General features: G+C 41.6%; 104 protein-coding genes, 25 tRNA genes, 3 rRNA genes, 2 riboswitches and 1 other annotated feature (2 of these 135 running past the window's edge). Of the genes, 17 read left to right on the forward strand and 115 right to left on the reverse strand.

Translation table 11 applies throughout. The features are described from left to right. Positions 1-665, forward strand: partial view of an AraC family transcriptional regulator gene (locus tag IGI50_RS13490; protein WP_010745378.1) — the 3' portion only. 301 nt of this gene lie to the left of the window's left edge; 665 of the gene's 966 nt are visible here — the last part of the coding sequence; its start codon lies off the left edge, out of view; the stop codon is at positions 663-665. A gap of 285 nt (positions 666-950) precedes the next feature. On the opposite strand, the gene IGI50_RS13495 is transcribed toward IGI50_RS13490, so the two are convergent. Next, positions 951-1,304 (reverse strand): fluoride efflux transporter FluC, encoded by a 354-nt coding sequence (locus tag IGI50_RS13495; RefSeq protein ID WP_438777308.1) that lies wholly within the window; start codon positions 1,302-1,304, stop codon positions 951-953. Continuing rightward, positions 1,301-1,681, reverse strand: coding sequence for a fluoride efflux transporter CrcB (crcB, locus tag IGI50_RS13500; protein ID WP_438777309.1), 381 nt, complete (start codon positions 1,679-1,681; stop codon positions 1,301-1,303). The genes IGI50_RS13495 and crcB overlap by 4 nt, the downstream gene beginning before the upstream one ends. A 136-nt stretch (positions 1,682-1,817) precedes the next feature. On the opposite strand from crcB, the gene IGI50_RS13505 reads away from it, so the two are divergent. Continuing rightward, a complete protein-coding gene (locus IGI50_RS13505; RefSeq protein WP_438777310.1) occupies positions 1,818-2,489 on the forward strand; it encodes an HAD family hydrolase in 672 nt (223 codons plus the stop codon). Between the two features lie 44 nt (positions 2,490-2,533). Here the strand turns inward: IGI50_RS13505 and IGI50_RS13510 are convergent, their stop codons facing one another. From IGI50_RS13510 to IGI50_RS13525, 4 genes are all read right to left on the reverse strand, one after another. Continuing rightward, complete coding sequence (locus tag IGI50_RS13510) at positions 2,534-3,079, reverse strand: cysteine hydrolase family protein (protein WP_438777311.1); 546 nt, start codon at positions 3,077-3,079, stop codon at positions 2,534-2,536. Between the two features lie 35 nt (positions 3,080-3,114). Then, positions 3,115-3,807, reverse strand: a complete 693-nt coding sequence (locus IGI50_RS13515; RefSeq protein WP_222225980.1) for a 5'-methylthioadenosine/adenosylhomocysteine nucleosidase — start codon at positions 3,805-3,807, stop codon at positions 3,115-3,117. 38 nt (positions 3,808-3,845) lie between these two features. Next, positions 3,846-4,130 carry a cell wall synthase accessory phosphoprotein MacP gene (macP, locus tag IGI50_RS13520; RefSeq protein ID WP_010745372.1) on the reverse strand — a complete coding sequence of 95 codons (285 nt, stop codon included), beginning with the start codon at positions 4,128-4,130 and terminating at the stop codon, positions 3,846-3,848. Between the two features lie 352 nt (positions 4,131-4,482). After that, the gene (locus IGI50_RS13525; protein ID WP_438777312.1) at positions 4,483-5,046 is read right to left on the reverse strand and encodes an NUDIX hydrolase; all 564 of its coding nucleotides are present in this window, start codon (positions 5,044-5,046) and stop codon (positions 4,483-4,485) included. 308 nt (positions 5,047-5,354) lie between these two features. On the opposite strand from IGI50_RS13525, the gene IGI50_RS13530 reads away from it, so the two are divergent. Both IGI50_RS13530 and IGI50_RS13535 read left to right on the forward strand, forming a co-directional pair. After that, positions 5,355-6,008: a 5-bromo-4-chloroindolyl phosphate hydrolysis family protein gene (locus IGI50_RS13530; RefSeq protein ID WP_010745369.1), complete on the forward strand. Its 654-nt coding sequence runs from the start codon at positions 5,355-5,357 to the stop codon at positions 6,006-6,008. A 66-nt stretch (positions 6,009-6,074) separates the two neighbouring features. Further along, entirely contained in the window at positions 6,075-7,265 is a 1,191-nt protein-coding gene (locus tag IGI50_RS13535; RefSeq protein WP_010745368.1) for a toxic anion resistance protein, read from the forward strand. Between the two features lie 38 nt (positions 7,266-7,303). Here the strand turns inward: IGI50_RS13535 and IGI50_RS13540 are convergent, their stop codons facing one another. The 10 genes from IGI50_RS13540 to IGI50_RS13585 all read right to left on the reverse strand — a co-directional run bounded on the left by IGI50_RS13540 (position 7,304) and on the right by IGI50_RS13585 (position 20,184). Then, a complete protein-coding gene (locus IGI50_RS13540; protein WP_438777313.1) occupies positions 7,304-8,167 on the reverse strand; it encodes a GRP family sugar transporter in 864 nt (287 codons plus the stop codon). Positions 8,168-8,243: 76 nt separating this feature from the next. After that, a complete protein-coding gene (gene sapS, locus IGI50_RS13545) occupies positions 8,244-9,266 on the reverse strand; it encodes a two-component system sensor histidine kinase SapS (protein WP_438777314.1) in 1,023 nt (340 codons plus the stop codon). Positions 9,267-9,275: 9 nt separating this feature from the next. Beyond that, positions 9,276-9,947 carry a two-component system response regulator SapR gene (gene sapR, locus IGI50_RS13550; RefSeq protein WP_438777315.1) on the reverse strand — a complete coding sequence of 224 codons (672 nt, stop codon included), beginning with the start codon at positions 9,945-9,947 and terminating at the stop codon, positions 9,276-9,278. 123 nt (positions 9,948-10,070) lie between these two features. Continuing rightward, positions 10,071-10,424: an iron-sulfur cluster biosynthesis family protein gene (locus IGI50_RS13555; RefSeq protein WP_438777316.1), complete on the reverse strand. Its 354-nt coding sequence runs from the start codon at positions 10,422-10,424 to the stop codon at positions 10,071-10,073. Positions 10,425-10,544: 120 nt separating this feature from the next. After that, positions 10,545-12,038 carry a phosphomannomutase/phosphoglucomutase gene (locus tag IGI50_RS13560; RefSeq protein ID WP_438777317.1) on the reverse strand — a complete coding sequence of 498 codons (1,494 nt, stop codon included), beginning with the start codon at positions 12,036-12,038 and terminating at the stop codon, positions 10,545-10,547. A gap of 195 nt (positions 12,039-12,233) precedes the next feature. Beyond that, positions 12,234-14,654 (reverse strand): HAD-IC family P-type ATPase, encoded by a 2,421-nt coding sequence (locus IGI50_RS13565; RefSeq protein WP_438777318.1) that lies wholly within the window; start codon positions 14,652-14,654, stop codon positions 12,234-12,236. Positions 14,655-14,828: 174 nt separating this feature from the next. Next, on the reverse strand, positions 14,829-15,335 hold the full coding sequence (locus tag IGI50_RS13570) for a GNAT family N-acetyltransferase (RefSeq protein WP_438777319.1): 507 nt from the start codon (positions 15,333-15,335) through the stop codon (positions 14,829-14,831). A 106-nt stretch (positions 15,336-15,441) separates the two neighbouring features. Further along, complete coding sequence (locus IGI50_RS13575; RefSeq protein ID WP_010745359.1) at positions 15,442-16,386, reverse strand: 3'-5' exoribonuclease YhaM family protein; 945 nt, start codon at positions 16,384-16,386, stop codon at positions 15,442-15,444. Continuing rightward, on the reverse strand, positions 16,383-19,013 hold the full coding sequence (locus IGI50_RS13580) for an AAA family ATPase (protein ID WP_438777320.1): 2,631 nt from the start codon (positions 19,011-19,013) through the stop codon (positions 16,383-16,385). Before IGI50_RS13580 ends, IGI50_RS13575 begins: the two co-directional genes overlap by 4 nt. Further along, the gene (locus tag IGI50_RS13585; protein ID WP_438777321.1) at positions 19,003-20,184 is read right to left on the reverse strand and encodes a metallophosphoesterase family protein; all 1,182 of its coding nucleotides are present in this window, start codon (positions 20,182-20,184) and stop codon (positions 19,003-19,005) included. Before IGI50_RS13585 ends, IGI50_RS13580 begins: the two co-directional genes overlap by 11 nt. Positions 20,185-20,363: 179 nt before the next feature. Here IGI50_RS13585 and IGI50_RS13590 point away from each other — a divergent pair, with 179 nt between their 5' ends. Further along, positions 20,364-20,546, forward strand: coding sequence for a hypothetical protein (locus IGI50_RS13590; protein WP_222225989.1), 183 nt, complete (start codon positions 20,364-20,366; stop codon positions 20,544-20,546). A 32-nt stretch (positions 20,547-20,578) separates the two neighbouring features. On the opposite strand, the gene IGI50_RS13595 is transcribed toward IGI50_RS13590, so the two are convergent. The 3 genes from IGI50_RS13595 to IGI50_RS13605 all read right to left on the reverse strand — a co-directional run bounded on the left by IGI50_RS13595 (position 20,579) and on the right by IGI50_RS13605 (position 24,823). After that, positions 20,579-21,718 carry a serine hydrolase domain-containing protein gene (locus IGI50_RS13595; RefSeq protein ID WP_438777322.1) on the reverse strand — a complete coding sequence of 380 codons (1,140 nt, stop codon included), beginning with the start codon at positions 21,716-21,718 and terminating at the stop codon, positions 20,579-20,581. Between the two features lie 492 nt (positions 21,719-22,210). Next, entirely contained in the window at positions 22,211-22,552 is a 342-nt protein-coding gene (locus IGI50_RS13600) for a YlbF family regulator (RefSeq protein WP_010745354.1), read from the reverse strand. Positions 22,553-22,621: 69 nt separating this feature from the next. Beyond that, complete coding sequence (locus tag IGI50_RS13605) at positions 22,622-24,823, reverse strand: PBP1A family penicillin-binding protein (RefSeq protein ID WP_438777323.1); 2,202 nt, start codon at positions 24,821-24,823, stop codon at positions 22,622-22,624. 271 nt (positions 24,824-25,094) lie between these two features. Here IGI50_RS13605 and IGI50_RS13610 point away from each other — a divergent pair, with 271 nt between their 5' ends. Then, entirely contained in the window at positions 25,095-25,946 is an 852-nt protein-coding gene (locus tag IGI50_RS13610; protein WP_438777324.1) for an RluA family pseudouridine synthase, read from the forward strand. A 100-nt stretch (positions 25,947-26,046) separates the two neighbouring features. On the opposite strand, the gene IGI50_RS13615 is transcribed toward IGI50_RS13610, so the two are convergent. Then, a complete protein-coding gene (locus IGI50_RS13615) occupies positions 26,047-26,706 on the reverse strand; it encodes a LysM peptidoglycan-binding domain-containing protein (RefSeq protein WP_438777325.1) in 660 nt (219 codons plus the stop codon). 416 nt (positions 26,707-27,122) lie between these two features. Next, the gene (locus IGI50_RS13620) at positions 27,123-28,760 is read right to left on the reverse strand and encodes a putative polysaccharide biosynthesis protein (RefSeq protein ID WP_438777326.1); all 1,638 of its coding nucleotides are present in this window, start codon (positions 28,758-28,760) and stop codon (positions 27,123-27,125) included. 125 nt (positions 28,761-28,885) lie between these two features. On the opposite strand from IGI50_RS13620, the gene IGI50_RS13625 reads away from it, so the two are divergent. After that, positions 28,886-30,382 carry a UDP-N-acetylmuramoyl-L-alanyl-D-glutamate--L-lysine ligase gene (locus IGI50_RS13625; protein WP_438777327.1) on the forward strand — a complete coding sequence of 499 codons (1,497 nt, stop codon included), beginning with the start codon at positions 28,886-28,888 and terminating at the stop codon, positions 30,380-30,382. Positions 30,383-30,394: 12 nt separating this feature from the next. On the opposite strand, the gene IGI50_RS13630 is transcribed toward IGI50_RS13625, so the two are convergent. Beyond that, positions 30,395-31,285, reverse strand: coding sequence for an NAD(P)H-dependent flavin oxidoreductase (locus IGI50_RS13630; protein ID WP_438777596.1), 891 nt, complete (start codon positions 31,283-31,285; stop codon positions 30,395-30,397). A gap of 113 nt (positions 31,286-31,398) precedes the next feature. Continuing rightward, complete coding sequence (gene leuS, locus IGI50_RS13635; protein ID WP_438777328.1) at positions 31,399-33,912, reverse strand: leucine--tRNA ligase; 2,514 nt, start codon at positions 33,910-33,912, stop codon at positions 31,399-31,401. Positions 33,913-34,329: 417 nt separating this feature from the next. Next, positions 34,330-34,522: a binding site (T-box leader), on the reverse strand. Between the two features lie 138 nt (positions 34,523-34,660). Here leuS and IGI50_RS13640 point away from each other — a divergent pair. Genes IGI50_RS13640 through IGI50_RS13650 form a run of 3 tightly spaced genes read left to right on the forward strand, consistent with a single transcriptional unit; the run spans position 34,661 to position 36,835 of the window. Then, complete coding sequence (locus IGI50_RS13640; RefSeq protein WP_222225996.1) at positions 34,661-35,320, forward strand: phosphatase PAP2 family protein; 660 nt, start codon at positions 34,661-34,663, stop codon at positions 35,318-35,320. Beyond that, positions 35,317-36,297, forward strand: a complete 981-nt coding sequence (locus tag IGI50_RS13645; protein ID WP_438777329.1) for a TIGR01212 family radical SAM protein — start codon at positions 35,317-35,319, stop codon at positions 36,295-36,297. The genes IGI50_RS13640 and IGI50_RS13645 overlap by 4 nt, the downstream gene beginning before the upstream one ends. Further along, complete coding sequence (locus IGI50_RS13650) at positions 36,272-36,835, forward strand: class I SAM-dependent methyltransferase (protein ID WP_438777330.1); 564 nt, start codon at positions 36,272-36,274, stop codon at positions 36,833-36,835. The genes IGI50_RS13645 and IGI50_RS13650 overlap by 26 nt, the downstream gene beginning before the upstream one ends. 7 nt (positions 36,836-36,842) lie before the next feature. On the opposite strand, the gene IGI50_RS13655 is transcribed toward IGI50_RS13650, so the two are convergent. The 45 genes from IGI50_RS13655 to pth all read right to left on the reverse strand — a co-directional run bounded on the left by IGI50_RS13655 (position 36,843) and on the right by pth (position 64,057). Continuing rightward, positions 36,843-37,631: an alpha/beta hydrolase gene (locus tag IGI50_RS13655; RefSeq protein ID WP_438777331.1), complete on the reverse strand. Its 789-nt coding sequence runs from the start codon at positions 37,629-37,631 to the stop codon at positions 36,843-36,845. A gap of 22 nt (positions 37,632-37,653) precedes the next feature. Continuing rightward, entirely contained in the window at positions 37,654-39,132 is a 1,479-nt protein-coding gene (locus IGI50_RS13660) for an MDR family MFS transporter (protein WP_438777332.1), read from the reverse strand. A 116-nt stretch (positions 39,133-39,248) separates the two neighbouring features. Further along, a complete protein-coding gene (gene metK / locus IGI50_RS13665) occupies positions 39,249-40,439 on the reverse strand; it encodes a methionine adenosyltransferase (RefSeq protein WP_438777333.1) in 1,191 nt (396 codons plus the stop codon). Further along, positions 40,437-40,520, reverse strand: a riboswitch (SMK box riboswitch). (Overlaps the previous gene by 3 nt.) Before the next feature lie 113 nt (positions 40,521-40,633). Then, positions 40,634-40,705: transfer RNA gene (locus tag IGI50_RS13670), tRNA-Glu, on the reverse strand. A 14-nt stretch (positions 40,706-40,719) separates the two neighbouring features. Beyond that, positions 40,720-40,807, reverse strand: a tRNA-Ser gene (locus IGI50_RS13675). A 23-nt stretch (positions 40,808-40,830) separates the two neighbouring features. Next, a tRNA-Ile gene (locus IGI50_RS13680) sits at positions 40,831-40,904 on the reverse strand. 14 nt (positions 40,905-40,918) lie between these two features. Continuing rightward, a tRNA-Gly gene (locus IGI50_RS13685) sits at positions 40,919-40,989 on the reverse strand. 8 nt (positions 40,990-40,997) lie between these two features. Then, a tRNA-Phe gene (locus tag IGI50_RS13690) sits at positions 40,998-41,070 on the reverse strand. 5 nt (positions 41,071-41,075) lie between these two features. Further along, positions 41,076-41,148, reverse strand: a tRNA-Asp gene (locus IGI50_RS13695). Between the two features lie 18 nt (positions 41,149-41,166). Further along, a tRNA-Met gene (locus IGI50_RS13700) sits at positions 41,167-41,240 on the reverse strand. Positions 41,241-41,258: 18 nt separating this feature from the next. Next, positions 41,259-41,348: transfer RNA gene (locus IGI50_RS13705), tRNA-Ser, on the reverse strand. Between the two features lie 12 nt (positions 41,349-41,360). Next, positions 41,361-41,432, reverse strand: a tRNA-Glu gene (locus tag IGI50_RS13710). Positions 41,433-41,442: 10 nt separating this feature from the next. Beyond that, a tRNA-Ile gene (locus tag IGI50_RS13715) sits at positions 41,443-41,516 on the reverse strand. Positions 41,517-41,533: 17 nt separating this feature from the next. Next, positions 41,534-41,604 (reverse strand) — tRNA-Gly (locus IGI50_RS13720). A 1-nt stretch (position 41,605) separates the two neighbouring features. Beyond that, positions 41,606-41,681: transfer RNA gene (locus IGI50_RS13725), tRNA-Asp, on the reverse strand. Positions 41,682-41,699: 18 nt separating this feature from the next. Next, a tRNA-Met gene (locus IGI50_RS13730) sits at positions 41,700-41,773 on the reverse strand. Positions 41,774-41,792: 19 nt separating this feature from the next. Continuing rightward, a tRNA-Ser gene (locus IGI50_RS13735) sits at positions 41,793-41,882 on the reverse strand. Positions 41,883-41,897: 15 nt separating this feature from the next. After that, positions 41,898-41,971 (reverse strand) — tRNA-Ile (locus tag IGI50_RS13740). A 14-nt stretch (positions 41,972-41,985) separates the two neighbouring features. Then, positions 41,986-42,059, reverse strand: a tRNA-Met gene (locus tag IGI50_RS13745). Between the two features lie 13 nt (positions 42,060-42,072). Beyond that, positions 42,073-42,145 (reverse strand) — tRNA-Ala (locus IGI50_RS13750). Between the two features lie 15 nt (positions 42,146-42,160). After that, positions 42,161-42,234: transfer RNA gene (locus IGI50_RS13755), tRNA-Pro, on the reverse strand. Positions 42,235-42,237: 3 nt separating this feature from the next. Next, positions 42,238-42,311 (reverse strand) — tRNA-Arg (locus IGI50_RS13760). Between the two features lie 13 nt (positions 42,312-42,324). Next, positions 42,325-42,410 (reverse strand) — tRNA-Leu (locus tag IGI50_RS13765). Between the two features lie 22 nt (positions 42,411-42,432). Further along, positions 42,433-42,504: transfer RNA gene (locus IGI50_RS13770), tRNA-Gly, on the reverse strand. A 4-nt stretch (positions 42,505-42,508) separates the two neighbouring features. Next, positions 42,509-42,581, reverse strand: a tRNA-Thr gene (locus tag IGI50_RS13775). 18 nt (positions 42,582-42,599) lie between these two features. Further along, a tRNA-Leu gene (locus tag IGI50_RS13780) sits at positions 42,600-42,681 on the reverse strand. A gap of 9 nt (positions 42,682-42,690) precedes the next feature. Beyond that, a tRNA-Lys gene (locus IGI50_RS13785) sits at positions 42,691-42,763 on the reverse strand. Positions 42,764-42,766: 3 nt separating this feature from the next. Continuing rightward, positions 42,767-42,839: transfer RNA gene (locus IGI50_RS13790), tRNA-Val, on the reverse strand. 6 nt (positions 42,840-42,845) lie between these two features. Beyond that, positions 42,846-42,961 (reverse strand): 5S ribosomal RNA (gene rrf, locus IGI50_RS13795). 78 nt (positions 42,962-43,039) lie between these two features. Beyond that, positions 43,040-45,952: ribosomal RNA gene (locus IGI50_RS13800) — 23S ribosomal RNA — on the reverse strand. Positions 45,953-46,175: 223 nt separating this feature from the next. Continuing rightward, positions 46,176-47,734, reverse strand: a 16S ribosomal RNA gene (locus IGI50_RS13805). The 16S, 23S and 5S rRNA genes sit together here with 25 tRNA genes alongside, the layout of an rRNA operon. A 594-nt stretch (positions 47,735-48,328) precedes the next feature. Then, positions 48,329-49,792, reverse strand: a complete 1,464-nt coding sequence (gene lysS / locus IGI50_RS13810) for a lysine--tRNA ligase (protein ID WP_438777597.1) — start codon at positions 49,790-49,792, stop codon at positions 48,329-48,331. Positions 49,793-49,912: 120 nt separating this feature from the next. Further along, positions 49,913-50,920 carry a tRNA dihydrouridine synthase DusB gene (dusB, locus tag IGI50_RS13815; protein WP_438777334.1) on the reverse strand — a complete coding sequence of 336 codons (1,008 nt, stop codon included), beginning with the start codon at positions 50,918-50,920 and terminating at the stop codon, positions 49,913-49,915. A gap of 2 nt (positions 50,921-50,922) precedes the next feature. Then, on the reverse strand, positions 50,923-51,807 hold the full coding sequence (gene hslO, locus IGI50_RS13820) for an Hsp33 family molecular chaperone HslO (protein WP_438777335.1): 885 nt from the start codon (positions 51,805-51,807) through the stop codon (positions 50,923-50,925). A 150-nt stretch (positions 51,808-51,957) separates the two neighbouring features. Next, positions 51,958-52,260, reverse strand: a complete 303-nt coding sequence (locus IGI50_RS13825; RefSeq protein WP_010745337.1) for a bacteriocin immunity protein — start codon at positions 52,258-52,260, stop codon at positions 51,958-51,960. 49 nt (positions 52,261-52,309) lie between these two features. After that, a complete protein-coding gene (locus IGI50_RS13830) occupies positions 52,310-52,828 on the reverse strand; it encodes a GNAT family N-acetyltransferase (protein ID WP_010745336.1) in 519 nt (172 codons plus the stop codon). 60 nt (positions 52,829-52,888) lie between these two features. Beyond that, positions 52,889-54,955 (reverse strand): ATP-dependent zinc metalloprotease FtsH, encoded by a 2,067-nt coding sequence (gene ftsH / locus IGI50_RS13835; protein ID WP_438777336.1) that lies wholly within the window; start codon positions 54,953-54,955, stop codon positions 52,889-52,891. Positions 54,956-55,051: 96 nt separating this feature from the next. Then, positions 55,052-55,597 (reverse strand): hypoxanthine phosphoribosyltransferase, encoded by a 546-nt coding sequence (hpt, locus tag IGI50_RS13840; protein WP_010745334.1) that lies wholly within the window; start codon positions 55,595-55,597, stop codon positions 55,052-55,054. A gap of 13 nt (positions 55,598-55,610) precedes the next feature. Then, positions 55,611-56,945, reverse strand: coding sequence for a tRNA lysidine(34) synthetase TilS (gene tilS, locus IGI50_RS13845; RefSeq protein WP_438777337.1), 1,335 nt, complete (start codon positions 56,943-56,945; stop codon positions 55,611-55,613). Positions 56,946-57,043: 98 nt separating this feature from the next. After that, the gene (locus IGI50_RS13850; protein ID WP_010745332.1) at positions 57,044-57,487 is read right to left on the reverse strand and encodes a S1 domain-containing RNA-binding protein; all 444 of its coding nucleotides are present in this window, start codon (positions 57,485-57,487) and stop codon (positions 57,044-57,046) included. A 55-nt stretch (positions 57,488-57,542) separates the two neighbouring features. Beyond that, positions 57,543-57,977: an FtsB family cell division protein gene (locus tag IGI50_RS13855; RefSeq protein ID WP_438777338.1), complete on the reverse strand. Its 435-nt coding sequence runs from the start codon at positions 57,975-57,977 to the stop codon at positions 57,543-57,545. Between the two features lie 74 nt (positions 57,978-58,051). Next, complete coding sequence (locus tag IGI50_RS13860; protein ID WP_088933631.1) at positions 58,052-58,321, reverse strand: RNA-binding S4 domain-containing protein; 270 nt, start codon at positions 58,319-58,321, stop codon at positions 58,052-58,054. Positions 58,322-58,324: 3 nt separating this feature from the next. Next, a complete protein-coding gene (locus IGI50_RS13865) occupies positions 58,325-59,887 on the reverse strand; it encodes a putative polysaccharide biosynthesis protein (protein WP_438777598.1) in 1,563 nt (520 codons plus the stop codon). 39 nt (positions 59,888-59,926) lie between these two features. Further along, a complete protein-coding gene (gene mfd, locus IGI50_RS13870; RefSeq protein ID WP_438777339.1) occupies positions 59,927-63,439 on the reverse strand; it encodes a transcription-repair coupling factor in 3,513 nt (1,170 codons plus the stop codon). Positions 63,440-63,499: 60 nt separating this feature from the next. Further along, positions 63,500-64,057, reverse strand: coding sequence for an aminoacyl-tRNA hydrolase (gene pth, locus IGI50_RS13875; protein WP_438777340.1), 558 nt, complete (start codon positions 64,055-64,057; stop codon positions 63,500-63,502). 355 nt (positions 64,058-64,412) lie between these two features. Here pth and IGI50_RS13880 point away from each other — a divergent pair, with 355 nt between their 5' ends. Together IGI50_RS13880 and IGI50_RS13885 are read left to right on the forward strand one after the other, a co-directional pair. After that, entirely contained in the window at positions 64,413-65,393 is a 981-nt protein-coding gene (locus IGI50_RS13880) for an L-lactate dehydrogenase (RefSeq protein ID WP_010745326.1), read from the forward strand. Positions 65,394-65,600: 207 nt separating this feature from the next. After that, the gene (locus IGI50_RS13885; protein WP_438777341.1) at positions 65,601-67,007 is read left to right on the forward strand and encodes a L,D-transpeptidase family protein; all 1,407 of its coding nucleotides are present in this window, start codon (positions 65,601-65,603) and stop codon (positions 67,005-67,007) included. Between the two features lie 51 nt (positions 67,008-67,058). On the opposite strand, the gene IGI50_RS13890 is transcribed toward IGI50_RS13885, so the two are convergent. From IGI50_RS13890 to IGI50_RS13985, 20 genes are all read right to left on the reverse strand, one after another. Beyond that, positions 67,059-67,781, reverse strand: a complete 723-nt coding sequence (locus IGI50_RS13890; RefSeq protein ID WP_438777342.1) for a YebC/PmpR family DNA-binding transcriptional regulator — start codon at positions 67,779-67,781, stop codon at positions 67,059-67,061. Between the two features lie 74 nt (positions 67,782-67,855). Further along, complete coding sequence (locus IGI50_RS13895; RefSeq protein ID WP_438777343.1) at positions 67,856-68,359, reverse strand: VanZ family protein; 504 nt, start codon at positions 68,357-68,359, stop codon at positions 67,856-67,858. 66 nt (positions 68,360-68,425) lie between these two features. Beyond that, the gene (locus IGI50_RS13900; protein ID WP_438777344.1) at positions 68,426-69,880 is read right to left on the reverse strand and encodes a C40 family peptidase; all 1,455 of its coding nucleotides are present in this window, start codon (positions 69,878-69,880) and stop codon (positions 68,426-68,428) included. A gap of 216 nt (positions 69,881-70,096) precedes the next feature. Then, positions 70,097-70,627 (reverse strand): rod shape-determining protein MreD, encoded by a 531-nt coding sequence (gene mreD / locus IGI50_RS13905; RefSeq protein ID WP_010745321.1) that lies wholly within the window; start codon positions 70,625-70,627, stop codon positions 70,097-70,099. Next, positions 70,624-71,481, reverse strand: coding sequence for a rod shape-determining protein MreC (gene mreC / locus IGI50_RS13910; protein WP_010745320.1), 858 nt, complete (start codon positions 71,479-71,481; stop codon positions 70,624-70,626). The genes mreD and mreC overlap by 4 nt, the downstream gene beginning before the upstream one ends. 163 nt (positions 71,482-71,644) lie before the next feature. Continuing rightward, positions 71,645-72,283, reverse strand: coding sequence for a thiamine diphosphokinase (locus tag IGI50_RS13915; RefSeq protein WP_438777345.1), 639 nt, complete (start codon positions 72,281-72,283; stop codon positions 71,645-71,647). Next, complete coding sequence (gene rpe, locus IGI50_RS13920) at positions 72,283-72,933, reverse strand: ribulose-phosphate 3-epimerase (RefSeq protein WP_438777346.1); 651 nt, start codon at positions 72,931-72,933, stop codon at positions 72,283-72,285. Before rpe ends, IGI50_RS13915 begins: the two co-directional genes overlap by 1 nt. A 73-nt stretch (positions 72,934-73,006) precedes the next feature. Beyond that, positions 73,007-73,888 (reverse strand): ribosome small subunit-dependent GTPase A, encoded by an 882-nt coding sequence (gene rsgA / locus IGI50_RS13925; protein WP_438777347.1) that lies wholly within the window; start codon positions 73,886-73,888, stop codon positions 73,007-73,009. A 163-nt stretch (positions 73,889-74,051) separates the two neighbouring features. Next, a complete protein-coding gene (gene pknB, locus IGI50_RS13930) occupies positions 74,052-76,208 on the reverse strand; it encodes a Stk1 family PASTA domain-containing Ser/Thr kinase (protein ID WP_438777348.1) in 2,157 nt (718 codons plus the stop codon). Then, positions 76,205-76,948, reverse strand: coding sequence for a Stp1/IreP family PP2C-type Ser/Thr phosphatase (locus tag IGI50_RS13935; RefSeq protein WP_438777349.1), 744 nt, complete (start codon positions 76,946-76,948; stop codon positions 76,205-76,207). Before IGI50_RS13935 ends, pknB begins: the two co-directional genes overlap by 4 nt. A 21-nt stretch (positions 76,949-76,969) precedes the next feature. Continuing rightward, a complete protein-coding gene (gene rsmB / locus IGI50_RS13940) occupies positions 76,970-78,322 on the reverse strand; it encodes a 16S rRNA (cytosine(967)-C(5))-methyltransferase RsmB (protein ID WP_438777350.1) in 1,353 nt (450 codons plus the stop codon). Beyond that, on the reverse strand, positions 78,323-79,264 hold the full coding sequence (fmt, locus tag IGI50_RS13945) for a methionyl-tRNA formyltransferase (RefSeq protein WP_438777351.1): 942 nt from the start codon (positions 79,262-79,264) through the stop codon (positions 78,323-78,325). Then, positions 79,257-79,748: a peptide deformylase gene (def, locus tag IGI50_RS13950; RefSeq protein WP_438777352.1), complete on the reverse strand. Its 492-nt coding sequence runs from the start codon at positions 79,746-79,748 to the stop codon at positions 79,257-79,259. Before def ends, fmt begins: the two co-directional genes overlap by 8 nt. Before the next feature lie 26 nt (positions 79,749-79,774). Further along, positions 79,775-82,177, reverse strand: coding sequence for a primosomal protein N' (priA, locus tag IGI50_RS13955; protein ID WP_438777353.1), 2,403 nt, complete (start codon positions 82,175-82,177; stop codon positions 79,775-79,777). A gap of 158 nt (positions 82,178-82,335) precedes the next feature. After that, positions 82,336-82,638: a DNA-directed RNA polymerase subunit omega gene (gene rpoZ, locus IGI50_RS13960; protein WP_010745310.1), complete on the reverse strand. Its 303-nt coding sequence runs from the start codon at positions 82,636-82,638 to the stop codon at positions 82,336-82,338. A 4-nt stretch (positions 82,639-82,642) separates the two neighbouring features. Further along, complete coding sequence (gene gmk, locus IGI50_RS13965; RefSeq protein ID WP_222226017.1) at positions 82,643-83,257, reverse strand: guanylate kinase; 615 nt, start codon at positions 83,255-83,257, stop codon at positions 82,643-82,645. 111 nt (positions 83,258-83,368) lie between these two features. After that, entirely contained in the window at positions 83,369-84,253 is an 885-nt protein-coding gene (locus IGI50_RS13970; protein ID WP_438777354.1) for a YicC/YloC family endoribonuclease, read from the reverse strand. Between the two features lie 35 nt (positions 84,254-84,288). Continuing rightward, positions 84,289-84,504 (reverse strand): YdbC family protein, encoded by a 216-nt coding sequence (locus IGI50_RS13975; RefSeq protein ID WP_071862992.1) that lies wholly within the window; start codon positions 84,502-84,504, stop codon positions 84,289-84,291. A 24-nt stretch (positions 84,505-84,528) separates the two neighbouring features. Continuing rightward, complete coding sequence (locus IGI50_RS13980; protein ID WP_438777355.1) at positions 84,529-86,142, reverse strand: patatin-like phospholipase family protein; 1,614 nt, start codon at positions 86,140-86,142, stop codon at positions 84,529-84,531. A gap of 121 nt (positions 86,143-86,263) precedes the next feature. Then, the gene (locus tag IGI50_RS13985; protein ID WP_010745305.1) at positions 86,264-86,968 is read right to left on the reverse strand and encodes a class A sortase; all 705 of its coding nucleotides are present in this window, start codon (positions 86,966-86,968) and stop codon (positions 86,264-86,266) included. A gap of 267 nt (positions 86,969-87,235) precedes the next feature. Here IGI50_RS13985 and IGI50_RS13990 point away from each other — a divergent pair, with 267 nt between their 5' ends. Next, positions 87,236-88,006, forward strand: a complete 771-nt coding sequence (locus IGI50_RS13990) for a hypothetical protein (protein ID WP_010745304.1) — start codon at positions 87,236-87,238, stop codon at positions 88,004-88,006. 204 nt (positions 88,007-88,210) lie between these two features. On the opposite strand, the gene IGI50_RS13995 is transcribed toward IGI50_RS13990, so the two are convergent. The 5 genes from IGI50_RS13995 to IGI50_RS14015 form a co-directional block, all read right to left on the reverse strand. Further along, a complete protein-coding gene (locus IGI50_RS13995) occupies positions 88,211-89,173 on the reverse strand; it encodes an IS3 family transposase (RefSeq protein ID WP_438777599.1) in 963 nt (320 codons plus the stop codon). Beyond that, on the reverse strand, positions 89,110-89,793 hold the full coding sequence (locus tag IGI50_RS14000) for a helix-turn-helix domain-containing protein (RefSeq protein WP_010745472.1): 684 nt from the start codon (positions 89,791-89,793) through the stop codon (positions 89,110-89,112). The genes IGI50_RS13995 and IGI50_RS14000 overlap by 64 nt, the downstream gene beginning before the upstream one ends. 88 nt (positions 89,794-89,881) lie before the next feature. Then, entirely contained in the window at positions 89,882-90,466 is a 585-nt protein-coding gene (gene thiT, locus IGI50_RS14005) for an energy-coupled thiamine transporter ThiT (RefSeq protein ID WP_438777356.1), read from the reverse strand. A gap of 49 nt (positions 90,467-90,515) precedes the next feature. After that, a riboswitch (TPP riboswitch) is annotated at positions 90,516-90,614 on the reverse strand. A gap of 67 nt (positions 90,615-90,681) precedes the next feature. After that, complete coding sequence (locus IGI50_RS14010) at positions 90,682-91,044, reverse strand: hypothetical protein (protein WP_010745302.1); 363 nt, start codon at positions 91,042-91,044, stop codon at positions 90,682-90,684. Between the two features lie 72 nt (positions 91,045-91,116). Further along, positions 91,117-91,575, reverse strand: a complete 459-nt coding sequence (locus IGI50_RS14015; RefSeq protein ID WP_438777357.1) for a low molecular weight protein-tyrosine-phosphatase — start codon at positions 91,573-91,575, stop codon at positions 91,117-91,119. A gap of 53 nt (positions 91,576-91,628) precedes the next feature. Between IGI50_RS14015 and IGI50_RS14020 the strand changes: the two genes are divergently transcribed. Then, complete coding sequence (locus IGI50_RS14020) at positions 91,629-92,597, forward strand: 2-hydroxyacid dehydrogenase family protein (RefSeq protein ID WP_438777358.1); 969 nt, start codon at positions 91,629-91,631, stop codon at positions 92,595-92,597. A gap of 2 nt (positions 92,598-92,599) precedes the next feature. On the opposite strand, the gene IGI50_RS14025 is transcribed toward IGI50_RS14020, so the two are convergent. The 16 genes from IGI50_RS14025 to IGI50_RS14100 form a co-directional block, all read right to left on the reverse strand. Continuing rightward, complete coding sequence (locus tag IGI50_RS14025) at positions 92,600-93,175, reverse strand: TetR/AcrR family transcriptional regulator (RefSeq protein WP_438777359.1); 576 nt, start codon at positions 93,173-93,175, stop codon at positions 92,600-92,602. A gap of 11 nt (positions 93,176-93,186) precedes the next feature. Further along, positions 93,187-94,188 carry a Holliday junction branch migration DNA helicase RuvB gene (gene ruvB, locus IGI50_RS14030; RefSeq protein ID WP_010745298.1) on the reverse strand — a complete coding sequence of 334 codons (1,002 nt, stop codon included), beginning with the start codon at positions 94,186-94,188 and terminating at the stop codon, positions 93,187-93,189. A 13-nt stretch (positions 94,189-94,201) separates the two neighbouring features. After that, complete coding sequence (gene ruvA, locus IGI50_RS14035) at positions 94,202-94,795, reverse strand: Holliday junction branch migration protein RuvA (protein ID WP_010745297.1); 594 nt, start codon at positions 94,793-94,795, stop codon at positions 94,202-94,204. Between the two features lie 176 nt (positions 94,796-94,971). Beyond that, complete coding sequence (locus tag IGI50_RS14040) at positions 94,972-96,429, reverse strand: helix-turn-helix domain-containing protein (protein WP_438777360.1); 1,458 nt, start codon at positions 96,427-96,429, stop codon at positions 94,972-94,974. A gap of 51 nt (positions 96,430-96,480) precedes the next feature. Then, positions 96,481-97,179, reverse strand: a complete 699-nt coding sequence (locus IGI50_RS14045) for an LrgB family protein (protein ID WP_371085610.1) — start codon at positions 97,177-97,179, stop codon at positions 96,481-96,483. Continuing rightward, complete coding sequence (locus IGI50_RS14050; protein ID WP_010745294.1) at positions 97,160-97,588, reverse strand: CidA/LrgA family protein; 429 nt, start codon at positions 97,586-97,588, stop codon at positions 97,160-97,162. The genes IGI50_RS14045 and IGI50_RS14050 overlap by 20 nt, the downstream gene beginning before the upstream one ends. A gap of 770 nt (positions 97,589-98,358) precedes the next feature. Next, positions 98,359-98,787, reverse strand: coding sequence for a peptide-methionine (R)-S-oxide reductase MsrB (msrB, locus tag IGI50_RS14055; protein WP_010745293.1), 429 nt, complete (start codon positions 98,785-98,787; stop codon positions 98,359-98,361). A 155-nt stretch (positions 98,788-98,942) separates the two neighbouring features. Next, positions 98,943-99,500 (reverse strand): Maf family protein, encoded by a 558-nt coding sequence (locus IGI50_RS14060; RefSeq protein WP_438777361.1) that lies wholly within the window; start codon positions 99,498-99,500, stop codon positions 98,943-98,945. Between the two features lie 15 nt (positions 99,501-99,515). Then, positions 99,516-101,516 (reverse strand): DNA mismatch repair endonuclease MutL, encoded by a 2,001-nt coding sequence (gene mutL, locus IGI50_RS14065; protein WP_438777362.1) that lies wholly within the window; start codon positions 101,514-101,516, stop codon positions 99,516-99,518. A 21-nt stretch (positions 101,517-101,537) separates the two neighbouring features. After that, complete coding sequence (mutS, locus tag IGI50_RS14070) at positions 101,538-104,093, reverse strand: DNA mismatch repair protein MutS (protein ID WP_438777363.1); 2,556 nt, start codon at positions 104,091-104,093, stop codon at positions 101,538-101,540. After that, positions 104,093-104,479 carry a YlbF family regulator gene (locus IGI50_RS14075; RefSeq protein WP_010745289.1) on the reverse strand — a complete coding sequence of 129 codons (387 nt, stop codon included), beginning with the start codon at positions 104,477-104,479 and terminating at the stop codon, positions 104,093-104,095. Before IGI50_RS14075 ends, mutS begins: the two co-directional genes overlap by 1 nt. A 15-nt stretch (positions 104,480-104,494) precedes the next feature. Continuing rightward, complete coding sequence (locus IGI50_RS14080) at positions 104,495-105,289, reverse strand: TIGR00282 family metallophosphoesterase (RefSeq protein WP_010745288.1); 795 nt, start codon at positions 105,287-105,289, stop codon at positions 104,495-104,497. 132 nt (positions 105,290-105,421) lie between these two features. Further along, positions 105,422-106,498 (reverse strand): hypothetical protein, encoded by a 1,077-nt coding sequence (locus IGI50_RS14085; protein WP_438777364.1) that lies wholly within the window; start codon positions 106,496-106,498, stop codon positions 105,422-105,424. Further along, complete coding sequence (locus tag IGI50_RS14090) at positions 106,491-107,609, reverse strand: DUF4352 domain-containing protein (RefSeq protein ID WP_438777365.1); 1,119 nt, start codon at positions 107,607-107,609, stop codon at positions 106,491-106,493. Before IGI50_RS14090 ends, IGI50_RS14085 begins: the two co-directional genes overlap by 8 nt. A 421-nt stretch (positions 107,610-108,030) precedes the next feature. Beyond that, positions 108,031-108,810, reverse strand: a complete 780-nt coding sequence (locus tag IGI50_RS14095) for a Cof-type HAD-IIB family hydrolase (protein ID WP_010745285.1) — start codon at positions 108,808-108,810, stop codon at positions 108,031-108,033. Positions 108,811-108,825: 15 nt separating this feature from the next. Further along, a complete protein-coding gene (locus tag IGI50_RS14100) occupies positions 108,826-109,464 on the reverse strand; it encodes a DNA alkylation repair protein (RefSeq protein WP_438777366.1) in 639 nt (212 codons plus the stop codon). A gap of 361 nt (positions 109,465-109,825) precedes the next feature. Between IGI50_RS14100 and rpsD the strand changes: the two genes are divergently transcribed. Both rpsD and IGI50_RS14110 read left to right on the forward strand, forming a co-directional pair. Further along, positions 109,826-110,437 carry a 30S ribosomal protein S4 gene (rpsD, locus tag IGI50_RS14105; protein ID WP_010745283.1) on the forward strand — a complete coding sequence of 204 codons (612 nt, stop codon included), beginning with the start codon at positions 109,826-109,828 and terminating at the stop codon, positions 110,435-110,437. A gap of 115 nt (positions 110,438-110,552) precedes the next feature. After that, the gene (locus IGI50_RS14110; protein WP_438777367.1) at positions 110,553-110,789 is read left to right on the forward strand and encodes a DUF3592 domain-containing protein; all 237 of its coding nucleotides are present in this window, start codon (positions 110,553-110,555) and stop codon (positions 110,787-110,789) included. A gap of 89 nt (positions 110,790-110,878) precedes the next feature. Here IGI50_RS14110 and IGI50_RS14115 read toward each other — a convergent pair whose 3' ends face one another. From IGI50_RS14115 to IGI50_RS14125, 3 genes are read right to left on the reverse strand one after another with little or no spacing between them, the layout of a single operon-like run. Continuing rightward, positions 110,879-111,412 carry a helix-turn-helix domain-containing protein gene (locus IGI50_RS14115; RefSeq protein WP_438777368.1) on the reverse strand — a complete coding sequence of 178 codons (534 nt, stop codon included), beginning with the start codon at positions 111,410-111,412 and terminating at the stop codon, positions 110,879-110,881. Between the two features lie 38 nt (positions 111,413-111,450). Then, on the reverse strand, positions 111,451-111,834 hold the full coding sequence (locus IGI50_RS14120) for a hypothetical protein (RefSeq protein ID WP_438777369.1): 384 nt from the start codon (positions 111,832-111,834) through the stop codon (positions 111,451-111,453). A gap of 3 nt (positions 111,835-111,837) precedes the next feature. Beyond that, a complete protein-coding gene (locus IGI50_RS14125; protein ID WP_028020024.1) occupies positions 111,838-112,047 on the reverse strand; it encodes a helix-turn-helix transcriptional regulator in 210 nt (69 codons plus the stop codon). 181 nt (positions 112,048-112,228) lie between these two features. Here IGI50_RS14125 and IGI50_RS14130 point away from each other — a divergent pair, with 181 nt between their 5' ends. Then, entirely contained in the window at positions 112,229-113,140 is a 912-nt protein-coding gene (locus IGI50_RS14130; RefSeq protein WP_438777370.1) for a DUF975 family protein, read from the forward strand. 36 nt (positions 113,141-113,176) lie between these two features. Here the strand turns inward: IGI50_RS14130 and IGI50_RS14135 are convergent, their stop codons facing one another. From IGI50_RS14135 to IGI50_RS14145, 3 genes are all read right to left on the reverse strand, one after another. Beyond that, positions 113,177-113,881, reverse strand: coding sequence for a TVP38/TMEM64 family protein (locus IGI50_RS14135; RefSeq protein ID WP_438777371.1), 705 nt, complete (start codon positions 113,879-113,881; stop codon positions 113,177-113,179). Next, on the reverse strand, positions 113,881-114,807 hold the full coding sequence (locus tag IGI50_RS14140; protein WP_438777372.1) for a rhodanese-like domain-containing protein: 927 nt from the start codon (positions 114,805-114,807) through the stop codon (positions 113,881-113,883). The genes IGI50_RS14135 and IGI50_RS14140 overlap by 1 nt, the downstream gene beginning before the upstream one ends. Before the next feature lie 375 nt (positions 114,808-115,182). After that, positions 115,183-115,343, reverse strand: the 3' end of a protein-coding gene (locus IGI50_RS14145) for a hypothetical protein (protein ID WP_438777373.1). 868 nt of this gene lie beyond the right edge of the window; 161 of the gene's 1,029 nt are visible here — the last part of the coding sequence; its start codon lies beyond the right edge, outside the window; its stop codon occupies positions 115,183-115,185.

Here is a 115,343-nt window from a genome sequence, read left to right on the forward strand (position 1 = left end):
CACAACATGAGCTTCTTCCACTGAGAGAAGAAGACTTATTAATTAATTTTCTATTCAAATTATCAGATATCAATCTATCGGCCTTTACTAAAATAGATGCCAAAAATACAGGTGTTACTTATGATTTTCTTATCAACAGTGTCCTTGACTCTGACATACACGAGAATTATTTATTGTTGGATCTGACGAATAATGAGGAAATTCAGGCGACTCTTGAACAGATGATTCGAGAATTTTTTTTCGACAACCGTTTAAGCAATGATATAGTGAACTCTTTTTCTCAAGTATTGTTTCTGCAACTTTCCCGAGTATATCAAGCCCAGTTACCAACGATTTATCAGTCAAATTCCATCAATGCTACCATGTTAAAAATTTTGCAATGCATCGAAGAAAATCCTAGGAGCCTCTCCTTAAAATCACTGGCAGAAGAATTAGGCTACAATCGCAACTACCTGTCCAATCTCATCAAAAAGGAGACCGGAAAAAATTTCAAACAATTAATTATTGAACAGCGTTTACATGAAGCGCATCGTTTACTTCTAACTACTAATGTTTCCATCGATGCCATCAGTGAATATGTCGGATTTTCGAATAAGACTCAGTTTTATCAAAAGTTCAAAGCTTTTTTTAATGAAACGCCTCAGAAAGTTCGCCAAATGAAATAACTCTTCTTTAATGAATCAAAAGCAAAGAGATGGATCAAAAGCTGCCTTGATCCATCTCTTTGCTTTTTTCAATTGATATAAAAAAAACATATAACCTAGTTCATGTTAGTGCATCGTATAATTGGTTAACTAGCCTCGAAGCAACTGTCTTTCATCAGCCATTCAAAATCAGGTCCATCAATTTATTTTGCAGGATTTATAGTTTATTAAAAAAATCGAAACAATTAACTATTTCGTTTGCTATCTAATTTAAGTTCCCGTTTCTATAAGCTTTCTTGAACCTTTTTAGAGGCTATTTCCGATGACTAAACCCAGAAAACTACATAATATACCTAATCCATAAGTTCCAAAAAAATAACGATAAAACATTGAACGATCATTTTTCCATAAAACAAACAATTCAAAATTATAGGTTGAAAAGGTCGTATATCCCCCCATGATCCCAGTCCCTAAAAATAGATAAACCGGATCCGTTAAATGCAGTCCAAAGAAAATACCGAGCAAAAGGCTTCCTGTAAGGTTAATAAAAAAAGTGGATCTGGGCAGACGTTTAGTCTGGGGTTCAAAATAGTTATTTAACGCAAAACGCAGCATCGCGCCAATCGCTGCTCCACTGCCGATTAATAGCGTGTTGATCATTCTGTCTCCACCCTTCTATGATAAATAGACTCGCCGAGTACAGTCATCGCTAAACCGCCGACAACTGAAAGCAGTAAATAAAGAAACGCTAACCCGATTTGCCCGGCCTGCACTAATTTCATCGTATCTAGCGCAAAGGAAGAGAATGTCGTCAAGGCACCGCAGAAGCCGACTCCTACTCCTAAAACGAGACGAGCAGAAATATCAATATCATTCAAAATATGTTTCACGATCCAACTAAAAATAAAGCACCCTAATAAATTGACCAGCAAGGTTCCTATAGGAAAACCGTTGACCGCAGGAAGCCATACGCCCAACCAATAGCGTGCGGTTCCGCCAACAAAAGCAAAGAGTGCAATAACCAAATAATCCAACATGCTTTTCATCTCCATTATTTATTCTTAAATACTATAAAACGATTGATTTGAAGTTGCAAACAATACTATCTTTTTCATCAACTATTTTCAAAACGTGCTAAACTAGGTGTATCTTGGGAAAAAGTGAGGTTTATGTATGAAAGGAATAATATTTGACTTTAACGGAACCATGTTTATGGATTCTGATCTCCATGAGGCTGCTTGGCTCTATTTGATCCAAAAGTATTCAGATAAGGAAATGACCGAAGAGGATATTCTGAAAAATATTCACGGGAAAACCAATGATGTGATCTTGCGTAATTTTATTTCACCAGAATTAAGTGAAGAAGAAGTGGAAAAATTATCTGATGAAAAGGAGGCTTATTATCGTGAATCGGTCTTAGCCAGTGCAGATCACAATGACTTTACCAAAGGTTTGCGGGAGGTCTTAGACTATTTAAAAGCAGAAAAAATACCCATGACCATCGCTTCAGCATCGCCAAAGGTGAACATGGACTTTTATTTTGACTATTTACATTTAGGTGACTGGTTTGATGAAGAAAAAATGGTCTGTCATACAGGCAGCTTTCCTGGAAAACCTGCACCGGATATTTTTCTGATCGCCGCTGAGAAGATCGCCGTTGCCCCGAAAGATTGCCTAGTGATTGAGGATTCCTACTCTGGATTACAGGCAGCTCGCAATGCGAAAATCGGAACGATCATCGCCATTGATCCCGAAGGAAAAAATCGATCCGTTTTCGAAAAAGAAAACTTGGCGCCAGATGGCGTCATTGAAGACTTCACCACCTTTATTCCTAATTATTTATAAGAAAAAAAATCGCAACGAAAACAGAGTTTCGTTGCGATTTCGCTTTATATAATAGTTGCTCCTAAAGTATTTTTAAAGTGATTCAATGCCCAAGTATGTCCAGTCGCATCAAAGCTTGCAACAGCCTTCTCAGGTATCACTAATTGATAACCCAAATTGTAGGCATCTACCGCTGTGTGCAACACACAAATATCGGTACACACCCCAGTTAAGCAAAGCTCTGTAATCCCTCGCTCCCGTAAACGAATGTCTAAATCGGTGCCGCTGAAGGCTGAATAATGCCGCTTATCAATCCAATAAACCGTTTTTTCTGCTTGATTTGCTTGATAGAAATCAGCTAATGAGCCATACAACTCTCGTCCGCTCGTGCCGATGACGTTGTGCGCCGGAAAAAGCTTATTTTCAGGATGGTACTGATCGCTTGGATCATGCCCATCAATAGCAAAAACGACAAAATCCCCCTGCTGGAAATAGTCTTCTGTGATAGCGACCAGCTCCCCCTCAATTGCCTGACCTGCTTCCCCTGTAGTTAGTTTTCCATCAGTTGCTACAAAATCGTTCGTATAATCAATCGAAAGTAACGCCCGCATGCAAGTTCCTCCTTTAGTTGAATCCTTAAAATACTTTATTTCAAATGGTTCACAAATTCCATAACAAGCTGTGCTGATAATGTTCCAGTACGATTAACAAATTCTTCATGTGTTTCCGTCGCTTCACTGTCAGCCGTATCGCTGATTGCTCGGACGATCAAAAATGGAATACCAAATTGTGCGGCGGTATGTCCGATCGCAGCTCCTTCCATTTCAACAGCTAAAGCCTCTGGAAATGAAGCTTTGATTTCCTTGATTTTGGCTGGACTGCTCACAAAGGTATCTCCTGAAACGATCAACCCAACATGGGCAGATTGATTCATTTTCTTGCTGGCTGTCACCATTTCGCCCTTTAAATAGGTTGATCCTTCATAATAAAGCGGCATACCTGGAACTTGCCCTATCTTATAACCAAAAGTCGTTGCGTCCACATCAAAGTAAGCCACTTTATCTGCGATAACCAAATCACCAATCGCTAATCCTTCGCCAATCCCACCAGCGGTTCCCGTGTTGATGACCATATTCACTTTGTATTGCTGAATCAATACCGAAGTAGTGATTGAAGCCAATACCTTTCCAATTCCTGATTGAACAACAATCACTTCATGATTGCCTAGCCCCCCTGAGATAAACAGCGCTCCAGATTGTTCCCAAGATAATGGATGATCCAAACTTTCTCTTAATGCTTTTACTTCCGGTTCCATTGCACCGATAATACCGATTTTCATAACGATTCCTCTATTTCTTTTTAATATATTTTTACTGTTTAAATAAAGAATACAGCTAACATTACCACGATCAAAAGTAATAAAACAAAAATTATTGCTTTATTTAAAAAGCTGCTGCGTTCCTTCTGTTTTACCCGTTCACTGCTGCGAGATTTCGTTACAGGCTTGTTCTTCTTCAACTCTTTCCGATAGACAGAACTGATTTCTTTTTCTCTTTTTTCATAGGCTCGCTCCGCCGCTTTCCGCTGCTCTTCTGCCAAACGCTCCTGCTCTTCTTTTCGTTTCCTCAATTCGCTGCGCGTCACCAAGGGTGATTGGCTCATGAGTGATCCACTCCTCGTTCTTAATAAAGTAATTATTTTTTAAGAAAAAATAATTTTGATCTTCACTCCGTATATCATCCAACTAAACTGCAGGCTCATTCATTAAGTCAATAAACAAATTTAATTATCCAGACAAATTTACTAACTGCCAAAAGTTGGACTGACATCCTTATTCTTACTAATGAATTCATTTTTCTATAGAAAAATGAGTTTGATTTTCATGCCGTATATCATTCCTCTAAACTTCATTCCATTTGTTAAGTTAATATGTCTTATCTTGTTTCCAATCCTAATATCCTGCGAAAAGAGGAACTGACATCCTCGTTCTTAATAATGGATTCATTTTCCAAGTCTATTTCTTTAACAACATCAGTTCCCAATAATTGACGGCGAAGATTGTTTTTGCGTCACAAATCAATCCATCTAGGATCGCTTGTTTGGCTTCCTCCATGGTCAATTCGTAAAGTTCCAACACTTCATCGTCATCTTGAGGCCGAGGATTTTCTACCTTGACTAAATCAGTCGCAGCATAGATATATAATTTTTCATTTGAAAATCCGGGTGATAAATACATCTCATTTATGTAAGTTAATTCTTCCGCACGGTAACTGGTCTCTTCTTCTAGTTCACGCATCGCCGTTTTTTCTGGCTGTTGCCCTTCACCTGGATCTATTTTTCCAGCAGGAATCTCCAATACCACTTTTTCTAGCGGCTTGCGAAATTGTTTGACCATGATCATTTTATTATCTTTCGTAATAGGGATAATGCCGACACCACCGTGATGGAAAACCAATTCGCGTTTGGCTGTTCCTCCCATCGGTAAAGCAACGTCATCTAAATAAACATCAATGATCTTTCCTTTAAATATTTCTTTCCGTTCAATTGTCTTCTCTTCAAAATCTTTATATTCTAACATGACAACACCTTTTCTCCTTTTCGCATTTTCAAGTTTAACATTAATTTCTTAAATCTTTTATTAACAAAAATAAGAGGATTTCTTCCAATGGAAGCTGCAAACAAAGGAAGAAGTTTCCCATATAGCTTCAACTCGAAGGTTCTGCCTTATTGTATCACAGAAAATTCTTATGTTTTTTCTAAATCTGAAAAATCCATCTTTAGTCCGATACTAATTCTATAGAAATTCATGCTATGATGAGCGTGTAAAGAAATCAAGAATTTTGAATAAATAATGTGAAGGGTTATTACTAGACTAGGAGGATTATTATGCGCAGGAAAATATTCCCTATCATCATCGCAACAATCGGCATTCTCTCCTTTCTTGAAGGAGATTTCGGTGACTATATCGTCTTTTTAATGTTGGTTGTCGGCTTTTGGTTGATCTATCGTGGACTTAAGGGAAGAAAAGTTCGTCCACAAAAAGAAGAACTACCATTTCTATCGAAAGAAAAGGAAGCTTACTATAAACAATTGGGTATGAGCGAACGTGAAATTGAATTGTTCCGTGAAACGATGAATTCATCGAAACAACAAGTTTTACGTCTGCAGCAAAATATACAAAAGAATGCGAAGCTTAAAGCGATCGATTTACGACACGATACGCTGAAGGCTGCCAAAGCTTTATTTAAAGAATTAGTAAAAGATCCAAAACGTTTGCCAGAAGCGAGTCAATTTCTTTATACGCACTTGCCAAATATCGTTGATTTGACAGATAATTATGTTGAAATCAACGGACATGAGGTCAAGTCAAAAGAAGTTTATGGTAAACTAGAAGAAAGCGCACAGATCATCGATCAAATGGCTGATTTAATCGTGAAAGATTATCAACAATTCGTCGCTGAAGATTTAGAAGACATGGATGTTGAAATTTCCATCGCGAAAAAGAATCTTGACCATGATCCTGATTTGTCCACAAAATAAAAAAAGCGAAACATTAACAAAAAAATCTAGCTGAAGCTAGATTTTTTTCGAACAGGAGGACACATAGTGGAACCAGAAAATAAAACAGAAACCAAACCGGTCGACAGTACTTTAGATGATTTACTCAGTAACCCATTTGGCACCGATTCTTTAACCCCCGTTCAACAGCAAGAAATCTCTCACCTGCAGTCGCAGGAACAAGCAGATCGCTTAGTCGATAAATTGCCTGAGGAACGGCAAGTACAAGCCCGCGAGCTTGCGAAAAAAATCGATGTCAATGATTCTCAAGCCGTAATCAGTTACGGTTCAACTGCACAAACAAAATTAAGCGAATTCTCCCAATCTATGCTGAATACCGTCTCTTCACAAGATATCGGTCCAATCGGCGATTCGTTGAATCAATTAATGTACCGCTTAAATGAAGCGAATCCTGACGAATTACGCGTCGGTGAAGGCAATATCTTCCAAAAAATGTTTGGTAAAGTAAAACAGTCAATCTATGAAATTACAACGAAATATCAAAAGATCGGTGCTCAAATTGATAAAATCGCCACAAAATTAAACGTTGAAAAAGATGGCTTATTGCGGGACAACCAAATGCTTGAAACACTTTACAATAAAAACAAAGATTACTTTGACGCCTTGAATATCTATATTGCTGCCGCTGAGTTGAAGATCGAAGAAATGAAAATGACGACGATTCCTGAAGCAACAGCGAAGGCACAAAGCTCTGGCGATCAAATGGACGTCCAGGTCGTCAACGACTATACACAATTTTTGGACCGTTTGGATAAACGGACCCACGATTTAAAACTAGCACGACAAATTACGATTCAGCAAGCACCGCAAATTCGCTTGATCCAAAATACCAATCAAGCGTTAGCTGAAAAGATTCAAGCCTCTATCAATACGGCGATTCCATTGTGGAAGAATCAGGTAGCAATTGCTTTGACTTTACTACGTCAAAAAGACGCTGCTACAGCACAACGTCAGGTATCTGAAACAACCAACGACCTGTTGAAGAAAAATTCAGAAATGCTGAAGATCTCAACCATCGAAACGGCCAAAGAAAACGAACGCGGCATTGTCGATCTAGATACCTTGCAGCAAACACAAAACGATCTAGTCGAAACATTAGAAGAAACCCTGCGGATTCAAAAAGAAGGCCGCGAACGTCGTCAAGCAGCCGAGATCGAGATCGGTCATATGGAAAACGACTTAAAACAAAAATTAATGGAATTAAATTCTGGACAGTAGTTATAAAAAATAAGCATGCCAAGCGGCACGCTTATTTTTTATGCTTTCATATAGCCTAATACGACACCGCCAACAATAATCAGGAGACAGCCGATAATGACATAATACATTTCTTTTTTCGTTTTCCGTTCACCAAGAAGGAAAATCCCGCCTAATGTCGAAATGATAATTCCCATCTGTGACAAGGAGAATCCAATCGCTAAACCAATTTCCTTAACGGTTAACAGCATACAGATATTTCCGATTCCCCACAAAAGACCGGAAGCCATATTTCGCCATACATAGCGGTCCACTTTAGCCTTGCGAAAGGCAAAGAAGCTGGCTCCAACTAACATACCGACACTTTGCGGCAAGATAATTGCCAATGGATCTAGTCCGGCCCAGGTAATAATAATTGTGTAAACGCCGTACCCTAACGTTGAAAAAATCAACGAGCGAAACCCTTTGCCGAAGTCCAACATACGGTCATCTGATTGCACACCACTCTCGTCATCCTTGCGAGCAGTTAAATAAGCCCCTAAAACAAGCAATGCCAAGGCGATAAAACCTAGGATAAAATCTTTTGTTTTCGTCCATTCATGGAAGAAAACTGCACCAGCGACAGTATTTAAAATTAACTGAAAGCCCGTTGAGATCGGTAATCCTACTGAAACTCCCATGAATTTCATCCCATGAAACTGACCGTTCTGCCCAATGGACCAAAAGAAACCTGATAAAAATCCGATTAATAAAATCCAACCACTCATAGCTGGCTGAACGACGAAAAAGGTCACTAATGCAAAAACAAAAGCCCCCATCGTCATTCCTAAGGTTTGCTGATTGGCGTCTCCACCTAATTTCCCGCTCACCAAACCAATACTTCCCCATGCTACCATTGGTATTAGGGCAATTAAAATACTCATAACCTTACTCCCTTCAATTCACAACTGAAATAGTTTAGCGAAAAAAAGAGGTTTTGGCAATCGAAAACTAGTAATTTTATCGTTCTTCATGATAATAATCTAATCGCGGAAAAAATAAAGTCATCTTAGTGCCTTTATTCATTGTTGACTCTGCGGTAATAGCTACCCCTAATTTCTCAGCGAGTCGCTTCGCCAAGTACAAACCAAGACCTGTCGAATGCTGCTGGGCTTTTCGACCATTTTCACCTGTAAAACCTTTGTCAAAGATTCGACCTAGATCCTCTGGTGGGATCCCGACCCCGTTATCTTCTAGAATCAACGAAGCCCCGGCACTTTTTGTCTCGATTGTAATAGTGATTTGGCCATGATCTGGTGTATATTTGATCGCGTTACTCAACAATTGGCGGAAAATGAACTCAATCCATTTGGCATCAGTCAGCACTTTGGCATCATTTTCCGCTAGAGTCAATTGGAGATTTTTTTGAATGAAATAATTGGCTTGACTGCGAATGATCGGCTGAACAATTTTTTTCAATGAATATTCTTGAATCAAATAATCATTTACAAATTCATCCGAACGAGAATAATAGAGAATCTGTTCCACATACTCATCAATCTGCTGAAGTTCATTTTGCAGCAAAACAAACTTTTCATCCGGAATATCAAATTCAATCGCATTCAAAATCAAATCGACTGCCGCTAATGGTACTTTTATTTCATGAATCCAAGAATCCATGTAATCTTTTTGATCCTTTTGACTATCCAGCAATTGCTCCATCATCGAATGATGCTCTCGTACTTGCTTATTAACATATTCCTGAATCAACATTTCCTCATTGTTTGTCGCAGATTCGACAAAATGCTGCAAATGAGACTCTTCCTGTTTATCGAATTCCTTGTACCATTTTTTTCGACGATAATAATCAATCGTGAAAAAAAGGAAGACGAGAAAGAGTTGCAAAATCAACAGATACCCCAGATTGTCCCAAAAGCCGTGTAAATCCGGTGTTAGCCAGACCATAAAAACCAGTAGTGAACTTAAGACTGCCCAACCTAATAAAACCAGTAGACGATCCTTTAAATACTTGATAAATGTCATGGCCGCTCCTTATGGGACAATGTAGCCTTGTCCAACCTTCGTTTGAATGTAGTCATCAATTCCAGCTTGTTCAATCTTCCGACGCAGACGATTGATATTGACTGTTAGAGTATTGTCATCGACAAAGCGTTCATCGTCCCACAAAGCGCGTAATAATTTATCACGGCTTAAGATTTTCCCGTGTTGCTTCATCAAAATGAATAGGAGCCGGTACTCATTCTTACTAAGATCAACAACTTCACCATTAATTGTCATACTGCTGTTGTCAATATTCAACGTGATGCCATTATGCTCTAATTCTTCACCGCTCTCAGCGTAATTGTATGAGCGGCGCAACAAGGCATTAATCTTCGCAACTAATATGTCTACTTGGAAAGGCTTTGTAATATAATCATCTGCCCCCATGTTCATCGCCATGATTTGATCCATATTGGTATTGCGAGAGGAGATAAAAATAATCGGTACCTTGGAGACTTCACGAATTTTTTGGCACCAGTAATACCCATCATATACAGGAAGATTGATATCCAACAACACAAGCTGCGGCTCCGTCTCTTCAAATTCTTCATAAACCTGGTTAAAATCAGTTGCCTGATAAACATCGAATCTCCATTTCGTTAGCTCTTCGCCAATCAGTTGCCGTATTACTGCTTCATCTTCAACGATCATGATTTTTGCCACTTTATTTTCTCTCTTTCTGTTGTTTGTCTGGTTCCAAATATCTGACGTTAAGAACCTGTCTCGAAACCTTTTTTATCATCATATCAAAGAACAGAAAAAAAATGAAAGACGATCCATCTTAAATTAATTTTTAGTAAAATCGATGAAGCCTAGATTATCGTCAATCATCCCGCCTTCTCCAGATAAACTGAATGTGCTCAAGCGTGGATTAAATTTAATGTGCATTTCTTCCTGCAAATCTTCTTTCGAATACCCTTTGATCCAAAAGTCGCCAATATTCGATGGGATTTTCTCATCATAACCTGCTTTTTCCATATCAGTGGAGATAATATTAATGGAAAATTGTGTCTGCATGTGAATCATGGCATGCTGCGAATACGCTCCGACCCCATCTTCAAAGGTTAATAATAAAAGCTTATCCACTCCTAAGTGAGCCGAAATTTTTTCTTTTGCTGCTTCATCAAGTATGATTTTCATCTGTCTCTCTCCTATTCTGAAATTTTTCGTTAGAAATTGCTCTATTAAAAGAATACAAAAAAACAAACCCCTTTTTCTGATTCCTATCATCAGACCAAGGGGCTTATTTTGCAAGCAATCTTACTTATTCAATTGCTGGTCAATTTTCGTTAGATCAATTTGTGTATTCTGAGCTAAAATTTCACGGAATATAGGTAATTGCTTTTGAATTTGATCGGCTTGATCATTTTCTACCTGCATCACTAGCAGCGGTTCATGCAGACTTAAACGTAAAAGCATCCAGCCCTGTCCATACGGATCGGTCACAGAAAAGCGAACACCTTCCTGATTCTCAGGGTTTTCCGCAAAGCCGTCATGTGTTGGCAGCTCCTCACGGAATTTCTCGATCATCTGCTGCCCAGCCTCTTTATAATTCTCTCCACTAATGGTATAGCGAATTTCTAGTGTTTCCACAGGCTGTTCCAATTCCGCCATCAAATCTGTCAGTTCACGATTTTCTTTTTGTAGTTTTGGTAACAGCATCAAGACTTTGGCGATGACATACGCACCATCATCTAAGAAATAGTTTTCTTTGAACGCCGCGTGGGAACTCGTCTCAATCGCCAATTGGCAATCAATGCCTTCTTCATTAAGCTCGATCGCTTTATTGATTACATTGCGGTAGCCTGAAATATAGCGATATTGCTTGCCGCCTTTTTCTTCAATGAAGTTTTTCAGATGATCCGAAGTTGGCGAGTTGGTCACAATCGTACTTCCTGGATGCTCCTGCAAAACGATGGCCGATAAAACAGCAATCAAATTATTCCGGTTAATCATTTGTCCATCCTTTGAAACGATCGCTGAACGATCGACATCCGTATCAAAGATGACTCCCAGATCGGCTTGATTATCTAGTACCGCTTTTTTGATACTTGCCATCGCTTCTTTGTTGTCTGGATTTGGAATGTGGTTAGGAAAATTACCATAAGGCTCTAAAAATTGCGAACCACTAGTGTCCGCACCAAGTACAGCTAACACTTTATCTGCAAAATATCCGCCAGCACCATTTCCAGCGTCAACGACGATTTTCATATCCTTTAACGGCTGCTCACTGCCGCTACCACGTTGGATCTTTTCAACTAGATCTGCTGCATAACGAGACAATAAATCGGCCTCGGTTACATTTCCTTTCGCCGCTTCAATCGCTTCGGTATGGGACAAAATGTTGGCAATATCACTTTTTTCTGCGCCGCCAGTTTGGCTGAAAATTTTGATCCCATTGAAATAAAATGGCAGATGACTTGCCGTCAGCATGATCCCAGCATCACACGCAAACTCTTCAAACTGCGTTGCCATAAACAATGCAGGCGTCGTTGCTAAGCCAAAATCCAATACTTCACAGCCAGCCGCTTCAAAAACAGCTACCATCGCATCCTTTAATTCTGGACCAGTTAAGCGGCTATCATGCCCAATCCCAATTTTGAAAGGACGCTCTAACCCCTTACTCGTTAACCAATTAAGAATCCCGTTTGCGATTAAACGAACTTCTTCGGCCCCTAAGTTCTTCACTTTATCCTCAGCAGTGATAGCGATTCCACGAATATCCGAACCATTTTGCAACTTTGTTAACTCCATTGATGAATTCCTCCTTATTCCCCTTATTCCTATTTCTAACAACCTTATTTGTTTCACTGGTTAAAAGCTATGCAAAGCAAAACTGGCAAAGTTAACGAGTGAATTTGAATTCTACTTTTAGTCTATTATACCAAAAATCCCGAAAAAGAAAGCCTTTTCCGGGAAATTTTAACAATTTAAGTATTTATTACTCTATTAAATGACACGTGACTGCGGATTCTTTTTCGCCTGTCGTTTCTTTTTCCAGCGAATTCTCCAATCCACTAATCGATCCATGACAAAGGTCAAGCCCTTGAACAACCAATAAATACCAAAGGTTAATGGGATAACGAAAAACAAATTGCGATTCCACAATTTATCAAAATCGAAAAATTCTCTAAAGAAAAGATAACAACTTAGGTAGGCTGTACTCAAGGCGGTAATCAGTGCAATCTTTTTCTTATCTAATGGGAAAGAAACTTTGTATAAAACCAGTAGTCCTACACATCCTGTCAAAAAAACAGACATAGTCGACGTCGCCTGATAATCTAAATCAAACAACACATTCGCTAATTGAATAATCATTACAGCACTCACAACTGTCAAAGCCCCAGGCAAAGAGACCCGTAAAATATTATTCAAAAAGTCCCCCTTAATCCGTTCATAACTTGGCTTCAATGCCAAGAAGAAGGATGGGATTCCAACAGTTAATGCATTGATTGGTGTTAGTTGCACCGGTTCAAAGGGATATGGACTTGCAATGATCATGAAGATTACTGCGAGTACTAACGAATAAATCGTTTTGACCAAGTACATCGAAGCCACACGTTCAATATTATTGATTACCCGCCGCCCTTCATTTAGAACGTTCTGCATTCGGGCAAAATCAGAATCTAATAAAATCACATCGGATGCTGCTCTTGCCGCACTGCTTCCATTTGCCATCGCCACACCAATGTCTGCTTCTCGCAACGCTAACACATCATTGACGCCATCTCCGGTCATACAAACGGTATGATTGATTTTTAACGCTTGAATCAAGGATTGCTTTTGCTTTGGCGTCACTCGACCAAAGACTGTCGTTTGAGTTACTAAAGCTTTGTAATCAATGGGCTCATCTAAGCTGGACATATCAATAAACGCTTCGGCATTTTTGATCCCAGCCTTTTGTGCGATTTTCGAAACCGTTAATGGATGGTCTCCAGAAATGACCTTCAATTGAACATCCTGTTTGGCAAAATAACCAAAGGTCGCCTGTGCATTCTCTCTCAAATTATCTGAGATAATCAACGTTGCAAGCAATCGCGGCTCATAGACAAGTTCTTCTTCCAAGGTCCCTGGATACTCCACCAAAACGAGTACGCGTTGGCCTTCTTCTAAATAGGGTTGGATCTTGCTTTGCATTTCTGCGGTCATTTCTTTGAAGATAAATTCTGGCGCACCAAAAGCGAAGCTGCCTTGATCCTTAAAGGACACGCCACTCCATTTTCTTGCAGAAGAAAACGGGATAACTTTTTCTACTTGCCAATCACTGATTGCTGGAAAAGCCTTACGTAAGGCTGTTGCTGTCGCATTTTGATCCTTCAAATGATGCAGGAGAGCACCCATGATCGTGTTTACACGATTTTCTGAAACTTCCTCCAGTAATGCTTGTTCAAATTTTAGTGTGCCGTCAGTGATCGTTCCTGTTTTGTCTAAGCAAATCACATCAACTCGCGCCAACGTCTCAATAGATGGTAAGGCCTGCACGAGTACTTTCTTACGTGCCAGATTCGCTGCACCAACTGCAAATGCGACGCTGGTTAACAACATCAGACCTTCTGGAATCATGCTGACTAACGCAGCCACCGTTCCTAAAACAGCCTGCTTAATGGATGCAGATGCTTGGTATTGACTATAAAATAAGCTTAATCCTACTGGGATAATCACAATCGTTAGAACAGCAATCATTCGACTCAAGACCTTTGTCAATTCTGAGTTCCCTGTTTTTTTCGTTTTTGCTTCACTGGTTAATTGCTCTGCGAAATTATCTTTTCCCACAGCCGTTCCTTGATAGAAGCATTCCCCGGCAGTGACGAAGCTGCCGCTGAACAATTTATCTTGCAAAGTCTTTTGTACGCGATCTGCTTCACCAGTCAGGAGTGACTCATCTACTTCGACCCCTTCACCCGCTAATAAATTCCCATCTACTGGGACCTGATCGCCATTTCGCAGATAAAGAATATCCCCCAAGACGATAGCTTCCTGATCAATCTGCTGCAACCGTCCATCTCTTAAGACAACTGCTTTTGTTTTAGCTAAGACTGATAATTTATCGATGGTATGTTTTGCTCTTAATTCTTGGATGATTCCAATCAAGGTGTTGATCACCACAACACCAAAAAACAAGGTATTCTTTGGCGAACCCACTAAAAGCACGAATAAGGCCAATACAAGGTTTAGAATATTGAAGATATTGATCGTGTTTTCTTTGATAATTTCTTTGTCTGACTTTAACAAGTTCTCTTCCACTTGATTCGTCTGACCGTCTTCTATTTTTCGCTGCACTTCGGAAGCTGTTAGACCCTCTAGCTCTGCTGGGATCTCAACTGTATCAAAATTTTCTTCCACCGTTTGAACTTCTTTCTTTTTCTTCATCCGGTTTCACCTCACTCCATTTGTAACAACGCTGTATCACAGCGAAAAATAAGTTTTCCCTCTATGCTTATCTTAACACGACTTGCTTTTTTAGTCGGTTTTTAGCTTTAAACGCAAGCATCTCTTAAAATTTGAATCATTAGAATAAATAAAAAAGCCGCTGTAAACGACGGCTTACTTTTGAACAGAATAAACGTAGTGAGACATATCTATGCCTCGATAATGCTTGATAAATTCTCCGCAACGAGTCATGCCATTTCTTTCAGCAACCCTTTGAGAAGGGCCATTCGTATCACGGATAATTGAAAAAACCTCATCTGCCTGTAGCATTTCAAAGGCATAGTTTTTGCACGCCATTGCCGCTTCGCTTGCATATCCTTTGTGCCAGAACGCTCGTTGGAACAGATAGCCGATCTCTAACACTTGCTCCCCAGCAAGCTCCTGCCATGTTAAGCCACATTGGCCGATCATTTCGCCTGTTTCCTTTAAAACCGCTGCCCACAAACCAAAGCCATTCCGCTGATAACTCTTTAACTGCTTATCTAGCCACGCTTGAACCTCAGCGTCACTAAAGGCTCCTTCATAAGCATACATGGTCTGCTCATCCTGTAAAATTTTACTTAACGCTTCTCTATCCGATGGTTGCAATTCTCGAAGGTAAAGTCTTTTCGTTTCTATCATCTTCTTTTCATCTCCAAACAAGCTTAATTGTCACTTTTCAGACAGCTTAAGAAAGGCTTCCTTCACAATAAAAACATGCCGCGGGGCTTCCGCGACATGCTTTGTCTTAAATATCTTTTGGTACATAAAAACTGCGATTATCCAATCCAAAAATACGCTCGGTATATGTCCCTGGCTCTGCATTTTTCACAGCACTCGACATCATTTGCATCGAAGCATCAATGTTGTCGATTTGGTGCAGGATTTCTGCTTCCATGATGCGTGGGCGCACAGGTGATCCGTATTCCAAAAGTCCATGGTGTGACAAGACCATATGACGCAAGACCACTATATCTTCGTCAGCATCATTGATTTTCAATTCGGCACAGGCTTTCGTGATTTCTTCATCTACCAAAACAAGGTGGCCGACTAAATTACCTACTACTGTATATTCAGTCGAAGAAGGACCTGTTAACTCGATTACCTTCCCTAAATCATGAATGATGATCCCAGCATAAAGCAATGAGGTATTTAGCTGAGGATATTCCTTCGCGATCGCCTTTCCTAAACGCAGCATCGTCAATGTATGGAATGCCAAGCCACCGGCAAATGCATGATGATTGCGCTTTGCTGCAGGAAATTCGAAAAATTCCTTTTGATATTTGTTCAGCAAGAAACGAACGATCCGATTCCAATGGGCATTGGTAATCTCAAAAAGTGTCTTATTAAACTCTTCTTCCATGTCCTCACGCTTGATCGGTGCACGCTCCATGTATAGAGCTGGATCATTGGGTTCATCTGGCTTCGTTGTACGCAGGTGCATGATCTTCACCTGTGGGTTCCCTTGATAAATTTCGCGTTTGCCGTTTAATAAAACCACTTGTCCGGCTTTGTATCGCTTAATCTCTTCCTCAGAAGCATCCCAAAATTTGCCATCCACCGTTCCAGAAGTATCTTGGAAAGTAAACGCGATAAATTTTTTCCCATTTTTCGCTAAGCGAACGTCGGCGTTCTTAATTAGCACGTACATCTCAAACTGTTCATCAACTGTCAATTCTTTGATTTTTTTCATCGTTGGACTCCCTTCAATTCCCAGACTGGCTGGTGAAGCTCTTGGTAATAGCTTACCATTTCTTGGTCAGATGACAAACAAATGACCTGATAATTTTCGCTAAAATGCTGTAATAATTTAGCAAACTGATATTTTCGCTGATGATCATAATGGAGCCAACCATCATCAATGATTACTGGACACAATGGGTGCTTCTGCTGTAAAGCAAGATAAGCAAAGCGAAAGGCCATCATCACTTGATCTTTGGTTCCTGTGGAAAGATTATATATACTCATCTGATCGACGGTCAATAGTCCTTCTGAAAAATCTAAACGACTGTGTGCATTATTGGTCAGCTCTTGGAAATAGCCCATTGCCTGTTTTAGCAGCTCAGGCAGCTGCTGCTCAGATAATTCCGTGGCGATATCCTGTAACAACTGATTCTCCAGCTTCGCTACTGCATAATCCGTTGTTAAATTTTCAACTAACGCCTGTTGTTGACTGACTTGCTGATAAAGACTGTCCAGTGTGCCATCCGCTTGCATTTGTTGAATCTGCAAACGTGTTCGCTGCTCTTGCTCCTGTAATTGCTGGAGCTGAGCTTCGCCAGTTTGAATCTCCTGCTGTAAGATACGCAAGCCTTCTTTGATTTCTGCAAGTGTTGTTTCCTCTTTGAATAATGGGACAACACTTTTGGTTAGTTCACTTAGCCGACCTTGCTTTTGAATCACCTCGGATTCCCGCTGTAAAAATGCGGGAATCTCTGATGGATACGCCAAATGTACTTTTTCCATCAAAGGATGATACTGCGCTAAAAGCTGCTGCTGATGCTTCTGTGCTTCATGGATGCGCTGCTGCAAAACCGTATTTTCTTGATAGGTTTGAGCAAAACGGATCTGCTCCATTTCCTTAACAAACTGCTCTAACGCTGCAAACTTTTCAGATAAATTTTTTTCATGGAGGGGTAGCCACTCTGTCAAAAAGCCAAAACGCTCTTCCTGCTGCATCAAATTTTGGCGTAAAATCGATTGTCGCTGCTGAAGCTCTTTGTTTGTTTTCAGTTGTGCTAAATAATTTTGTGCCCGTTGATTGTCCTGCACAACCGCAAACTCGTTCTCAGCACCGGCTAAATTTCTTTGCCGTAATTCATTTTGAAGCTGATCGAATAGGCGTTGGACATTGCGCTGACTCTTAGCCGCTTTTTCTGTCATTTCCGCTACCTGTCCTTCGTAAACATCCAGCTGTCCAAGTTTTTCCTGCCAAGTATCTTTATTTGCAGGTTTGCTCTGCTTCAGCACCCCGCCGATACCGCAAGCGACTGCTGTTGCGACCAACACATAGCGCAAAGGGGCAGGAAGTAAAAAGGCGACGATCAAACCAACAGCTGCACCAATCAACAACCATGGCGGATTCTTTTTGCGGTTGAAGAGTTCCGGGTGCTTCTGTTCATAGTCATTGAGGCTAGCTTCTGCTTGATCTCGCTGTTCTTTGACTAAACGCAGACGAATTTGCTGTTCCTCTAGCGCTTTTTGCTGTGCCTGCAGCGGAGCGAAAAGTTTTTGAATTTCTTGCTCATCTGCAAACGGCTTGGGTGGATTTTGCTCCCAGTTCGTTGAAATTTCACTGACTTGTGCCAGCTTCACTGCGATCCGCTGCTCTTCATCCAACATTCGTGTGATAGCCACTTTTTCAGCTACTATTTGCTGAATCTTCTGTTCGTTTTCCAAGTAAAAATAATAGCGTGCAGATTCCTGATTTCCGCTGTGCTGCTGCAACGCAGCATGTAATTTTTCCTGTTCTTTCATTAATTGTTGATACTCTTGATAAAACGCTTGAAGCTCTGCCTGTTCCGACTCACTAGCTGACAGCTCTAGCTCCAGCTTCTTTAACTCTAAATATTCTGCGTATGCTGACCAGTTCATCCGTTGCTGTTCCAGTCCTAATTGACGCTCCTGAAGGTTGCGATTCTTTGTGGCTTGTTGCGTTACCTGCCGCTTTTCTTCATCTGCCTGGCGTACCAGCTGTTGAAAGCCGGCCTCCTGTGCTTCTTTTTCCTTGATCTTCTGTTGCAGGGCTTGATACTTCTGCAAAGCCTGATTCAATGGCTGTTTGCGTCCACGGGGCCGATAAATCGCTTCAAACGTATTTTTCAGCTGCAGCCGTTGTTCAAATAGTTCATTGCTGCCGGATAAACCCAAGGAGATTAACGCTTCATGCAAGTTTTCTTCACTTAGAACATCTAACTGCTGAAGCTGCTCCTGTTGGAAGGTAAACACTTGACGAAACAGCTGCTGGTTCAACGGATAAAGAATTTTTTCCAGTAATTCTTCTTCCCCTTGCTGGCCGTCTTCCATCCAGACTTTAGCCTTGCCTTTATTTTTGGCCTTGTATCGCTCGACCGTCACTGTCCCATACGTCGGATGGACGAGCAATAAGCGTCCGCCAAAACCACTGCCATCATTCGGTGTATAATCTTGACCTTTTTTACGCTTCGTGGGAAAACCGAATAAGATTGCTTGGATGAATTGATACAGCGTTGATTTTCCCGCTTCATTTAATCCATAGACTAACTGATTTTTTGCTTCAAATAAGAAGGTCTGCTGACGCCACTTGCCAAAACTTGTGATCTCCGCTTTTTTAATCCACATCGGCTTCCCTCCTAAATTGATAGCTTTGCTCCATTTTTTCTTTTAGTCTTTCCATCGTTTGCGTTCGAAACGCTTGATCCATCAAAGGGTGAAGCTGTGGATTCTGGTCCAAATCATTCAATAATTCATTAAATATTTCTGGTGTTTCGTACGTCAGGATCAAATGATCAATCAACTGCTTGTCCACTGCCAGATAAGGCTTTTCCTTCGGTAACTCTGCCAATGATAATTGCCAAAGACCAATCTCTGGTGCGGTTTCCTCTTGCAGCGCCTCTAGTAACTCTCCTGAGGCGATTTGATACGTCAGCTCTGAACCCACATTTTCTGCATCACTAAATTCTAAATGCATTAAGGTTGGTCCATTTACACTTAGGCGACGGACTAATGGAAAAATTTCCCGAGGTTGTCTAACTTTTGCTAAAGACAATGTCTGCTTTTTCCAGCGAACAGCTTCCACTGGCACCGCTTTTGGAATCAGTTGATTTCCTTGGCTCTCGACTATGATCACACCTGCGAGATTCATCTCTTTTTGTGTATGCCCTTGTGGTGTTCCAGGATAAATAACATAAGGCTGCTCTGCCAAGATTTGCGGAACGTGAATATGTCCTAACGCCCAATAATCATAGCCTTTTGAAGATAGCTCCGATAATTGAAATGGGGCATAAGGCGCCTGCCCACCGTGATACATACCAATGTGAAAATCGACAGCACCCTTCCGAGGAAACTTCTCAGCCATTTCTTCGATGATCGTTGGGTGTTGATAACTAAAACTTGTAATCGCGATCTGCTCTCCGGTTCCTGTAATAAAATTTTTCGTTTCGACTTGCTCCCCGTCGAATATGTGAATAGTATCTGGAAAAGCAAACCAATAACGATCTGCTTGATAAAAGTCATGGTTGCCAAAATTCATAAAAACAGGAATGTTTGCTTCATCTAAACGCGCCATTTCTTGAAAGAAATAACGTTGTGTTTTTAACGTGGGGCGATTTTGATGAAAGGTATCTCCTGCCAATAAAATGAAATCGACGGCTTCCGTAATCGCTGTATCTACAATATTTTGCAGCATCTTCTGGTTGGCTGTTGCCAAATATTTTTGAAAATGCTCTGGCACAGTAGTCAGTCCTTCAAAGGCGCGATCCAGATGTAGGTCCGCCGCGTGTAGGAATTTCATTTTTTCTCCTCCTCACATACAATGGTGCTGAACTTTAGAATAATCAGCATTTAATCCAATCTATTTTAACATAAAAAAACGAAAGTCTGTTCGTATTTGAGAAAACATTTTAAAAAGGAAATTCTCGAAAAAAGAAGGCAGATCAATTAGAATGAAAGTAATTGAATGGAGTGAGCGAAATGAATAAAGAAGAACTTATCAAAAAAGCCAAAGAACTCTTAAATGAAGGCAATATTGACAAAGCCAAGGCGTTTATCGAAGACCATAAGGACGAACTGGGCGAATATTATGATAAAGCCAAAGTATTATTAAAATCCGAGAAATTCGATAGTTTGAGGGATCAATTCAAAAAATTCTTCTAAATAAAAAAAGTTAGCCACACGGCTAACTTTTTTTATTCCATCTGGTTTAAAACTTCATAAATATGATCAGCCGTCTGACCTAAAGACTGAACCTGATTCGTATTCGCTAATAAAATGATAAAGGTCAGTCCTGTATGGGTAAAGGTATTGATTGTATTAAATCCACCAAGAACCCCGTGGCTAGAGTAACTGCCAGGATTCACATAGAACCCCATCCCATAAGTAGAAGCACTGCCTGCCGTCAGCATTTTACTTTTTTCTTCATCATTGATCAATTTTCCCTGCATCAACGCCTGATCAAACAAATAAAAATCGGTCGCTGTCGTATAAATATCGCCTGCACCAAATAATTGAGTAAGATTTGGTAACTCCGCTTTTTCTAAACGGCCATTTTTTTCTTTATAACTTTCTGCCAAGTCAGTGATTGCTTTGGTACTTTGATAGAAACCTGTATTTTGCATGTTGGCTGCCTTGAAAATATGCTCTTGGATGTACGCCTGCACCTTTTGTTTGCTAACTTGCTGAAGGATATAGGCTAGAACTGCATAATTACTATCCGAATAATGCCAAGTTCCTATTGGGGAATCACTGCCCGCCGCTTCGATTTCCTGAACAATCTGTTCCGGCAAAATTTCTTTACTTCCCTCTGTGCGTCCCGTTAATCCACTGGTATGATTAAGCAGATTCTTCAGTGTGATTTGCTGTCCATTGGGAAAAGCTTTTATGTATTTCGCAACAGGATCCTCTATCTTCAATTTCCCTGCTTGTTCCAACTGTAAAATTCCTGTGGCAATCATTGCTTTTTGTGCTGAGCCGATATAATATCGAGTCGTTGGTGTATTTTTCATTTGCTTTTCTTGATCCGCCAACCCATAAGATTGATTTAAAATGACTTGACCTTTACGTACTACCAACGCAATCCCTGAAAAATGCTGACTGTTCAAAAAAGTGTCTAACTCTTGATTGGAAGTCGTCGGCAAGACAATCGCTGCTTTCTCTTTTGGCTTCACTTCAGTTTCTTCTAGTGATGAATCTTTCGAAGTCCTAGTAGAGGCAATTGTTGTCTCTTGTGTTTTTTTTGCATGAAAATCTAACGCATTTGCATGCCAAGCTAATAAACAGCCGATAACCAACAGGACTATTCCACTGCCTCCAATAACTATTTTCTTCATTCTTTCTTCGCCATCCTTATGGCATGAAGTATAGCAAGTTTCGATAAAAAAAACTGTGATTTTTTCTCATCTATCATTTTTATTCGTTTCTTGTAAGATTCTTGTAAGCTAAAAAAATTGAGACTGGCAGCTAGCTCAGTTTTTGAGTATTCATTTTTCTAAACACCAGAAAAATGAACTTATTTTCGTACGCATACCATTGCACTAAACTTATTGACCGAAAAAGAATAACTTCTTTATACGAAGGATTTATTCTTTCATCAGATAAACTGCAAAAAGTGCAACTGGCACCTAGCTCAGTTTTTGACTATTCATTTTTCTAAACACCAGAAAAATGACCTTATTTTCGTACGCATACCATCCAACTATACAACACGTAATAGAATGGGAGGTTAATAAATGATTGGACTTTCCTTCAATCATAAAACTGCGAAAAGTTGGACTGGCAAAAAAAAAGCTGCGACGCGGGGGCGTCGCAGCTTCTATCTCTGATTAACCTTCGTACAATTCACGAATTGGAGTCATGATAATGCGGTTCAAATCGTTGATGATTACGCTGAAAGCTTGTTCTTTCACCATTAATTCATTGATCAAATCTTCTTGTTGAACCTTTTCTGCTAATGCTTGTGCTTGTGCTGCATCTTCATCACTGAAGTCTTCACCACGCATTTGTTTTTCTTGCAGACCTTGTTGGAATGCTTGGAAGTCCTTGAACGCCGCATAAGCTGTTTCATTTTTCTTTAATTCCGCAAAAGCTGCTTCTAAAGATTTAAATTCTGGTAGTTCGCGGATTTCGCGTTCCAATCCGTTCGCTGAATCGTAGATGTTTGCCATTTTTTTATTCCCTCATTTTCTATAAAAGTTACTTTTCTATTGTAACATGAATGGAAACGGGTTCACACCCTAATTTCCTTGTTGATATTGTTGCCATAGTTCTTGGCCTTTTTCTTTCAACTTATTAGCCCCTTCTTTAGCCTTTTCAAAGAAGTTTGCAGCACCTTCACTGGCTTTTCCGCCAATTTCTTTTAATTCTTCCCGCCATTTATCCGTGTCCGAATTGTCCGCGCCTTGGTTCACTTCATTTGCCGCTACAACTTTTCCGCCAGTCGCGTAAGCGTCCGCGACATCAAAGGAATATTGTCCGGCATATGGTAGGATAGATTCGGCTTCGGCTTTGAAAACCTGCCCGACTTCTGAACCGCTTGTCCCGCTCAAATAATGTGTCTCACTGACTTTTTCAAAACCTAACCAAGTAGAAATCACGACATTTGGTGTATAGCCAATGATCCATTGGTCATTGACCTTGTTTGCATCGAAGTTCGTTTCAGTCGTTCCCGTTTTCCCAGCAACTGTGAAGCCTGCAGGAGCTGCCTGAGCTGCTGTTCCGTTTGAAAAAGTACCTAGGAGCATACTGGTCATTTCATTTGCCACTTCTTTTGAAATCACCTGCTCATATTTCGGTGAGCTATTATCTTCAATAACCGCTCCTGTAGAATCAATAATTTTTGTGATCAAATGCGGTTGATATACTTTTCCTTCATTCGCAAAAGCACCATAAGCAGCCGCCATTTGCATCGGTGAGGTCCCTTTTTCTAACCCACCTAAAGCTAAGCCGTAGTATTTATCTGATTTACTTAATGGGATTCCAAATTCTTCGGCTTTATTATAGCCCTTATTCAAGCCAAGTTCATGCAGCAACCAGACGGCTGGTAAGTTCAGACTTTGAGCCACCGCTTGATACATTGGCACTTCCCCTTGATAGGTTCCGTCATAGTTTTTCGCTTTATAGTACGATTGCGGTTCGTCCTTCAGTACACTATCGGGTTTGTAGCCAGCTTCTAAAGCGGAGGAATAAACACTTAACGGCTTCATTGTAGATCCTGGTGAACGCTGCATTTGAGTCGCAAAGTTATAGCTGCGGAAAATGTGTTCTCCACGACGACCAACTAACGCTTGCACACCGCCGGTTTTAGGATCCATCGCAACAGATGCAGATTGCGGCATTGCGCCATCCGCAGCATTCGCTGGGAAGTTTGCGTTGTTGGCATAAACAGCTTCCATTTGTTTTTGATAATCCTGATCTAATGAGGTGTAAATTTTATAGCCTTTATTCAGTAAATCCTTTTCAGACATTCCATAGCGTTCTACGGCTTCGTCAATCACCGCATCAAAGTATGAAGGGTATCGATAGCCCGCATCCGCTGAGGAATACGTATCATTCAATTCTGAACCCAGATCAACGGCTTTTTCTTGCGCCTCCTGTTCTTTGGACAGCTTGCCATTTTCTACCATAACAGATAGTACAGTATCGCGACGATTTACTGCATTTTCTAGATTATCAATCGGATTATAAATACTTGGACCCTTCAGCATCCCCACGATCGTCGCTGCTTCACCAATCGTTACCTGATTCGCATCTACACCGAAATATTTTCTTGCCGCATCCTGAACGCCCCAAACCCCATTCCCAAAGTAGGCATTATTGAGGTACATCGTAAGGATTTGATCCTTGTCATATTTCTTTTCAATCTCGATTGCCATGAAAATTTCTTTAGCTTTCCGTTCAAGCGTCTGATCGAGACTCAAATAAGCATTTTTCGCCAGCTGCTGGGTCAAGGTACTTCCCCCACCAGTAATATGACCTGAGGTAACCAAACCTAACGCGGCTCGAGCAATCCCCTTGATATCAAACCCATGATGGTTATAAAAATTTCGATCCTCTGTAGAAACAACCGCATCCTTCAAATAAGGAGAAATCTGGTCACTTTCCACATAGGTTCCCTTCTGTCCATAGAGAGAACCGGCTTGTTCATTCTTTTCGTCATAGATAACCGTCGATTGCTTCAAGCTGGACTGCAGCGTCTCCACATTCACCGATTTCGCTAAGAAGAATAGATACACACTCATCACTAGGATGCCTACAAGTGTGATTAAGAGCAAGATTTTATTAATATGATATTTTTTCCAAATACGTTTGCGCCAATGGTGAAAACGAATCAAATAAGGCTTGATCCACTCCCAAAAGGTTTTTGTCCCGCTACGGAACTTTTGCCAAAAAACCTTCGCACCACTTTTAAATTTGCGCCAAAATTCCTGAAAATCCATGTTTGGTCTCCATTCTATACAAATTTCAGACACAGTGTATCACAAATGACCGATTCTATGCTTGGGTCTCCAGACCGATACACACTTGAGTGTATTCTAGCATGGCCTATCAAGGAAAAGCTGATTTTTTTCTTAAATATCCGTTAAAAGTGATACAATAAGCCGGATGAATGATTTATTTTACTCAATAAAAAGAAAAAATAAGCTTCAGTTACTTGCTCACTTAAGTAGCTATCTTCTTATTTTAAAACCCGTAAAAAGGAGCGATTCAATGAAATTCACCATGACTCTGCCTGAACATACTGTTGAAATGCCTATTAAAGATTTACTGGAGCAGGAATGGCTAGTCCCGCGAAAGGTTCGCCATTTTATTCGAACACGCAAAGGCCTGCTGATTAATGGCGAAGTTTGTCATTTCCAATCAATCGTTCATCCTGGAGATACGATTACTATCCTTCTTGAGGCCAGCGATTATCCGGAACGGAAGATCCTGTTGGGCGACAAAAAACAAATTAAGGTACTTTACGAAGATGAACATTTAATCATTGTTAATAAGCCCATAGGCATGAAAACCCACCCCAATCAGCCAGATGAGCGCGATACTTTATTCAATCATTTAGCCGCCTATTTAGCACCAGATTTCCAGCCTCACGTGGTTCATCGCCTAGACAAAGAAACCAGCGGCGCGATTGTTTTTGCGAAAAACCCTTTTGTCTTACCAATCTTAGGGCGTCTATTAGAGCAAAAAAAAATTTATCGTCGCTACCAAGCGGTCGTTCACGGAACAATCAAAAAAGATTTAACCATCAATAAAAAAATTGGCCGTGATCGTCATGATCGGCGCAAACGACGAATCGATCCAAAAGGTGGTAAGCCTGCCATCACTCATGTCACTGTCGCCGAGCAATCAACAAATCAAACAGCGATTTTTTGTCAATTAGAAACCGGCAGGACCCATCAAATTCGCGTTCATCTTGCTAGTATCGGGCACCCATTAATCGGAGACCCCTTATATAGTAAAAATCCCCGCGGACGATTAATGTTGCATGCTTGTGAGCTGCATTTGCTCCATCCTTTTACCAATCAAAAAATAGCCGTACGAGCTTTACCAGGATTATGGTGAAAATAAACCAGTTCGGACAGAATGGCTCTGTTTAAACTGGTTTTTTTCCATATAAAAAGCCAAGATCTCATTATGAGGTCTTGGCGTAAAATCGTCTATCTTAGTACCAACCGTTTGCTTGCCAGAAAGCTTGCGCGCCTTCCCATGAGCCATAACGAGAAGTTACATATTGATCAGCAACACGTTCTTGGTTTGCTTCAGAATAGTCACCATTTAAGTATGAAGCTGATAATTGGTAACGTCCGATGTATTGACCGTTAGTAGCTGAATAAGAACCACCTGATTCACGTTGAGCAATCCATTCTTTTGCTGAAGAAGTTGTCGCTGCAGTCGTTGCTGGAGCTGCTTCTTGTACTGGCGCTGCTTGTTGAACAGGAGCTGCTTGTGTTTGTTGTACAGGAGCTGTTGCTGCTTGTACTGGTGCCGCTTCTTGTGCAGGTACTTCTGTGGAAGCTTGAATTGTTGTTGTTTCTTGAACAGTTTCAACTGCTTGTGTTTTTTCTTCTTTTGCTGCTTTTCCTTCACTATCAATCGTTAATTCTTGACCAGCAAAAATCATGTTTACGTTAGAAATTTTATTTGCTTTTGCAATTGCTTCTACTAAGCTGTCGTTACCAGCAAACTTGTGTGAGATTTTTGATAAAGTATCGCCCGCTTCTACTGTGTATGTTTCTGAAGCGTGTGCATCTGTAGCTCCCATCGCTAAACCTGCACCTGCTGCTAATACTGTACTAAAAAGAAATGTTTTCCCTAATTTCATTATGTAACTTCCTCCGATTTTTCTTATGTCATTGTTCTTCTGTCTTCTTGACTACGAGTGCTACTTTACCATCCTTTTGTATTTCATGGGTAATATTAATGTAACAGTTCATTACAGAAACATAAAACTATGTAACAAAACGCCGGTGTGTGTGTCACTTTGAAATATATTACTTTTATTCTTATTAAATAAAAATCAGTATCCAAGCCTTTTCCAGCAGATGTAACTGTTTTACTCTTGTATTACAAAAATTATCTTTAGAAATATTGCAATCTTTTTGTAAAGAAAAGAAAAGAAAAAAACTTGTTCTTTTCGAATTATTTTGCAAATATTTTTTGTAGAATTTGAATTTAATCGTTGATTTATAATAAAAAAATACTTCCGTTCTATATAAAAGAACGGAAGTAGAAACAGTTTTATTTAATATGAAGTCTTCTGCGCCATTTTCTTGCCTGCGGCCCAACTAATTTGTCAACTAAGCGTATCTTCAAACTCAAATAGAAATAAACCATTCCGCCAGCTCCCGCCGTCAGTAGACAAATAACAAGAGCTGAAACCCGAGATGAAGGATCAAAGGCTAAATAGCTTAATTGCCGAACAACAACAGCAACAATCAGCATTAGGATCGCTAAAATAAAAATCAACACACAGCGACGAAAAGCCAGCTTATAATTGGCGTGGACGACTCTTCGTAATTTCCATAAGCATAAGCCGCAGGTAAAACTTAGTCCGATAAATGTAGCCACTAAGGGTCCATAGACTTCCAGTAATTCAATTAACGGTACCTGGATGACTATTTTTAACAGCAGCCCAGCTAACCAATACCTCACAGCAATACGGCTGTGGGAGATGCCTTGCAAAGTCGTGGACAGCATCATAAATAAAGCTGAAATAAATCCAGCCCAACAGGCAGCGACCAAGACGCGACTCCCTAATAGATCGGCTGAATAAAAGACCGTATTCAAAGGATAGGCCAACAAAATCATCCCAAAAACAGCCGGCAGCATGATAAAAGCAAACAATTGGATATTCGTGTTCACCAGTTTAGCCAGCTCTGGCCGACGTCGTTGCGTGAAAAGTTCCGTCAACATCGGCAAGCTTGTCAATGCTAATGAGGTCCCTAAGGCAACCACCACCATCGTCAGCTTATCTGGGTTCGCGCTGAAAAGGGTATATAAGGCAACTAATTGCTCGTGGCTATAGTTCGTGTTGGCACTCATCGTATGGATAAACGTGACCTGATCTACTAATTTATAAATGGTGATTCCGCTTCCTAGTAAAATAAAAGGGATCGCTTGGCGAACCGTTTCAATCAATAATTTCTTCGTGTCAATCGCCACTTTATTCCGACTAGGTTGAAATTGCTTGTTTTCTTGCTTATGCTTTTTGAACCAATAAAAAAGTAAAACAGCATAAGAACCGATCATCCCAACTGAAGCAGCAAAGGTCGATTGAATCACTGCATTTAAGTAATCGCCTTTCATAACCTTCATGATGATGAAAACACTTAAAAGCATGTATAGGACTCGAAGCGCCTGTTCAACTAATTGAGAAATCGCAGAAGGCCGCATATCCTGCTGACCCTGAAAATAGCCTCGTAAAACGCTCATACATGGAAAGGCCACGACCGCGATGCTCAATGCCTGGATCACAGGAATTAGTTCACGACCACCACCTGATAAACCAGCTAATAACGGAGCAGTGAAGAACATGACTCCACCAAAGACAATCCCTAAGATCGCTGTTGCCTGCAGAGCCTTGATGAATAACCGATGACTCGTTTGATAGTCACCCATAGAATTGTAACGAGCGACCTGCTTCGCAATTGCCCCAGGTAATCCCGCAGTGGAGATCATCATGAACAACGCATAAAAGGTATAACCCATATTAAATAAGCCATTCGCCGCTCGGGCATTTTCTCCCATCCAGGCGTACCATGGAATAATATATATTGCCCCCAGCAGTCGGGAAAAAATACTTCCGATCGACATCCATGCCGATCCCTGAATCATTTTCTCCTGATAGCTCAGATCACTTGGTCGTGTCTCTTTCATGGTCTCCTCCTTAAAAATCGTTACTCTTATAGTAAAGCTAAATCGCGTTCCTGACAATCACTCTTTACTTTTTCTAAGCCTGAGCTATGCTATAATAGCCTAGACTATATATTGGAGGTCTCAACATGCTGACACTTACCCAAATTCAACAAATACTTGAAAAAGAAAATCTTTTACGGGAGTTCATCACACCAACGCATTGGACACTGACTGCTCCCTTTGACAAAGACTTCGAAAAAATTTCTTACGACTCACGTGAAGTCGATAGCACCACACTTTTTTTCTGTAAAGGCAATAATTTTCAACAGCGCTTTTTAGAACAAGCACTGAAAGACGGTTTAACCTGTTATATTGCAGAACAGCCCTACGAGGTGGCGGCAGAATTGGCGATTATTGTAACCGACATTCGTAAAGCACTAGCCCTTCTAAGTATGGCATTTTACGATTACCCGCAAGAAAAATTGAAGCTGATCGGCATCACCGGAACGAAGGGAAAAACAACCGTTGCTTATTTTACAAAACAAATTTTAGATCTCGCTACAAATAAAAAGACCGCATTGCTATCTACTTTAAATACAACCTTAGACGGCGTTACTTTTTTCAAATCAAAGCTGACAACACCGGAATCTTTAGACTTATATCGCATGATGGCAGAGGCCGTAGCAAACGGTATGACACATCTAGTCATGGAGGTCTCTTCCCAAGCCTATAAAGTCGCACGCGTTTATGGCTTAACTTTTGATGTAGGGATCTTTCTAAATATCTCGCCTGATCATATCGGGCCCATTGAACACCCAACATTTGAAGATTACTTCTATTGTAAACGACAATTGGTGGCAAATTCTCGTCAAGTCATTCTGCAGCATGAAATCGATCATTTTGATCTGCTGCAGGAATTAGCCGAAAAACAAATGATTCCCGTTATCACCTACGGGAATGAGGCAGCGGATTATCAGGTGAAGCCGTTAGACCATCCGCTAGCATTTGCTCTATCCAGTACAGAGGATCGATTGGAGCTAAATGGCGAGTATAAAATTTTGCTGGCTGGTGATTTCAACAAGGAAAATGCCGCTGCTGCTTTAATCGCTAGTGCGTTAGTAGGCGCAGATCAAGCAGCCGGTCGCCAAGGTCTGGCTGAGGCCTTGGTCCCCGGTCGAATGAATCTGCTGCTGAAATCAAATGGCGCCCACATCTATGTGGATTATGCCCATAATTATCTAAGCATGAAATCCTTGTTAGCCTTTGCGAAGGAGCAGCACCTGAACGGGAAACTTCTGGTGATCACCGGCTCTACCGGTAATAAAGCCGAATCTCGCCGTGACGGACTAGGACAAGCGATTGGAGAATATGCCGACATCGCTGTTCTGACTAGTGACGATCCAAACTTTGAAGATCCAAAAAAAATCGCAGACGAAATCCAGCAAGGCATCCAAAACGATCGTGTCCGTGTCCACTTTGAAGCCAATCGTAAGAAAGCCATCAGAGAAGCGATTCATAATGCCGGACCAAACGATGCCATCATTTTAGCGGGAAAAGGAACCGACAAATATATGACCGTCAATGGTGAAGATCTTCCTTATGAAGGTGACTACCATTTGGCTGAAGCGTTTATTAAAGACTAACGGGGCACCCCGTTAGTCTATTTTTATCCTTTCACTCACGTACTTAGCTTCTCTATACAGTTCTTCGATTAGATCCTTTGCTTGCTTCACTTGGGTCAGTAATCCGGCAATCTGCCCAGACATCACGCATCCTTGTTCAATATCTCCCTGATCTGCTGCAGACCGTAACGCTTCCAATGTAAATGCCTCATTTGGTGACTCTGCCGTCAAACGATTTTTTAATCCGCGGATCGCTCCACCTTTACGAATCACTGTTGTAGCGGTATCGTTTGCTCGGATAATCGCCTGCTGATAGTTTTCGTGAATGGGACATTCTGCTGCTAGCAAAAAAGCGGTGCCCATTTGAACCCCCTGTGCCCCCAAAGCAAATGCCGCCGCCATCCCGCGACCATCACCGATGCCTCCTGCTGCAATCAATGGTAGCTCAGTCGCTTGTGCTACTTGCGGTATCAGCGTCATCGTCGTAGTCTCACCAATGTGCCCGCCAGCCTCCATTCCCTCAGCAATGATCCCGTCAACACCCAATTGCTCCATCTTTTTCGCTAATTTCACGGAAGGAACGACAGGAAACACTTTGATCCCAGCCTGTTTTAGCTGTTTCATATGAGGTTTAGGTGTTCCTGCACCAGTCGTAACGATTTTTACTTTTTCTTCAATCAGTAGGTCAACTTGTTCCGAAATATTGTCCATTTGCAGCATCAAGTTAACAGCGAAAGGCTTGTCTGTACGTTTTTTCGTTTCACGAATCTGTTCTCGCAACTCTTCTCCACTTAATCCACCTGCCGCAATAATTCCTAATCCACCAGCTTCAGATACAGCACTGACTAACGGATAACGGGCGATATGAGCCATTGCTCCTTGAAAAATTGGATATTGGATACCTAACAACTCAGTAATTTTCATCAATTAAATCCCTCACTCCCTTTTTCTCCATCCTAGCACAGCTGAACAAAGTGCCGCTTCATATTTTTACTAAAAAAACTACCTCGTAAATAAATACGAGATAGTTCATTTGGCTAATTTGCGACAATATTGACCAATTTATTTGGTACAACAATTACTTTACGAATCGTTTTGCCTTCAATATTTCGTTGGATATGTTCATCAGCCAGTGCAAGTTTTTCTAACTCCTCTTTGGCTAAATCAACTGCAACCATTACTTTTGAACGAACCTTGCCGTTGACTTGTAAAATGACTTCAATTTCATTTTCAACTAGCGCCTCTTCATCATACGTTGGCCAAGCAACATGAGAAATGCCGCCTTCATGTCCTAGGATCGCCCAAAGCTCTTCTGCAATGTGCGGTGCAAGCGGTGCAAGCAATTGTACAAACCCTTCTACATATTCATAGGTCAACGCTTCTGCTTTATATGCGTCATTGACGAAAACCATCAATTGAGAAATAGCTGTGTTCAAGTGGAGGTTTTCCATATCTTCGGTTACTTTTTTAACGGTTTGATTGTAGACCTTAGTTAATGATCCATCGTTGAAAGTTGTGATATGATCTCGCATTTTACCCTCTTCATCTACAATCAAGCGCCATACGCGATCCAAGAATTTCCGAGAACCTTCAAGTCCGTTTTCACTCCAAGCAATCGATGCATCCAAAGGTCCCATAAACATTTCGTACATCCGTAAAGTATCGGCGCCATATTGTTCAACAACATCATCAGGATTGACTACATTTTTCAATGATTTACTCATTTTTGCAGGCGCTTCTTCCAGTTCTTCACCTGTTTCGATGCTAAACCATTTGCCATCGCGTTTTTCTACCATGTTCGTTGGTACTAACGCCCCACGACTATCACGGAAGCTTTGGCCTAAGATCATCCCTTGGTTATATAATTTTTGGAAGGGTTCATTTGTTGGCACCACACCGATATCATACAAGAATTTATGCCAGAAGCGAACATATAATAGATGCAACACCGCATGTTCAGCTCCACCTATATAAAGATCCACCGGCATCCAGCGTTTCAGTTTGTCATAATCCGCCAAGGCTTCTTTGTTGTGGGGATCGATGAAGCGCAAGTAGTACCATGAGCTGCCTGCCCATTGCGGCATCGTATTGGTTTCACGACGACCTTTTTTACCGGTAATCGGATCCACTACATTGACCCATTCTTCAATGTTGGCCAATGGAGATTCACCCGTACCGCTTGGTTTGATGTCTGTTGTTTTTGGTAATTCTAAAGGCAATTCATAATCAGGCACTAAACCAGTTGTTCCATCTTCCCAGTGAATGACCGGAATTGGTTCACCCCAATAACGTTGACGAGAGAACAGCCAGTCACGCAGACGGTAACTGATTTCTTTCTTCCCACAGCCATGTTCTTCCAACCAAGCAACCATTTGATCAATAGCATCTTGTTTATTCATTCCATCTAAAAATTCTGAATTGATATGTGGTCCGTCACCTGTGAAGGCTTCCTTCTCAACATCGCCGCCTTCAAGTACAGGAATGATTGGCAGACCAAATGTTTTCGCAAATTCATAATCTCGTTCATCATGGGCAGGAACCGCCATAATAGCACCTGTTCCATAAGAAGCTAAAACATAGTCACCGATCCAGATTGGCATTTTTTCACCGTTGACAGGATTAATCGCATAAGCCCCAGTGAAGACTCCGGTTTTTTCCTTCGCCAAATCTGTCCGATTCAATTCTGATTTTTTCGATGCTTCTTCGATGTAGGCATCGACAGCCACTTTTTGTTCATCTGTCGTAATCTTTTGTACCAAGTCCAACTCTGGTGCCAACACTGCATAAGTCGCACCGAATAATGTATCTGGACGCGTGGTAAAAACAGTAAAGGTTTCATCGCTGCCGTCAATTTTAAAGCTGACATTCGCACCGATTGAACGGCCAATCCAATTCCGTTGCATTTCTTTGATGCTTTCTGGCCAATCCACCGTTTCCAAATCATCCAGTAAGCGATCCGCATAAGCAGTAATTTTCAGCATCCATTGACGCATAGGTTTACGAATCACATCATAGCCGCCGCGTTCACTCTTGCCGTCAATCACTTCTTCATTAGAAATAACTGTTCCTAATTCAGGAACCCAGTTTACAGGAACCTCCGCTTCATAAGCTAATCCTTTTTCATACATTTGTTCAAAGATCCATTGAGTCCATTTGTAATACTCAGGATCTGTTGTATTCAACTCGCGATTCCAATCATAGCTGAATCCTAGTGCATTGATTTGACGCTTGAAGGTTTCGATGTTTTTCTTAGTAAACTCCGCAGGATCATTTCCTGTATCCAAGGCATATTGTTCTGCTGGCAAACCAAAAGCATCCCATCCCATCGGATGTAGAACATTGTAGCCCTGCGCCCGTTTCATTCGTGAAATGACGTCTGTTGCTGTATAACCTTCCGGATGTCCTACATGCAAGCCCTGTCCAGATGGATACGGAAACATATCCAAGGCATAAAACTTTGGCTTTTCAGGATCATCTTGGGTATTAAAAACATTGTGCTTTGCCCAATATTTTTGCCATTTTTTCTCAATCGCTTTGTGATCGTAACTCATGTTGCTCCTCCTAATAAATAAACTTATTTTGTTTGTAATAATAATATAGCCGCAGTTTCTAAAATGAAACTGAAAAACTAAGACATTTCCTTCTACGAACTCGCTGAAGCGAGAAGTAGAACTGACAGCTAGCTCAAAATAAATGAATGAATTTTCCTTACGCAAAATTCAACCAATCTTCGTACGCATACTATCCAACTAGATACCTTGTACTAATAACATGGCTAAAGATGTTAATCGTTCTCATGCTTTGAATAACTGCGAAAAGTTGGACTAGCAGCTAATTCCAAGTAATGAATCATTTTTCTAAAATACAGAAAAATGGGCTTATCTTCGTCACGCATATCATTCTACTAACTCGCTGAAGCGAGAAGTAGAACTGACAAAAAAAGTCCTACGAAAGCTCAGAAAGAACTCTCATAGGACGTTATCAACGTGGTACCACCTATTTTCATCTGCCAAAAGACAGACCTCAAAAGAAATAACGGTCTTTAACCGGATCAAATGATCATGCTCCAAGGTAAGTTCGAATGGCTCACATGCACACTCACAGCACCGTGCGCTCTCTGAAATGCGATCCTTTTCTACTACTCCTCTTCCGGGCAGCAACTATTCAAAGTAGTTTCATCTTAGCAGATTCCAAAATATTATTCAATTGAATTCCCCTTAAGAATTTCTCTAAAAAATTGTCCCTTTAGCGAAACATGATATAATACTTCTGTTTAGAAAGGGTGAATTAGAAAATATAATGAAAAACAAATCCATTTACCAATTAATCGGTAGTTTCACTTTGCTATTTTTTGCGGCAATGTGTTACATTGTACGCTTTTACCCTGATACATTATCGGGTTTTGACCGAGGAATCATTCATGCAGTCCATCAATTATCGCCTCAAATGAACGGCTATTTTTTATGGGTAACAAAATTCGCGAATCCGATCACCGTCATTCTCCTGACCATTGTGTTCGTCGGCTTATTCTATTTTAATAAACAAAAGATTACAGCACTTTGGTTAGCAATCAGTATGGCGCTAGTCAGTGGTATCGGCAATCATTTGCTCAAGCTGTTTTTCCACCGTGCCCGGCCAACCATTTTGCCACATATGGTAACGGAACATAGCTTTAGCTTTCCAAGCGGACATGCGACAGCTAGTACATTGCTTTACGGCACCCTAATTTTTGTTATGGCTCTGTTCTTTAAAGAAAAAACACCGCGGCTAATTGCTCAGATCATTGTCGGTTTATTGATCTTCAGCATTGTGGTGAGTCGTATCTATCTTGGTGTCCATTATCCGAGTGATGTGCTCGCAGGCGTCCTTTTTGGCAGCAGCTGGCTGCTATTTACTTATCCTTATTACAAGCAGAAGAAATTAGCTTATGATCTAAAAGCAATTAGGAGGAAAAAATGATTTTTCAATATAGTGACGATGAAGCCAAACGCTATCATTCATGGAATTATGCCCTACGGCAGCAATTCGGCGGGAAAATTTTCAAGGTCCCTGTTGATGGCGGCTTTGACTGTCCAAACCGAGACGGAACGGTCGCACACGGCGGCTGTACCTTTTGCAGTGTTTCAGGTTCCGGCGATATGATTGTCGCACCTAGTGATCCGCTGCCGCAGCAATTTCATAAAGAAATCGATATGATGCATCAAAAATGGCCCCATGTGGAGCAATACATCGTCTACTTTCAAAACTTTACGAATACACATGCCCCAGTAGAGGTTATTCGTGAACGTTTCGAGCAAGTCGTTAATCTTCCTGGTGTCGTAGGTTTGTCCGTGGGTACCCGACCAGATTGTCTACCGCCAGAGGTCGTTGATTATTTAGCTGAACTTAATCAACGTCTTTATCTATGGGTAGAGCTAGGGCTACAAACCACTTATGAATCTACCAGTGAAAAAATCAATCGTGCTCATGATTATCCGACCTATGTTGACGCCGTAGCACGTCTGCGGAAACACAACATCAATGTCTGCACCCATTTGATCAACGGTCTACCTGGCGAATCATTAGACATGATGCGAGAAAATGTTCGCCGTACAATTTTAGACTCTGACATCCAAGGAATAAAGCTGCATTTGCTACACTTAATGCGTAATACAAAAATGCTAAGAGATTATGCCGAAGGTCGATTGCAATTAATGAGTAAGGAAGACTATGTGTCTGTCATCTGTGACCAGTTAGAAATGATTCCGCAAGACATTATCATTCATCGTTTGACAGGTGATGCTCCCTGGGACTCATTGATTGGACCTATGTGGAGTTTAAAAAAATGGGAAGTGTTAAATGCGATTGATCAAGAATTGATTCGCCGCGACTCTTATCAGGGGAAATTTGCTCTAAGGAAGGACTTTATTCATGCTGCTAACGGCTCTGCGATATAGTCACCAATTGCTAAAGGAAATAATTTCAGAAGGCGATTATGTTATTGATGCCACAATGGGAAACGGGAACGATACACTTTTTTTAGCTGAACTAGTTGGATCAACCGGACATGTTTATGCTTTTGATATACAAGAGCAAGCACTCCAAAATACCTGTGAAAAATTAGCGGACTATACAGATCGTGCGACACTTTTTCTTGCAGGCCATGAAACGATTGAAGAAAAAATCGCGGTGGATCAACCAATTCAAGCAGCCATTTTTAATCTTGGCTACTTACCAAAAAGTGACAAGCACGTCATTACTCTGCCTGAGACCACTAAACAGGCCATGTCAGCGATTTTGAAACGATTGACCATAGGTGGGCGAATGATTGTCGTCATTTATTATGGTCATGAGGGCGGTGAAGCTGAAAAAAATGAGGTGCTGCATTTTTGCCAAGCCCTGCCGCAAGAAAAATTCAGTGTTCTGAACTATCAATTTATTAATCAAAAAAATAATCCTCCCATCTTATTGTGTGTAGAAAAAAAGAGCGACTGACAAGAAATCAGTCGCTCTTTTCGTTGAACCATTCCAAAACACGTTTGATCCAAGCATCCCAAAATACCCAATCATGTTTTCCAGGTCCCTCTTCAAAGGTCACATTAAGATTTTTTTGCTTCATTTTATGTGCCATGTATTGACTAGCCGGATACAAATCATCTTCTGTTCCACAAGCCAAGAAAAAACGCGGTGCTGATGTTCCACTATCTACTAATTCATTCAATAAACGAACCGGATCATTCACAGAACCCTGAATTTGATCTAATGGACCAAAGATTCCTTGCCAGTAGGCTTCATTTCTCACCAGTAGTAAACTTTCCACATCAGCTAAAACCACGGCACCTGATAAAGAAGCTACCGCGGCAAAATTCTCTGGTTTTGATAGGCCAAGCTTCAACGCGCCATAGCCACCCATTGATAAGCCTGCCGCAAAGGTTTTTTCTCGCTTATGTGTAATCTGAGGAAATAATTCATGGACGATGGTTGGCAGCTCTTCGGAAACAAAGGTCCAATAATTCATATCATAAGTCGTATCTGTATAAAAGCCTAAATCTGTCGAAGGCATAACCACGGCCATCTTATAGTCAGCCACATATCGTTCAATAGAGGTGCGTCGTTCCCACACACTGTGATTTCCACCCATTCCATGCAAAAGATACAATACAGGAACATCTTCCGTTACTCCTGCTGTTTCAGTTCCAATTTTTTTATGAGTGGTTTGCGGCAAGATCACATTCATCGCCACTTCCATTTGCAAAACGTTCGAATACACATTTGCCTGTAAAAAAGCCATTCAGTTCAATCCTCCACTTCTTCTATTCTTCGTTTAGTTTAACACTTTTGCTTTGTTTGCCAACCATAAAACTAAAAATCAAAGCCGCTATGATCAACAACAAACCAGCAAAATAGATCCAATGTAAACTATCAAACAGAATTTTTCGTAATTCTATTCGTAAACTTTCTTCAATCTGTAATGCTGTGTGAGGATTAATTAATCGATTCATCACATCCAAATCCACAATTCCTGCCCTCGTCAGTTGTCGTCCGTTTGCGATATTCAAAATGATGCCAAAAAGTGAAACCATCACAGTCTGACCGATCGTACGAGACAAGGTATTAAATGAAGTGGCTACACCAATTTCTTCTTTAGGAACACTGGCTTGTGCCTCCACGGTCGTCGTAGTAACAGACAGGCCGTATCCGATTCCTAAGACCCCCATAATGATGAAGAACAGCCAAAAGGGACTCTGCTGCGGCAACGCTAAAAGAGTACCTCCACCGGCTAAAATAATCATCAAACCGCTGACGATAATCCATTTTGCCGGATACTTACGCAATAATTGACCAGATAAAAAGGACCCGTACATCCAGACAATCGACATGGGAGCTAATACTAGTCCTCCGATTCCAGCCGGTTTTCCTAGAACTCCCTGCATCCACATTGGAATATAGACATCCAGCCCCATCAAAAAGCCACTGATTAAAGCAGCTACAATATTTACACTGGCAAACGTTCGATTCCGAAACAATTTTAAATTGATCACCGGATCTTCGGCCCGTTTTTCGGTACGAATAAATAACCCTAACGAAATCAGACTCACGATAAACAAAGCTAATACCATAACAGTTATCCCTTCATCCCCCAAAAGCTGGAATCCTAGCAAAAGACTAACTAAGGTTAACATTAAGAATAGACTACCAAAGATATCCATCTTTTTCGCTTCATGTGTCTTCTTTTCTTCTACAAAGAAATATTGCAAGAGAGCAATCAATCCTAATCCGATCGGTACATTAATAAAAAATATCCAGTGCCAACCAATCGTATCCACGATGAGTCCACCTGCAAGAGGACCAAATACACTCGCAACACCCCAAGCCGCACTCGTCAGCCCAAGTACTTTTGCTCGCTTTTCAATATCATATAGATCCGCAATAATTGTTAAGGATACCGGCATAATTGCCCCAGCACCGATTCCCTGAATTCCCCGAGCAATGATCAGCGTCAGCATCTCATTTGACATTCCACACAACGCAGATCCTAATACAAATAACAATATGCCTACAATAAAAATCGGCTTTCTTCCAATTTTATCCGCTAATTTCCCGTAAATCGGTGTAATCATAGCATTGGTTAATAAATAAATCGAAAAGACCCAATTCATGATCTCAATACCATGCAAACTTCCTACAATCGTCGGCATCGCTGTCGTTACGATCGTCCCTTCAATCGCTGACATAAATGTCGCGATGAAAATCCCAGCTGTTACAACCTTTACATTTGTTTTTCTTTTCATCTTACCCTCCATATTCCTACTCAACAACTAAATAAAAAGAGACGGTACCATTGATCAACAACATGATCAATAGAAACCGCCTCGTGAACTCCATAAATAATTTATGTCTGTACGATTTATACTAAATTCAAACTTTTTTTCAATGCATCTACTTTATCTAGATGTTCCCAAGGCAAATCGACATCCGTACGACCAAAATGACCATACGCTGCCGTATCGCTGTAAATTGGACGTAGAAGATCAAGCATCTCAATAATTCCAGCTGGGCGTAGATCAAAGTTTTCGCGAATTGCACCGATCAATGCTTCTTCAGAAACTTTTGCCGTTCCAAAGGTATTTACTGAAATAGACACCGGTTGAGCCACACCAATCGCGTAAGCAAGCTGCACTTCTACTTTTTCAGCTAAGCCGGCAGCAACAATATTTTTGGCAATATAACGTGCAGCGTACGAGGCTGAGCGGTCAACTTTTGTTGCGTCCTTACCAGAAAAAGCACCCCCGCCATGACGTGAATAACCACCATAAGTATCAACGATGATTTTACGTCCAGTCAAGCCGGCATCTCCTTGTGGTCCGCCGATTACAAAGCGTCCCGTCGGATTAATAAAATATTTTGTTTTCTCATCTAATAATTCAGCAGGAATTTCGTGTTTGATCACTTTTTCCATTACGTCTTTTTGGATCGTTTCATTATCAACCGCATCATTGTGCTGTGTACTAATGACAACGGTATCCACACGCAATGGTTTCCCATTTTCATCATATTCTACTGTTACTTGCGATTTCGCATCTGGACCAAAGTAAGCCACTTCACCAGATTTACGCAAATCCGCCAAACGTTTTACTAAGTGATGACTCAATGAAATAGGCAATGGCATTAACTCAGGTGTCTCGTTCACTGCAAAACCAAACATCAAACCTTGGTCTCCAGCACCGATGTCATCTAATAATTCTTCTTTCCCACGAGTCTCCAAAGCATCATCCACGCCCTGAGCGATATCAGGTGATTGTTCATCAATTGCTACTAATACAGCTACATTGTCTCCATCAAACCCAAATCTTGATTCAGTATAGCCAATGCGCTTAATTGTTTCACGAACAACCTTTTGGATATCTACATAAGCCGTAGTAGAAATTTCTCCAAAAACTAAAACAAGCCCAGTCGTCACTGAAGTCTCACATGCAACTCTGGCTTTCGGATCCTTTTCCAAAATAGCATCCAAAATAGCGTCACTGATTTGGTCAGCAACCTTATCCGGATGTCCTTCTGAAACTGATTCAGATGTAAATAAACGTCGTTCTTCCATTATAAATATTCCCCCTAATTTTTATTCGGTTACAAGGAATCTCTGGGCCTTTCCAGAGCCTATCGGGAACTTGCAACGACTCGATTATAACAGAAAAATAGCAGCTGTCACTAATAAAACCATCAATAAATCTGAAAACTTATGAAAAATCATTTTCGGCATAAAAAAAAGAGACGTCCAAGAACGTCTCAGGATGACCCGTACGGGACTCGAACCCGTGTTACCGCCGTGAAAGGGCGGTGTCTTAACCGCTTGACCAACGGGCCATAATAATAAAAAACGGAGAAGGAGGGATTTGAACCCTCGCGCCGGTTTCCCGACCTACACCCTTAGCAGGGGCGCCTCTTCAGCCACTTGAGTACTTCCCCAAAAAACCAAAAAGATTTTTTAATGGGCCTAAATGGACTCGAACCATCGACCTCACGCTTATCAGGCGTGCGCTCTAACCAGCTGAGCTATAGGCCCTTCATAAAAACTAAAGCGGGTGACGAGAATCGAACTCGCGACAACAGCTTGGAAGGCTGTGGTTTTACCACTAAACTACACCCGCAAATCTGATGGCGCGGGACAGAATCGAACTGCCGACACATGGAGCTTCAATCCATTGCTCTACCAACTGAGCTACCGAGCCAGAAGCGGTCCCGACGGGATTTGAACCCGCGATCTCCTGCGTGACAGGCAGGCATGTTAACCCCTACACCACGGAACCGTATTTTTTAGTTTTTAATTGCGGGAGCAGGATTTGAACCTACGACCTTCGGGTTATGAGCCCGACGAGCTACCAGACTGCTCCATCCCGCGATAATATTATTCAAAAAAAGGAGGATAAGGGATTCGAACCCTTGCACGGTTTTACCCGCCTGACGGTTTTCAAGACCGTTCCCTTCAGCCGGACTTGGGTAATCCTCCGAATAAAAATAATGACCCGTACGGGACTCGAACCCGTGTTACCGCCGTGAAAGGGCGGTGTCTTAACCGCTTGACCAACGGGCCATAATTTTAATGGGCCTAAATGGACTCGAACCATCGACCTCACGCTTATCAGGCGTGCGCTCTAACCAGCTGAGCTATAGGCCCTTCATAAAAAAACTAAAAGCGGGTGACGAGAATCGAACTCGCGACAACAGCTTGGAAGGCTGTGGTTTTACCACTAAACTACACCCGCATGGCGGTCCCGACGGGATTTGAACCCGCGATCTCCTGCGTGACAGGCAGGCATGTTAACCCCTACACCACGGAACCGTATTTTTTAGTTTTTAATTGCGGGAGCAGGATTTGAACCTACGACCTTCGGGTTATGAGCCCGACGAGCTACCAGACTGCTCCATCCCGCGATAATATTATTCAAAAAAAAGGAGGATAAGGGATTCGAACCCTTGCACGGTTTTACCCGCCTGACGGTTTTCAAGACCGTTCCCTTCAGCCGGACTTGGGTAATCCTCCGTAAAAGAGTCACTATGGACCTTGTAGGACTCGAACCTACGACCGGACGGTTATGAGCCGTCTGCTCTAACCAACTGAGCTAAAGGTCCTGGCTCGAATAAAATCGCGGCGGAGGGGATCGAACCCCCGACCTCCCGGGTATGAACCGGACGCTCTAGCCAGCTGAGCTACACCGCGTTATTAATAAAAATGGAGCCTAGCGGGATCGAACCGCTGACCTCCTGCGTGCAAAGCAGGCGCTCTCCCAGCTGAGCTAAGGCCCCATAATTTTATTTTTATCGGGAAGACAGGATTCGAACCTGCGACCCCTTGGTCCCAAACCAAGTGCTCTACCAAGCTGAGCTACTTCCCGAAATGCACCCGAGAGGACTCGAACCTCTAACCCCTTGATTCGTAGTCAAGTACTCTATCCAATTGAGCTACGGGTGCGTTATTTAGTTAATGCCGAGGACCGGAATCGAACCGGTACGGTGATCACTCACCGCAGGATTTTAAGTCCTGTGCGTCTGCCAGTTCCGCCACCCCGGCGTTGTTCCCTGGTCTTCAGGAAAGCGGAAAACGGGGTTCGAACCCGCGACCCCCACCTTGGCAAGGTGGTGCTCTACCACTGAGCTATTTCCGCATGATGCCGGCTAAAGGACTTGAACCCTCGACCCTCTGATTACAAATCAGATGCTCTACCAACTGAGCTAAGCCGGCAACTACAAAAAAATAAAATGCGGGTGAAGGGACTTGAACCCCCACGCCGTAAGGCGCTAGATCCTAAATCTAGTGCGTCTGCCAATTCCGCCACACCCGCATATTCTTATGAGCCGTACAGGGCTCGAACCTGTGACCCTCTGATTAAAAGTCAGATGCTCTACCAACTGAGCTAACGGCTCATATGGAGGTTAACGGGTTCGAACCGCTGACCCTCTGCTTGTAAGGCAGATGCTCTCCCAGCTGAGCTAAACCTCCATGTTCGCGTGGCGACGTCCTAATCTCACAAGGGGCAACCCCTCACTACAATCGGCGCTAAGAAGCTTAACTTCTGTGTTCGACATGGGAACAGGTGTATCCTTCTCGCTATCGCCACCACACTGCTATTTACTTGAGTAAACTTCGTTCACTCAAAACTGGATCAGAAACGTTTTTAAACGACCGACAATCATTTTATTTTGGTTAAGTCCTCGATCGATTAGTATCAGTCCGCTCCGTACATCACTGCACTTCCACTTCTGACCTATCTACCTGATCATCTCTCAGGGATCTTACTTTCTTAAAGAAATGGGAAATCTCATCTTGAGGTGGGCTTCACACTTAGATGCTTTCAGCGTTTATCCCTTCCCTACATAGCTACCCAGCGATGCCTCTGGCGAGACAACTGGTACACCAGCGGTAAGTCCATCCCGGTCCTCTCGTACTAAGGACAGATCCTCTCAAATTTCCAACGCCCGCGACGGATAGGGACCGAACTGTCTCACGACGTTCTGAACCCAGCTCGCGTGCCGCTTTAATGGGCGAACAGCCCAACCCTTGGGACCGACTACAGCCCCAGGATGCGACGAGCCGACATCGAGGTGCCAAACCTCCCCGTCGATGTGGACTCTTGGGGGAGATAAGCCTGTTATCCCCAGGGTAGCTTTTATCCGTTGAGCGATGGCCCTTCCATGCGGAACCACCGGATCACTAAGCCCGACTTTCGTCCCTGCTCGACTTGTAGGTCTCGCAGTCAAGCTCCCTTGTGCCTTTACACTCTGCGAATGATTTCCAACCATTCTGAGGGAACCTTTGGGCGCCTCCGTTACTCTTTAGGAGGCGACCGCCCCAGTCAAACTGCCCATCTGACACTGTCTCCCACCACGATCAGTGGTGCGGGTTAGAGTGGTCATAACACAAGGGTAGTATCCCACCAGCGCCTCTGTCGAAACTAGCGTCCCGACTTCTACGGCTCCTACCTATCCTGTACATGTGGTACAAACACTCAATATCAAACTGCAGTAAAGCTCCATGGGGTCTTTCCGTCCTGTCGCGGGTAACCTGCATCTTCACAGGTACTAAAATTTCACCGAGTCTCTCGTTGAGACAGTGCCCAAATCGTTACGCCTTTCGTGCGGGTCGGAACTTACCCGACAAGGAATTTCGCTACCTTAGGACCGTTATAGTTACGGCCGCCGTTTACTGGGGCTTCAATTCGTACCTTCGCTTACGCTAAGCACTCCTCTTAACCTTCCAGCACCGGGCAGGCGTCAGCCCCTATACGTCATCTTTCGATTTTGCAGAGACCTGTGTTTTTGATAAACAGTCGCTTGGGCCTATTCACTGCGGCTGATCGTTAGATCAGCACCCCTTCTCCCGAAGTTACGGGGTCATTTTGCCGAGTTCCTTAACGAGAGTTCTCTCGCTCACCTTAGGATTCTCTCCTCGACTACCTGTGTCGGTTTGCGGTACGGGCCATTGTTTTCTCACTAGAAGCTTTTCTCGGCAGTGTGACATCAGGAACTTCGGTACTATTATTTCCCTCCCCATCACAACTTGTCCTTAAAGACGTAAGCATTTGACTCACATCAAGACTTATTGCTTGGACAGACATTTCCAATCGTCTGATTCCTTAGCCTCCTGCGTCCCTCCATTGCTCAAACAAAAACAACGGGTACAGGAATATCAACCTGTTATCCATCGCCTACGCCTTTCGGCCTCGGCTTAGGTCCCGACTAACCCTGGGCGGACGAGCCTTCCCCAGGAAACCTTAGTCATTCGGTGGACAGGATTCTCACCTGTCTTTCGCTACTCATACCGGCATTCTCACTTCTAAGCGCTCCAGCAGTCCTCACGATCTGCCTTCAACGCCCTTAGAACGCTCTCCTACCAACACACCTATTGGTGTGTTCCACAGCTTCGGTAAACTATTTAGCCCCGGTACATTTTCGGCGCAGGGTCACTCGACTAGTGAGCTATTACGCACTCTTTAAATGGTGGCTGCTTCTAAGCCAACATCCTAGTTGTCTGTGCAACCCCACATCCTTTTCCACTTAATAGTTATTTGGGGACCTTAGCTGGTGGTCTGGGCTGTTTCCCTTTCGACTATGGATCTTATCACTCACAGTCTGACTCCCAGAGATGAATGGATGGCATTCGGAGTTTATCTGAATTCGGTAACCCGAGATGGGCCCCTAGTCCAAACAGTGCTCTACCTCCATCATTCTTACTCTGAGGCTAGCCCTAAAGCTATTTCGGAGAGAACCAGCTATCTCCAAGTTCGTTTGGAATTTCTCCGCTACCCACACCTCATCCCCGCACTTTTCAACGTACGTGGGTTCGGTCCTCCAGTGCGTTTTACCGCACCTTCAACCTGGACATGGGTAGATCACATGGTTTCGGGTCTACGACCACTTACTCATTCGCCCTATTCAGACTCGCTTTCGCTGCGGCTCCGTCTTTTCAACTTAACCTCGCAAGTAATCGTAACTCGCCGGTTCATTCTACAAAAGGCACGCTATCACCCATTAACGGGCTCTAACTTGTTGTAGGCACACGGTTTCAGGATCTATTTCACTCCCCTTCCGGGGTGCTTTTCACCTTTCCCTCACGGTACTGGTTCACTATCGGTCACTAGGGAGTATTTAGCCTTGGGAGATGGTCCTCCCGGATTCCGACGGAATTCCTCGTGTTCCGCCGTACTCAGGATCCTCCTAGGTGCCAGTCAAATTTTGTCTACGGGGCTTTTACCCTTTCTAGCAGACCTTTCCAGGTCCTTCGACTATCTCACTGGACTACCATATCGGAGTCCTACAACCCCAAGAGGCAAGCCTCTTGGTTTGGGCTTTTCCCGTTTCGCTCGCCGCTACTCAGGGAATCGATTTTTCTTTCTCTTCCTGCAGGTACTTAGATGTTTCAGTTCTCTGCGTCTACCTCTAATCAGCTATGTATTCACTGAAAAGTAACATCCTATAAAAGATGCTGGGTTCCCCCATTCGGAAATCTCCGGATCAAAGCTTACTTACAGCTCCCCGAAGCATATCGGTGTTAGTCCCGTCCTTCATCGGCTCCTAGTGCCAAGGCATCCACCGTGCGCCCTTATTCACTTAACCTTATCCTAACTTGCGTTAGGGGGTTGATTGTTCCATCTAGCGATAGACTTCCCAATCAGAAAAAATAAGCAATTGAACTTATTTAAAAAACTCATTCAACGCGGTGTTCTCGGTTTGTTTAAATTATTGTTTCTGTATCCAGTTTTCAATGAACGATTTGAGAGTAGACCTCTCAAAACTGAACGAATAAAGCAACCTGTGTAGTTTCCGTAATATTCCTTAGAAAGGAGGTGATCCAGCCGCACCTTCCGATACGGCTACCTTGTTACGACTTCACCCCAATCATCTATCCCACCTTAGGCGGCTGGCTCCAAAAGGTTACCTCACCGACTTCGGGTGTTACAAACTCTCGTGGTGTGACGGGCGGTGTGTACAAGGCCCGGGAACGTATTCACCGCGGCGTGCTGATCCGCGATTACTAGCGATTCCGGCTTCATGTAGGCGAGTTGCAGCCTACAATCCGAACTGAGAGAAGCTTTAAGAGATTAGCTTAGCCTCGCGACTTCGCGACTCGTTGTACTTCCCATTGTAGCACGTGTGTAGCCCAGGTCATAAGGGGCATGATGATTTGACGTCATCCCCACCTTCCTCCGGTTTGTCACCGGCAGTCTCGCTAGAGTGCCCAACTAAATGATGGCAACTAACAATAAGGGTTGCGCTCGTTGCGGGACTTAACCCAACATCTCACGACACGAGCTGACGACAACCATGCACCACCTGTCACTTTGCCCCCGAAGGGGAAGCTCTATCTCTAGAGTGGTCAAAGGATGTCAAGACCTGGTAAGGTTCTTCGCGTTGCTTCGAATTAAACCACATGCTCCACCGCTTGTGCGGGCCCCCGTCAATTCCTTTGAGTTTCAACCTTGCGGTCGTACTCCCCAGGCGGAGTGCTTAATGCGTTAGCTGCAGCACTGAAGGGCGGAAACCCTCCAACACTTAGCACTCATCGTTTACGGCGTGGACTACCAGGGTATCTAATCCTGTTTGCTCCCCACGCTTTCGAGCCTCAGCGTCAGTTACAGACCAGAGAGCCGCCTTCGCCACTGGTGTTCCTCCATATATCTACGCATTTCACCGCTACACATGGAATTCCACTCTCCTCTTCTGTACTCAAGTTTCCCAGTTTCCAATGACCCTCCCCGGTTGAGCCGGGGGCTTTCACATCAGACTTAAGAAACCGCCTGCGCTCGCTTTACGCCCAATAAATCCGGACAACGCTTGCCACCTACGTATTACCGCGGCTGCTGGCACGTAGTTAGCCGTGGCTTTCTGGTTAGATACCGTCAAGGGATGAACATTCTACTCTCATCCTTGTTCTTCTCTAACAACAGAGTTTTACGATCCGAAAACCTTCTTCACTCACGCGGCGTTGCTCGGTCAGACTTTCGTCCATTGCCGAAGATTCCCTACTGCTGCCTCCCGTAGGAGTTTGGGCCGTGTCTCAGTCCCAATGTGGCCGATCACCCTCTCAGGTCGGCTATGCATCGTTGCCTTGGTGAGCCGTTACCTCACCAACTAGCTAATGCACCGCGGGTCCATCCATCAGTGACGCAAAAGCGCCTTTCAAATAGAAACCATGCGGTTTCTATTGTTATACGGTATTAGCACCTGTTTCCAAGTGTTATCCCCTTCTGATGGGCAGGTTACCCACGTGTTACTCACCCGTTCGCCACTCCTTTTCTTTCGGTGGAGCAAGCTCCGGTGAAAGAAAAAGCGTTCGACTTGCATGTATTAGGCACGCCGCCAGCGTTCGTCCTGAGCCAGGATCAAACTCTCATAAAAAGTGTTTGAAACAGTCTTACGACTGATCAGCTCAATTGTAAAAATTGACTTGCTAGCATATTGCTTGCTATGTTGTTTGTTTCTATTAAAAGAAACGCCCTACACATTTGGTTTGTTTTATTCGTTCAGTTTTCAAAGGTCTACATTGTTTGTCGCTTTGTTTCAGCAACTTTTAAATCATAACAGATTGCTGTTTTGATGTCAACAACTTTTTTGAAGTTTTTTTCGAAGAAGTTGTCATCATCGCTTTATGCGACTTTGATAGAATAACTGAAAGTCAGTCATCTGTCAATAACAATTTTTAATTTTTTTTGAGCGATACACGCTCGCTTTGGAACATAAAATAATATACCAACATAATCTTATCTGGTCAATCAAAAATAGCGACTTTTTTGAAGTTTTTTTTAATGCTGACCAATGTTCTTTACTGTTAGTGTAAATGTTCGCAAATAACATGAAAGCTGATTGAAAATTACCTTTTCACAAAATATTCAATCGTTTTTATGGTTGATAAGATGACATCATTTTCTAATAATTCATTTGAACAGTTCAAAAAAAGACGTCCAGCTATGCTGAACGTCTTAAAAAGTTTCTTTAACGCATCGTTGGAAATAGTAAAACATCTCGAATAGATTGAACATCTGTTAATAGCATAACTAAACGATCAATTCCTATTCCTAAGCCGCCTGTTGGAGGCATTCCATATTCTAAAGCCTCCAAGAAATCTTCGTCTACACCATGAGCTTCATCATTTCCTTGCTCACGCTCTTTTTCTTGTGCTTCAAAACGTGCTCTTTGATCGATAGGGTCATTTAATTCTGTAAAGGCATTTGCAAATTCACGGCCCACGATAAACAGCTCAAAGCGATCTGTAAAGCGTCCATCTTCAGCATTCTTTTTCGCCAGCGGTGATACTTCTACAGGATGACCATAAACAAATGTTGGCTGTTCAAGTGTTTCCTCCACAAAAGTTTCAAAGAACTCATTGATGATATGACCGATTTCCATCGTATCTTTTATCTCAACGTGGTGTTCTTCCGCTAACGAACGTGCCTCCTCAATCGTCATCTCTGGCCAGAAATCTACTCCTGTTTGTTCTTTAATTGCATCTACCATATGAACACGTCTGAAGTCAGAGCCCAAATCAATCTCTTTTCCGTCAAAAGTCAACGTGGTTTCACCAAGTACATTTTGCGCCACATCTCGAATGATTCCTTCAGTTAGATTCATTACATCCAAGTAATCTTGATATGCAGTATATACTTCCATCATAGTAAATTCTGGGTTATGAGTAGTATCAATTCCTTCGTTACGGAATACACGGCCGATTTCATAAACTTTTTCCATTCCACCGACAATTAGACGTTTTAAATGTAATTCTAGTGCAATTCGCAAATAAAGATCCATGTCTAGTGCATTATGATGAGTAATAAATGGACGTGCAGTTGCACCACCCGCTTCATTATGCAAAACAGGTGTTTCTACTTCTATATAACCTAATCCATCTAGGTAACGGCGAATTTGGCTAATAATTTGACTACGTTTGGTAAAACGATCAAAGCTTTCACGATTACTAATTAAATCTAAATAACGTTGACGATAGCGTTGTTCAACATTTGTTAAGCCATGATATTTTTCTGGTAACGGACGTAATGCTTTTGAAAGCAGCGTGATTTCTTTTGCTTTAATAGACACTTCACCCGTATCCGTCTTCATGATTTCACCAGTCACACCAAAGAAATCACCTAGATCGCCCTTTTTGAAGATTGCGTAAGGTTCTTCTCCTACTTCGTCTTTACGAACATAGATTTGAATTTGGCCTTCACGATCTTGTAAATGAGCAAATCCGACTTTTCCTTTTCCACGTTTAGTCATCATCCGCCCAGCTACACTTGCGGTTAATCCCATTTCCAGTAGTTCTTCTTTAGTGTTTCCATCGTATGTCTCATGCAATTCTTTTGAATTTGTTGTACGTTCAAACCGTGCGCCAAATGGATCAATTCCTTCTTCACGAAGATTTTCCATTTTTTCGCGGCGAACACGCATTTGATCGTTCATTTCTGTCAAATTTGTTTGTTCCTCAGTCACGAATGTTCCTCCTCAGTATGTAATTACTCTTACTTATAATGCCAATGAATAGCTAAAAAATCAAGCCGAATTCCTCATTCGGCTTGATTTTTAGCTAATTATCGCTCTTGCTTCGGTCTTTTCTACAAGACTATCCAATAGATCAACGATTACTTGCTTATCTTCCGTTTGATTGATTGCTACTTTAACTTTTGCTGAACGTGAAATTCCCTTTAAATAATAGCTTGCATGCTGACGAAATTCACGGCAGGCAATTTTTTCACCCTTAAGATTAATTAATCGTTCTAAATGAAGTTTTGCTGTCTCGATCTTTTCTCTTGCACTAGGTTCGGGAATCAATTCCCCTGTCTCAAGATAATGTTGTGTTTGATGAATCATCCAAGGATTTCCTAGCGCGGCTCGACCGATCATTACCGCATCAACTCCAACTTCTTCAATCATCCGTTTCGCATCTTCTGGGGTTCGTACGTCGCCATTTCCCATAAATGGAATGGTTAATTGATTGGCAACCAGCTTTAAAATGTCCCAATCTGCTTGACCCTCATACATTTGTACACGCGTACGACCATGCATTGCAATTGCAGAGGCACCCGCGCTTTGAGCAGCTAATGCATTTTCAACAGCAAAAATATGTTCCTGATCCCAGCCAATTCGCATTTTCACTGTTACAGGAATATCTACAGCAGAAGAAACTGCATCAACCATTTCATACACCTTATTAGGATCTAACAACCATTTTGCTCCAGCTTCTGCCTTGATCACTTTATTTACTGGACACCCCATATTGATATCTATGATATCTGCTTCCGTATTTTCTTGGACAAACTGAGCCGCCTCTACTAGCGAATCCTTATTTCCTCCAAAAATTTGAACACTTAAGGGATGCTCCCGTTCATCGATGTATAGCATCTCTAACGTTTTTTTATTTCTAAAATGGATTCCTTGGTCACTGATCATTTCACAGACAACTAATCCTGCACCGAATTCTTTTACCGTCACACGAAAAGCAGCATTTGTAATTCCTGCCATTGGAGCAACAACAATCCGATTCGGCACTTCAACATTTCCGATTTTCCACGTACCATTTAACGGCTTCACTATTATTCCCCCAAAATTTCTTGCTTCAATTCATAAAGATCTGCTTCACTATAGTCATATTTATTATTACAAAATGCACACACAGCTTCCGCACCGTGATCTTGATCAATCAGCTCTTGGATTTGCTCTGCACCTAATGTAATGATTGCTGATGCAAATTTTTCTTTAGAACAGTCACATTTAAATTGAACAGGCATATTTTCTAAGAATTCAACATCATCTGTTGCTAGCAACGTTTGCAGAATTTCTTCTGGTGTTTGTCCTTCATCTAAAAGTGATGAGATACGGGCAGTTTCCTTCAGACGCTCCTCAATTTTATCAATTATTTCTTCGCTTGCTCCAGGCATAATCTGAATCATAAACCCGCCAGCAATTTTTATAGAGTCATCCGTATCAACCAATACTGAGACACCAACAGCCGATGGAATCTGTTCGGATACAGCCAGATAATAAGTAAAATCTTCGCCAATTTCACCAGAGACAATCGGAGTCTGTCCTGAGAAGGGTTCTTTTAAGCCCAGATCTTTAATAACAGTAAACATCCCCTCAGTGCCTACCGCACCTCTTACGTCAATTTTCCCAATCTCATTTAGCGGTAAGCTAATATGAGGATTCTTGATATACCCTTTTACTTCGCCTTTACCATTGCTATCGACAACGATAGCTCCAGCAGGTCCATTTCCTTCTACTTTAACAGTCATTTTATCTTCGCCTTTTAATGTGGCACCTAACATCAAAGCTCCGATCATTGTACGTCCTAATGCTGCCGAAGATGTATTCCATGTATCATGACGTTGCTGCGCTTCAGCAATTGTTTCTGTTGCGTTCACTGCATACGCCCGAACAAAACCTTCATATGCTAAGGCTTTTACTAAATAGTCACTCATCGATTTGTTCCTCATTCCTAATTTACTCGTGATTGCATCATACTAGGTGTTTCAACATTTTTCAACTTCTCTGTATAAGCTTGATAGAAAACCTTAATAACTTATTCATATAAGCATTAAAAAATGAGCAGGGATTATCTTTCCTGCCCACTAAAACCAAACGGGTAATAAAATTGCCGCCATTGCTGTAGCGTCGTATTTCATTGCTTCATGCTTCAATTGACTATGCAATTCGCCTAACGCCTTAGGAAAGCTACATTGATGAGAAAAGGCATAAAGCGCAATCTCTTTACAAATTTTAGTTGCTACCAGCCCACAGGCTTCTGTTTTTTCCAGTAATTGTGCATTTTCTAGTAAAAACTTCTGGACTTCCGGAAGTTCTTGGATTTCCTTATCCCCATAAGCTTGACTGATTTGATCCATCATTTCCTCAGCTTTTTGGCTCTCCATCATTTCGCTCACCTCTCGCCCTCATTGTACGCGCTCCTAATGATTATGCAAATTATAAGAGTTCCTTTAGCATGATTAGATCAGTTTGTTTATCCTTTCCAACATTGAAAGGATGAGCGCCGACTTTCTTAAAACCGAATGTTTGATAAAATTGCAAAGCGTTCTGATTCTTTTCCCACACCCCCAACCAAATATTCTCACGTTTTTCTTGGGAAGCAAGTTCAAACGCATACTCTAATAATTGACGACCTAACCCTTGCCGCTTGAATTTTTTTCGAATGTAGATTCGTTCAACTTCCAATCCATTTCTATCTGACATCTCTGTTTGTGCTTTTCCAGTATTTACTTTCATATAACCAGCCAAAGATTTATTCAGATAGATAAAGAAGAAACGTGAATCAGAATTTAGCATTTCTTTTTCTAGTTTTTTTAAATTGTATGCTTCAAGCAAATACTTTTGTAAATCAGTAGGATCATTTTCTGTAGCGAAAGTATCTCGAAAAGTTTCGATACTGATTGTTTGCAATTCGGATAAATCTTTCACTGTAGCTATAAGAATCTTCCCTTGCATTCTTCTTCCTCCTTAATAAAAAAAGAAACGGCACATCACTGAGGACATGCCGTTTTTACCTTATTCTTGATTATCGTTTGTATCGTCTGGTGCAATTTCGTCATCTGACTCTTTATGTTCAGGTGCTTTATCCTCTGCTTGCTTCTCCGCATCCTTTTCTTCCAAAGCGCGTTTAGCTTCTTCAAAAGTTTGTGCTTGAGCTTTTTCACTTGGGTAAAGACTGTCTTTTCCTTCAGGCATTTTACCTGTTTCAAACAATGACTTGATTGCTTTCGCATCTAATGTTTCAAACTCTAATAATTTTTCAGCAATTAATTTATGCTGTTCACGATGTGTTTCAATAATCTCACGTGCTTTTTCATGAGCTTGCATTAAGATGCTGCGAACTTCTTCATCAATCTCAAAGGCAACTTGTTCAGAGTAAGCTTTTGTTTGTCCGTAGTCACGTCCAACAAAGACTTGATGGTTTCCTTCATACTGAACTGGTCCAAGCTTGTCACTCATTCCGTATTCAGTTACCATGCTGCGAGCTAATGCTGTCGCTTGTTCGAAGTCATTTGAAGCACCTGTTGTTTGAGCATTAAAGACGATTTCTTCAGCAGTACGACCACCTAATAACCCAACAATTTGTTCAAACATATCATCTTTAGACATTAACATTTGATCTTCTTTTGGCAAGGCAATCATATAACCGCCAGCACGTCCACGAGGGATAATCGTTACCTTATGGACAACGCGGGCACGGTTCAATACCATCCCGATGATTGTATGACCCGCTTCATGGTAAGCCACCATTTCACGTTCATGTTTACTAATAACACGATCTTTCTTAGCAGGTCCCGCAATAACGCGATCTTCTGCTTCATCCACGTCTGAAGCATCAATTTTCTTCTTATTACGACGAGCAGCTACTAAGGCCGCCTCATTCAAGACATTTTCTAAATCCGCACCAGCAAAGCCTGGTGTTTGTTGTGCAACAACCTTCAAATCAACGTCGTCTGCCAACGGTTTATTACGAGAGTGGACGCGTAAGATTGCTTCACGACCTTTAACGTCTGGACGACCAACCAAAATTTGACGGTCAAAACGACCTGGACGTAATAACGCTGGGTCTAAAACATCAGAACGGTTTGTTGCAGCGATAACAATAACGCCTTCGTTGCCATCAAATCCATCCATTTCAACGAGCAATTGGTTGAGGGTTTGTTCACGTTCATCGTGACCGCCTCCCATACCAGCACCACGCTGACGGCCAACTGCATCAATTTCATCGATAAAAATAATCGCTGGTGCATTTTTCTTAGCTGTTTCGAATAAATCACGAACACGAGAAGCTCCGACCCCAACGAACATTTCAACGAAATCCGAACCAGAAATCGAATAGAATGGAACACCGGCTTCACCCGCTACCGCTTTAGCAAGTAACGTTTTACCAGTCCCCGGAGGTCCTTCTAGTAAGACACCCGCTGGAATACGAGCACCTAATTCTACGAAACGACGTGGGTCTTTTAAGAATTCCACGACTTCAACAAGTTCTTGTTTTTCTTCTTCTGCCCCGGCTACATCAGAGAAACGTACACGGTTCGCTTTTTTGTCAGCCTCTTTAGCTTTGGATTTACCAAAGTTCATGACACGGCCATTACCGCCGCCACCGCCGCCTTGTTGTCCAAGCATCATGTAGAAGAAGAAAATCATGATCAAGATCGGTAAGAAGCTTACTAATAGCGTAACCCACATGCCGCTGCTTGACTCTTCTTGAATCTCAGTTTTGACTTTGTTTTCCTTTGCTAAATCATTGACTTGACTTAAAGTCGAATCATTTGGCAAAACAATGGTTGAAAAATGTGTTGTTTTAGAATCTGTTGAACCAATGATACTTAGTCCGCCAGAGTTAGCAACTTCTTGCTTCTCTTTGTACTCACCAGTGATTTTATACACACCACCAGCAGGCTGGATCTTAAGATTCTTAATTTTGCCTTCTTGCATCTGTTCAGTAAACGTTGAATACTCGATATCTGGCGAAGCTGATTTGTTATCTCCAAAAAGGAAATAAACAACCATGACCATAGCCAAGATGACGAGAATATAATAGAGAGCATTTTTTACTCCCTTATTGTTTTTGTTCATCTGCGTCCTCCTCGCACTTGTTAGCTTATTAGCTTGTTAAAAAAGTTTTATCAATTTTGACCTTTTAAGTATATCATACTGTGATTTTTTCGGTCACTAATTTGATTGATAAATTTCCGGCTTCAATACACCTACGTATGGCAGGTTGCGATACGCCTCTGCATAGTCTAATCCGTAGCCAACTACGAACTCATTCGGTACATCAAAACCAACATAGTCAGCATGAATATCCACTACGCGACCCTCTGGTTTATCTAACAATGTGACGATTTTCACTGATTTTGCCTTCCGGTATTTAAATAAATCAACTAAATATCCTAAAGTACGACCACTATCAATGATATCTTCTACGATTAATAGGTCACGACCTTCAACGTTCGTATCTAAGTCCTTGATGATTTTTACTTCTCCTGAAGAGACCGTTTGATTGCCATAGCTTGAGACATCCATGAAATCCAATTCTAAATGTGCATCAATCTCACGAACAATGTCAGCCATAAATGGAACGGCTCCTTTTAAAATACCAACCACCAAAGGATTTTTATCGGTATAATCTGTAGTTAATTGTGCGCCTAATTCCACACAGCGCTTTTGAATATCTTCTCTAGTAATCAATACTTTTTCAATATCTTTTGCTAGCATGTAGAAACTCCTTTCATTTCGCTACTTGAGGCGTATAGTCAAGTATGTAGTGTATTCTATCAGTTTCAGTTGTAATACTCAAATAGGAATTAACAAAAGGCAAAAGCGCTACGATTTCTCCTGCAGCGTCCTCCACCACCCATGCGCGATCCCTCTCATCCGTCGCGATTTTTTTATCAATAAAATAACGATTCACTCGTTTAGAAAGACTTTCTGTCAACTGAATTCGGTCCCCTGCTCGTCGATGACGAATTCTTAAAGGCAACTTGGCTGTTAATGGCAGTGGCACGTGGTATGCATCATTTCTAGGCTCATTTTCGCTTTTCCTCAAGGTAATCCTCCCACTGTCTGGAAGATCGAACTGTTCGTTTTCATCTAAACTAAACATTTCGTCATTGATCGCTGGGCTTTTCTCAAAGTAAAATCGTTGATACCGACGCACAAATCGCCAGCCTTCTCCAATATCAATCGACCACTGACTAACCGGATGCCCCATTTGGTCTAGTAGTGAAAACAATTGGCGTTGCGAGACAATGATTTGAGTGTGTTCCTCCATTTTCTGGAAGAATGCCGAGAGAAAATAATAACGAGCATTAGTTTCAGATGGCATATCATCATACGAAAACGATCCGCGTTGACCGTCAAATTCAATATTTCTTAAATTTTCTTTTAGCGCTTCTTCAATCAGCTGACCGGCCCAAATCAGTTGCTGATGAAACTGTTGCGCATGTAACAGAATTTTCGGGTTTTCTTTTTTTAATTCCGGAATAACGTTGTTTCGGATACGGTTTCGAAAATAGTCCAAGGACTGATTTGTCGCATCTTCAAAATAAATCACTTGCTCTTTTTCAGCATATGAATAGATTTCTTCCTTCGAAAAGTCAAGTAATGGTCGCAGCAAAACCCCTGTGCCAAAACTTTGCTTCCGGACAATTCCGCTGTGTCCGGTAAAAGATCCACCACGGGTCAAGCGCATCAGTAAGGTTTCTAATTGATCATCACCATGATGAGCCGTTAATAGCAGGTCATACTTCTCTTGTTTCATGACTGCTTCAAAAAAATTATAGCGAACCTTCCTCGCTTCAGCCTCGACATTTTTTTCCGCGGGCTGCTCCCAAACCTTTGTATACAATGGCAAATGATGACTCTTGCAATAAGACTGTAGGAATTCTGCCTCTATCTTCGACTCTGGCCGCAGCTGATGATCTATATGTATAACACCAATAGTTACATTCAATTTTTCGACCATATGCAAAAGCACCATCGAGTCAACACCAGTTGAAACAGCCAACAGAACTTTCTGGTCGGCCTTAAGTTCAGGGTTTGCACGAAGAAATTCTTGCTCCATATTAAACTCCTCATTCTAATTATTGTTCACTTTCAGTTTAAGCAAACACTATACAATAAAAAAGACTGAAATCCTAAATGAATTTCAGCCTCTCTGATTTAACTACGACGACCGCCACGGCCTCCGCGTTTTCCTTCGGTGTTGCGTTTAATCGATGACAAGCGATCATCGCTATCCTTTAAAAAGGAACTCATCAATGAATCGAAGTCTTGTTTGCCGCTATTTTGGGGTTTGCCTTTAGCTGATGGTTTCGGACGATTGTTATCACGGAACTCACGTTTGAAAGGTTTCTTTTCTGGTTGTGGTTGATCTTGAGCTTTTCGAATTGAAAGACCGACTTTTCCGTCATCTCCCACAGAAGTAACCTTAACCGTCACTTCATCGCCGACAGTCAATACATCATGAATGTCTTTGACAAAACCATTAGATATTTCACTGATATGGACTAAGCCCGTTTTACCCTCTCCCAAGTCGATAAAGGCACCGAAATTGGTGATCCCTGATACTTTTCCTTGCAGCTTAGCTCCTACTTCGATTGACATAAAAAAAATGTTCCTCCTAATTTTTTTCCAATTTATTTTAAAACTGCTCCTAAACTTATTTGGCAGTTTCGGACTTTATTACTTCATCAGCGGACTCTTTGTCATTGCTAGATGTTTTTGCCGAATCTGGTAAAACAAAAACCAATTCGCCATCCTTTGAATAATAGAAACGACTACGAGCTAGTTTCGCTACATAGTTATCGTCTTTCAGCAATTTCACGTCTTGCTTCAAGCCATCTACCCGATCATCAACTTTCGCTGACTCAGCGACTGTTTTAACTTTGATCTCTTTCAGTTCACTTAAATGACGTTGTTCGTTAAATATCTGAACTCCCATGACAATAGCGACAAAGGCGGCAATTGCGAATAACGCTGCTAAACGACGACGCTTGAAAATTAATTGACGATGTTGCTTTTGAAACTTGCTATATTGCTCTTTTGCGTAGGGTGTGTCCAATGTAGCAACTTTTTTCGTGTCGTTTTCATTCATTCCTGCTCGCTCCTTACCATGAAATTCTTTACTATTATATCAACTCAGGATATAATTGTCTATTTGAATTATCCTTAATTCCCGTTATTTTCCACACGAGTCTCACTAATGATTCGATACATTTTTGCTGCATCGTCTTTTTTCGTTGATTCATGCAGCTCTTCCACCGCGACCTCTAGGACTTTGTTCCCAAATTGAATTCGCAATTGATCGCCAACTTTCACATCTGTTGAAGATTTTGCTAATTTTCCATTCACTTGTATCCGCCCTTTATCAGCGACCTCTTTTGCCACTGTTCGACGCTTAATGATCCGTGAAATTTTCAAAAATTTATCTAAGCGCATAACTTACCCTCTTTTCCAATTTATTCTCAATAATTTACTGCCGAATGGCAACATCAGCCACTCACGAATAGTTAACAATCGTAATTGAATCGCCAAAATCAAAAAGGCACTGCCACCAATCAACACTCCAAAAATTGCGACAATCAGTGCCAAACTCCTTTTTTGAACCATACCAAAAAGAACACTGATACCGCCATAATAACATAATAACACGAATACCATGCCTACTAAACAAAGCATAAGGTTTCGTATAAAGTGACGTTGACTCCCATATTCTCTTGTCTCACGATCACATGAAAAATGCAGAATAAACAAAGCCACGATCAATCCTAACAACGTAGACAGGCTGGCACCAATCGTTCCAAATTGTTTTGTCAGCCCGCCAGTAATTACTATTTTTAGAAGTAACCCAACACCCGCAGCCTGCAAAGAACTGCGGTATTCATTTTGGCTTTGAGCGATGCTTTGATACGCCTGCACCATAGCCATCAAAAAGATTGAAAACACGAATAATACTAGCGTCCCGTTTCCTTTATAGTCCTTAAATAATGCATAGTTTACGTATGGCAATAACATTGCTAGACCAATCGAAGCCGCCGCTGCGATTCCACACGTTAAACGTAAAAAAATTTGACTCGTTTTAACAAACATTCCATGATCACGATTGACTAAATGTCTTGTCAATAATGGTATAAAGCTTGAGCTGAGCGCCAAAGCCACCACCAACCCTAATTGTACTAGCGGTTGTCCTCGATCGTAAATACCCTTGGCCAGCTTCGCTCCATGTTCACTTAATCCGAAATCAACCAACGCCTTTTTTACAGTGAAGGAATCAATCAGCTGAAAGAGAATCAATAAACCGCTATAAACCGTCATCAAACCGCCCTCAAGCACCAAACGCTTGCCGAGTTCTAGTGTTTTTCCACCTATGGTTGGCAACTTTCGCACAATACTTGTTGCCAATATTTTTCGTCGATAATACCACAGTACTAACACGGCAACGATTCCACCAACTAAAGCGCCTGACATTGCTACCGTTCCTGTGCGATAGACCGTCCAGCCAAACTGTTTGAATGACCAAGCAGCAATTACAATGACTGTTACTCGTATAAACTGTTCGACCACCTGCGAAACAGCAGTGGGGACCATCAATAATTTCCCTTGAAACTCGCCACGTGTAATCGAAAGAAACGGCATGATTACAAAGGTAAAAGAAACAACACGAATCAGGGGAGCCAATTTCCCATCCCCCATCCAATCTGCAAATGGTTGTGCGGAAAAAAAGCACACGGCCCATAGAAGGAGCCCAAAACCGCTGATTAAAGGAAATAGTTCCTCCAACGCTTGGCGCTGTTTTCGGGGCTCTTTTTGTTCTGCCACATATTTAGAGATAAATTGCGGCAGACCTGACAATGCTAAAGTCATAGCAATACCATAGATCGGATAAACCTGCTGATACACATAAAATCCTTCATCACCTGCGAAGTTTTGATAAGGGACTCGATAAACGGCACTTAAAAGTTTCGCTATAAATGATGCAGCAGTCAAGACGAAGGCGCCTTGCATCATGACTCGCATTTCTTTATTCGCCAATGCCTTCACCGCCTATTCCTTGTATTTTTGCTCACGTAATGCACGAACAAACAAGCTAACTTCTCGTAACCAAACGGCTTCATCCATCGTTTTCGCCACCACTAACTTCATGACCATTTTGTCTTTTTCAACACCTAATGTGGCTTTCATTTTTGTTACACTTAACGCTTCAAATAGCTGCTCGACTTTATAAGCTTTCGTTCCTACTTTACTTAAGGTAATGATAATTTGCTGCTGCCGTTTTTGAATACTTTCAACCAATGCACGGTCTCCGTCCATTTTTATCTGCCCAATATTCAACAGGTTGGCTACTTCATCAGGATAATCACCAAAGCGATCCACTAAATCAGCTTCCACTTCATCCAGCATTTCTGTACTTTCTAACTCACGAATCCGTTTGTATATCTCAATCTTTTGTCGCTCATCTTCGATATAAGTTCCAGGAATGTACGCATCAATTCCTAAGTTGATCTCTACGGAGGTTCGTTCCACTTGGGTATTCTTCCCTTGTTTACGATCTACTGCCTCAGAAAGCATTTGCGAATACATATCAAAGCCGACCGCGTCGATGAAGCCATGTTGCTGTGCGCCTAAGAGATTACCGGCTCCACGAATAGACAAATCTCGCATCGCTATTTTAAAGCCAGATCCTAGCTCAGTAAAATCTTTGATCGCCTGCAGACGTTTTTCGCTAACTTCATTTAAGATTTTTTGCGGCTCATACATGAAGTAGGCATAAGCGATTCTATTGCTTCGTCCGACTCGACCGCGCAATTGATACAAGGTAGATAGCCCCATATAGTCGGCGTTTTCAACAAACAATGTATTCACATTCGGAATATCTACACCTGTTTCAATAATCGTCGTCGTAACTAATATATCGTATTGCCCATCAATAAAGTCCATGAGTGTATTTTCCAACTGAACTTCTGTCATTTGTCCATGAGCAAAACCAATTCTGGCATCTGGTACTAGCATCTGCAGCTCTTCTACTTTTCTTTCGATAGTCTCCACTCGATTATATAGATAAAAGGCTTGTCCGCCTCGTGCCATTTCACGTTCGATGGCTTCTCGAATCGCTCCTGGATTCGTCTCCATAACATACGTTTGAATCGGATACCGATTTTCTGGAGGTGTTTCAATCACTGAAAGATCACGCACACCTAACATTGACATATGCAACGTTCGCGGAATCGGTGTCGCGGTCAGCGTTAATACATCTACCTGGGAACGCAATTGTTTCAATCGTTCTTTATGCTTCACGCCAAAACGTTGTTCTTCATCAATCACTAGTAACCCTAAATCCGCGAACTGCAGATCTTGTGATAGAAGTCGATGGGTTCCCACAACAATATCGACCTGGCCAGTTCGAATTTGTTCAATCGTTTCATTTTGCTGTTTTTTGGTACGGAAACGGCTCAACATCGCCACATTCACAGGAAAGTTTTCAAAACGCTCAGTCATCGTGTCATAATGCTGCTGAGCCAAAATTGTCGTCGGCACAAGAAAAGCGACTTGTTTATTTTCTTTGATTGCTTTGAAGGCTGCTCGTAAGGCTACTTCTGTTTTACCAAACCCAACATCCCCCACCAATAAGCGATCCATGGGACGAGCTTTTTCCATATCATGCTTAATTTCGGCTGCACTTCGCAACTGGTCATCCGTTTCACTATATGGAAAAGCATCCTCAAATTCCTTTTGATACTCATCATCTGGACCGAATGCGTACCCGCGTTCCGCTTCACGTTTAGCGTACAGTTCGATTAAGTCATCCGCTATATCTTCGATTTTTTTCGAAACTTTGCTCTTAGTTTTCGTCCACTCACTACCACCTAATTTATTGATCTTAGGTGGTTTCGCTTCAGAGGAAACGTATTTTTGAATCAAGTTTAATTGCGTAACTGGAATAAACAGCTTATCATCTTTTTGGTACAAAATTGACATATAGTCTTGATGGACCCCATCGATTTCGATCGTTTCCATGCCAATATATTTACCAATCCCATGATTTGCGTGAACAACATAGTCTCCAGGCTTTAACTCATTGTAACTTTTCAACCGTTCAGCATTAGAGATCGTCTGGCGACGAGCGCGCTTTTTGGTGACCTTTTGAAATATTTCACGTTCGGTCACTACGACTAGTTTATCTTGCGGCATTTCAAACCCATTGGTTAATGTCCCAGTGACAATCTGGGTTTTCCCTATCAGTAAATTATCTGGTGTCGTTTGAACCGCCTTGATATCCACATCATGAAATTCCTGCGTTAATTTTTCTTGCCGTTCTTGATCAGAGACTAAAAATAGAACGGTTTGTTCTTGTTTCTGCCAACGATCCACCTCTGTCTTTAATAGTGGCATCTGTCCGAAGAACTGCTGCATAGAACGGTATTGAAAATTATGAATCGCTTCAAAACGCAGATTCCCCATACCCTTTTGAAACAGCGAAAAGAAACTTGTCACAAGTTTAGATTTTTTGATTAGCTCATGGGCATTCATCCCAAAAGTCTGTTCAGAAAAAACTCGTAATTCTTCAATTTTTTGAGTATGCCACTCTGCTTCCTCTCGTTCCATCTCACGATGCGTTTCCATCATACGTGGATAATCATCCACAAACAGCAGCGCATCCTTGGCGAAATGATCCAACAAAGAAACTTTTTCATCATATAATAGATCTGTATAATATTTCGCCTGTTCTGTTGGTATTCCATCTTCCCAAGAGGCGATCAGCTGACCAAAGTAATCGTTCAAAAAGTTATAGTCTTCTTTTTCTTTCGTCACTGCTAAGCGATTTTGCAACAGCTGGTTCACATTTTGCGCACCCTGGGTCAAATCTTGGGCAGAAAAAACTAAGTCCGTCGTTGGAGTAATCCAAACATCCTTTAAGTTTTCTACAGATCGTTGAGTTTCTGGTTCGAAATAGCGCAGCGAGTCGACTTCTACATCAAAAAGCTCTACCCGCACAGGATATTCCGTCGTCAACGGATAAATATCAACAATGCTTCCACGCATACTGAATTCACCAGGTTTTCCTACCATTGTTTGCCTTTCATAGCCCATTAATACTAACCGTTGAGCTAAATTTTCTAAATCAACTTCGCTGCCTATTTTCCAATGAAGCTGATTCGCCTGCCATGTTTCAACAGTTGGTAAATATTTTCTTAACGCCGCAACGGGTACGACATAAATCCCATTTTTTTCTTGAGACAATGCTTGAAGAGTGGATATACGTTCCGCTCGTGCTTCTGGTGAGGCAAATGCCATTTCTGCCGAAAGCACTTCATCAACTGGAAACAAATGGACATCTTCCACTATATTCCGCAGTTCATCCGCTAATTGATTACTATAGTAAAGATTCGGTACGACAATCACTGTTTGCTTTTTGCTTTCTTGCTGTGCAGCAGCCATTACCAAGGCTTTAGCCGAACCAGAAAGACCGATCACTAACTGACGTTTTGCTTTTTTATCTAAATTAGCCTGCCATTCTTTTACCAAGGGCAGCTGATTAACAAATTCAATCAAATTCATTTTTATACTCCTTACATGTTCCTATTAACCTGCTAAATCGTATGATTCTCGATGAATTTTCTAATTAAAGCGATTCATTGTTTGCAAGAAATCATTACCTGAAACATAATCATCCACTGCTTCAGTTGCTCGAGCCACGCTATTTGCAATAACAGGCATCTCTTCTTTTCCGAAAGTACTTAGTACGTGATTCACAACCGTCTTTCCGTTTGGACGACCAATACCGATCTTGATGCGATTAAACTCTTGTGTTCCGATGTGAGAGATAATACTTTTCAGCCCATTGTGTCCACCTGCACTGCCTTTTTGTCTCAAACGTAATTTTCCAAGCTCCATATCTAAATCATCCGCGATTACCACCAGCTCTTCTAAATAAATGCCAAAATAAGTCAGTAACGGTCCAACTGCACGACCTGACTCATTCATAAAGGTGAGTGGTTTGACTAATAAAATCTTTTCTCCATTGACAAAATAATCCGCCACTTCTGCTTCGAAGGTATTTTTCTTAAAAACAGCTCCGTGTTCTTTTGCCAATTGATCTACAACCATAAATCCAACATTGTGCTTTGTGTTTTCATATTTCTTGCCTGGATTTCCCAAACCTACGATCATTTTCATACTGTTCGCCTCTTTTTATAAATATCTATTTCTCTCATATTAAAATTTATTCGATTTTCATTTGCATGACAAAATGCTGGATAGTCAAATGACTACCCAGTTCAAATTTTTCTTTATACAGTATAACACAAACTCATCTGTAGTGACCGTTTTCAACGCTTTAAGTGTCTCATAAGTTTCTGTTATTTTTGAAAAAAGTTTATAGTATCAGCTTCCTACACCATTAACACATGAAGCGTTTTCTTCTGAAACAGCAAAAATAACTGTATTATTAATGAGTAAAATACGTGACAAGTTTCATTAATTAGTGTTATCATTCCACTGGAAAAACAAATATAAGAAGGGATTGGTACACATGACTGCAAAAGCAGCTAGTAAAACCCATCAAAAAGTAATGTTAATCGGAGACGGCGCAGTAGGTTCAAGTTATGCCTTCGCTCTAGTCAATCAAAATATCGCTCAAGAAATCGGTATTATCGATATCGATAGCAACCGTACACAAGGAGATGCCATTGATTTATCACACGCATTAGCCTTTACATCACCTAAGAAAATTTATTCTGCTTCTTACGAAGACTGTCACGATGCTGACTTAGTTGTCATCACAGCAGGTGCTCCTCAAAAACCAGGTGAAACTCGTTTAGACTTAGTTGGTAAAAACTTGCGCATCAACAAAAGTATCGTAGAGCAAGTCGTTGCCTCTGGCTTCGACGGTATCTTCTTAGTAGCAGCAAATCCTGTAGATATCTTAACTTATTCTACTTGGAAATTCTCTGGCTTCCCTAAAGAACGCGTTATCGGTTCAGGTACTTCATTAGATACAGCTCGCTTCCGTCAAGCAATCGCTGAATTAGTTGACGTTGATGCTCGTAACGTCCATGCTTATATTTTAGGTGAACATGGTGACTCAGAATTCCCTGTATGGTCACATGCTAACGTTGCTGGCCTACAAATCTACGAATGGGTAAAAGACAATCCAGAAGTTGATGAAGAAGCATTAGTTAACCTGTTCTTCGGCGTTCGTGACGCTGCTTATGAAATTATCGAGAAAAAAGGCGCAACTTTCTATGGTATCGCCGTTGCCCTAGCTCGTATTACTCGTGCCATTTTAAATGACGAAAGTGCCGTATTCCCATTATCTGTATATTTAGAAGGTCAATACGGACAAAACGACATTTACATTGGTGCACCAGCTGTTATCAATGCTAAAGGGATCCAAAACATCATTGAAATTCCATTAACAGATGCTGAAAAAGATCGTATGGACGCTTCTGCAAAAGAACTAAAAGAAGTTATGGACAAAGCTTTCGCTGATCTTGAAGCTGAAGGAAAATAGATTTTTCATCTCCGCAAAGAATATTCATATTCTTTGCGGATTTTTTAATATTTGCTAACATTTCAGAACATATCACTCGTATTTAAACGATTCTGTGGTATATTTATATTCGGTATATCATTTTGAAATCGACTACTATTTTGATAGAAATGCTTCGATCGTTTAATGAAGACCAAATAAAAGGAAATGCAATGAGGAGTTATTTCGATGACAAGAAATGAAAGAAGAAATTCTCGTGGCCGAACGCGAATCGGTTTGATTGTTGTATTAGGTTTATTGGTAGTTTTAGTTGGCGGATACGCTATTCGCAGTACATATTATGCTCAAAGGTTCCTTCCTAACACGGTCGTGAATGGAGTGAAAATAAATAATTTAACGGTGAGCGAAGCAAACCGTAAAATTACCCGCGAGCTGTCAGATTCACCCTTCCTAATAAAAATCGACGACAAAAATTGGAAAGAGATCAATCGCAAAGATCTAGGTTGGCAAAACAATTATTTACCTGGTTTAAAAGAGATGCAGAAAAAGCAAAATCCTTTTAGCTGGGGTATGCAGTTAGTCTCCGCAGCAGATACAAAAGATGTTGACGGCAATACTTTAGATGAAAATAAATTAAATGCTGTGGGAGAAGCCATTCGTGCTGAATTGACTCAAACCAATACAACACGGACAGCAACAGAAAATGCGAAGGTGACTCGAACAAGCGAAGGCTTCGAGATTACACCAGAAAAACAAGGGAATACGATCGACGTGGATGCCGCCGTAGCTGCCTTTAAGGAAGCTGCAAAAGAAGGCAAACACACGATTGATTTTGATAAGTACCTTGCGAAACCAACCATCACAAAAGATGATGCTGATCTGAAAAAGACGATGGATAAAATGAATGCTGTAGCAAAGATCAAAGCAAACTATAGTATCAACGGAGAAAACTTCCAAATTCCATCATCTGATATCAATGACTGGTTAGTCGACGACAATGGTAACATGTCTCTTGATAAAGATAAGGTGACTGCTTATGTTACCAGCTTAGGAGAAAAGTACAACACAAGCTCAAAACCAACTGAATTCAACAGTACTCGACGTGGAAAAGTTTCTGTTCCATCAGGTACTTATAGTTGGACCATCAATACCTCAGCAGAAGTTGAAGCATTGACAAAACAAATTTTAGAAGGTAAAGACTTTACTCGTTCACCTGTCGTAACTGGGGCAACAACCGCAGATAAACCACTAATTGATAAAACCTACATCGAAGTAGATTTGCAAAATCAACATATGTGGTATTACAAAGATGGTAACGTAGCTTTAGAAACTGACATTGTCAGTGGTAAACCAAGCTCACCTACACCAGCCGGAGTTGACTACGTTTGGTCGAAAGAAACAAACAAAACCTTGCGCGGAAAAAATGATGACGGATCGGACTATGCAAGTCCTGTTAAATATTGGATGCCGATCGATTGGACCGGTGTCGGTCTTCATGATTCCGACTGGCAGCCAGAATATGGCGGCGAACTATGGAAGACTCGCGGCTCTCACGGTTGTGTGAATACACCACCAGATGTAATGGCAAAACTTTTCGATATGGTAGAAGTCGGTACTCCTGTTTTAGTCTTTTAGACCAAACTAAAAACCAGCGAAATTCGCTGGTTTTTTCTTTGTCTTTTTTATCTATTCTGCCGAAGTAAAGACTTCGGAAACATCGTCATCATCTTCTAACTTTTCAACTAAACGATCCAGTTTCTCTTTTTGCTCTTCATCTAAAGAAATCGTTGTTTGTGGGATCATCGTTAATTCCGCTTGCGCCAACGTAAAGCCATCCGCTTCCAATTGATCACGAACATTGGTAAAATCCTCAGCTGCGGTATAGATTTCAAAGACCTCTGGCAAAATCTCCATGTCCTCTGCTCCCGCTTCAAGTACGTCTTCAAACATGGTATCCTCATCCACTGATAAGTTCTCACGTTCAATAGCAATATAGCCCTTACGATCAAACATATAATTTACTGAACCAGTCTCCCCTAGATTTCCCCCATTTCGGGTAAATGCCACTCGTACATTTGTTGCTGTTCGATTGCGGTTATCTGTTAGGGCATGGACTAAAATGGCTACGCCACCAGGTCCATAACCTTCATAAGTAATTTCATCATAGTGTTCACCTTCGCCTGCCGATGTTGCCTTTTTGATTGCACGATCCACATTATCATTTGGCATATTGGCCGATTTGGCTTTATCAATCACTAATCGTAGTGCTGGATTCGTACTCGGGTCAGGACCTCCGGCTTTAGCTGCCATATAGATTTCTCGTGACATCTTTTGAAAGATTTTTCCTCGTTTCGCATCTTGGGCATTTTTTCGCCCTTGAATATTGTGCCATTTACTATGTCCAGACATGGTACATTCCTCCAATATTTATTGATCCTTATTATTGTCCGCCTGAAAACGTATTTCGTCAAGAATAATCCTCATTAACGCTTCTTGCGAATAGCCTGATAAGCGATAATGATAAGACACGCCGTTAAGGCCCCAAAAGAATCTAGCATTACATCTTGAAACAGCGGCGTCCGTCCACCAGTCAGCATTTGATGGAATTCATCGGTAGCGGCGTAGCCAGTAGCAGCCAGCCAAGCGAAAAACAGACCTAAGACCGATGATTTTTGTTTCAATTTAGGTAATAATCCTAAGTATAGACTTCCGCCTAAAACAAAGTAAGTCATAAAGTGTGCAGCCTTGCGAATAAAAAATTCAACAAATTTAACATAGCCTTTAGCAGATATACTTACTTCACTACCTGCATAGTTAAAAGAAATTTGACTAAAAAAAGCCCTCAACGGCTCATTCGCAAGTAGTTTTTGAATTAGTGAAACCTGACTTTGCTGCTGATAAGTCATTGAAGAACTGACAAATAGAATCACCATCATCAAAAGAGCGATACCAATATAGAAATTTCCATTTTTCAATTGCTTTTGCATCTCTTTTCCTCCATTAAAAAAACCGGTACGAAGAACTTCGTACCGGTCATGAATACTTAAATTTGATTACATACGAACTGCAAAGCTTGGTGCATAGTAACTTACAGAACTTACTGTAACTGTTTCACCAGGTTGTGGTGCGTGGATATATTGTCCACCGCCCATTGCAATTGCTACGTGGTATGAACCACCAGGGCTGCCCCAGAAGTATAAGTCGCCAGCTTGTGCTTGATCAACAGAAATACGTGTTCCAGCTGATTCTTGAGGAACAGTCCATCCGCCGATTTCACGACCAGTCGCTTGACGGTATACATATGAAGTGAAACCTGAGCAGTCAAATCCTGCAGGTGTCTTACCGCCCCATACATAAGGAGTGCCGATATACTTCATTGCTTCAGCAACAACCCCGCCAGTATTTCCAGATGGTGCTGGAGCTGGGGTTGGAGTCGGTGCAGGTGTTGGCGTTGATGGTGTTTGGTTATTGTTTGTTGAAGATGATGTTGACCCTTGGTTGCTTGAACCTGAATCTTCAGTAGTCGACGGTGTTGGAGTAGCTCCGCCACCTTGGAAATTATCTTCACTTGATGAAGCTGTTGAAGATGATTCTGTCGCACTTGATTGTGTTTGTTGTTCTGTTGTTGAAGATTCTACTGTAGATGAAGACTCAACAGTTGAGCTTTCAGTTGTACTCGTACTTGCAGCAGCTTCTTCTTGTGCTTTACGGTCAGCTTCTGCCTTAGCATCCGCATCTGCTTTTGCTTTAGCGTCTGCATCTGCTTTCTTAGCAGCTTCTTGCGCTTCAGCAGCTTTACGAGCTTCTTCTTGCACACGTTCTTGTTCTTTGATAGCAGCTTCTTGTTTTTCTTTCAAGCTTGCTTTTTCGCCTTCAGCTGTTGCTTGTTCAGCAGCCAAAGTCGTTGTTTGAACATTTAAATCTGCTTGTTTAGTGATCAACTCACCTTTTTGGCTTTCCAATGTTGCTTGGTTAGCAGCGATTTGTTCTTGTTGTTTTTTGTTTTCAGCTTGTTTTTGTTCAACTTCTGCTTTATCCGCTTTTTGTTGTTCAACTAAATCATTGTTTGCTTTAACAATGGTTGTCATTGCTTGGACACGACTAACAGCATCAGTGAATGATTCAGCGTTTAATACTACGTCAATAACATTCGTACCTGAAGATTGTTTTACTTGAGTATCACGTGCTTGTTCTTTGATTGCTTCTGAACGTTTTTCGATACGTTTTTGTAATGTTTCGATTTGTTTTTGCAAGTCTTGAGACTCTTGTCTCAATGATGCTTGTTCATTTAATAAGCCTTGTGCTTTCTCGTTGATTGAAGCAACTTCGCCTTCCAATGCACTGATTTGTGATTGTGCATCTGTTTGTTGGTTTTGTAAACTTGAAATTTTTGCATCCTGGTCAGCAATTTTACTATCAAATTCATCGGCAGAAGCTGCGGCTGGAGCTGCTAATGCGCTTAATGTTACTGAACATACCATTAATGCTGATAACAAACTTTTTTTCACTCTAATGTCCTCCGACTACTTAATGTTTTATTTTGAATTTTATTAGACTTTTTTCTAACACATTCATGAGTTTACCACAGCTGTATGTCATCCACATAATAGCTTTGTTACAAAAACATTTCATTTCACTATTTTTTAGTTACAAATTGGGCGCACAAAAAAACAGAAGAAAAAAATCTTCTGTTTTTTTGTGCTATTAAAAATTATTGATTTCCTTTATATACCAAGCTCTTCTTCTGGTGGACCAATCAAAATTTTCTCTAATGGGAAAATTAAAATTACAAAAGTTAGAATATTAAAAAGTAAGGTTGGACCCAAATATCTCGGGACAAAAAAGTCACTGCTGACCCCTGTTAAACCGAACACTGTTTGTAGCAGCAAGCTAATTAATTCAAAGAGCGTTACACTAATTACGACTGTAAAAAAAAGAGTCAGGATATTTTGTTGGATTGTTTTTTTGAAAAGATAGAACAGCATAACTAGCAAAGGGAAAATTACAGCATAAATCCCAATAACACCGATATAATACAAGTCATACAAAATCCCTAGAACTAAAGCTGTCCCTAACAAAAAACGTTCATTGACAACGCGTGAAATAATCATTAAGACTAGTAACGCTAAGTGCGCATTCGCAACGTATACATTATTCGTTAGCGACGCGATGATACGAGTGATATGCGCGTCTAGTAAAAATAAGAAAAATAATAAGAATGGCGTCATGTATTTTAAGGTTGTCCGTCTAATCATTCAGTCGCTCCCGCCATTCTTTGGATGATCGTTACGACTGAAATATCATACATCTGAGCATAAGGTTTTATATAAACCTCGCGATATCCGTAACTATCTGATTTCACCTTAGCAACGGTTCCTATAGCCAGATCCGCTGGAGAATTCCCACCCAAACCTGATGTTTGAACGACATCGCCTTCTTTGATATTCTCTTCTTCAGTAATTTCTGAAGCAATCAGCTGTTGGCTTTTCACATCATACTTCTTCAAAACACCGAAGGAATTTCCTTTATCTGAACTTATTTTTACTGGAAAATGATTGCTTGTTTTATTATCTGACGTTAATAATTGAATCTTAGATGAATGAGCATTCACTTCCATCACTCGTCCAATCAGACCTTTTTGGGACATAACGGCCATATTGCCTTCAACGCCATCACTGCTGCCTTTATCTACGATCAGCATATCCTGCCACGTATCAGGAGAACGCGTAATAACATTTGCTGTAACCTTTTCATAGCTGGTTAAGGTCTGATTCAGTTCCAACTCATCTTTTAGGCGTTCAATTTCTTGCGCTTGATTCTTTGTTTGCTGTTTTACTTCATCGTATTGATCGACTTCACTTTTCAGCTTTTCGTTTTCATCATAGGTATTGATCAAATTGGAGACAGATTGAACTCCGCTGCTAAGCCAACGTCCTGGTGCAGTAATTACTTTATCAAAAACACTGATCGTATCGTTTACAGTTGATTGAACGATGTTCGTATCACTGTCTTTTGCACGATTTGCTGCTGTAATCGAGACTGTTGCAACAACAATAATAACAACAATTAATAGGATAATAATATTCTTATTTGGATTAAACTTTCTCACTTAGGCACCTCTGAACGCTATCTATAATATAGATTGAATTTTACCACTAAACGCAGGGATTAAAAAGCACGGGCGGTTGATTTTAAAGAATTTTAGTATCTCTTGAAAACAAAAAAAAGCAGCAGAATCATTTTTGGAAAAAACGATTCTTAACTGCTCTAGTTTAAACATCTCGACTTTGTATCACAGCGATTAATCCTTCTGAAAAATGAACTTCGGCATCTCCGACTAGAAACTCATTGCTCGCTAGACTGGTCGGCTGTAAAAAATCTACCTTCGAAAGCTCATACTTTACATTTTTCAAAGACAATTCTTTAACGGGAGTCATGCAGCAGAAGGCCAAATAGTCCATGTCAGGAACTTTTTTGATACAGTGCTTTCCTGGCGCTATATAGCTCACGAGGTTGCCTTGATCCGCGATCTTTATTTGAGATAAAAAAGGCGAAAAACGTGGTTCCGCTCCTAACCATAGGTTTGCCAACAGATGATCTAAGCGTCCGCCAGTTGCTCCAATCAAAGTAACAGTCGCCTTTGGAAACCGTTCAAAGGTCTTTACTAAGGCGAGCTGAGTATCCGTATCATCCTTTTCCGCTGGAGAAGTCGATACTTCGTCGACTGCTTCAAACACTTCTTTTTTTTCGTCTTCGGTCAAAGAATCAAAATCTCCGATTGCTATATCCGGCACCATTCCTCGACGCAAAAGGAATAGGTTGCCTCGGTCAATACCGATGATTTTATCAAATGGCTGTGAAAAAACAGGCCAGTGACTAGGGTCACCGCCTGCAACAAGTAAAACATTCATTAATCGATCGCTGCCCGCAATGCATCGATTTTTTCTTGCGGATTCTCTGCGTCATAAATATATGAGCCTGCAACAAAGACATCTGCACCTGCTGCGGCACATTTTTTGGCCGATTCTGGTTGAATGCCGCCGTCTACCTCGATTTCATAATGATAGCCATGCTCTTTTCGTAAACGATCCAATTCTGCAATCTTCTCAACTTGACTCTCGATGAAGGATTGTCCGCCGAATCCCGGATTCACTGTCATTACGAGGATTTGATCTACGTCCCCTAAAACATACTTGATTGACTCAACAGGTGTGCCTGGATTTAGCACAACACCTGGTTTTACACCTGCCGCTTTAATCATTTGTACCACCCGATGGATGTGCGGTGTAGCTTCCACGTGAGCCATAATGATATCCGCGCCTGCCTTAGCAAAATCATTAATATAATTTTCAGGATTAGCGATCATCAAGTGGACATCCAACGGTAATTTTGTCACTGGTCGCAACGCACTAACAACAACCTGTCCAAAAGAAATATTTGGAACAAAATTTCCATCCATCACATCAATATGAATGTAATCAACACCTGCTTCTTCCACCATTTTTACTTCTTCGCCTAGTCGTGCAAAGTCTGCACTTAAAATCGATGGGGCAATTTTCATAGTCTGTACTCCTTTTCCGTTTTCATTTATTTATTAAAAATAATTCCGATATAAACCCTGCTTCATGATAAAATCATTTATTTTTTTTATACACCGGTCGACGTTTTTCGATTTCCTGTAAAAACTGCAAGTAATTATCGTAGCGTGTTTGAGCAATCTTTCCTTCTTCCAAGCGATGCTTCACCTCACATCCAGGCTCTTTTACATGACGGCACTCACGAAAGCGACATTCTGGTGCTGCGGCACGAAATTCTGGAAATTCCTTTGGCAACTCCTCAGCAGAAATTTCTAAGAAATCAATCGAGCTAAAACCAGGTGTATCCGCAACTAGACCGCCAAATAAATCTAACAACTCCACGTGTCGTGTGGTGTGACGGCCGCGTCCTAACGATTCAGATATTTCACCTGTCTCTAAATTCAGATCTGGCGAGACATCATTTAGTAAGGTAGATTTTCCAGCACCCGATTGTCCCATGAAAACCGTCAGCTTATCCGCAAACAGATCTGTTAATTTTTGCTTATCTTGTTCCCCGTCAATAACCGGGTAGCCAAGCGGTTCGTAAACTGCACGAATCTCTTCAACTAAAGCTTGATCAGCGACCAAATCTGTTTTAGATAAATAAATAATAGGATGAATATATTTATTTTCCAGTGTAACTAAAAATCGATCCAGTAAATTGTAAGAAAAATTCGGTTCTACCAAACTCGTTACAACAACGCCTTGATCAACATTAGCCACCGGCGGACGAACCAGCTCATTTTTTCGCGGCAATAATTCAAGAATATAGCCCTCGCTGTTTTCTTCGCTGCTAAAAACCACTTCATCGCCAACTAAAGGTGTCAGTTTCTTTTTTCGGAAATTTCCTCGTGCACGTGTTTGATGAACCTTTCCTTCACTTGCAACATAATAAAAACCACTTAAGGCTTTACGAATCTGTCCCTCGATCCGTCTCATCTCCTTTTTTCGTATCAAACAATTAGAATCTCTCTGCTACTCTAATAACAAAAAAACAACGTCCATAAATTCAGTCTTATTGTAGCATACTTCAAAATCAATTTCAGTACAAATGACCTAAAAAACCTTTCCTGACTATTTCAGGAAAGGTTTTTCTGTAATTCTAAGGTACAGTAATTGTTTCAGCTTTTTGAACAGTCTTAGTTACAGCTGATTTGCCGTCTCGTTGGACCTCGATTGTAGCCGAACCGCCTTCTGTAGTTGTTACAGATACGGTTTGCTCGGTTGAGGGAGTATTTTTATCTAATTTGAAATTCAATACTTGTGTGGAATTCGTATTTTTCGCATCCTTCAACATTACTGTAATTGTATCTTGTTGATCTTCAGGTCCTGTAAATTTAGCTGAGATTGTTACATCAAATGTATTCTCCTTATTTTCTGGACCTCTAGAAATATAGACTGTTACAGTATCCCCAGCTTTTAATGATGTTGAGCCTGCACCAGGATCCGTCCGTGTGACTTTGCCTTCTTCAATATCATCTGAGTATTCCTGCTGTTCAGAGTACTTCAATCCAAGATTTGATATTGCTGCTTCTGCTGAAGCCTTATCTTGTCCTGTAAGATCGTCTAATTTAACATAGTTTGAACCAGAACTGACCTTTAAAGTAATCGTGTCTTTTGCAGTCAATGCCGTTCCACTAACTGGGTCTTGACTGACCACTTCCTCTGCTGGAACAGTCTCACTTGATACATCGACACGATTGATTTGACTCTCTGTGAGACCAAGCTGCAATAAACTTTGTTTAGCTGCCGCATAAGTCATCTGAGAATAATCCTCGATTTTAAATGTCTTAGGTCCATCAGAAACCTCCAGAGTAATTTGGTCTTCTTCTGGATCAACTTTTGTCCCTGCCTTTGGATCTTGCGATAAAATTTGATTTTCCGGAGCAGTATCGTCATTAACTGGCTTAATGCGGATATTTTTCTCTAAAAATCCAATTTTTTCCAATTCTTCTCTTACGTCATCGATCATGTCACCTTTATAATCTTTCAACGTTACCTTTTTCGTCCCTGAACTGATATACAATCGCACAGGACGATTCTTCTTGATCATGGTTCCTGCCTCAGGACTCGTTTTGACAACATTTCCTTTTTTGATCGTATCACTCGGCACTTCATCTGTTTTGCTATCAACAGTTAATTTGGCCGCTTTTAAGGCTGTTCTTGCTTCTGCCTCCGTCATATTTTCGACTTGCGGAATGGACACTTCTGCTGAACTTGTTAAGAGATAGCCAACTCCCCCGCCGATTGCTAACATCAACAATAGAAAGAGCGCAATAAGGCGCTTCTTGCCTTTTTTCTTTTTCGGCTTTTCCTCTGGTACTGGCGGTTCTTCCTTAGGTTTTTCAGCCGGAATATCTTCTGGTTGAATCGGTGTCAGCACTTTTGTTTCATCCAACATTGCTGTTGGCCGCCAAGGCAATTCGTTTGCTCGTTCTGCCGACAAAGCAGTTGAAAGATCGGCCGCCATTTCCTCAGCGGTTTTATAGCGATCAGCGGGCTCTTTCGCCGTAGCATGCATCACGATATTTTCCAAAGCTTGCGGGACTTCTGGATCAAATCCCTTTACCGACGGCATCTCGTCTTGAAAATGCTTTAACGCGATTGTGACAGCAGATTCCCCATCAAAGGGAACACTGCCGGTGATCATCTCATAGAGAATAATCCCTAAAGCATAAATATCTGATTGTTTGGTCGCCATACTGCCGCGGGCCTGTTCTGGAGAAAGATAATGTACAGAACCCAGCATAGAATTTGTTTGGGTCAGAGAGGTTTCAGATAAGGCGATCGCAATACCGAAATCCGCGATTTTTACTACGCCTGCCTGATCCATCAAAATATTTTGCGGCTTCAAGTCACGGTGAATAATCCCGTGGGCATGAGCCAAGCTGACTGCAGATAGAATTTGTTCCATGATATCTACAATTTTTCCGTAAGGGATCGGTGAACGCGTTTGAATATAGCGTTTTAGATCCATTCCCTTCACGTATTCCATGACCAAATACTGCATACCGCTCTCTTCATCCACATCGTAGACACCTACGATATTCGGATGAACCATCTCTGTCGCCGCCAGCGCTTCTCGCTGAAAACGCCGGATGGCAGTTTGATCATTTTGAAAGTCGAAACGTAATATTTTGATGGCAACATCACGATCCAAAATTAAATCGTGGGCCAAAAAGACGTTTGCCATACCGCCACTGCCGATATTAGCAATAACTTTATAACGTCCATTGACCAATTTGCCTATTTCAATCATGGACGAGCCTCCCCTTCGAAGTGGATCAGCAAGACGGTGATATTATCCGCACCGCCGGCGTCATTAGCGGCATTGATTAATTGCTTTGTCTTTGCCTCCAATGTTTGATCACTTTCCACGATTGCAAGAATATTTTCTTCACTTACCATATTAGTCAGCCCGTCTGAACACAGTAGTAAATAATCATCCTTGCGGCACTCGTGCTCTGAGACATCCGTTTTGATCGTTCCAGCTATCCCCACTGAACGAGTTAATACGTTTTTTTGCGGATGAATGGCTGCCATCTCTTTTGTGATTTCACCAGATTTCAACAGCTCATTCACTAATGAATGATCATCCGTCAACTGCTGCAACTGATTGTTTTGGATCAAGTATGCCCGACTGTCACCGACATGAGCTAAAACAAATTTATCATCCAATAGAGCTGTACTAACAATCGTTGTTCCCATCCCTTGCATTTCCGGATGAGCAACGCCTTCTTGATAAATCGCCTCGTTAACATTTTGTATCTCTTTTAAAAACCACTGCGCAGCTTCATCTGGCTGTGCAATCGTCGAGGTCGACCAAGCAGCGCCTAAACCGTCAACAGCCATTTTGCTTGCTACATCGCCAGCCAAATGACCGCCCATGCCATCGGCTAATATCGCCAAATACATTCCTGCTTGATTAGTAAAAACATTCGCATAGTCTTGATTCATGTTACGCCGCTTGCCGATGTCTGATTGAAATTGAATCTCCATCTTTTTGTCCACCTCGTTTATCTATTTTTTTCGCATTGCACAAATAAAGAAGCCATCTGTCATAAACATTTCTGGGTATAAAACCAACATTTGCTCATGAATCGCCGGCTCTAATTTCGTTTCTAGATCTAATTCAATTTTTTCAAAATCAAGGTGTGCCGCTAGAAATTCCGCGATCACTTTTTGATTCTCTTCTTTAGCAATTGTACATGTACTGTATACCATAATTCCACCAGATTTCAACGTGGGAGCGCAATTCTTTAAAATTTCTAGTTGAATTTTGGGTAATTGAACAAAATCCTGTGGTTTTTTCTGGTATTTGATATCTGGTTTCCGACGCATCAGGCCCAATCCTGAACAAGGCGCATCCACTAAAATACGGTCAAAGCTTTCTGGCGCAAAATTCTTTGATGCTTCCCGAGCGTCCATCTTTTTTGTCACTACGGTATCGGACACCCGTAAACGTTCCGCGTTTTCTCTGACCAATTTCAACTTGTGATCATGGATATCCAAGGCCGTTACAGACCCTTCATCCTGCAACAAAGAAGCAATATGCGTCGTTTTTCCTCCAGGAGCTGCGCAAGCATCTAAAACTTTTTGCCCCGGAGCTACTTGTAACGCCTGAGCCACTAGCATAGAGCTCTCATCTTGAATCGTTAACCAGCCATTTTGAAACAGCTCGCTTCCGGCTAAAAAGCCTTTATCTGCAATGATTCCATAGGGAGTTAGTTCACTGATACGAGCTTCAATCCCATCTTCTTCCAAGGCCTCAATCGCTTCAGCCCGGGTCAAAAAGCGCAAATCAATTCGGGCACTGACACGACTCGGCTCTAATAAGGATAAGCCTAGCTTGCGTGTTTCCTCTTCACCGATCTCTGCCACAAATTTTTCCGTTAAAAATCTTGGCAGACTGATTTCAGTTGCTAAACGTTCGATCGGATCTTGAATCAAGTCTAAGGATGGAACGCCTTCACGCTGGATAGACCGCAGAACACCATTCACAAATTTACCTGTTCCAGGATTGCCTTTGGCCTTCGCGATTTCGACCGCCTCATTAATAATCGCGTGGTCAGGCACTCGATCCAAGTAGAGCATTTGGTAGACAGACAGTTGCAATAAACTTCTGACCCATGGATCAACTTTTTTCGCTTTTTTTATAAACGGTTCGATGTCATAGGCCAATAAAAGCTGACGACTGATGGTGCCGTAAACAAGTTCTGTCAGCAAAGCTGTATCCTTGCCATCCACTTGATTTTTCTGGATCAATTCATTTAATAGCAGATTTGAATACGCACCACCACGATTAATTCGTTCAATTGCTTCAAGCGCTGTAAAACGAACAGAACGCAATAATTTTTTAGGAATCTTTGCCATCTAGTCCACCTGCTGTCCTTCAGCTACAGCTTGTCCACTGCCGTTTAAAAAGGCTTGAATCGTTTGCTTCGCTTTTCCAGCCGGCTGCAGTTCATCTATTGCCACTACTGTGCCGTTTCCACAAGCAATGTGCAAAGCCTTTTTGGTACGAGAAACAATGGTTCCAGGAGCTGCTGTCGTGTTTTCCTCCAAGGGGGTTGTATGAAAAATTTTCCACCGAGTCCCTTCATAGGTTGTAAAGGCCACTGGCCATGGATGCATCCCCCGCACCTGATTATCAACTTCTTCAGCCGTCTTCCGCCAGTCGATCGCTTCTTGATCACGGCTGATGTTTGGAGAAAAGGTCGCCTCTTCTTCATTTTGCGGCGTTGGTTTCAAATCACCTGAAATTATTTTAGGCAGTGTTTCTAAAAGCAATTCTTTTCCGACTTGGCTTAGTTTTTCAAACATAGTACCGACATCATCTTGTTTCGTAATCGCGATTTTTTGCTGACTGAAGATTCCGCCAGCATCCATTTTCTTAATCATTTCCATGATGGTCACACCTGTTTCAGCTTCACCTTCCATGATTGCATAGTGGACTGGAGCCCCGCCACGATATTTTGGCAATAGTGAGGCATGAACATTGATTGCGCCTAATCTAGGTACTTGCAACAATTTTTCTGGTAAGAATTGTCCGAAAGCCGCGGTAATCAATAAGTCTGGTGCTAGCTCTTTGATTTTTTCCATTTCCGGCGATCCGCTGATTTTTTCTGGTTGTAAAACTAAGAGCTCATGCTTTAATGCTGCTTCCTTTACTGGTGTTGGCGTAATGATTTTTTTTCGTCCAACTGGGCGATCTGGTTGGGTAACGACCGCAACAACCTCGTAGTCTGCTTCAATCAAGCTTTCTAAAATCGGCACTGAAAAGGCCGGAGTTCCCATAAATACAATTTTAGTCATCGGCATGTTCCTCCATATAACGTTCTAAATCTTCTGGTTCGATCTTTTCGATTACTTGGTCAATAAACAGTTTTCCATCTAAATGATCAATTTCATGTTGAAAGGCACGAGCTAGATAACCATAGGCCGTCACTTCCATCTCCGAACCCTCACGGTCATAATATCGTACAGTTACTTCATCAGCACGTTCGACCGTTCCATATGTTTCTGGTATGGACAAGCAGCCCTCGACATCGATACTGGTCCCTTTGCTTTCAATGATTTCTGGATTAATAAAATCAAAGCGATCGCCTTCTTCAACTTCAACGACAGCGATTCGTATATTTTTTCCGATTTGGGGAGCAGCAAGTCCGATCCCATCATGAGCCACCATTGTCTCATACATGTCATCTAATAAAGCAACGATCTCATCCGTAATGTATTCAATTGGTTCAGCCTTTTTCAATAGACGCTCGTCTGGGTGAATAATAATTGGGTAACGCATTAAACGTCCTCCTTCGTTGTAGCTTCCTAAATAAAATACATAGGTTCGTTGTCAATTGCGATCAATAAGCCTTGCCGCTGATCTTTTTGACTCACTTGCAGAATATCTTCTAAGGTCGCTTGTAATGTTGGTTCATTTTTATATTTAATGATTAATTGATAGTAATAGCGATTCTTTATTCGTAAAATAGCTCCAGGCGTTGGTCCTAACAGGATGCTTTGCGGACTTAATTGTGTCCGAATTTGCTCCGCTAACTGGAAGGCTTTTTGTGCCGCCCGCATCTCTTCCTGATGGGATACCGTTACTTTCACTGTATAGTAATAAGGCGGATAATCCGTTTGATGTCGAATCCGCATTTCTTGCTGGAAAAAACTTTCATAGTCATGATGTTGAGCCAGCTGGATAGTGTAATGCTCTGGGTTAAAGGTCTGAATAACTACCTCACCGGCTTTGTCTCCCCGTCCTGCACGACCACTGACCTGCGTTAACAATTGGAAGGTTCGCTCACTAGAACGAAAATCAGGCAAATTTAAAGCCGTATCCGCATTTAGCACACCAACCAATGTGACATTAGGGAAATCCAACCCTTTGGCAATCATCTGAGTTCCTAACAAAATATCCGCTTCCTTATTGCCAAAAGCGTTCAATATTTTTTCATGTGCACCCTTCCGCCGCGTCGTATCGACATCCATCCGCAAAACACGTGCTTCCGGTATTAGCTGCTCCAGCTCTTCTTGGACTTTCTCTGTTCCTGTTCCGAAGTAGCGAATCTTGTCCTTGCCACAATTTGGACAATGATGAGGAATTCTTTCTTCATGTCCGCAGTAATGACAGCGCATCGTTTTCGAATCCATATGGAGCGTTAAGGATATATCGCAATTCGGACAAGGCAGGACAAACCCGCAATCCCGACACATAACAAACGAGGAGTAGCCTCGACGATTTAGCAAAAGGACGCTTTGTTCTCCTTTAGCTAAGCGATCTCGTAATTTTTCTTCCAATACTTCTGAAAAAGAAGAATTTAAGCGACGCTGCATTTCTTCTCGCATATCAATAATTTCTACAGTCGGTAATTTTGCTTGAGAATTGGCTCGTTCTGTCAGCTTCAGCAGGTGATAAACGCCCTTTTGCCCTCTTGCTCGTGACTCTAATGAAGGCGTGGCGCTCCCTAAAACAACTGGACAGCCATGGTATTTCCCCCGCCAAATCGCTAAATCTCTTGCATGGTAGCGAGGAGATTCCTCTTGTTTATAGCTTGTCTCATGCTCTTCATCAATAATGATCACCCCAAGATTCTCAAGAGGGGCAAAGATAGCCGAACGAGCACCTACGACAACATGCGCTTCACCACGTTCCAGCTTGCGCCATTCATCATATTTCTCTCCCTGTGACAAACCACTATGCAAAACGGCCACTTCACTGCCGAAACGAGCTTTGAAGCGTGTCGCCATCTGCGGCGTCAAGGAAATCTCCGGCACTAGCATCATCGCCGTCTGTCCATTTGCCAGCACGTCTTGGATGACCTGCAAGTAAACCTCGGTTTTTCCGCTGCCAGTCACACCCTCCAAAAGAAAAACTTGGTGCTCCTGCGCGGTACTTTTTTGACTGATCGCTTCATAGGCAGCTCGTTGTTCGTTGTTCAGTTCTAATGCTAAGGTTTGCTTGATCTCTCTTTCGGCATATGGATCACGGTATTTTTCAACCGCGACAAAGGCCAACCAGCCTTTTTTCTCTGCTTGATTCAGATTGGCTAGTGAAAAATCCTCCGCTTTCATTTGCTTGACCGAAATCAGCGCTTCATCAGTGAGAGCGGCTAGATAGTCCAACAGTTGCTCTTGTTTATAGGAGTTTTTCCGTAACTCTGCCTTTAACTGATTGACGGAGGCTTGCTCAAAGGTTCGTTTGATATAGCGTTCCGTTTTTATTTTGTTTTTCGTATGAACTTCATAGCGCAATTCAACGATACCTTGCTCACGTAAGTCGGCTAGCTCCTTCAGCCATCCTTGAGCTTCTGCTTCTTCCCAAGTTAACGAGTCTGTATCACCAAAATACTTAGCTTGAACTGCTGGGGCATCATCTATGAGATATAAGCGTTTTTGATAATCAGCCTTCATCACACTAGGAAGCATCGTTTGCAAACAAGTCACCTTAAATGCAAAGGTGGTTTCCTTCATGTAATCAGCTAATGCCAATAACTCTTTATTTAACACAGGCGCTAAATCTAACACGCGAATAATCGGCTTCAAATTGTCTGGAAGAGGTTCAGTGGCCTGCTCAAAGCCAACAACAAATCCTTGGACATGCCGTGGGCCAAAGCCGACCTCTACACGCATCCCGACTTCTACCGCTAATTGAGGCGGGATCAAGTAGCTAAACGGCTGATCTGTCTGCATTGATGGCACATCTACGATTACTTGTGCTAATTTCATTTTTCCGCCTCCATTCTTGAATAGTGTACTAAATATTCTATATGTACGTCTAAGTTTACGAAAATATGTAGGGTACTCTAACACAAAAAGAAGGGACTGCGCCAAAAGTATTTGGTACAATCCCATTTACACTTCATCAGCGAGAAAGGTTTCTACGCTTAGTTTTGTTCGTTGCGAATACGAGCTTCTAAGTCACGTTGATCGCGTTCACGCTGCAGGTGACGTTCCTCTTCTTCCATTTTCAAACGTTCCCGTTTGATTTCTGGATGTGGATCATTAATGACCGTTCCTGCGTCAATTTCTTCCAAAGCCTGTCCAACGCTTTTTACAGATTCAAATGAATCTAAAGTCGGTTGTGCCCCTGCGTCTAATTCATGTGCGCGTTTGCTGGCTAAAATTACTAAAGAATATTTTGAATTCACATGGTCTAACAACGTATCGATTGAAGGTTTTAACATCATAAGCTTATATCTCCTTTAACATTTTTATATATTTTCCAATGACTCGGTCAACTCGGTAATGTTCACTGACAATAATATCTTTGATACGATCAACAGCTTTTGGTACTTGATCGTTAACGACTGCATAATCATAAAGAGCCATCATCTCGATTTCTTGACGCGCGACACGCATCCGTTCCTCGATTACTTCAGGGCTATCGGTACCTCGTCCGACGATCCGGGCCTTTAATTCTGCCAAATCCGGCGGTGTTAGGAAAATAAAGACACCATCGGGGACTTTTTCTTTTACCTGTTGGGCACCTTGCACTTCGATCTCTAAAAAGACATCTTTGCCTTCGTCCAATGTTTGGTTCACATAAGTCAGCGGTGTGCCATAGTAATTGCCAACATACTCAGCATATTCCAGCATTTCGCCTGCTTCGATCATGGCTTCAAATTCTTCTTTGGTACGGAAATAATAATCAACTCCGTCGACTTCCCCTTCCCGCATCGGACGGGTGGTCATTGAGACAGAGTATTGAAACTCATTATCATCTCTTTCAAAAATGGCTTTTCTGACCGTTCCTTTACCTACTCCGGAAGGTCCCGACAATACAATCAACAGTCCTCGTTCAGACATACTAACGCCCTTTCATGCTCTTTTTAGCTAACGCCTATTGTGCACTTTTTTTGTGAATATTTCAAGGGGTATCGTCAAGCTGTCGGCTATTTCTTATGAAATTTCACGCAACTACTCAACATTTTGAATCTGTTCACGGATTTTTTCTAGAATTGTTTTTAATTGAACGACAATATCCTTAATTTGAATTGGACTTGATTTTGAGCCGATCGTGTTGACCTCACGATTCATCTCCTGCAATAAGAAGTCTAATTCTCGTCCTACTGGGTCTGTTGTTTCTAAGAGTTGCGCGAACTTCTCCAGATGAATAGTCAAACGATCCAGCTCTTCATGAATGTCGCCGCGTTCTAGTAAAATTGCTAATTCTGTCAACAAACGATCTTGATCTACTGTGTTGCCTAGGTACTCTTCTAGCTTTGCTTGATAGCGTTGTTGAAAATCTGCTTCATACTCCGTCACGAAGCCTTTTAGTTCAGCCACTAAGCGCTGAACTTTGTTGCCATAATCCAATAACACTTTTTTGATTCCTGTCCCCTCATGTTCGCGACTGACAGCTAATTGTGTAAAAGCCTCCTTCGCTACTGTTTGGACCAATTCCTTTAAGGTGTCTTCTTCTGTCGGCTGATCGACCAATGTAACAAAATCCGGTTGCTCCATCGCCTTAATTAATACCTGATCCACTGGAAAATCTACGACGCCAAAATGTTCTCTTCCGCCACTTTGCAGCTCAGTAACTAATTGCTGCAGCAGCTCCCAATCGACTGAAACTTTTTTATTGCCGCTTTTTAACGGCGTTAAATTGATAAATGCATCCACTCGACCACGTTGAATTTTTTCCTTCGCGATTTTGCGAATCTCTGCTTCAAAAGGATTGAGTTCTTTTGGCATTCGAATCTGCAAATCTAAAAAACGATTATTGACACTTTTTAATTCAATATTCAGCTCATAAGCCTCGTTCGCCTGAGCTGCCTGACCATAGCCTGTCATACTTTTCATTTTGCTTGTTCCCTTTCTTTGGAAAAAATCACACCCTACATCTTGCTTAAGGTTTCTTTTAACACAGCGAATTCCTCGTTGCTCAATGTGACACCCTTGCCCATTTTTTCATGGTCTGGTGCCCAGTCGCGTAAATCAAACTTTGGCGGACGCTCGTTCCAGCTTACAAGATTCAACTCTTTACGCCAGCCTTTCGGATTTTCTGATAATACGGCAATTTCTTCCACGATTTCATAATTAAATTCTGCCATTGTACTTCCTCCAACTTTCTATTCTTATACTTCTTCACGGATATATCGAAAGAAAAGTGCCAGCAAAGTCGGGATCGGCCAGCGACGGTAAGCTGTTTCTAACGATCCTTTTTGCTGATAAATCTGTAGTACCTGATAATAATCTGTAAACACATTGTGGGTTTCAATAAAATCTTCAATTTGCTCCTGAACCGAATAATTCGCGTTCAACTTAATTGGCATTTCAAACTGCTTCAGAATAATATCGATGAATTCTTCGGGCGTATAAACCTTTACTGGCGAGACATTCACCCAATAGGCGAAAAACTCTAAAAACGCCAAACTCAGCATTTCTAACGGCACATCCTGACCAAAAAACTTCCGCAGCTCAAGATAGATCGCCTTCTTGTCTACTGCAATTTTATCTTTTAGAAAACGGATGAACGCTTTGGTAATGGGTTCAAAATCCGCGTGACAACTGAAAAAGTATCGATACCCTTGTAGTTCACCGAATACCCGTTTAGCCTCTAGGTACCCTAAATCTATATTTTCTGACGAGCGATCGCTTTGAAATAGTAATAGGTCTCCTAAACTCCAAGGACTCGCCAAAACCACTTCAGCCACCTTATCTGGCAAACGATACTTTTTATCCAACCCTGGACCGTGCACATCCACTACAATCAATTCCGTTATTGGCGTTTGTAAAGCAATGTCTACAGGTAAATTATTACGATAGCCGCCATCGACATAAAGCTCGCCCTTGATTTTTGCCATCGCCATCATAGGAAAAAACGCCGCAGATGCCAATAACCAATCAATAATTTCATCCTCTGGACATCTATGAATCGGAACAACCACCTCTTGAAACACCGGAACTTTAGTCGTGACGACATAAAACGGACAGCCTGAGTGAATTTTTTGCGCCTCTAATCGTTCTTCCAACAAGCGCCTAAGCGGTTCTGAGGAGACGCCACGCTGTTGCAAAGACGTTCGAATAAAGGTACGCAACTGATCCACCTGCGCTGAAAAATCCAGTACCTCCACTTCTTTGAAGGTTATATCCAAAACTTTATCCGTTTCGATCTCTTCCCACAAGGCGAGTGCCTGATTATAATCACCTTGCGCAATTAATGCTCCGTTCAACCCGCCAACAGAAGTTCCAGTGATCACCTCAAACTGAATATCTTTTTCCAGCAGGGCCTTCCAGACACCAATTTGATAGGCTCCACGGGCGCCACCGCCACCCAACACCAATCCTGTATGATAGACGAGCACTTTTTTCCAAACGCCCGCTTCTAATTGATAGCCTTTGGCCGCTAGCCATTGCTGCAAAATTATATTTGCTTCAAGTTTTATGTAGAGCGCCCGCTTAAACTGCTGCCGAGCAGCCTTTTCCAAAAATAAAAAAGCTGTCTCCCAGCCAAGCTCACGTGATATCAGCAAATTATTGATTCGCCAGCCATCGTCCTCATCAATTTTCTCAATTAGCAACCATTGAGATTTGTTTTGAAGCCAATAGCCCCGCCCCTTTTTTACAGCTTCTAGATACTCAGAACGTGCTTCTCCATGGGAACTATAAAAGGGAAAAAGCAATTGTACCTGTTGAAATTTTTCCCAAACCATTAACAAATCTGATACGTATACTCGTTTTAGGTCCATCGCTTCCTCCCCGATTTAGTCTGCAGCTCTAAAGCTCAACCTGTTTGTTTTAGTATAGCAGAAATTTTCCTGCAACAAAAAACTTCAAGGCGCGCCTTGAAGTTTTTGACTAACTAGTCGATCAATACGTTTTTTGTTCCATTTCAAATGCCTTACGCATCGTATCTGTGGCATTGTTGACAGGGGTCATAGCTACCAAATCCCCCTGGACGATGATCCGCGTTACCCCTTCAATTTCACCGCAAGTAATCAGCGTAACTTGCTGCTTATCAGGGTGAACATCTAAATACTTCACTTCTGTTGGCTGTACTCGAACCTTGAGTGTCGTCTTATAGGTATAGATATTGTGTAAATCGGTTAAATAGATCAGATCGCCCTCTTTGACACTTTCCAACGGCGTGAACAAAAGCCCCGGACGGTCGGCACGATGACTGGCTAAAGCGTAATTTCCTTCGCCCATTTTTTGATCAGGAGACAATGTTCCAGCCCCATATAAAAGAACCTCATTGGATAGCCCTTTAAAAATCGGCAGGTTGATCTCCACCGACGGAATAGCGATCCCGCCAATCACTGGCAGCCGTTTATTATCCAATTGTGCCTGCAAGACAGCTTCCGTGCTGGCTGGCTGAACAGCATCAAAATCAAAGGATGCTTCTTCTTCCATATTTTTATCAATCTCCGCACGATCCATTTTCGCTACAGCATAGCGGTCGCCATTATATTGCATTAAAAAATACTTAATTTGATTGTTAAAAATCAAGGCCAGTCCGACTAACAGTAATAAGAAAAGAAAAATATTAATCAGCCAATTTCTTTTTTTCTTCATCTCGATCCTCCCGCATTCTCTTGCTAATCATATCATACTCCGTTCCATCTCGTGAGACTACTTTCACTTAATAGAGAAAAAATTAAAAAAAGAAATAAATACATTAGAAAGTTGTTATTTATTAAAATGATTTTAATTGTTAAAAAAGTGCTTCAATGTTGCAATTTTTAAGGCCTTTGTAATCTAATTTTAAAATAAAAGATACGAGCTTTTTTTTTATTAATGGGTTAAAATGATTGTGACGACTATTAGAAAGGGTGAAAATTTGTGCCAGATACGTTATTTGCTTATATCGATTCCACAAGCAATGCTGTGCTTTCAAAAGGTTTTTCACCCAACGATTTTGTCGATGGCATCGTTCACCAACCTAAACATTTGTTATTGCTAGACCCTGTCGCAGAAGCTGGTGAATACGAGCCACATACAGGATTGAAGATCGTTAATGGTCCAGAACAAGTCCAACAGTTTTTTACTACTAAGACATTCACTCATTCGAAAGGAACCAAGTGGATCGATTTTAATGATTTAGCGATGTTAAAAGAACTGACTCCATTAGAAATTTCAGAATTACTCTATTTTGGGCATATGCGGACACATCTGCATTCTCCCTTCTTCTATAAACTGCAAAACAATTTCGTTTACTTCAACCTAGGGAACGAAACCATGCGTGTCTACTACCGTTACTTAGATGAGTTTTATCGCATCCTTGCTAGCAAATTGACTCGAATCGTCTTAGAAAAAGTCAATGATCGTCGGTCCTTCTTCCGAAAAGGCTCCTCGGTCACGCCCTTAGATGGAGAACTGTTGAAGGAATTATATCCAATTTTACAGGAAGGCGCAATTTTCTGCCTTGATCTGTCAGAATTGAAAAATAAAATCTATCATATCCCTATTTTCTTATCTGATGAAAAGGGATGGCGACGTAGTCCAAAAAATTATAAAAAAGAACAGCAGATCGCAGAGATTACTTACGATACAGCCAAACAAGTATGGGCTTTAGAGGTCGAAAATGACGATCCTGTCTTCTCTTTCCGTTAATAGTGTTCAAAAAAGCATTTGTCCTTAATGGTGGGCTACCCGTCAATAGGACAATGAAATAATGAATGATTTTTAGAACTACTCTTCGCTTCTTGAAGAGTAGTTTTTAACTTTTCTAAGAAACAACTACCGCGCTGCCGCTTGGTTGGTCATGCGTTTCAAACACAAAACAAAGGACGTTTTATGTTTGAAACGCACGAATGATTAGGCTGCTTCGTAATACAGATTGTGATACTCCATCGGTGTCAACACATGTAATTTTCGTTGATAGCGCCCATTGTTGTAATAGTCCATATAATTCGCAATCATCGTGACTAGTTCTGTACGACTCGTAAATTTCTTGCCGTAATATTTTTCTCGTTTGATCATTCCCCAAAACCCTTCCATCGGACCATTATCGATACATTTTCCAACACGAGACATGCTTTGCGTCATTTCAGCTTCAATGACTCTGTTATAAAAATTCTGATGCGTATATTGGAATCCACGATCGCTATGAAAGAGCGGGTGAGCATCAGGTTCTGTTTCGATTGCTTGATCGAAGGTATCAAAGGCAATATTCAGGTCATTGGTATCACTAATGACGTAAGAAACAATCCGACGATCATAGAGGTCTAAAATCGCGCTTAAATAAACCTTGTGGATTTCTGGTCCCTCATAATATTTGAATTCCGTTACATCCGTTAGCCATTTTTGATTCGGCGCTTCGGCAGTAAACTTACGATCTAAAATGTTTTCGGCGGTGTGGTAGGGATGATTCGCTCCTTTTGTAATACTGTTGGCAGAGTGTTTGATGGTCGACTGAATCCCTTCATGTCGGCAGATACGCAACACGCGTTTGTCATTGACATGAATATCGTGTTCTCGAAGCAAGTCATTATTAATCCCGCGATACCCTTTTTCAGGATGTTCATTATGAATGATCCGTATAACTTTCGCCAATTCCATGTTTTCTAGCGTCCGTTCACTATAGGGATGTTCGATCCATCGCAAATAAGCCGAACGAGTGACACTCATGATTTTACACATGGGTAAGATGGCATAGGCTTTTTCTTCGTGAAGTTCTTTGATTGCTTCGTAAGCAACTACTTTTCTGACTTGTCCTAGCGATCCCTTCTTTCTAATTCCTTTACTTTTTTTAACAGGTCGATCTCCATCTGTTGGTATTTTACTTGTTCTTCGAGTTGAGCGATTCTGATTTGCGCGTCTTCCTCTGGGGTGCGACTTTCTTGTTTGGCTTTTCGTTGTCCACGACGATCTTCTAAACCGGCCTTGCCTTTTTTTTCGTAACGCTTTACCCAATTGTAGAGATTGGCATATTTCACTTGGTATTTGACTGCGGTCCCGCTGTAATCATAGTCATTTGCGATACAATACAGGACCATTTCTACACGTTCTTCCAAACTGAATTTTTTTGTTTGTCTCACGTTGCTTCCACCACTTTCTGATTTGAAGTCTCCATGAGTATTATATCTCTTAATCCAGTCTCGAAGTTGAGTTGTACTTCTTAATTCGTATCTTTTAGCTACTCTCAATAGGCTGTCTGAGCCATTCAGATAATCAAGAACGGCTTCAAGTTTTAGTTCCTTTGAATATCCCTTATTCTTTCTTGTGGCAATCAACCCAGCAGGACCTTCGTTTTCATAAATTGCGCACCATCGTTTCAACGTAGTGGAACTAATTCCAGCTTCTTTAGCGGTTCGAGCTGATCCTCGTTCTCCATTCAAATACTGTTTAACAAACTGTACTCGTTTTTCCACAGTAAGTTTCATCTGTCTTTTTCCCATAATAAATACCCCTAACTAGGACTTAATTATTTCTTTGTCCTAGTTAGGGGTAGCATATCATAAACAGACAAATGCTTTTTCTTATTTATTAATGGCTTTGCTTTTGAATGAGCTTAGTATCCTTTGGCAAATATAGTTGCGGAGCCTTTTCTGCAACGAGAACTGCAACAATCGCAGTTACGACGGCAGTCGCTACACCGCTGACTCCATTCATAACTAACGAGAATATCCACGGATTCATTCCCCATAAAGCATAGCTGCCCCAGAAGACCACCCCTGCAATAAAATGCCAGAAAAATCTTGCTCCTGTTCCCACAAGAGAAGCTAGAATAATATTTTTTCGAACGCTCCACATATTTTGTTCAGCTAAACTTTGTTGCACCTTCTTTGCATACAAGCCGGCAAATCCCGCAAAAGTAAAAGCAATTGGGTATTCAATCAAAACCTGTATCACACTTAGGTAAACGACCTGACTTGCTGGAAAATGCAAAATCCCCCAAATAAACGCCGACATCAAGGCCGGCTTCAAGCCTCTGCGTAATGCAAACAATGTCAAGGGGATCATCCCTAAAGAAATCGTAAAACTGCTGCCGATGGTTGTGGGAATAAACGACAATACTAGCGACAAAGCCGCCACCACTGTGCCTTCCACTAAAATTCTTGTCTTGTACATAAAAAAACTCCTCCTTTTGAACATACAGTCCACAAAGGAGAAGTAAATATCTTTACTTCATCACAATTCCTACGCTCGAATAACCGAAACAGGTACTAGGGTTTAGAGTAATCTCAATCTCAGCCCGAGGGCTCCCCTTTGCGACAGTATTATTCTATTTTGATACACCCAGAGTATAGCAGATGTCCGCCCACTCGTAAAGGTATTAATTACTTTTAACGCGAAATACTTTCTTGATCTCCGCTTGGCGATAGAGTTGTAACCTTCTTGATTCGATCGATCGTCAGCATTACTAGCTGATTTTCTTGTGTGCGGATAACAATTGATTCATTGGTTACTACTTTTGGCAGCCAGCCTGAAATTGTTTGGAATTTTTCTTCATCTTTTTCATCTTGAACCTGAATGACTACTAAACTATTCTGTAGAGCCGCCATCTTCAGTTTGAGAAAAATATTCTCATTTGCTTGCTCTTGAGCGCGTTTTTCAGCAGAATCATTCAAAAAATCCGAGATGAAACGATACGATGAATTCGAAAACAGCTTGATTAAATTCTTTTTGGGCTTCTCGTTTTTAGACATTCAGCTTCCTCCTATCAAGAGCATGGTTGTGTAGTATGATTTTACTTAAATTCACGGGAAAAAACAAGGAATCTAGCCTTTTTCAAAAAAAGTTAACCATTCGTTTAAACCTTTTTGAATTAAATCATAAGTTTCTTCAAAATTCCCTGTATACCAAGGGTCTGGAATGCTCTCCCCAGCGTGTCCCGGAACGCGATCTAAATACAAATAAATCTTTTCTTCGGTTCCAGCAGGTGCCATCGATTCTAGATCATAAACATTTTCTTGGTCCATCCCGATAATGTAATCTGCATCATAAAAATCTTGTTCCGTCACTTGGCGTGCGCGCATTCCCTTAGTAGAGATATCATGCTGAGTCAATATTTTCTGGGTTCCTCGATGAGGCGGGTTGCCGACTTCCCAACGACTGGTCGCTGCGGAATCCACTTGGAACTGCTGGTCTTGCTTTTTTTGAAAGGCATCACGGAAAATGGCTTCTGCCATTGGTGAACGGCAAATATTCCCCATGCAAACAAATAGAATCTTTTTCATGTTCGTCCTCCTGTGCTATAGTCAATTTATTGAAATGAAATGGGGGATTGGAAATGAGTAAAATTTATCTTTCCGCCAAACTACCTGGGCTTGGCACATCATTATTGAAAGAAGCAGCCCTTGAGTATCATGTTTATGAAGGCAGCGGGTTAATTTCGAAAAAGGAATTGATCGAAAATATCGCTGATTGTGACGTACTGATCTGTCCGCTTTCCACTCAAGTTGATCGTGAAGTCATCGATGCTGCCCCGCATTTAAAGCTGATTGCTAACTTTGGAGCAGGCTACAATAACATCGATACGGCTTATGCAAAAGAAAAGAACATCTATGTAACAAATACCCCAGTAGTCTCTACTAATGCTACAGCAGAATTAACCGCTGGTCTAATCATCGCCTTGTCTCGTCGAATCGTCGAGGGCGATCGTTTGATGCACGACAAAGGTTTTGATGGTTGGGCACCGCTTTTCTTCTTGGGTCATGAACTGAAAGGCAAAACCTTAGGAATCATCGGTATGGGACAAATCGGACAAGCCTTGGCACAAATGATGAACGCTTTTGGGATGAACATCCTTTACAATCAACGGCATCCCCTACCTTCTGAATTAGAGGAAAAATTACAGGCTACCTACGTATCCCAAGAAGAAGTATTCCAACAAGCCGACATTTTGACGTTGCATGCTCCCTTGACAGAGGCTACCCGTCATCTCGTTACTAGCGAAACCTTTAAACAAATGAAAAACAGTGCCTTCTTAATCAACGCAGCCCGCGGGCCACTAATTGATGAAGAAGCTTTGCTCCAAGCATTGAAGGACAAACAAATCGCAGGGGCTGCTTTAGATGTTTATGAATTCGAGCCTAAAGTTACTGAAGGCTTGAAAGAATTGTCTAATGTGATCTTGACTCCGCATATCGGCAATGCCAGTGTGGAAGCTCGAGACCAGATGGCGGAAATCGTCGCGAAAAATGCGATTGCCATCAAAAATCAAAAACCTGTCAAACATATCGTTAACGGACTGGACTGAGCTTAACGCTCATTCCAGTCTTTTTCGTATAATCGATAGGCAAAAAACTCAATGTCCTTAGCAAAACGGAACAGTTGCGCCGCAATTGTGATTGGCGGCTGATCCGCTCCAGCCAACAACCAGTCAACCAAAATCCCACCGCAGCCATGAGCTAAAAAGCGAGCATAAAACTCTTTATCGGTTGGAGAAAGCTCTCCCTCTTGGTCCACCTCATCAAATAGACGCACGAACAAGCGCTGCGCCAACTCATTAAATTCTTTTGTGAGTACTTCTGGATTCGCCGTTACGGTATTCAAATAAAACTGATGACAAACCTGCATTTCTTTTAACATTTTCAGAACGGATTCTTCCCAATTGGTCAAAGTCAACTCGTCAGAAACTAGATACTGCAATCCTCGTTGATAGTATGCATAATGAAGCAGATCATTTTTGTCCTTGAAGTGATAATAAAATGTTTGGCGGTTTAAGCTGGCCATCTGACTGATATCTTGAACAGTTATTTTGTCGTATTTTTTTTCTTGGCACAATGCAACTAGTGATTGCACAAATGTTTCTTTGGTCGCTTTTCCTTCCGCCATCTTTTCACCTTCTATGCTTGATAAGGATAATTGAAATGTTCATAAGCCAACGGTGTTGCCATACGGCCCCGCGGCGTTCGTTTGATAAATCCTTTTTGAATCAGATACGGTTCGTACATATCTTCTACTGTTTCACGTTCTTCCCCGATATTTACTGCCAAAGTGCTTAACCCTATCGGTCCGCCATGATATAGTTCGATCATTGTTTTTAAAAGCTTCTGATCGACGTAATCTAATCCAGCTTCATCCACCTGCAATAAACGTAGTGCTTGATCCGCAATGGATTGATTGATCACACCGTCTGATTGCACTTGAGCAAAATCACGAATCCGTTTTAACAAACGGTTAGCAATTCGAGGCGTCCCCCGTGATCTTCGAGCGATCTCAACCGCTCCTTCTTCCACAATCTCTGTTTGGAAGATATCCGCCGAGCGCAAGACAATCTCCCGTAAATCTGTTTCCTCATAATATTCCATATGTGAAATGATCCCAAAGCGATCACGCAATGGCGCAGAAAGCATTCCTGCACGTGTCGTTGCACCTACTAAAGTAAATGGCGGTAACGGAAAATGAACCGGATGAGCAGTCGGCCCTTGCCCTACCATAATATCAACATAGTAATCTTCCATCGCTGAATATAAGGTTTCCTCCGCCACTCGCGGCAATCGATGAATCTCATCGATAAATAGTACATCTCCCGGTTCTAACTCATTCAAAATCGCGACTAAATCTCCCGGCCGTTCAATTGCAGGACCGCTGGTAGAGCGAATCTGCACATCCATCTCGTTCGCGATTACCATCGCCATCGTCGTTTTCCCTAACCCTGGCGGTCCGTAAAGCAGAACATGGTCTAACGCTTCCTGACGATTCTTCGCCGCCTCGATATAGATCGTAAGCTCTTGCTTAACCTTATCCTGACCGATATATTGTGCAAGATAACGAGGACGCAACGATTTTTCTAAACTTTTATCACTCTCATCCGCATCCGGCGAAAGTAAACGTTCTTCATCCATCTAAGTCGCCCTCCTATTTCTTCATCATTAATTTCAAAGCTGCCCGCAAATAATCGTCGGTGTTTTGCAGTGTTTCTTTTTCCAGTACTTTTTCGACTTTCTTGATCTCTTTTGGACTGTAGCCCAAGGCTTGCAGAGCTTCCATCGCTTCAGCCAGCGCAGTATCATCATTGCCTTCATAGAACAAGGACATCGGATCATCCACCAACTCAGCCAGCTTGCCTTTTAGATCCAAGACCATTTGCTGAGCCGTCTTCTTGCCAACTCCCGGGAACTTCGTCAGATAAGTCACGTCTCCAGCCTCGATAGCCTGAATCAGCCCTTGGTGATCTTCATTTGCCATAATTGCTAATCCGCTTTTTGGTCCGATCCCCGAAACAGAAAGCAGACGTAAGAATAGTTCTTTTTCCGCCAAGGTTTCAAAACCGTATAATAAATGTGCATCCTCGCGAATGATCTGCTGCACATAGATTGTCACAGACTGCTCCATTTTACTGCTGTAGCGATAAGGATTTCCTAACGCGATTTGATAGCCGATGCCATTGACATCCAATACCACATAGCTTGGACTGATGAAGGTCAATCGACCTGTAATATATTCGTACATAATTAATCCTTTCTGATTGTAAGGAATGTTTCCTATACCTGTAATCCGCAGTAATTCCTGTTTAATAAAATCAAGTATTGATTTATCCCCTATCCTTTCAACATAATTGAAAGGTTCGAAGGAAATCTAGAATTTCTGCACATATGTTCTCATTATTTTAGCACAAAAAGCGGCGGTTAAAAACTCTTACCGCCGAATCCTTGCAATAACTGTAGTAATGAGAAATAATCCTTCATTCGCAATTCTTGAGTAATCGCCAGTGTCGGTATTTCCTCTTCAAAAAGCAGACTGGTTGTTAAACATAAATCACAATTTTCTAATGATTCTGCAAAAACGACTTGAAAATCATTGGCCAAAAACCGCCGCAAGTCTTCTTTTAAAATGGTTTCTTCAAATTCCGGCAGATCGGTCTGTAAGAAGATTCGAACAACAGGGTGGATCGTCAATTCCGGTAAACGACGCAAGACAGAAAGATAACGACCAAACAGAATAGATTCACTGCCACCTTGGTCCGCTAAAATTTCCGTTACAAAGGCGACAAGCTGCGGCTGCTGTTTGGTGATATTCGTCCAAAAGGCCTTTCCATTGATGTTAAAGCGAATCATTGGAAATAATCGATGGTAAAGATGCCCACTGATCAAATAATTTTCGGCTTGCAGTGCCTGAAAATTTTTCCAAGTAACTGAATCATTGATTTTCTTTTCCAACTGACGATACATCGCGTCAATCTCGGCCATTACATAAAAAGGCGCCTTGGCTAATAACTGATGGATCTTTTCCGTAATCGCTGGAACATGATAGTATTCCTCCCGTGTGAGTAAATGCAAAAACAAGTTACCCATGGCTTTTTCATTTTGGAAATAGGTAGGCATACTTGGCTTTATTTGGTAATAAAACTCCTTGAAAAGCGCGTCAGTCTTCAAAGCTTCCTGACTGTCCGAATGTTTTTCTAAGGAATGCTTTTGCACCTCTCGCAGCAGATGAGCTGCGACCAAATATTCCAACCGCTGCCTTTTGATCGGATTCAAGGACACCTGAAAAAATTGTTGAATAACAGTGCTGATAGTGCTCACTAATTCATGCTGCAATGGTGCAAATGGCCAGTCCTTTCCGCGGAACAAACGCCAATAATAAACGGATAAATACATTCGCACGACCGATTCTGGTGCGCGAAAAAGCACCTCTCCTCGATCAATGGCTATATCCAGCGGTGCAAGCTCCTTACGCAGATTCTTCACCTTACGACGAATGGTGGACTCGCTGCGATACAGCTTTTCGCTCAGCTCCTTGATCGTTCGTGCTTTTCCAGCAATCAATAAGTGCAATATACGATAGGACAAGGAATGACGAATCAAATCTACTAAAAATTGATTTTGTTCCATCGTTTGATCCGCAATCAACAAGCGATACTGATTGCCTGTTCTTTCAAATAGCGGCAACTCTGTTTCAGTGAATCGATGATAGTTCTTACTCAACTCTTCCAATAATCGTTGAACGCTGCGACTGTCTAAACCGACTGACTCAGCCAGATCGTTCTTTTTATGCGTGTTTCCATCATTCAACAGCTCCAGTAAACGGACACCAAAATAAATCTCTTTTTCGTAATTTTGTAAATCCAGCGCATTTATGTACATAAAAAAACCCCTTCACACTCTATTTTAGCAAAAGAGCGCAAGGAGCAGGTACTAAAGACCTTCAAACAAACGAAACAACAGCGGCAGCAGCGCCACCGTTACTAAGCCATTAACACAAATGCATAAACCAGCTAAAATTCCTTCCAATTCGCCAATCTCAATGGCTCGGCCTGTCCCGATCGCATGGGAGGTACTTCCTAAAGCAATCCCCTTTGCCACAGGGCTTTGGATATTGAAAAGCTGGAAGACCTTTGTTCCTACCAAAGCACCAAAAATACCCGTAGATACAACAATCGCTAATGTTACTGGCGAAATCCCTCCCATCTGACTGGAAAGATCCACGGAAATTGCGGTCGTCACCGATTTTGGCAGCAAGGAAACAATTATTCCCTGCTTTAACGAAAACAGACGACCGATCCCGACGCTCAATAAGCAGTTAAGAACAACACCTACCAGCGTTCCTAAAATTACTGGCAGAAAATATTTCTTCAATTTGTCGAAATTTTGATACAGCGGCAAGGCCAACGCTACTGTCGCTGGTGTGATCATCATCGTGAATAAATTCCCTCCCATATTGTACGCCTTGTAGCTGATCCCGCTTAGCTTTAGTAAAACAATAATGAGAACAACACTTGCGATCAAGGGATTGATAAAAGGAATGTTAACTTTGCTCAACAGCTTCTCCATCAGGATATAAATCAGCAAGGTTAAGGCTAATCCGAAAAGCGGGTTATTCGCCAGCGCTGAGATCATCTGCTTCACCTCGCATTTTTTCAACTTTTTCAATGAGACGTGTCTTTTCATCACTGCTTCTTAGAGTGATTTTTTCGACAAATTCCGCTGTTTTCCCAACCGCTACTAAAGAAACGAGGGAACAAACCACCACTGCCCCAAGCAAAATCGGCCAAGTATATTTGATCGCCCCATAATATTGCATTAAACCGACACCAGCCGGCACAAATAAAATCGTCAAATGATTCAATAAAAAGTTCGCTGTATCCTCAATCGCCGTTGGTTTCAAAAGTTTGGTCTGGAAAGAAAGAAATAACAGTAAGATCCCGATAATACTTCCCGGCACGGGTAAATGAAAAAACATTCTTACGCCTTCTCCAATCACGGAATAGAGTAATAACAAACTTAACTCTTTAAACATTTTCATCGCTATCGCCTTTTCTAAAAATAAGATAGTTCTAGTATAGCGAATAAAAGGATGCGTCTTCTCCAAGTTTTGTTAGAATTTTATACATTTTCTGAAAATCATTTTTCTAAACACTGTGAAAAGCAGAACTCGCAGCTACTTCCTTTTGGTGAAGCCTTTTTCTTTTGGGAAAAGGCACCTTATTTTCACTTCGCATACGATTCTGCTAGACAGTCCGAGCCATTGATTGAGGCATTTTTTAAAAATTTATTTTTGAACTGATTAAACTGCGAAAAGTAGAACTCGCAGCTACTTCCTTTTGGTGAAGCCTTTTTCTTTTGGAAAAGGCACCTTATTTTCACTTCGCATACGATTCTGCTAGACAGTCCGAGCCATTGATTGAGGCATTTTTTAAAAATTTATTTTTGAACTGATTAAACTGCGAAAAGCAGAACTCGCAGCTACTTCCTTTTGGTGAAGCCTTTTTCTTTTGGAAAAGGCACCTTATTTTCACTTCGCATACGATTCTGCTAGACAGTCCGAGCCATTGATTGAGGCATTTTTTTAAAATTTATTTTTGAACTGATTAAACTGCGAAAAGCAGAACTCGCAGCTACTTCCTTTTGGTGAAGCCTTTTTCTTTTGGAAAAGGCACCTTATTTTCACTTCGCATACGATTCTGCTAGACAACTCTAGCCATTGATTGATATCTTTTTAGAAATTTCTTTTTGAACTGATTAAACTGCGAAAAGCAGAACTCGCAAAAAAGATGTACCTTGGTTGGGTACATCTTAGTTTACGAGCTCTTTGTATTGACTATAGCCTGCTTCGTCCATCTCTTCAAACGGAATAAAGCGTAATGCCGCGGAATTAATGCAGTAGCGTAAACCGCCTTGATCCTGTGGACCATCATTGAATACATGTCCGAGGTGAGAATCCGCTTCTTTGCTGCGTACTTCTACTCGGTGCATGCCATGAGAAAAATCAGCTTTCTCAGCCACTCCACGTTTTTCGATTGGACGGCTAAAGGCTGGCCATCCACAGCCGGCATCATACTTGTCGCTAGAAGAGAATAAAGGTTCACCACTAACAACATCAACATAAATACCTTTTTTATAAAAATCATCGTATTTGCCAGAAAATGGACGTTCTGTGGCATTTTCCTGTGTCACTGCATATTCCATTGGCGAGAGCTTCTTTTTCAATTCTTCTTGTTCCATTATTTTCCCCTCTTTCACGAATCCTTTGAATAGGCTGAGCATACACCCGCTGAAAAAAAGATACGAAGAATATGCTCAGCTCTTAAGGAATTCGCAGTCTCTGCTCTTGGCAAAAAAACAACACTAAGCAAAGGCTCAGTGTTGTTAGCTAATTCTTAATAGTCAAAATTTTTCAGCATTTGATTGACCGCGCCAACTGGAAAACCGACGATGCTGTAATAATCTCCTTCGATTCTTTCAACGAAGACGCCTGCGCCGTTTTGGATACCATAAGCACCGGCCTTATCCTTGTAGTCATCGCTATCGAGATAACGATTGATTTCTTCCTCTGTCAAAAGGTAAAACGTTACTTTAGCGGAAGTCAATTTTTCTTCCACTTGGTCCCCTTTGCGAATGACTACAGAAGTATAGACTAAGTGGCTGCCGCCACTCATACTGTTTAACATGCCAAAGGCTTCTTCGCGACTTTTGGGCTTTCCTAAGATCTGTTCACCCAATACCACTACCGTATCACTGGCGATCACTAATGCTTCTGAGTGTTCGTCCGCAACGACCTTCGCCTTTTGTCGAGCCATTTCCATTACATAGTCGATGGGGGCATATTGATCTTTGACCTCTTCGTCGATGTCCGCAGGCTGAACACTGAAATCATCAATCAACCAACGCAATAATTCTTGACGCCTAGGTGACTGTGAAGCTAATATAACTGTCATCTTTCGCACTCCTAACTAGTGTGGATCTTGAATTCGTTTAAACATCCGTTCCATATCACCATTGTTAAAATGGATCAATACAGGACGACCATGGGGACAATTAAAAGGATTTTCACATTGAGCCAAATCCGCCAGCAAAACTCGTGCTTGCGCTTCATTCAAGTGATGATTAGCCTTGATGGATCGCTTGCAACTCATCATGATCGCAGTCGCTTCACGGAATTTTTTGACACTGACCGAACCGGTGATTAATAGCATATCGATCATCTCTCGGATAATACTTTCTTCCTGTCCCGCGGGATACCAGGTAGGGTGTGCTCGTACAATAAAACTATTCGGGCCAAACTCCTCTAAGTAAATACCAACCTCCTGCAAAAGTTCCGTCTGCTCCTTCAGTTTGATGGCGTCATTGTTGGGATAGTCCAATACAAAGGGAACTAACAGTTCCTGCAGATCATCTGAAACATCGCCGATTTTTTCACGGAAATACTCATATTTGATTCGCTCCTGTGCCGCATGCTGATCGATGATGTACAAGCCGTCTTTGCTTTGAGCGAACAAATACGTTCCATGCATTTGTCCAAAATATTCCAGCATCGGAAAACGTTCCTTCGGCTGCTCCTGCTCTAATTTCGTAATCGCTTGTTCAATCACCTTTTCACCGGATTGCGTACTCAAATCGAACTCTGGATGATCGGCACTCACTGTTTCTTCGCAGCTTTCTTCTTCAACTGATGGTGGCTCTTCCACAAGCGGTTCAGATGTTTCTTCCACGATTGCTGCCTTCTCTGGCTCTGTTTCCAGAGGTACGGACATCGTCTTCTCCACGACTTCTTCCTTCAAAGGTACCGGTTTTTCAATTGTTTCTGGTTGTTTAGGTTCGACATAGAAAATACCGGTCTTCGGATCGTAGTTCAAGTCGCTTTTTTTCTTTGGCTGTTCCTCTAGCGGCAGGTCCAATTGTTCGGTTTGGATTTTTTCGACTTTGCGTTTGAAGCTTGGATTTTCACCCACATCTGGAATCAAATTAATCTGGCGCAGGCTCTCCGCAATCCCTCTACTAATCAAGTCCATTAGTTCTTTTTCTTTCGATAAGCGAACTTCCTGCTTGGTTGGATGAACATTCACGTCCACCAAAAGCGGGTCCATGGTGATCTCCAGCACCGCAATTGGGTAACGGCCTACCATTAATTTTGATTGATAGCCGTTGATGATCGCCTTATTCAGAGCATAGTTCTTGATGTAACGACCATTGATGATCACGGATAAGTAATTTCGACTTGCCCGAGTTACCTCTGGCAGCGAGACGTACCCATTGAGGGTAAAATCTAAGTCCTTCGCCTCGACCTTTAGCATCTTCTTCGCTGTCGCTACCCCGTAGATACCAGCGAGCGTTTGCTTCAAGTCGCCACTGCCGCTGGTGCTTAACATCTTGTGTCCATCATGAACGAGTCGAAAGGCAATCTGAGGATGACTCAGTGCCATCCGATTCACAATGTCACCAATATTCGAAAGCTCGGTTTGAAGTGTCTTAACATATTTTAACCGAGCCGGCGTATTGAAAAACAGGTTTTCTACGGTGATCTTTGTCCCCGTTCGTAATGAAGTAGGACGCTGCTCTTCAATTTTGCCACCCTTCAAGAACAGATAAGACCCTTGTGCCTCATCAGCAGTCGCTGTCTCCAAGGTCATTTCAGAAACAGAGGCAATTGAGGGCAGGGCTTCTCCACGGAACCCCAATGTTCGAATGCGGAACAGGTCATCCCGATTATGGATTTTGCTGGTGGCGTGTCGTTTAAACGCATTTTCCACATCGTCTTGACTGATGCCTTCACCATTATCCACGATCTGAATTTTTTTCAGTCCGGCTTCTTCGATTAGAATATCGATTTGGGTCGCCTTCGCATCAATAGCATTTTCGACTAATTCCTTAACGACCGAGGCTGGACGTTCGACAACCTCTCCGGCCGCGATCTGATTGGCTAAGCGTTCGGATAATTCTTGGATTTTCCCCATCGTATCCGTCCTTTCTTCGTGTTAAATCCGTTTTTGTAATTCGTATAGGAAGTTTAATGCCTCCATTGGATTCATTTCAAGTAAATTGGCTTTCTTTATACTATCCACAACTCCTAATTCAGCAGTGGATACTTCGTTGAACAAAGAGAGTTGCTCCGTTTCTTCAACGACTTCCGTATTTTTCTGTATCGGCGTATCGGCTTCCAAAGCGGATAAAATCGTTGCCGCACGGGAAAGCAAGTCGGTAGGCATACCAGCGATTTTGGCTACGTGAATCCCGTAGCTTTTATCAGCGGGACCATCCATTAATTTGTGCAGGAAGACAACTTCGCCGTTCTGCTCTACAGCACCCACGTGCACATTTTTTAGCTGCGGCAAGGTTTCTTCTAAGACTGTCAATTCATGATAGTGGGTTGAAAATAGCGTCTTGGCCTTAACATTTTTGTGGATGTATTCAATGATTGCCTGTGCTAAGGCCATTCCGTCGTAAGTTGCTGTTCCACGACCCAATTCGTCAAACAGAATCAAACTGTTTGGTGTCGCATGACGCAACGCTTGATTCGCCTCCATCATTTCCACCATGAAAGTGGATTGTCCCGCAATCAAATCATCACTAGCTCCGATTCTGGTAAAGATCTGATCGAAAATCGGCAGCTCCGCACTTTCTGCAGGGACAAAACAGCCCATTTGGGCCATGATCACCGTCAACGCTAATTGACGCATGTAGGTACTTTTCCCAGACATATTCGGTCCAGTGATCAATAGTAGCAATTCATCTGGATTCATGTGGACGCTGTTTGGGATGTATTCTTGATGCCCCAAGACCTTCTCCACAACTGGATGACGCCCTTCGTTGATCTGCAAATTATGGGTACCGACTTCCATTGATGGCTGCACGTATTGATAACGCTCGCTGACTGTTGCAAAGCTTTGCAGCACATCAGTTGCACTCAAGCTTTTCGCGAGTTTTTGCAAACGTGTAATCGCCTGTTTGACTTCATTTCGTACTTCTAGGAAAAGGTTGTATTCTAGCGCGACAGATTTTTCTTCGGCTTCCAAAATCAAGGTTTCTAGCTTCTTCAATTCCGGCGTGATAAAACGTTCCGCGTTCGCTAAGGTTTGCTTCCGCTCGTATTTGCCTTCTTCTAGATTGGCCAAGTTAGACTTCGTAATCTCGATATAGTAGCCGAACACACGGTTATAGCCCACTTTTAAGGTCTTGATCCCTGTTGCTTCACGCTCGCGGGCTTCCAGTTCTGCCAGCCAAGTTTTGCCGTTTTTCATGGCTTCCCGGTATTGATCCAGTTGTTCGTTGTACCCGTCTTTGATGACATTTCCTTCAGTGATTTGCAGCGGTGCATCATCGGTGATCGCTTTTTCAATCAAATTGACCAGATCATCCATAGGCTCCATATCCACCAGCAGGTCGTTCCATTCTCCCTGATTGATCCCAGTCAGCAATTGGCGAATCTGCGGCACCTGCATCAACGAGGTCTTCAATTGAATCAAATCACGTCCATTGACGCTCCCAAAAGCAACCCGACCAGCCAAGCGCTCCAAGTCATACACTTTCGTCAGGGATTCATTCAGATCCATCCGTTCAAAATACGCGTTCAATAAAGAAGAAACCATCGCTTGACGAGCATTGATTTGGCGTTTTTGAATCAATGGACGATCAATCCATTGCTTCAGTAAACGTCCGCCCATTGCGGTCTTCGTTTCATCTAAGAGCCACAGCAAGGTTCCTTGTTTTTTCCCTGTTCGGATCGAACGAGTCAATTCCAAGTTGGTTTTAGAGAAATAATCCAGCTTCAGAAAATGCTCCGGCTGATATTCCTCAGCTTTTTGAATATGTCCTAAGCTGCGTTTTTGTGTGACAGATAGATACGTCAACAGCTTGCCGGTCGCTTCTTTTTCTAGCTCATCGGTGATGTCCGCGGTTAAAAAGCTGAATTCAGCATTGTCTTCGATCGTTTCCTGCTGTGAAAAGACGAGGCCTAGGCGTTCCGCCAAATTTTTCTGCAACGCTTCTGGAATCTCGCTGCCTAAAACAATCTCTTTCGTTTGCAGAGCTGTCGCTTCATTCATTACCGCTTCTTCATCGTGTAACAATGCAGTTTTTAACTCCCCTGTCGAAAGATCGACATAAGCAAACCCAAATTTATCTTTAACTTGTGTGACTGCGGTCAAAAAGTTATTGGCTTTGGCTTCGATGCCCTTGCCTTCCATCAACGTTCCAGGTGTGATCAACTGGACGACTTCTCTTTTAACCATCCCTTTAGCTTGTTTGGGATCTTCCATTTGCTCACAAATGGCTACTTTATAGCCTTGTTCAACCAAGGTATCAATGTACCCTTGAGCTGAATGGTGGGGGACTCCGCACATAGGAATCGGATCCTCCGCATTCCGATTTCGGCTGGTTAATGTAAGCTCCAATAGCTGTGAAACCTTGATCGCATCCTCATTAAAGAGCTCGTAAAAATCTCCCAAACGGTAAAATAGAAATGCGTCTTTATATTGTTCCTTGATCGCCAAATATTGTTCCATCATCGGCGTATTTTTCGTTTTTTGAGGCATTATTGCGCTCCCTCCTCTGTTGCTTCATCTGCTTCTATCGCTGCATTGACCTCTTTTTGGATCATATTGGTCAAGTGCTGCAGCAGGTCGTTTGCTTCAAATAGCTGTTCGCGGTATGCGATGACTAATGGATGCTGATCAAATTCTTTAGTCAGACGATCCGCTTCCTTCAATGCTTCTCGTTCTGCTTCGGGTTTGCCGTAGTGGGCAAACTGTACCGCATCTTTTTGTGCAGCTTTGATGCCTTCTTCTAATTCCTGAAGTGTGTCGTTTTCTTCTACTCGTTTTTTCAGCTGTTGAAAACGGATAATTATTTCATTTTCCCCTAATAATGCGGTTAAATGAGATAAAGCCGCTTCAACGGCGGCTTCATTTGCTAGATTCATTTTATCCCTCTGCTTCTATTCTCTAAATGGACGATCCTCGTTGATTAAAACTGTTTCAATCTTTTGCCCGTGACCGTTCTTATCAATGTCGATCACGCAAGCCGACAACACTGTTCGACCTTCTTCGATCACTTCAAAACGATGCGGCAGTGCGGTTAAAAATTTTTCAATGATCGGTTCTTTCTTCATTCCTAAAATACCATCGTAAGGTCCAGTCATTCCAACATCTGTCAGATAAGCTGTTCCCTTAGGTAAAATTCGTGCATCATTGGTTTGAACATGGGTGTGGGTGCCCACAACTGCCGAAACACGGCCATCTGCGAACCAGCCCATCGCCTGTTTTTCACTCGTTGTTTCTCCATGGAAATCCACAAAAATGTAAGGCGTACGCTTCTGTGCTTCAGTGATCAACTGATCCGCGATACGAAAAGGATCGTCTAAATCTGTCATGAATGAACGTCCCTGCAGGTTGATGATCGCAAGCTCTAGGTCGTTCACCTTCACATATAGATGACCCTTCCCTGGTGCACCTTCTGGAAAGTTCGCAGGTCGTATCATTTTCTTCGCGTCAGTTATAAATTCAAAAATTGCTTTGTTGTCCCATGTATGGTTCCCCATCGTTACAACATCAACACCATCTTGCAAAAATTTCTTATAGATTTTTTCCGTAATTCCGCGACCAGCTGCCGCATTCTCGCCATTGACGATCGTCAACTGTGGATGGTATTTCTTCTTCAATCGCGGTAAATAATCGCTCAGCATTTGCCGACCTAACGAACCAACAACATCCCCAATGAATAATAAGCGCACTTTTTTTCCCCTTCTCTAGTTAAGCATCTTGTCTTATTATAGTTGTTTTTGCTTGAAAATAAAAGATTCCATTCAACTTGCTGAAGGCAATTAAAAAACTGCAGGCAGTCATTCACCCGCAGTTTCTACTTTTTAAACAACCTCGGCGGCGCCATCCTTATCCCAATGCGCCTTTTGTTCATTTTCCGAGTGATAACTTTTCACATGCTCCCATTTCTCAGGGTCTTGCTGGTAGGTGTTAAAATCCAGTTCATCGATCAGCCATTTTTTCTGTTCTTCCTCATAAACAAGGCTTGCAATCGCATTTTGTCTATCTGAAAACAGCGCTTCATCGATTCCGACTTCCTCCACCAATTGCATCGAACGTTTAAGATCAATGTACAAATCCAATTGAACCTTCGTTTGGCCGTTGTTTACCGAGATCGAATCACAATCAATCTTGATGTTCTGAAACTGCTGATCGAAGCTCTTTAAGTAGGGCTTCAACTGATCAAAGCCCGTCTTCATCTCTTCCTTATGCTCCTTGGAGGCTATTAGTTGTGAGACGTTCAGACCGTCACGAATCCCTTGATTAAAGGAATCAAAATAGTTGACCGCTGAGGCTAGCAAATGTTTTTGAAAGGCTTGATTGCCTTCATACAAGCTATTTTCTTTAACCGTCAACCGCTGATCCTCTGAATTCAGGTCGATCGTTTCCTTGGCTTCTTTTGCACCAAATTTTGGATGTGCCATTTCATAGACTACATCGTATTCGCCTGGCAAGAAAGGGCCGAAGGTATATTTATTCCAGTCTTCCACATAGTCACCGGAGACTTCTTGGCCTTGAATGGATGCTCTAAGCTCTGTGCCCTTAGGCAATTCAATGACAAGAAAACGAGCCGTTGGATAGATCTGAGCCGGCTTTCTAAAGGAAGAGCCTTCTTCAATCGTGAAATTCCCTTCCTTTTTCAGCAGCTTCACAACCTGTTCTTTTTTCATCTTCTTTACCTGCTGATAAAAGATGGTTCGTGCATTTTTTGAAATCTTTTTTTTGTTGGAATAGCTGGGCATGTATTGTTTTACTGTCTCAGTATCCTTTTCAATAAGTGCCGTTGCAAGACGCTCCACCGTTGCCTCTTCACTGTTTCTATAACTGGAGTAGCTGATGAAACCAAAAACAGTTACGGCTATTATGGCAATAACTGCCAGCGTTCCAGTCTTTCTATTCATCAAGCCCGCCTCTAAAGGCCGCTTTCATTGATTTAAAATAGTAATTCCGGCTTTCATTCGCTGAGTTGATTTCCCACTTGCCGTCTTTTTTCTCAAGCTTCACTTGGTAGCCTTCACCGTTCATATTGTCATCAGTATTGATCGGTGCTTCATTGATTTTCGCTGGTAATTCCTGCAGCAAATATTTTTCAGCATCGCGACGAACACTAGTATAGTCTGTATATTTCCCTTCATTTTCCTCTACGAATTTATCCGTAATAGATTCTGTATCAACATCATCTAAAAATACCATTTCCGGACGAACGTAAATCACCGCGGATTCAGGGAAGAATTCCTTAAAGCTATAGGTCACTTTGCCTTTTTCCGCATTTGTCTGCTGGATCTGTGTAATGACTTTGTCCAGTTCCGCTGTTGATGGCTCATAATCAGAGAATTCATCTTTCAAACTATTGATGCTCTCTTCTTTGAAGGTTTTTCTTTCTGCGTCCACATCGTTAGCCAATTCAAGTTTTCCAGCAGCTTTCTTCTCTTCCTCTTTCACTTCATCAGAACCATAAAAGACTTTTGTGATATACTGCCCTGTCAAGGCCTGAACAGCTTTTGTATCATCACTGTATTTCTTTGTGTTCAGCTTAAGCTCAACACCCTCATCTTTGTCTTCATCTGAATAATACATTGGTTTATAGTGCAGCTCATATTCCGCATCTTTTTTTACTTCAAAAACTAGCGGCTCCGTAAAACTCTTATCTTCAGACAGACTTTCACTACTCATTACTTTAAAGTTATCATTCGAGTCATAAACATGCTCCGAAGAAACTTTTTTCCCATCTTCATCATACAAAGCAAAATCAGTAGAGGAAACATCTAATTTGTCCTTAGATTTGTTTTTGACTTTGATATCCAATGCCAAAAAGCCCGTTTCATCATCAACCTTTTCCCCATCAGGGATGATGTAACTGCCGCCTTCGACACTCAATTCAACCTTAGAAGATTGTGCTGTATTTTCCTTTTTATCTTCTTTTTTCGACTCACCGCCGCCTGAACAAGCAGTCAATGTTAGTAACAAGCTGCTCAGTAAAACCAATCCGCTAAAAACCCTAAACTTTTTCATGCGTACTCCTCCTAAATACCCTATTTAATAAGCACATAAAAAAACACTTATTATCTATATGATAAACGGAAAATAGCGTCTTCGTCAACACCGTTAAAGAAATTAACAACAAGTCGATAGAATTTAAAAAAACAAACAAAATTAATAAAGCAAAATGTTGAAATAGAATCTTATAATATTTAATTCTATTTAATTTGTCATTTTCTCCTTCGGTTTCTTTCAATCAACGAAACATTTCCTGCTTAGTTTCTTAATTGTGTCGTTCTCATTTTTAGAAAATTGGTTTTTTATCTGAATTTTATTTTTTTTAGGAACAAAATACTCAAAGGCTTCAATAATTGACTAATGACTGGTCGCTCGATTAAAAAGCACGTAAAAAACGAACTGAGAGTCCTCCCCCAGTTCGTTTAATCACTACTTATTAATGAACCAATTCTAATTGGCGTAAAGCTTTGTAAATACCATCTTGATCGTTTGTATCAGTCACGAGATTGGCTGCTTCTTTGACGTGAGTTGCCGCATTGCCCATCGCAACCCCTGTTCCTGCCAAGTTCAACATTTCAATGTCATTATTGCCATCGCCGAAAGTAACGATGTTTTCTGGTTTAATCCCGACTTTTTTCGCTAAAGCCAAAATCGTTTGCGCTTTTGAGCCAGGATTTGGAATAATATCGACACTGTTCTCATGCCAACGGACCAAACGAAATTCTGGAAAGGCCGCTTGGAATTCTTCATCCATTGACTGATCATAAAAGGCACAGCCTTGATAGACCTCATGTTTAGAGAAATAATCTTCTTCATATTCTGGTGCTTGCTGTCCAAAAGAATTCATTGCATTGCTTACTTTTGACGCGTCAAAATCCGTCACACGTCCAAAGGAATCTAGACCGAAAAGCATGATGTCGACTTCACGTGCACTTGCGAATTCAATCATCCGAGTCAGGGCTTCGCGATCAAGCGTATGCTTATAGACTTGTTCATGATCTAAAAAACCAGCCGATCCGTTACAGATGATATAATTCGAACAACCTAATTGATGAATCACATCACCAGCCAACAAGCGGGAACGTCCCGTCGCAATAGTCACTAAGTGTCCAGCTTCACGTAATGCCTTCAACGCCTTCATCGTGCTGTCCAAGGGTTTTCTTTGGCTGCTCAACAAGGTCCCGTCAATGTCTAGTGCGATTAATTTTCTTTCCAAAATTTATCTCTCCATTTATATGTATTTGCTGCCCTCACGTAGGGCTAACTTACTTAATGAATGCTGCTGCATAAAATTTCTTACCCAATCAGGATTCACTTTACTATAATCTCGCAATGCCCAGCCGATCGCCTTCTGGATAAAAAACTCCTCGGTCGTCAAATCTGCTAAGATCGCTTGCGCCAATAACTCTGTATCGGTTTGCTCTTTAAACATCAACTGTAAGTTGATCGCTACTCGCCGATACCAAAAATTTTCGTGCTGATAAAAAAACGCATAAACCCGTTTGATCTCCGTAGGATGCGCCAAAACCCACGTAGAAAATACTTTGCGCCAGGCGTCAATACTGTCCCACCAAGTTTTTTCCCCTAACAAAGGAAGCAATGCTGCCAAATCATCTAGCGAAAAACGTTTGATGTTCTTTTGAGCCAAATCAATTGCATAATATTGATACTCTCGCTCTTCTTTGTAGAAATTGCGAAAAATCTCCTCTAACAGCTCTGGCATCGGCAGAGTCAGGCTTTCCTTTAAATAAGGACGTTCCAGCAATGCACGCTGTGGTTTTTTGACGCCGCAAAAAGGAAAAAGGTTTTTCATATAACGAGTCATTGGTCCAATATTTTCAATTTGATGCGGAAAAATCAAAGGTTCCATCTTTTCCTCCTTCATTGTAGAGAAGTTTCAGAGAATTTGCAAAATGTTATTCCGTAATTCTCCGTCAATATTTTCACTGACTTTGAAAGAAAGTAATCGTTTTTTGCCAGCACCCAACAATTAACACATTTTTTTCAAAAAAGCAACAGCTGAACTTGACTCAAGCCACGTTTTTCAGTTATACTGACCTTTGTGTAAAATAATGCAGCAGAAGAATAATAGCCCGTCCCCAGTTCGTTGCCAGCATTGGTTCAATTGTGTAACCGCGGCTGCGAAGGTGAAGATTGAAGAACGAACTACACGGATATGAATTTTTCAACGGATTATTTTACTCCAAAACAATTTATTGGAGGAATTTTTAATGTCTCGTTATACAGGACCATCATGGAAACAATCTCGTCGTCTTGGTATCTCATTATCAGGAACAGGTAAAGAATTAGCACGTCGTCCATACGCTCCAGGTCAACATGGACCAAACAGCCGTGGAAAGAAATCTGAATACGGCTTGCAAATGTCAGAAAAACAAAAATTACGTTTCATCTACGGATTAAACGAACGTCAATTCCGTAACTTATTCGTACGCGCTAGCAAAATCAAAGAAGGTAAACACGGTGTTAACTTCATGATCTTACTAGAACGTCGTCTAGATAACGTGGTTTACCGTCTAGGTTTGGCTTCAACTCGTCGTCAAGCTCGTCAATTAGTTAACCACGGTCACGTAACTGTCGATGGCAAACGTGTTGACATCGCTTCATACGAAGTAGAAGTTGGCCAAGTTGTCGGTATCCGTGAAAAATCTAAAAACATGGTTACAGTAAAAGAAGCAGTTGAATCAGCTGTTGGTCGTCCTGCTTTCGTAAGCTTCGACGATGAAAAATTAGAAGGTTCATTGTCTCGTTTACCAGAACGTGATGAAATCAACCCAGAAATCGACGAATCATTAGTCGTTGAATTCTACAACAAATTAATGTAAGACTTCTTACAGACACCCAAATCCTTTTTCATGGATTTGGGTGTTTTTTTGTTTTCAAATTCGATACGTCACAACGCAAGCTAAGGTGTATCATTTACTTACGGAGGGAACAAAAATGAAAAAAGCAGAAACTGTCGAAACACTTGCTACTATCGAAGAAGTTGTTACCGTAGCTCCCCAAAAAGTTGTCATCGGAAACGCAAAATTTGCGATTGTCTCTTATGTGGTGGATGGATTTAAACACATTTATAAAAGAAGTATTACCGTCCTCCCATTAAGTTATCAAGTTGGTGATACCATAAAAATCAGATACGATAAAAATGATCCTACCAAAATCAAACGAATCAGATAGGCGATTTAGATCATTTTCTGAGTATCTTTCATGCACCAAAACACCCGCAGTTCTAAGCAGAAAACCGCGGGTGTAGCTGCATATATTAATTAATAATCTAACTGCTTTAAGCGCAGCTTCGCTTCTTCTTCATTAATGAACTCGATGGTATAAAGCTGCGCAATGTCTTGCTTCAAATTTTCTAATTTTGTATCTTCTTCAAAAAGGTTCATCACTCGCAAAACGGCCTGTGCCAGCACAGTTCCTGATCCTCTAGACCCCAATTGAAAGCCTAATTCAGCAGATTCAGACACTCTGCTTCCTTCGATTTCTTTCAATAATTCTCGGAAATCACCTTCAACAAAGAACTCTTCTTCCTTCTCTTTCACTTTTTGTCTTAGCTCATTGATATTCGTTACTTGATAGAGCGCGTCACTATCACGAATTGATCTCAATTCCTCTAATACCTCTGCAGGTGTGGTAGCTAATCCCTTCGCCAATAACTCAAGCGTTTCTTCTGAATAGCTGTCTGGATTCTGTTTGCTGATTCTAGCCAATTTTTGTTCCGAAAGCTCTTCTTTTTTTGAGAGCTCGCTCCTTGTTATGCTCTTCTTCTTCAAATAAATATCTAGAACATTTTTCATCACTCTTCCTCCTTCTCATCTATTAATTTTTGTTTCTACTAAAGTCGATAACGTAATCGATTTACAAATAGACACAAGGCAAAAATCCCAAGATCAACACCAAAGGATTCAAGATGGAGAGGTGCATCACCTAATTGATAAATCGATAATCCTGGAGTCACTACCAAATTGATATCCTGACCGGTTTTATTAAAGTGTACGACTCGAATAATCATCTGCACGATGTGTAAAAGTAGGATGATTCCAAAGCTCATTGCCATAGAATCAAAGGCGATTTTTCTTACCAGTTCATCATTCTTCCTAAAAATTTCTTTGACTAAAAAATATATTGAAGACCCAAGTGCATACAGAGCCAACAAACCAAAAATAAGCAATGCCCCTGCTATATAATTATTCGCACCCGATATACGGAAAAAGCCCATTCATTAATCCTTCCCTTCATCCAAATAAAAAATTTCATCAAACGGCCTGTCAAAGTAAGCCGCTATTTTCAATGAAAGCTCTAAACTAGGATTGTACTTTCCTTTTTCGATCGCGGTCATCGTTTGGCGTGAAACCCCCAGCGCCTGCGCCATTTCTTTTTGCGGGATCTTCTTTTCTTCTCTGATTTCTCGAATATGATTTACGACACTCAATTTCTTCGCTCCTAGTAAAGATATCTTTACTAAATCATAAGTCATTCTTCACCTACAGTAAAGAAATACTTGTATAGCTGGAAGAAGCTGCTAAATCTTTCATTTATCGGTTATTGACGAATATTGGCTTATCAATGATAATGATTAGATGATATTGAATGAAAAAGAAAAGGGTGGAAAAATGAAATATTGTCCCAATTGTGGTGCGGAATTACGAGCGGAAGCGAAGTTTTGTCCGGCCTGCGGATTCAATTTGGAGCAAGGAACTCCAAACGAAGACGACAGTAACGAACCTTTTGTTCAAGTACAACCAAAGGAGCACTTTGAACTAGAGCTAGAAAAAGCGGAAGGCTTAAATGTTACACGCGCTGACATTAAAAAGCATGCCCAAGAGAAATTATCCGGCAGGTATGGAGAATGGTGTAAAACGATCCTTCTCCTGATTGGTGCAAACATTGTCGCAGGTTTTATTTTCCAATTTGCTTATGTCCGCTTCTTTACCAATAGCATTTTAGGTTTCGTCAATCCTTATGGCTATTACAATTATGATTATGGCTATGGTTACAGCCGTCCGTTTTCCGGTGCTTCGACATTCTTCTGGTTTTTAGTGATGATTGCTGCGCTGATCTTAATATTTCTGATTGCTGCACTTTCTACAGCTGTTTTACAATGGTGTGCGATCCACACGCTGCGAGGCAACCGCGCAGATGGGCTACAAATTTTTGCTTATTTTATCAAAGCACAAAAGAACCGCGTCTTAAAAGCCAATATTTTAGTCGCGATCTATACTTTTCTTTGGTCGCTGTTATTCGTTATCCCAGGAATTGTAAAAAGCGCTTCTTATGCAATGACTAATTACTTACTAGAAAAAGACGACACCTTGAGCGCTTCGGATGCGATTTTGCTAAGCCGTCAAATCATGGATGGCTATAAAATGGAATTTTTGATTCTGCGCTATTCCTTCTTTTTCTGGAATTTGATCGCATTCTTCCAAGTTACAAACTTCTACATTATGCCTTATCAAAATGTCACTGAGATTCAATTCTTAGACATGCTTTATAATCACTATGTAGAAAAGCATAGTGAAGCTTAAAAAGAAACGTCAGCTAAAAATATAGCTGACGTTTCTTTATTTATTCGTTTTTGCCTGCCGGCCTTGATAAATTTGTTTGAAGACATATACCGCGATGAACAACGCGAACATACTTAGCAAACCAAACAGAATAGTTTTTGTACTGCCGGTTAGATTGCTGCCAACATACGAATAAACAACTGTCGCTGGTAATTGTCCAATTCCTGTGGCAATCAAGAACGGTATCGGCTTGATTGCCGTTAAACCTGCCGCATAGCTGACAAAATCAAAAGAGATAAATGGCAGAAGACGACAGATCAGAATGGTGTGCTTGCCATAACGATCAAAATAAGCGTCCAACGACTCTAATGAAAAATTCTTGTTCAATCGTTCCACGATATCTCGCCCTGCAATCCGCGCAATGTAGAAGCAAACGAGTGCTCCCGCCATCGCACTGGTCCAGGAAAGCAACGCGCCTTGCCACCAGCCAAAAACAGCCGCATTAGCAAACGTAATTAAGAAGGCCGGCAATGGTGCGATAATGGACTGGAACATCATCAGCAGAAATGAGATAACAACTGCCCAAACACCAAAGGAACGTAAATAGCCTACGATACTTTCCACACTCATCGAACGAAACAGCATCAACACCTGCGTGACCTTCGAGCGAACTCCTGGAACAAAGTAAAAGGCCACTACTGCTAGCAGTATAAACAGAATCAACAAGATTCTCGCAAGCTTGCGTTTATTTAGTTTAGACATTATTTTTCTACATCCTCAACTTTTGCCCAACGATAATAAGAGCCATCATAATTTTTTACTTGCTTGAAGCCGCACATGTCCATCACTAATTCCATGTAGGCTGAACGAATGCCCGCTGTACAATAAGTAACGATTTTATCCTCTTTGGCCAATCCCGCATCCTCAAAAAGCTTGGTTAAATCTTTCTTACTTTTTAATTTCCCATTGCTATTGAACAAATCAGTAAAGGGAATATGAATCGCATCAGGCAAATGTCCGCCCTTGGCTTCTCCATACAAGACGTCTCCTTCGTATTCTTTATCCTCTCGGACATCAACGATTTTGTACTCATCATAGTCCTTTTTCAACTCATCTGTTCGAATGATATGTGTTTGATCAATTGAATCAATCGTGACATCAACTGGGTCCAGTTTTGTGCTCTCGATATCCGTTTCTAATCCTGCTTTTTTTAAGGCTGCAAAGCCGCCATCAACCATTTTTACATCCTTGTAGCCGGCTGCCAATAACTCCCAAGCAATTCGGCCATCATCGCCCCAGCCTTTTTGCGCTCCAGCAAACAGTACGATTTCTTTGTCTTTTGCGATCCCTTTCTCACCTAAGCGTTTAGCTAGTTCCTTCGGTTCAAGAACCAGGCCCCATTTCTCATCTCCTGAAGCGCCTTCTTCCACCGATGCTAAATTCTGCCAGCCGATCGCTGTCGCACCTTTTACGGTTCCTTTATTGGCTTCTTCTTCACCCCGCGCATCAATCAAAATAACATCGTCTAGGTTTTTCTTCACATAATCAGCATTTACAATGTATTCTCCAGTAAATGCTTCCGTTTCCTTTTTCGCCTTGGTTGTGTCGGTTGTTTCGTCACTTCCACCACCACAAGCAGTCAATCCTAGCGTAACTAACGCCAACAGTCCAATAATTGTTTTCTTCATCTTCTTCTCCATTCATTTGTCGTTTTTTTGATCCTAATGTTCCATCCAAAATCCGGGAATCTCCTCTCTTTTGCGCAACTACTACTTTCAGTAGACGCACTAAAAGAAACATACCCCCGTATGTTCTCAAACGACTTCTTACGGTGTAGGCATTATACCTATGGTAAAAGAAGCATCGTCAGGGAGGAGAATTTTAAATTCACATTCTTAGAGACTCTAAGGCAAGGTGTTACTCATAATCACCGATGAAAATTCAAAATACTCGCTCCCCTCTCACTCAAATTTTGCCCTTAGGTAAAGTATATAAAACGCTTTATTTTTTTACAATACACCTTCCATTATTCTCACGAAAAACCAAACTATATCTTACTACATTTATTTTCGCTTCTTTTTCCCGAGTAGCTTGGCGACTCTTTGTTTCAGTTTCCGTTCATTTCTACCTTCTATAACTTGTTCTTCACTTTTGCCAAAATAGTCTTGTTTATTCTTTTGTTTTCCATCCTTTGATTTTTTCTTACTGGTATTTTTAACTCTAT

Origin of the sequence: Enterococcus sp. DIV0170 (genome assembly GCF_051710765.1) — a bacterium.
GTDB classification, from domain to species: domain Bacteria; phylum Bacillota; class Bacilli; order Lactobacillales; family Enterococcaceae; genus Enterococcus_A; species Enterococcus_A raffinosus.

Coding starts and splice junctions, on each gene's coding strand:
- IGI50_RS13865 (WP_438777598.1), bottom strand. CDS start 59,887: ATGCAAGGCGCCTTCGTCTTGACTGCTGCATCATTTATAGCGAAACTT.
- IGI50_RS14140 (WP_438777372.1), bottom strand. CDS start 114,807: ATGAAGAAAACAATTATTGGACTGTTGGCGTTAGTTACGCTAGGATTG.
- IGI50_RS13915 (WP_438777345.1), bottom strand. CDS start 72,283: ATGAATGTTTTACTTGTTGCAGGCGGTGACCCTAGTCACTGGCCTGTT.
- msrB (WP_010745293.1), bottom strand. CDS start 98,787: ATGGAACAAGAAGAATTGAAAAAGAAGCTCTCGCCAATGGAATATGCA.
- IGI50_RS13640 (WP_222225996.1), top strand. CDS start 34,661: ATGAAAAACAAATCCATTTACCAATTAATCGGTAGTTTCACTTTGCTA.
- IGI50_RS13495 (WP_438777308.1), bottom strand. CDS start 1,304: ATGATCAACACGCTATTAATCGGCAGTGGAGCAGCGATTGGCGCGATG.
- IGI50_RS14130 (WP_438777370.1), top strand. CDS start 112,229: ATGAAATATTGTCCCAATTGTGGTGCGGAATTACGAGCGGAAGCGAAG.
- IGI50_RS13850 (WP_010745332.1), bottom strand. CDS start 57,487: ATGTCAATCGAAGTAGGAGCTAAGCTGCAAGGAAAAGTATCAGGGATC.
- mutL (WP_438777362.1), bottom strand. CDS start 101,516: ATGGGGAAAATCCAAGAATTATCCGAACGCTTAGCCAATCAGATCGCG.
- crcB (WP_438777309.1), bottom strand. CDS start 1,681: ATGTTGGATTATTTGGTTATTGCACTCTTTGCTTTTGTTGGCGGAACC.
- hslO (WP_438777335.1), bottom strand. CDS start 51,807: ATGAGTGACTATTTAGTAAAAGCCTTAGCATATGAAGGTTTTGTTCGG.
- rsmB (WP_438777350.1), bottom strand. CDS start 78,322: ATGGCAAAGATTCCTAAAAAATTATTGCGTTCTGTTCGTTTTACAGCG.
- IGI50_RS13560 (WP_438777317.1), bottom strand. CDS start 12,038: ATGGAGTTAACAAAGTTGCAAAATGGTTCGGATATTCGTGGAATCGCT.
- IGI50_RS13515 (WP_222225980.1), bottom strand. CDS start 3,807: ATGAAAATCGGTATTATCGGTGCAATGGAACCGGAAGTAAAAGCATTA.
- rpoZ (WP_010745310.1), bottom strand. CDS start 82,638: ATGATGTTAAAACCTTCAATCGATACGTTGTTAGACCATGTGAATTCA.
- def (WP_438777352.1), bottom strand. CDS start 79,748: ATGCGTTACCCAATTATTATTCACCCAGACGAGCGTCTATTGAAAAAG.
- IGI50_RS14100 (WP_438777366.1), bottom strand. CDS start 109,464: ATGGAACCTTTGATTTTTCCGCATCAAATTGAAAATATTGGACCAATG.
- IGI50_RS13610 (WP_438777324.1), top strand. CDS start 25,095: ATGAAATTCACCATGACTCTGCCTGAACATACTGTTGAAATGCCTATT.
- IGI50_RS14060 (WP_438777361.1), bottom strand. CDS start 99,500: ATGACAGTTATATTAGCTTCACAGTCACCTAGGCGTCAAGAATTATTG.
- IGI50_RS13510 (WP_438777311.1), bottom strand. CDS start 3,079: ATGCGGGCGTTACTTTCGATTGATTATACGAACGATTTTGTAGCAACT.
- IGI50_RS13855 (WP_438777338.1), bottom strand. CDS start 57,977: ATGAATGAAAACGACACGAAAAAAGTTGCTACATTGGACACACCCTAC.
- fmt (WP_438777351.1), bottom strand. CDS start 79,264: ATGACTAAAATTGTATTTATGGGAACTCCGGCCTTTTCAGTGCCGATT.
- IGI50_RS13555 (WP_438777316.1), bottom strand. CDS start 10,424: ATGAAAATCATACTTGATGAAGCAGCAAAAGAAAAAATTTCGGCTCAC.
- priA (WP_438777353.1), bottom strand. CDS start 82,177: ATGAAATTAGCACAAGTAATCGTAGATGTGCCATCAATGCAGACAGAT.
- pth (WP_438777340.1), bottom strand. CDS start 64,057: ATGAAAATGATCGTAGGTTTGGGAAATCCAGGCAAGAAATATGAAAAC.
- IGI50_RS13895 (WP_438777343.1), bottom strand. CDS start 68,359: ATGCAAAAGCAATTGAAAAATGGAAATTTCTATATTGGTATCGCTCTT.
- IGI50_RS14000 (WP_010745472.1), bottom strand. CDS start 89,793: ATGGGAAAAAGACAGATGAAACTTACTGTGGAAAAACGAGTACAGTTT.
- sapS (WP_438777314.1), bottom strand. CDS start 9,266: ATGACATTTATCAAGTATTTAAAGGATCGTCTACTGGTTTTATTAGGT.
- IGI50_RS13970 (WP_438777354.1), bottom strand. CDS start 84,253: ATGAAAAGTATGACAGGCTATGGTCAGGCAGCTCAGGCGAACGAGGCT.
- ruvA (WP_010745297.1), bottom strand. CDS start 94,795: ATGTACGAATATATTACAGGTCGATTGACCTTCATCAGTCCAAGCTAT.
- IGI50_RS13890 (WP_438777342.1), bottom strand. CDS start 67,781: ATGTCTGGACATAGTAAATGGCACAATATTCAAGGGCGAAAAAATGCC.
- IGI50_RS13980 (WP_438777355.1), bottom strand. CDS start 86,142: ATGGACCTAAAACGAGTATACGTATCAGATTTGTTAATGGTTTGGGAA.
- IGI50_RS13605 (WP_438777323.1), bottom strand. CDS start 24,823: ATGGATTTTCAGGAATTTTGGCGCAAATTTAAAAGTGGTGCGAAGGTT.
- gmk (WP_222226017.1), bottom strand. CDS start 83,257: ATGTCTGAACGAGGACTGTTGATTGTATTGTCGGGACCTTCCGGAGTA.
- IGI50_RS14050 (WP_010745294.1), bottom strand. CDS start 97,588: ATGAAAATGTTTAAAGAGTTAAGTTTGTTATTACTCTATTCCGTGATT.
- IGI50_RS13575 (WP_010745359.1), bottom strand. CDS start 16,386: ATGAAAAAAATCAAAGAATTGACAGTTGATGAACAGTTTGAGATGTAC.
- IGI50_RS13825 (WP_010745337.1), bottom strand. CDS start 52,260: ATGATGGAGAGCCAAAAAGCTGAGGAAATGATGGATCAAATCAGTCAA.
- IGI50_RS13860 (WP_088933631.1), bottom strand. CDS start 58,321: ATGCGCTTAGATAAATTTTTGAAAATTTCACGGATCATTAAGCGTCGA.
- IGI50_RS14075 (WP_010745289.1), bottom strand. CDS start 104,479: ATGAATCTAGCAAATGAAGCCGCCGTTGAAGCGGCTTTATCTCATTTA.
- IGI50_RS13645 (WP_438777329.1), top strand. CDS start 35,317: ATGATTTTTCAATATAGTGACGATGAAGCCAAACGCTATCATTCATGG.
- IGI50_RS13580 (WP_438777320.1), bottom strand. CDS start 19,013: ATGTGGATTAAAAAAGCGGAGATCACAAGTTTTGGCAAGTGGCGTCAG.
- IGI50_RS13540 (WP_438777313.1), bottom strand. CDS start 8,167: ATGAGTATTTTAATTGCCCTAATACCAATGGTAGCATGGGGAAGTATT.
- ftsH (WP_438777336.1), bottom strand. CDS start 54,955: ATGAACAAAAACAATAAGGGAGTAAAAAATGCTCTCTATTATATTCTC.
- IGI50_RS14110 (WP_438777367.1), top strand. CDS start 110,553: ATGAAAAAAGCAGAAACTGTCGAAACACTTGCTACTATCGAAGAAGTT.
- IGI50_RS13505 (WP_438777310.1), top strand. CDS start 1,818: ATGAAAGGAATAATATTTGACTTTAACGGAACCATGTTTATGGATTCT.
- IGI50_RS13630 (WP_438777596.1), bottom strand. CDS start 31,285: ATGAAAATTACTGAGTTGTTAGGTATCCAATATCCAATTTTTCAAGGA.
- tilS (WP_438777337.1), bottom strand. CDS start 56,945: ATGGAGCAAGAATTTCTTCGTGCAAACCCTGAACTTAAGGCCGACCAG.
- thiT (WP_438777356.1), bottom strand. CDS start 90,466: ATGTACAAGACAAGAATTTTAGTGGAAGGCACAGTGGTGGCGGCTTTG.
- IGI50_RS14135 (WP_438777371.1), bottom strand. CDS start 113,881: ATGTCTAAACTAAATAAACGCAAGCTTGCGAGAATCTTGTTGATTCTG.
- IGI50_RS14115 (WP_438777368.1), bottom strand. CDS start 111,412: ATGAAAAATGTTCTAGATATTTATTTGAAGAAGAAGAGCATAACAAGG.
- rpe (WP_438777346.1), bottom strand. CDS start 72,933: ATGAAAATTGCCCCATCGATTTTAAGTGCAGACTTTGCACGACTAGGC.
- leuS (WP_438777328.1), bottom strand. CDS start 33,912: ATGAGTTACGATCACAAAGCGATTGAGAAAAAATGGCAAAAATATTGG.
- IGI50_RS13660 (WP_438777332.1), bottom strand. CDS start 39,132: ATGAAAAGAAAAACAAATGTAAAGGTTGTAACAGCTGGGATTTTCATC.
- macP (WP_010745372.1), bottom strand. CDS start 4,130: ATGAGCCAATCACCCTTGGTGACGCGCAGCGAATTGAGGAAACGAAAA.
- IGI50_RS14040 (WP_438777360.1), bottom strand. CDS start 96,429: ATGTACATAAATGCGCTGGATTTACAAAATTACGAAAAAGAGATTTAT.
- lysS (WP_438777597.1), bottom strand. CDS start 49,792: ATGAACGATCAAATGCGTGTTCGCCGCGAAAAAATGGAAAATCTTCGT.
- IGI50_RS13615 (WP_438777325.1), bottom strand. CDS start 26,706: ATGAAATTAGGGAAAACATTTCTTTTTAGTACAGTATTAGCAGCAGGT.
- IGI50_RS13590 (WP_222225989.1), top strand. CDS start 20,364: ATGAATAAAGAAGAACTTATCAAAAAAGCCAAAGAACTCTTAAATGAA.
- IGI50_RS14090 (WP_438777365.1), bottom strand. CDS start 107,609: ATGAAAAAGTTTAGGGTTTTTAGCGGATTGGTTTTACTGAGCAGCTTG.
- IGI50_RS13570 (WP_438777319.1), bottom strand. CDS start 15,335: ATGATAGAAACGAAAAGACTTTACCTTCGAGAATTGCAACCATCGGAT.
- IGI50_RS13830 (WP_010745336.1), bottom strand. CDS start 52,828: ATGCAAGGGAAGATTCTTATAGCTACAGTGAAAGATTTATCCGAATTG.
- IGI50_RS14020 (WP_438777358.1), top strand. CDS start 91,629: ATGAGTAAAATTTATCTTTCCGCCAAACTACCTGGGCTTGGCACATCA.
- IGI50_RS13655 (WP_438777331.1), bottom strand. CDS start 37,631: ATGGCTTTTTTACAGGCAAATGTGTATTCGAACGTTTTGCAAATGGAA.
- IGI50_RS14010 (WP_010745302.1), bottom strand. CDS start 91,044: ATGTCTAAAAACGAGAAGCCCAAAAAGAATTTAATCAAGCTGTTTTCG.
- IGI50_RS13650 (WP_438777330.1), top strand. CDS start 36,272: ATGCTGCTAACGGCTCTGCGATATAGTCACCAATTGCTAAAGGAAATA.
- IGI50_RS13525 (WP_438777312.1), bottom strand. CDS start 5,046: ATGTTAGAATATAAAGATTTTGAAGAGAAGACAATTGAACGGAAAGAA.
- pknB (WP_438777348.1), bottom strand. CDS start 76,208: ATGATTGAAATAGGCAAATTGGTCAATGGACGTTATAAAGTTATTGCT.
- IGI50_RS13585 (WP_438777321.1), bottom strand. CDS start 20,184: ATGAAATTCCTACACGCGGCGGACCTACATCTGGATCGCGCCTTTGAA.
- IGI50_RS13885 (WP_438777341.1), top strand. CDS start 65,601: ATGACAAGAAATGAAAGAAGAAATTCTCGTGGCCGAACGCGAATCGGT.
- mutS (WP_438777363.1), bottom strand. CDS start 104,093: ATGCCTCAAAAAACGAAAAATACGCCGATGATGGAACAATATTTGGCG.
- IGI50_RS13625 (WP_438777327.1), top strand. CDS start 28,886: ATGCTGACACTTACCCAAATTCAACAAATACTTGAAAAAGAAAATCTT.
- mfd (WP_438777339.1), bottom strand. CDS start 63,439: ATGAATTTGATTGAATTTGTTAATCAGCTGCCCTTGGTAAAAGAATGG.
- rsgA (WP_438777347.1), bottom strand. CDS start 73,888: ATGAGACGGATCGAGGGACAGATTCGTAAAGCCTTAAGTGGTTTTTAT.
- IGI50_RS13985 (WP_010745305.1), bottom strand. CDS start 86,968: ATGAAGAAAAAAAGAAATTGGCTGATTAATATTTTTCTTTTCTTATTA.
- IGI50_RS13595 (WP_438777322.1), bottom strand. CDS start 21,718: ATGAAGAAAATAGTTATTGGAGGCAGTGGAATAGTCCTGTTGGTTATC.
- IGI50_RS14120 (WP_438777369.1), bottom strand. CDS start 111,834: ATGGGCTTTTTCCGTATATCGGGTGCGAATAATTATATAGCAGGGGCA.
- rpsD (WP_010745283.1), top strand. CDS start 109,826: ATGTCTCGTTATACAGGACCATCATGGAAACAATCTCGTCGTCTTGGT.
- IGI50_RS13600 (WP_010745354.1), bottom strand. CDS start 22,552: ATGGCAAACATCTACGATTCAGCGAACGGATTGGAACGCGAAATCCGC.
- ruvB (WP_010745298.1), bottom strand. CDS start 94,188: ATGGATGAAGAACGTTTACTTTCGCCGGATGCGGATGAGAGTGATAAA.
- mreD (WP_010745321.1), bottom strand. CDS start 70,627: ATGATTAGACGGACAACCTTAAAATACATGACGCCATTCTTATTATTT.
- IGI50_RS13530 (WP_010745369.1), top strand. CDS start 5,355: ATGCGCAGGAAAATATTCCCTATCATCATCGCAACAATCGGCATTCTC.
- IGI50_RS13565 (WP_438777318.1), bottom strand. CDS start 14,654: ATGAAGAAAAAGAAAGAAGTTCAAACGGTGGAAGAAAATTTTGATACA.
- IGI50_RS13975 (WP_071862992.1), bottom strand. CDS start 84,504: ATGGCAGAATTTAATTATGAAATCGTGGAAGAAATTGCCGTATTATCA.
- IGI50_RS13620 (WP_438777326.1), bottom strand. CDS start 28,760: ATGAAAGAGACACGACCAAGTGATCTGAGCTATCAGGAGAAAATGATT.
- hpt (WP_010745334.1), bottom strand. CDS start 55,597: ATGCTAGCAAAAGATATTGAAAAAGTATTGATTACTAGAGAAGATATT.
- metK (WP_438777333.1), bottom strand. CDS start 40,439: ATGGAAGAACGACGTTTATTTACATCTGAATCAGTTTCAGAAGGACAT.
- IGI50_RS14015 (WP_438777357.1), bottom strand. CDS start 91,575: ATGAAAAAGATTCTATTTGTTTGCATGGGGAATATTTGCCGTTCACCA.
- IGI50_RS13880 (WP_010745326.1), top strand. CDS start 64,413: ATGACTGCAAAAGCAGCTAGTAAAACCCATCAAAAAGTAATGTTAATC.
- IGI50_RS14085 (WP_438777364.1), bottom strand. CDS start 106,498: ATGAATAGAAAGACTGGAACGCTGGCAGTTATTGCCATAATAGCCGTA.
- IGI50_RS13935 (WP_438777349.1), bottom strand. CDS start 76,948: ATGGAGATTCAATTTCAATCAGACATCGGCAAGCGGCGTAACATGAAT.
- IGI50_RS14025 (WP_438777359.1), bottom strand. CDS start 93,175: ATGGCGGAAGGAAAAGCGACCAAAGAAACATTTGTGCAATCACTAGTT.